The 115,343-nt window shown below is 60.5% G+C and carries 93 protein-coding genes, 8 pseudogenes and 1 riboswitch (2 of these 102 cut by a window edge); of the genes and pseudogenes, 40 read left to right on the top strand and 61 right to left on the bottom strand.

Annotated elements, in window-relative coordinates; genetic code table 11:
* Positions 1-11: the start of a helix-turn-helix domain-containing protein gene (locus EB231_RS33645; RefSeq protein WP_172352544.1), read on the bottom strand. The gene continues 637 nt to the left of window position 1, outside the view; 11 of the gene's 648 nt are visible here — the first part of the coding sequence; its start codon is at positions 9-11; its stop codon lies off the left edge, out of view.
* 481 nt (positions 12-492) lie between these two features.
* Between EB231_RS33645 and EB231_RS35450 the strand changes: the two are divergent.
* A pseudogene (locus tag EB231_RS35450) lies at positions 493-861 on the top strand (alcohol dehydrogenase catalytic domain-containing protein); the annotation flags it as partial.
* 48 nt (positions 862-909) lie between these two features.
* Here EB231_RS35450 and EB231_RS35445 read toward each other — a convergent pair.
* The 5 genes and pseudogenes from EB231_RS35445 to EB231_RS33615 all read right to left on the bottom strand — a co-directional run.
* A pseudogene (locus tag EB231_RS35445) lies at positions 910-1,164 on the bottom strand (NAD(P)H-dependent oxidoreductase); the annotation flags it as partial.
* Between the two features lie 95 nt (positions 1,165-1,259).
* Entirely contained in the window at positions 1,260-1,646 is a 387-nt protein-coding gene (locus tag EB231_RS33630; RefSeq protein WP_172352543.1) for a hypothetical protein, read from the bottom strand.
* An 86-nt stretch (positions 1,647-1,732) separates the two neighbouring features.
* Entirely contained in the window at positions 1,733-2,179 is a 447-nt protein-coding gene (gene trxC, locus EB231_RS33625) for a thioredoxin TrxC (protein WP_172353140.1), read from the bottom strand.
* Positions 2,179-4,056, bottom strand: coding sequence for a heavy metal translocating P-type ATPase (locus EB231_RS33620; protein ID WP_172352542.1), 1,878 nt, complete (start codon positions 4,054-4,056; stop codon positions 2,179-2,181). The genes trxC and EB231_RS33620 overlap by 1 nt, the downstream gene beginning before the upstream one ends.
* Before the next feature lie 11 nt (positions 4,057-4,067).
* Complete coding sequence (locus tag EB231_RS33615) at positions 4,068-4,454, bottom strand: DUF302 domain-containing protein (RefSeq protein WP_172352541.1); 387 nt, start codon at positions 4,452-4,454, stop codon at positions 4,068-4,070.
* A gap of 136 nt (positions 4,455-4,590) precedes the next feature.
* Here EB231_RS33615 and EB231_RS33610 point away from each other — a divergent pair, with 136 nt between their 5' ends.
* On the top strand, positions 4,591-7,272 hold the full coding sequence (locus tag EB231_RS33610; protein ID WP_172352540.1) for a bifunctional acetate--CoA ligase family protein/GNAT family N-acetyltransferase: 2,682 nt from the start codon (positions 4,591-4,593) through the stop codon (positions 7,270-7,272).
* A 13-nt stretch (positions 7,273-7,285) separates the two neighbouring features.
* On the opposite strand, the gene EB231_RS33605 is transcribed toward EB231_RS33610, so the two are convergent.
* On the bottom strand, positions 7,286-8,839 hold the full coding sequence (locus tag EB231_RS33605; RefSeq protein ID WP_172352539.1) for a bifunctional aminoglycoside phosphotransferase/ATP-binding protein: 1,554 nt from the start codon (positions 8,837-8,839) through the stop codon (positions 7,286-7,288).
* A gap of 17 nt (positions 8,840-8,856) precedes the next feature.
* Positions 8,857-9,255 carry a c-type cytochrome gene (locus tag EB231_RS33600; protein WP_172352538.1) on the bottom strand — a complete coding sequence of 133 codons (399 nt, stop codon included), beginning with the start codon at positions 9,253-9,255 and terminating at the stop codon, positions 8,857-8,859.
* A 154-nt stretch (positions 9,256-9,409) separates the two neighbouring features.
* Here EB231_RS33600 and EB231_RS33595 point away from each other — a divergent pair, with 154 nt between their 5' ends.
* Positions 9,410-10,246, top strand: a complete 837-nt coding sequence (locus EB231_RS33595; protein WP_172352537.1) for a universal stress protein — start codon at positions 9,410-9,412, stop codon at positions 10,244-10,246.
* Positions 10,247-10,360: 114 nt separating this feature from the next.
* Positions 10,361-10,498, top strand: coding sequence for a hypothetical protein (locus EB231_RS35025; RefSeq protein WP_206681885.1), 138 nt, complete (start codon positions 10,361-10,363; stop codon positions 10,496-10,498).
* Between the two features lie 130 nt (positions 10,499-10,628).
* Here EB231_RS35025 and EB231_RS33585 read toward each other — a convergent pair whose 3' ends face one another.
* Together EB231_RS33585 and EB231_RS33580 are read right to left on the bottom strand one after the other, a co-directional pair.
* Positions 10,629-10,907 carry a hypothetical protein gene (locus tag EB231_RS33585; protein WP_172352536.1) on the bottom strand — a complete coding sequence of 93 codons (279 nt, stop codon included), beginning with the start codon at positions 10,905-10,907 and terminating at the stop codon, positions 10,629-10,631.
* A 578-nt stretch (positions 10,908-11,485) separates the two neighbouring features.
* Positions 11,486-13,144, bottom strand: coding sequence for a Na+/H+ antiporter (locus tag EB231_RS33580; RefSeq protein ID WP_172352535.1), 1,659 nt, complete (start codon positions 13,142-13,144; stop codon positions 11,486-11,488).
* A gap of 196 nt (positions 13,145-13,340) precedes the next feature.
* Between EB231_RS33580 and EB231_RS33575 the strand changes: the two genes are divergently transcribed.
* The 6 genes from EB231_RS33575 to cydB are packed head-to-tail and all read left to right on the top strand — an operon-like array spanning position 13,341 to position 19,371.
* The gene (locus tag EB231_RS33575) at positions 13,341-14,123 is read left to right on the top strand and encodes an FAD-binding protein (RefSeq protein WP_246740838.1); all 783 of its coding nucleotides are present in this window, start codon (positions 13,341-13,343) and stop codon (positions 14,121-14,123) included.
* The gene (locus tag EB231_RS35440) at positions 14,120-14,317 is read left to right on the top strand and encodes a hypothetical protein (RefSeq protein WP_246740837.1); all 198 of its coding nucleotides are present in this window, start codon (positions 14,120-14,122) and stop codon (positions 14,315-14,317) included. Before EB231_RS33575 ends, EB231_RS35440 begins: the two co-directional genes overlap by 4 nt.
* 40 nt (positions 14,318-14,357) lie before the next feature.
* Positions 14,358-15,173, top strand: coding sequence for an acetoacetate decarboxylase family protein (locus EB231_RS33570; protein WP_172352534.1), 816 nt, complete (start codon positions 14,358-14,360; stop codon positions 15,171-15,173).
* 55 nt (positions 15,174-15,228) lie between these two features.
* Positions 15,229-16,965: a ubiquinone-dependent pyruvate dehydrogenase gene (gene poxB / locus EB231_RS33565; RefSeq protein ID WP_172352533.1), complete on the top strand. Its 1,737-nt coding sequence runs from the start codon at positions 15,229-15,231 to the stop codon at positions 16,963-16,965.
* Positions 16,966-16,978: 13 nt separating this feature from the next.
* The gene (locus EB231_RS33560; protein ID WP_172352532.1) at positions 16,979-18,388 is read left to right on the top strand and encodes a cytochrome ubiquinol oxidase subunit I; all 1,410 of its coding nucleotides are present in this window, start codon (positions 16,979-16,981) and stop codon (positions 18,386-18,388) included.
* On the top strand, positions 18,385-19,371 hold the full coding sequence (cydB, locus tag EB231_RS33555; protein WP_172352531.1) for a cytochrome d ubiquinol oxidase subunit II: 987 nt from the start codon (positions 18,385-18,387) through the stop codon (positions 19,369-19,371). Before EB231_RS33560 ends, cydB begins: the two co-directional genes overlap by 4 nt.
* Here the strand turns inward: cydB and EB231_RS33550 are convergent.
* The 5 genes from EB231_RS33550 to EB231_RS33530 all read right to left on the bottom strand — a co-directional run bounded on the left by EB231_RS33550 (position 19,365) and on the right by EB231_RS33530 (position 27,008).
* Positions 19,365-22,130 carry a winged helix-turn-helix domain-containing protein gene (locus EB231_RS33550; protein ID WP_172352530.1) on the bottom strand — a complete coding sequence of 922 codons (2,766 nt, stop codon included), beginning with the start codon at positions 22,128-22,130 and terminating at the stop codon, positions 19,365-19,367. The two genes, cydB and EB231_RS33550, sit on opposite strands and share 7 nt — an antisense overlap.
* A gap of 224 nt (positions 22,131-22,354) precedes the next feature.
* Complete coding sequence (locus EB231_RS33545) at positions 22,355-23,533, bottom strand: ABC transporter permease (RefSeq protein ID WP_172352529.1); 1,179 nt, start codon at positions 23,531-23,533, stop codon at positions 22,355-22,357.
* Positions 23,530-24,696, bottom strand: a complete 1,167-nt coding sequence (locus tag EB231_RS33540) for an ABC transporter permease (RefSeq protein WP_246740836.1) — start codon at positions 24,694-24,696, stop codon at positions 23,530-23,532. The genes EB231_RS33545 and EB231_RS33540 overlap by 4 nt, the downstream gene beginning before the upstream one ends.
* Positions 24,697-24,741: 45 nt before the next feature.
* On the bottom strand, positions 24,742-25,728 hold the full coding sequence (locus tag EB231_RS33535; RefSeq protein WP_172352527.1) for an HlyD family secretion protein: 987 nt from the start codon (positions 25,726-25,728) through the stop codon (positions 24,742-24,744).
* Positions 25,729-25,970: 242 nt separating this feature from the next.
* On the bottom strand, positions 25,971-27,008 hold the full coding sequence (locus tag EB231_RS33530; protein ID WP_246740835.1) for an aldo/keto reductase: 1,038 nt from the start codon (positions 27,006-27,008) through the stop codon (positions 25,971-25,973).
* A gap of 137 nt (positions 27,009-27,145) precedes the next feature.
* Between EB231_RS33530 and EB231_RS33525 the strand changes: the two genes are divergently transcribed.
* Positions 27,146-28,042, top strand: coding sequence for a LysR family transcriptional regulator (locus EB231_RS33525; protein WP_172352526.1), 897 nt, complete (start codon positions 27,146-27,148; stop codon positions 28,040-28,042).
* Between the two features lie 35 nt (positions 28,043-28,077).
* On the opposite strand, the gene EB231_RS35850 is transcribed toward EB231_RS33525, so the two are convergent.
* The gene (locus EB231_RS35850; protein ID WP_445299337.1) at positions 28,078-28,536 is read right to left on the bottom strand and encodes an SDR family NAD(P)-dependent oxidoreductase; all 459 of its coding nucleotides are present in this window, start codon (positions 28,534-28,536) and stop codon (positions 28,078-28,080) included.
* 11 nt (positions 28,537-28,547) lie between these two features.
* Positions 28,548-28,760 (bottom strand): annotated as a pseudogene (locus EB231_RS35845) (SDR family NAD(P)-dependent oxidoreductase); the annotation flags it as partial.
* 187 nt (positions 28,761-28,947) lie between these two features.
* Between EB231_RS35845 and EB231_RS33515 the strand changes: the two are divergent.
* Complete coding sequence (locus EB231_RS33515; RefSeq protein WP_172352525.1) at positions 28,948-29,853, top strand: LysR family transcriptional regulator; 906 nt, start codon at positions 28,948-28,950, stop codon at positions 29,851-29,853.
* A gap of 197 nt (positions 29,854-30,050) precedes the next feature.
* Positions 30,051-30,308 (top strand): annotated as a pseudogene (locus tag EB231_RS33510) (transposase); the annotation flags it as partial.
* 367 nt (positions 30,309-30,675) lie between these two features.
* Here EB231_RS33510 and EB231_RS33505 read toward each other — a convergent pair.
* Positions 30,676-31,863 (bottom strand): tyrosine-type recombinase/integrase, encoded by a 1,188-nt coding sequence (locus EB231_RS33505; RefSeq protein WP_172352524.1) that lies wholly within the window; start codon positions 31,861-31,863, stop codon positions 30,676-30,678.
* Positions 31,864-32,557: 694 nt separating this feature from the next.
* On the opposite strand from EB231_RS33505, the gene EB231_RS33500 reads away from it, so the two are divergent.
* From EB231_RS33500 to EB231_RS33490, 3 genes are all read left to right on the top strand, one after another.
* Positions 32,558-33,346 carry an NYN domain-containing protein gene (locus tag EB231_RS33500; RefSeq protein WP_206681884.1) on the top strand — a complete coding sequence of 263 codons (789 nt, stop codon included), beginning with the start codon at positions 32,558-32,560 and terminating at the stop codon, positions 33,344-33,346.
* Positions 33,347-33,815: 469 nt separating this feature from the next.
* A complete protein-coding gene (locus EB231_RS33495) occupies positions 33,816-34,661 on the top strand; it encodes a type IV toxin-antitoxin system AbiEi family antitoxin domain-containing protein (RefSeq protein ID WP_246740834.1) in 846 nt (281 codons plus the stop codon).
* The gene (locus EB231_RS33490) at positions 34,658-36,118 is read left to right on the top strand and encodes a nucleotidyl transferase AbiEii/AbiGii toxin family protein (protein WP_172352522.1); all 1,461 of its coding nucleotides are present in this window, start codon (positions 34,658-34,660) and stop codon (positions 36,116-36,118) included. Before EB231_RS33495 ends, EB231_RS33490 begins: the two co-directional genes overlap by 4 nt.
* An 81-nt stretch (positions 36,119-36,199) precedes the next feature.
* On the opposite strand, the gene EB231_RS33485 is transcribed toward EB231_RS33490, so the two are convergent.
* The gene (locus EB231_RS33485; protein ID WP_172352521.1) at positions 36,200-39,943 is read right to left on the bottom strand and encodes an SIR2 family NAD-dependent protein deacylase; all 3,744 of its coding nucleotides are present in this window, start codon (positions 39,941-39,943) and stop codon (positions 36,200-36,202) included.
* Positions 39,944-40,139: 196 nt separating this feature from the next.
* Here EB231_RS33485 and EB231_RS33480 point away from each other — a divergent pair, with 196 nt between their 5' ends.
* Positions 40,140-41,474 carry a hypothetical protein gene (locus EB231_RS33480; protein ID WP_172352520.1) on the top strand — a complete coding sequence of 445 codons (1,335 nt, stop codon included), beginning with the start codon at positions 40,140-40,142 and terminating at the stop codon, positions 41,472-41,474.
* A 51-nt stretch (positions 41,475-41,525) separates the two neighbouring features.
* Here EB231_RS33480 and EB231_RS33475 read toward each other — a convergent pair whose 3' ends face one another.
* Positions 41,526-43,394, bottom strand: coding sequence for a UvrD-helicase domain-containing protein (locus tag EB231_RS33475; protein ID WP_172352519.1), 1,869 nt, complete (start codon positions 43,392-43,394; stop codon positions 41,526-41,528).
* Positions 43,395-43,729: 335 nt separating this feature from the next.
* On the opposite strand from EB231_RS33475, the gene EB231_RS33470 reads away from it, so the two are divergent.
* From EB231_RS33470 to EB231_RS33460, 3 genes and pseudogenes are all read left to right on the top strand, one after another.
* Complete coding sequence (locus EB231_RS33470) at positions 43,730-45,928, top strand: hypothetical protein (protein WP_172352518.1); 2,199 nt, start codon at positions 43,730-43,732, stop codon at positions 45,926-45,928.
* Between the two features lie 96 nt (positions 45,929-46,024).
* Positions 46,025-46,919 (top strand): annotated as a pseudogene (locus tag EB231_RS33465) (IS110 family transposase); the annotation flags it as partial.
* Between the two features lie 1,039 nt (positions 46,920-47,958).
* On the top strand, positions 47,959-48,396 hold the full coding sequence (locus tag EB231_RS33460) for a hypothetical protein (protein ID WP_172352517.1): 438 nt from the start codon (positions 47,959-47,961) through the stop codon (positions 48,394-48,396).
* Positions 48,397-48,624: 228 nt separating this feature from the next.
* On the opposite strand, the gene EB231_RS33455 is transcribed toward EB231_RS33460, so the two are convergent.
* Positions 48,625-49,215 carry a hypothetical protein gene (locus EB231_RS33455; protein ID WP_172352516.1) on the bottom strand — a complete coding sequence of 197 codons (591 nt, stop codon included), beginning with the start codon at positions 49,213-49,215 and terminating at the stop codon, positions 48,625-48,627.
* A 794-nt stretch (positions 49,216-50,009) separates the two neighbouring features.
* On the opposite strand from EB231_RS33455, the pseudogene EB231_RS35840 reads away from it, so the two are divergent.
* From EB231_RS35840 to EB231_RS33445, 3 genes and pseudogenes are all read left to right on the top strand, one after another.
* Positions 50,010-50,130, top strand: a pseudogene (locus EB231_RS35840) (helix-turn-helix domain-containing protein); the annotation flags it as partial.
* Positions 50,131-50,384: 254 nt separating this feature from the next.
* Positions 50,385-51,494: a histidinol-phosphate transaminase gene (gene hisC, locus EB231_RS33450; protein ID WP_172352515.1), complete on the top strand. Its 1,110-nt coding sequence runs from the start codon at positions 50,385-50,387 to the stop codon at positions 51,492-51,494.
* A 125-nt stretch (positions 51,495-51,619) separates the two neighbouring features.
* The gene (locus EB231_RS33445; RefSeq protein ID WP_172352514.1) at positions 51,620-52,648 is read left to right on the top strand and encodes an LLM class flavin-dependent oxidoreductase; all 1,029 of its coding nucleotides are present in this window, start codon (positions 51,620-51,622) and stop codon (positions 52,646-52,648) included.
* 265 nt (positions 52,649-52,913) lie between these two features.
* On the opposite strand, the gene EB231_RS33440 is transcribed toward EB231_RS33445, so the two are convergent.
* From EB231_RS33440 to EB231_RS35680, 10 genes are all read right to left on the bottom strand, one after another.
* Positions 52,914-53,675 carry a hydroxymethylpyrimidine/phosphomethylpyrimidine kinase gene (locus tag EB231_RS33440; protein WP_172353137.1) on the bottom strand — a complete coding sequence of 254 codons (762 nt, stop codon included), beginning with the start codon at positions 53,673-53,675 and terminating at the stop codon, positions 52,914-52,916.
* A complete protein-coding gene (locus tag EB231_RS33435) occupies positions 53,666-54,271 on the bottom strand; it encodes a thiamine phosphate synthase (RefSeq protein WP_172352513.1) in 606 nt (201 codons plus the stop codon). The genes EB231_RS33440 and EB231_RS33435 overlap by 10 nt, the downstream gene beginning before the upstream one ends.
* Complete coding sequence (locus tag EB231_RS33430; protein WP_172352512.1) at positions 54,268-55,041, bottom strand: thiazole synthase; 774 nt, start codon at positions 55,039-55,041, stop codon at positions 54,268-54,270. The genes EB231_RS33435 and EB231_RS33430 overlap by 4 nt, the downstream gene beginning before the upstream one ends.
* Before the next feature lie 3 nt (positions 55,042-55,044).
* Positions 55,045-55,242: a sulfur carrier protein ThiS gene (gene thiS / locus EB231_RS33425; protein WP_172352511.1), complete on the bottom strand. Its 198-nt coding sequence runs from the start codon at positions 55,240-55,242 to the stop codon at positions 55,045-55,047.
* Positions 55,211-56,212, bottom strand: a complete 1,002-nt coding sequence (gene thiO, locus EB231_RS33420) for a glycine oxidase ThiO (RefSeq protein ID WP_172352510.1) — start codon at positions 56,210-56,212, stop codon at positions 55,211-55,213. The genes thiS and thiO overlap by 32 nt, the downstream gene beginning before the upstream one ends.
* Positions 56,209-58,044: a phosphomethylpyrimidine synthase ThiC gene (thiC, locus tag EB231_RS33415; protein ID WP_172352509.1), complete on the bottom strand. Its 1,836-nt coding sequence runs from the start codon at positions 58,042-58,044 to the stop codon at positions 56,209-56,211. The genes thiO and thiC overlap by 4 nt, the downstream gene beginning before the upstream one ends.
* A 104-nt stretch (positions 58,045-58,148) precedes the next feature.
* A riboswitch (TPP riboswitch) is annotated at positions 58,149-58,265 on the bottom strand.
* A 280-nt stretch (positions 58,266-58,545) separates the two neighbouring features.
* Positions 58,546-59,283 (bottom strand): 7-carboxy-7-deazaguanine synthase QueE, encoded by a 738-nt coding sequence (gene queE, locus EB231_RS33410; RefSeq protein ID WP_136617730.1) that lies wholly within the window; start codon positions 59,281-59,283, stop codon positions 58,546-58,548.
* Complete coding sequence (gene queD, locus EB231_RS33405; RefSeq protein ID WP_172352508.1) at positions 59,280-59,636, bottom strand: 6-carboxytetrahydropterin synthase QueD; 357 nt, start codon at positions 59,634-59,636, stop codon at positions 59,280-59,282. The genes queE and queD overlap by 4 nt, the downstream gene beginning before the upstream one ends.
* Positions 59,636-60,334: a 7-cyano-7-deazaguanine synthase QueC gene (queC, locus tag EB231_RS33400; RefSeq protein ID WP_172352507.1), complete on the bottom strand. Its 699-nt coding sequence runs from the start codon at positions 60,332-60,334 to the stop codon at positions 59,636-59,638. The genes queD and queC overlap by 1 nt, the downstream gene beginning before the upstream one ends.
* 665 nt (positions 60,335-60,999) lie before the next feature.
* Complete coding sequence (locus EB231_RS35680) at positions 61,000-61,242, bottom strand: Fic family protein (RefSeq protein WP_340163221.1); 243 nt, start codon at positions 61,240-61,242, stop codon at positions 61,000-61,002.
* Between EB231_RS35680 and EB231_RS35675 the strand changes: the two genes are divergently transcribed.
* The 3 genes from EB231_RS35675 to EB231_RS33385 all read left to right on the top strand — a co-directional run bounded on the left by EB231_RS35675 (position 61,150) and on the right by EB231_RS33385 (position 64,684).
* Positions 61,150-61,365, top strand: a complete 216-nt coding sequence (locus EB231_RS35675) for a hypothetical protein (protein ID WP_244673249.1) — start codon at positions 61,150-61,152, stop codon at positions 61,363-61,365. The genes EB231_RS35680 and EB231_RS35675 overlap by 93 nt on opposite strands.
* A gap of 470 nt (positions 61,366-61,835) precedes the next feature.
* A complete protein-coding gene (locus EB231_RS33390) occupies positions 61,836-63,269 on the top strand; it encodes a phosphomannomutase (protein ID WP_172352506.1) in 1,434 nt (477 codons plus the stop codon).
* Positions 63,269-64,684, top strand: a complete 1,416-nt coding sequence (locus EB231_RS33385) for a mannose-1-phosphate guanylyltransferase/mannose-6-phosphate isomerase (RefSeq protein ID WP_006334012.1) — start codon at positions 63,269-63,271, stop codon at positions 64,682-64,684. Before EB231_RS33390 ends, EB231_RS33385 begins: the two co-directional genes overlap by 1 nt.
* Before the next feature lie 989 nt (positions 64,685-65,673).
* On the opposite strand, the gene EB231_RS33375 is transcribed toward EB231_RS33385, so the two are convergent.
* Positions 65,674-65,934: an XRE family transcriptional regulator gene (locus EB231_RS33375; protein WP_027033144.1), complete on the bottom strand. Its 261-nt coding sequence runs from the start codon at positions 65,932-65,934 to the stop codon at positions 65,674-65,676.
* 786 nt (positions 65,935-66,720) lie between these two features.
* Between EB231_RS33375 and EB231_RS33370 the strand changes: the two genes are divergently transcribed.
* Positions 66,721-67,806, top strand: a complete 1,086-nt coding sequence (locus tag EB231_RS33370) for a cytochrome-c peroxidase (protein WP_032925888.1) — start codon at positions 66,721-66,723, stop codon at positions 67,804-67,806.
* A gap of 625 nt (positions 67,807-68,431) precedes the next feature.
* Positions 68,432-69,115 carry a transposase gene (locus EB231_RS33365; RefSeq protein WP_246740833.1) on the top strand — a complete coding sequence of 228 codons (684 nt, stop codon included), beginning with the start codon at positions 68,432-68,434 and terminating at the stop codon, positions 69,113-69,115.
* Positions 69,116-69,422: 307 nt separating this feature from the next.
* Here the strand turns inward: EB231_RS33365 and EB231_RS33360 are convergent, their stop codons facing one another.
* From EB231_RS33360 to EB231_RS33295, 13 genes are all read right to left on the bottom strand, one after another.
* The gene (locus EB231_RS33360) at positions 69,423-70,916 is read right to left on the bottom strand and encodes an NAD-dependent succinate-semialdehyde dehydrogenase (protein WP_172352505.1); all 1,494 of its coding nucleotides are present in this window, start codon (positions 70,914-70,916) and stop codon (positions 69,423-69,425) included.
* Positions 70,917-71,466: 550 nt separating this feature from the next.
* Positions 71,467-73,125 carry a chaperonin GroEL gene (gene groL / locus EB231_RS33350; RefSeq protein ID WP_006333967.1) on the bottom strand — a complete coding sequence of 553 codons (1,659 nt, stop codon included), beginning with the start codon at positions 73,123-73,125 and terminating at the stop codon, positions 71,467-71,469.
* A gap of 65 nt (positions 73,126-73,190) precedes the next feature.
* Complete coding sequence (gene groES, locus EB231_RS33345; protein ID WP_006333965.1) at positions 73,191-73,487, bottom strand: co-chaperone GroES; 297 nt, start codon at positions 73,485-73,487, stop codon at positions 73,191-73,193.
* Positions 73,488-74,942: 1,455 nt separating this feature from the next.
* Positions 74,943-75,395 carry an aspartate 1-decarboxylase gene (panD, locus tag EB231_RS33340; protein WP_006333949.1) on the bottom strand — a complete coding sequence of 151 codons (453 nt, stop codon included), beginning with the start codon at positions 75,393-75,395 and terminating at the stop codon, positions 74,943-74,945.
* A gap of 58 nt (positions 75,396-75,453) precedes the next feature.
* Positions 75,454-76,437, bottom strand: a complete 984-nt coding sequence (locus EB231_RS33335) for a beta-ketoacyl-ACP synthase III (protein ID WP_172352504.1) — start codon at positions 76,435-76,437, stop codon at positions 75,454-75,456.
* Positions 76,434-77,699, bottom strand: a complete 1,266-nt coding sequence (locus tag EB231_RS33330; protein ID WP_172352503.1) for an adenosylmethionine--8-amino-7-oxononanoate transaminase — start codon at positions 77,697-77,699, stop codon at positions 76,434-76,436. The genes EB231_RS33335 and EB231_RS33330 overlap by 4 nt, the downstream gene beginning before the upstream one ends.
* The gene (gene bioD / locus EB231_RS33325; RefSeq protein ID WP_027033152.1) at positions 77,699-78,334 is read right to left on the bottom strand and encodes a dethiobiotin synthase; all 636 of its coding nucleotides are present in this window, start codon (positions 78,332-78,334) and stop codon (positions 77,699-77,701) included. The genes EB231_RS33330 and bioD overlap by 1 nt, the downstream gene beginning before the upstream one ends.
* Positions 78,331-79,470: an 8-amino-7-oxononanoate synthase gene (locus EB231_RS33320; protein WP_172352502.1), complete on the bottom strand. Its 1,140-nt coding sequence runs from the start codon at positions 79,468-79,470 to the stop codon at positions 78,331-78,333. The genes bioD and EB231_RS33320 overlap by 4 nt, the downstream gene beginning before the upstream one ends.
* A complete protein-coding gene (bioB, locus tag EB231_RS33315; RefSeq protein WP_172352501.1) occupies positions 79,467-80,462 on the bottom strand; it encodes a biotin synthase BioB in 996 nt (331 codons plus the stop codon). The genes EB231_RS33320 and bioB overlap by 4 nt, the downstream gene beginning before the upstream one ends.
* A gap of 503 nt (positions 80,463-80,965) precedes the next feature.
* Positions 80,966-81,847, bottom strand: coding sequence for a carboxylating nicotinate-nucleotide diphosphorylase (nadC, locus tag EB231_RS33310; RefSeq protein ID WP_172352500.1), 882 nt, complete (start codon positions 81,845-81,847; stop codon positions 80,966-80,968).
* A gap of 1 nt (position 81,848) precedes the next feature.
* Positions 81,849-83,390: an L-aspartate oxidase gene (locus EB231_RS33305; protein WP_172352499.1), complete on the bottom strand. Its 1,542-nt coding sequence runs from the start codon at positions 83,388-83,390 to the stop codon at positions 81,849-81,851.
* Entirely contained in the window at positions 83,387-84,361 is a 975-nt protein-coding gene (nadA, locus tag EB231_RS33300) for a quinolinate synthase NadA (protein ID WP_172352498.1), read from the bottom strand. The genes EB231_RS33305 and nadA overlap by 4 nt, the downstream gene beginning before the upstream one ends.
* A 64-nt stretch (positions 84,362-84,425) precedes the next feature.
* Complete coding sequence (locus EB231_RS33295) at positions 84,426-85,382, bottom strand: NUDIX hydrolase (RefSeq protein ID WP_172352497.1); 957 nt, start codon at positions 85,380-85,382, stop codon at positions 84,426-84,428.
* Between the two features lie 178 nt (positions 85,383-85,560).
* On the opposite strand from EB231_RS33295, the gene panB reads away from it, so the two are divergent.
* From panB to EB231_RS33285, 3 genes are all read left to right on the top strand, one after another.
* Positions 85,561-86,406 carry a 3-methyl-2-oxobutanoate hydroxymethyltransferase gene (gene panB, locus EB231_RS33290; RefSeq protein WP_069091030.1) on the top strand — a complete coding sequence of 282 codons (846 nt, stop codon included), beginning with the start codon at positions 85,561-85,563 and terminating at the stop codon, positions 86,404-86,406.
* A complete protein-coding gene (locus EB231_RS35670; RefSeq protein WP_340163197.1) occupies positions 86,403-86,513 on the top strand; it encodes a pantoate--beta-alanine ligase in 111 nt (36 codons plus the stop codon). Before panB ends, EB231_RS35670 begins: the two co-directional genes overlap by 4 nt.
* Before the next feature lie 1,213 nt (positions 86,514-87,726).
* On the top strand, positions 87,727-88,242 hold the full coding sequence (locus EB231_RS33285) for a hypothetical protein (RefSeq protein WP_172352496.1): 516 nt from the start codon (positions 87,727-87,729) through the stop codon (positions 88,240-88,242).
* A gap of 184 nt (positions 88,243-88,426) precedes the next feature.
* Here EB231_RS33285 and nifA (EB231_RS33280) read toward each other — a convergent pair whose 3' ends face one another.
* The 3 genes from nifA (EB231_RS33280) to EB231_RS33270 all read right to left on the bottom strand — a co-directional run bounded on the left by nifA (EB231_RS33280) (position 88,427) and on the right by EB231_RS33270 (position 93,583).
* On the bottom strand, positions 88,427-90,253 hold the full coding sequence (gene nifA, locus EB231_RS33280; RefSeq protein WP_172352495.1) for a nif-specific transcriptional activator NifA: 1,827 nt from the start codon (positions 90,251-90,253) through the stop codon (positions 88,427-88,429).
* A gap of 546 nt (positions 90,254-90,799) precedes the next feature.
* Positions 90,800-91,831 (bottom strand): LacI family DNA-binding transcriptional regulator, encoded by a 1,032-nt coding sequence (locus EB231_RS33275; RefSeq protein WP_010913552.1) that lies wholly within the window; start codon positions 91,829-91,831, stop codon positions 90,800-90,802.
* Positions 91,832-92,149: 318 nt separating this feature from the next.
* Positions 92,150-93,583, bottom strand: coding sequence for a dicarboxylate/amino acid:cation symporter (locus EB231_RS33270; RefSeq protein ID WP_172353135.1), 1,434 nt, complete (start codon positions 93,581-93,583; stop codon positions 92,150-92,152).
* Positions 93,584-93,839: 256 nt separating this feature from the next.
* Here EB231_RS33270 and EB231_RS33265 point away from each other — a divergent pair, with 256 nt between their 5' ends.
* From EB231_RS33265 to EB231_RS33245, 5 genes and pseudogenes are all read left to right on the top strand, one after another.
* Positions 93,840-95,711: a sensor histidine kinase gene (locus tag EB231_RS33265; protein WP_246740832.1), complete on the top strand. Its 1,872-nt coding sequence runs from the start codon at positions 93,840-93,842 to the stop codon at positions 95,709-95,711.
* On the top strand, positions 95,708-97,075 hold the full coding sequence (locus tag EB231_RS33260; protein ID WP_172352494.1) for a sigma-54-dependent transcriptional regulator: 1,368 nt from the start codon (positions 95,708-95,710) through the stop codon (positions 97,073-97,075). The genes EB231_RS33265 and EB231_RS33260 overlap by 4 nt, the downstream gene beginning before the upstream one ends.
* Positions 97,076-97,150: 75 nt before the next feature.
* Positions 97,151-97,664, top strand: a pseudogene (locus EB231_RS33255) (IS3 family transposase); the annotation flags it as partial.
* A gap of 462 nt (positions 97,665-98,126) precedes the next feature.
* A complete protein-coding gene (locus EB231_RS35430) occupies positions 98,127-98,360 on the top strand; it encodes a methionine adenosyltransferase domain-containing protein (protein WP_206681883.1) in 234 nt (77 codons plus the stop codon).
* A gap of 132 nt (positions 98,361-98,492) precedes the next feature.
* Positions 98,493-99,659, top strand: a complete 1,167-nt coding sequence (locus EB231_RS33245; protein WP_172352493.1) for an NAD(P)/FAD-dependent oxidoreductase — start codon at positions 98,493-98,495, stop codon at positions 99,657-99,659.
* 66 nt (positions 99,660-99,725) lie between these two features.
* Here the strand turns inward: EB231_RS33245 and EB231_RS33240 are convergent.
* Positions 99,726-100,127, bottom strand: a pseudogene (locus EB231_RS33240) (IS481 family transposase); the annotation flags it as partial.
* 462 nt (positions 100,128-100,589) lie between these two features.
* On the opposite strand from EB231_RS33240, the gene EB231_RS33235 reads away from it, so the two are divergent.
* From EB231_RS33235 to EB231_RS33220, 4 genes are all read left to right on the top strand, one after another.
* Positions 100,590-101,579: a nodulation protein NodZ gene (locus EB231_RS33235; protein WP_172352492.1), complete on the top strand. Its 990-nt coding sequence runs from the start codon at positions 100,590-100,592 to the stop codon at positions 101,577-101,579.
* A gap of 142 nt (positions 101,580-101,721) precedes the next feature.
* Positions 101,722-102,822 (top strand): GDP-mannose 4,6-dehydratase, encoded by a 1,101-nt coding sequence (gene gmd / locus EB231_RS33230; RefSeq protein WP_172352491.1) that lies wholly within the window; start codon positions 101,722-101,724, stop codon positions 102,820-102,822.
* 73 nt (positions 102,823-102,895) lie between these two features.
* Complete coding sequence (locus EB231_RS33225; RefSeq protein WP_172352490.1) at positions 102,896-103,864, top strand: GDP-L-fucose synthase family protein; 969 nt, start codon at positions 102,896-102,898, stop codon at positions 103,862-103,864.
* A 235-nt stretch (positions 103,865-104,099) separates the two neighbouring features.
* On the top strand, positions 104,100-104,642 hold the full coding sequence (locus EB231_RS33220; RefSeq protein WP_172352489.1) for a hypothetical protein: 543 nt from the start codon (positions 104,100-104,102) through the stop codon (positions 104,640-104,642).
* A 302-nt stretch (positions 104,643-104,944) separates the two neighbouring features.
* Here EB231_RS33220 and EB231_RS33215 read toward each other — a convergent pair whose 3' ends face one another.
* The 12 genes from EB231_RS33215 to nifS form a co-directional block, all read right to left on the bottom strand.
* The gene (locus tag EB231_RS33215; RefSeq protein WP_172353133.1) at positions 104,945-105,856 is read right to left on the bottom strand and encodes an SIR2 family NAD-dependent protein deacylase; all 912 of its coding nucleotides are present in this window, start codon (positions 105,854-105,856) and stop codon (positions 104,945-104,947) included.
* A 41-nt stretch (positions 105,857-105,897) separates the two neighbouring features.
* Positions 105,898-106,110: a putative nitrogen fixation protein NifT gene (gene nifT / locus EB231_RS33210; RefSeq protein ID WP_172352488.1), complete on the bottom strand. Its 213-nt coding sequence runs from the start codon at positions 106,108-106,110 to the stop codon at positions 105,898-105,900.
* A complete protein-coding gene (locus EB231_RS33205) occupies positions 106,107-106,433 on the bottom strand; it encodes a nitrogen fixation protein NifZ (RefSeq protein ID WP_172352487.1) in 327 nt (108 codons plus the stop codon). Before EB231_RS33205 ends, nifT begins: the two co-directional genes overlap by 4 nt.
* Positions 106,434-106,523: 90 nt before the next feature.
* On the bottom strand, positions 106,524-106,718 hold the full coding sequence (locus EB231_RS33200; protein WP_010913566.1) for a 4Fe-4S binding protein: 195 nt from the start codon (positions 106,716-106,718) through the stop codon (positions 106,524-106,526).
* A gap of 32 nt (positions 106,719-106,750) precedes the next feature.
* Complete coding sequence (gene nifB, locus EB231_RS33195; protein ID WP_107652841.1) at positions 106,751-108,232, bottom strand: nitrogenase cofactor biosynthesis protein NifB; 1,482 nt, start codon at positions 108,230-108,232, stop codon at positions 106,751-106,753.
* 250 nt (positions 108,233-108,482) lie between these two features.
* A complete protein-coding gene (gene nifA / locus EB231_RS33190) occupies positions 108,483-110,243 on the bottom strand; it encodes a nif-specific transcriptional activator NifA (protein WP_172352486.1) in 1,761 nt (586 codons plus the stop codon).
* Between the two features lie 158 nt (positions 110,244-110,401).
* Entirely contained in the window at positions 110,402-110,701 is a 300-nt protein-coding gene (locus EB231_RS33185) for a ferredoxin family protein (protein WP_006333856.1), read from the bottom strand.
* Between the two features lie 12 nt (positions 110,702-110,713).
* Positions 110,714-112,021 (bottom strand): FAD-dependent oxidoreductase, encoded by a 1,308-nt coding sequence (locus EB231_RS33180; RefSeq protein ID WP_172352485.1) that lies wholly within the window; start codon positions 112,019-112,021, stop codon positions 110,714-110,716.
* An 11-nt stretch (positions 112,022-112,032) separates the two neighbouring features.
* Positions 112,033-113,139: an electron transfer flavoprotein subunit alpha/FixB family protein gene (locus EB231_RS33175; RefSeq protein ID WP_172352484.1), complete on the bottom strand. Its 1,107-nt coding sequence runs from the start codon at positions 113,137-113,139 to the stop codon at positions 112,033-112,035.
* A 20-nt stretch (positions 113,140-113,159) separates the two neighbouring features.
* Positions 113,160-114,011, bottom strand: a complete 852-nt coding sequence (locus EB231_RS33170) for an electron transfer flavoprotein subunit beta/FixA family protein (protein WP_172352483.1) — start codon at positions 114,009-114,011, stop codon at positions 113,160-113,162.
* A 183-nt stretch (positions 114,012-114,194) separates the two neighbouring features.
* Positions 114,195-114,578 carry a nitrogenase stabilizing/protective protein NifW gene (gene nifW / locus EB231_RS33165; RefSeq protein ID WP_172352482.1) on the bottom strand — a complete coding sequence of 128 codons (384 nt, stop codon included), beginning with the start codon at positions 114,576-114,578 and terminating at the stop codon, positions 114,195-114,197.
* Positions 114,559-115,343 carry the 3' portion of a cysteine desulfurase NifS gene (gene nifS / locus EB231_RS33160; protein WP_172352481.1) on the bottom strand. It continues 472 nt past the right edge of the window, so only the last 785 of its 1,257 coding nucleotides appear in the window; its start codon lies beyond the right edge, outside the window; its stop codon occupies positions 114,559-114,561. Before nifS ends, nifW begins: the two co-directional genes overlap by 20 nt.

The raw sequence follows: 115,343 nt of genomic DNA, 5'->3' as shown, positions 1-115,343 counted from the left end.
TGAGCGTACATGGCTGGGGTCCTGGTGAATTTGTGACAACAGCAATCGCGCAAATCCGGCCACGCTGAAATTCGGTTATCTCCCTAAGGGAAACTACCTAGAGCGAGCCCGAAATCATCCGATGGAGCCAGATATCGCATGCGGGCCACATGGTCGGTGCGATTGACCACGATCAAGGCCGGCATGATTTGGCTCGGCAATTATCTGGTCAGGACCAACCAGGAGAATCTGACATGACGTCCGATATGATTGAAATCTGGGCTGGGATACTCGGCCTCGCCTATCTCGCCGCCGCGGGCCTTTATTTCGAAGTGCTTTCTGCCCGGAAGCATAGCCATGGTCCAGCGAGTCACGGTTTCGGTCGTCACATCCGGCCGTACCCGGTCAAGATCAGGGACCCGCGATAGGAACGAGGTGCCAAACCCGAGCGTTTCCATTCCGAATGGAAGCGGGGCTGTTCTCATCTACCATCTGAGAAGCCGGGGAAGCGTGATGAAGGCAATGGTGCTGGAAAAGCCCGGTACGCGTTTGACGCTCGTCGACCGCCCGGATCCCTTGCAAGGTTGAGGCATGCGCGGTCTGCCGCGCCGATCTGCGTGTCGTGGACGGTGAGTTGCCATGGCCGAAGCTGCCGCTCGTGCCGGGTCACGGAATCGTCGGCATCGTCGATCCTGTCGGTGAGGGCGTGTCGAAATCCCGCTCGGGCAGAGAGCAGGCGCTCCATGGCTGGGGCACACTTGCGGACATTGTCCCTATTGCAGCGCCGGCGCCGAAAACCTGTGTGACCAGCCGCTCTTCACCGGCTATACGCGCGATGGCGGCTTCGCCAGGCATGTCGTTGCCGATGAGCATTTCGCTTTCGCGCAGCAAGGATTTGGCGAAACTTTCGCCTTTGGCCGGGTAGGTGAAAGCCGTGCCTGGTCGCATCACCTGCTCCAGGAAAGCCTTCAGCATGGCCGGCATGGTGCCCAGCCGCAGCGGAAAGACAAGGACGAAATGCTCCGCCCAGACGACTGCCTCCGTCGCCTCTCTCAGGCTGTCGGGAATCTCGCCATGCTCGAACTCCTGCATCGTCCGGAGCATCGGAAAGTCCAGCAAGGCCAGGTCGATCTTGCGTACTGTGTGGCCAGCGCGTTCCGCGCTTTCGGTATACGCGGAAGCCAAGGCACGGCACAGCCGGCCAGGGGAAGGTCGGGGTGGCCGATGAGAAGAAGTATACGGCGCGACATGGCTCCCTCCGGTCAGATGCGAGAGACGTGCTATGGTTGCTCGACCCGGGCCACCTGATAAGTGTGCATGGCCCCGTTGCGCGTTATGGAGACATATTCCCCGGTGACGAAGCGCTCCTCGCCGAGATGAAAGCCAACCTCATCGTCACGATCGCCCTCGGCATAGTCGAAATACCATTGACCGCCTGGCTTGCGGCGCAAGCGACCGACAAGATCCTGTCCGCCGGTGCCAAAGCGGCGGACGCGGCAGAAGGCCTTATGCGATTTCCATTCCTCGGCATCCAGCCGTCCCTCGTCGGTGAGTGGAGCCAGCACATCGTAGCCTTCTTCGCTGTCACCTTCCGGATGGCCTTTCTCGCGCGCCAGAAGCAGGCGGATGTTCTTGAATTTCGGGGTGAGGTCATGCAAGCTGGTCATGGCAAACTCCTTTGACGCCATTCCTACCGTGGCAACCGCGTGTGACCTTGATCAAGGTCAAAACGGATCCCGGTCTGGCGGGAGGCTCAACTGGCGCTGGTCGGTACATGGCCGCGAACCCAGCCGACGATTTGGCTGGCGCTCATAGCCCCCGAGATGCGCGCGATCTCTCGCTGATGGTGAAACAGGATCATGGTTGGGATGCCGCGAATGCTCAACCTCGCCGCGATGGCCTGCTCCTGATCGGAATTCAGCTTGACCAGCCGAATATGAGGCTCAAGCGCCTTGGCTGCGGCTTCATAGGCCGGCGCCATCGTCTTGCAGGGACCGCACCATGGAGCCCAGACATCGACGAGGACGGGTAGACTGCCGCGCCCGATCTGACGATCGAAGTTCATCGCGTCGATATCCTGCGGGACCCCTGAAAACAGCCGGGCGCCACACTTTCCGCATTGCGCGTCGGTGCCGTTTCGGTTCGGCGGCAAGCGATTGACCACGCCGCATTTGGTGCAAACCACGAGATTCTCCTGCATCATGATCGTTCAACTGTCCTGGTTCGATTGTTTTCGAAATGCCCGTCGCCAAGGGCGCGCAGCGCATTGAGGATGACGGCGACATCTATACCCTCTTGAAGCAATGCTCCCGCCACCGGCGTTATGTGCCCCATGGCGGCCGCGATCATCGCTGCGCCCGACAGCGCCAGCCCGACGATGATGCTCTGCAGGGCAATCCCGCGCGTGCGCCTGGCGATCCGCAATGCTTCGGCGACAGGCTGCAGCCTGTCGGTCAGCACGACCACGTCCGCCGCTTCCGACGAAGCTGTCCCGCCACGAGCCCCCATGGCAATGCCCACGGTCGCCGCGGCAAGGGCAGGAGCATCGTTGATGCCGTCGCCCACCATCATCGTCGGCGCCGTCGCCTTCTCGGCCTCCACTGTCGCGACCTTGTCGGCAGGCGTGGCATTGGCAAAGAACGCATCGAGCCGAAGCGAAGCGGAAACCTTTTCAGCGGCTGTGCCATCGTCGCCGGTGAGCATGACTATCCGCGCGACCCCCGCCGAACGCAGAGCCCCGAGAGTGTCAGGAGCATCCTCGCGTATGGTGTCTCCTAATGTGAAAATGCCGGCAAGCCGGCCATCGATAGCCAGAAACACCCTGAGTACCTGCGCGTCGCGGTACCGGCTCTCTCCACTTTCCGCCCACTTCGGCAGTGGGTCGTTCCCAAGAACGAGCGGCCTCGACCCGGCCGCGACCGACATTCCGTCCACCAGCCCCTTCAGGCCTTCCCCACGATGTTCGCGGACATCATGGGGTTGGGAGAGCGCCAGGTTTCCATGACGGGCGATGCGGACAATCGCATCCGCAAGGACATGATGCGATGCCTGTTCGAGCGAGGCCAGCAGCCGCAGCAATTCATCGGCTTCCTGGCCCGGAGCGACGTCGATCTCGATCAGCTCGGCGCCGCCGAGCGTCAAGGTTCCGGTCTTGTCGAAGACTGCGGTGCGTGTTTGGGCGAGGGCCTCGATCGCCGCGCTGCCTTTCATGAGGATCCCGGCCCTGGCGGCACGTGACACGCCCCCGATGAATGCAACAGGCGCAGCGAGGATCAGCGGACACGGCGTTGCGACCACCAGAACGGCGAGGGCGCGGATCGGATCATTGGAAAGATACCAGGCGATGCCGGCGACCAGAAGCGTGGCCGGAAGCAGGAGCAGGGCAAAACGATCGGCAATGCGTATGAAAGGCGCCTTGGCGGTTTGCGCGGCTGCGACCATGCGCACGATCGCGGCGTAGGTGCTCTTGTCGGCGACAGCGGAGGCCCGCATGACAAAGGCCTCGCCGACGTTGACAGTGCCGCTGCGCAATACGTCGCCGGCGCCGCGACGCTCCGGCAGGGGCTCGCCGGTGACGGTCGATTCATCCAACATGGCCGAAGCGTTGACCAAGATCCCGTCGACCGGCAGCAATTCGCCGGCGCGCACCAGAAGCTCGTCGTCGACCGCCACTTGCTCGATCGGAACTGTCTCGGTGCCATCTGCGGATTTACGATGCGCCACGTGCGGCGCCCTATCGGTCAGCGCTCTGAGATTGCGTTCCGCCCTGCCGCGCGCAAAGTCTTCCAGCACTGTGCCGCCGGCATACATGATGGCGACAACCACCGCCGCCAGAGCCTGCCCCAGCAGCAGCGCCGCCGACATTGAAACCAGCGCGATCGCGTCGACGCCGATCCGGCCGATCCAGAAATCCCGCAAGATGGAGATGGCGAGTGTGACAACGACGGGCAGGGTCGCCACTGTCCAGATTGTGTCAGGCGAGATGGGACCAATACCGCTCCGCCACACTCCAAGCCCAAGCGCCAGACCTACTATGGCGATGATCAGCAGCGCGCGCCGCAGTGCGGACTCGTCCATGGAGTCGGCCGTCAAAGTTCGCTGATCAATTCGTGCAGCAACAACCGGACATCCTTTGCTGTTGCGGCAAGTGCCGGGTTCTCGACGACCCCCATCGCCGCGACCGGATCGACAGCGGCAATCTCGACTGTGCCTGGCGAGATCTCGGTCACAATTACGTTGCAAGGCAGCATCGCGCCGATCTTGTCCTCTGCCTGCAGCGCGCGCCACGCGAAATGCGGATTGCAGGCGCCGAGGATCATGTAGGGCTTGAAGTCTACACCCAGCTTGAGCTTCATCGTATGCTGGACATCGATCCGCGTCAGGATACCGAAGCCCTTGTCTGCAAGCTTTTTGGTGACGTGTTCAATCGCCGCGGCGAACGGCATGTCGAGGCTTTTGCTGAAATAATAACTCATCGGTTTCTCCTTCGACGGCAGAGCAGCTTGGGAGCAGCGCTGCTGTAGCTATCCGCAAGGGCCCGGATGACGCCTTGATCTGGCGCAATGAATGCTCGGCGCCTTCGGTGAATGTGGCGGCAAGGAGTTTTCCGGGATGACAATCCGAAATCTTGAATACGCCGTTTCCCCGAAATCCATCGCTGTTGTCGGCGCGACCGGGCGCGTTGGCTCGGTCGGTCGCGTTGTTTTCGACAACATCGTGGTCGGCGGCTTCGAGGGAGAGATTTGGCCGGTCAATCCCAAATATTCGCACGTGGCCGGCCACCGCTGCTACGGCAGGGTTGCCGATCTGCCGGGCGTTCCCGATCTGGCCGTGATCGTAACCCCTCCCGACACCGTTCCCGGCATCGTGCGGGAACTGGCCGAGAGGGGAACACGAGCGGCCGTCGTTATCACGGCGGGGCTCAATCACGGGAATGGTCTGCGCCAGGCGATGCTCGATGCGGCCAAGTCCTCGCTTATGCGGATCATCGGGCCGAACACGGTCGGGTTGATAGTCCCTCCATCGAAGCTCAACGCCAGTTTCGCCCATATGGCACCGAAGCCTGGGAACATCGCTCTGATCTCGCAGTCCGGCGCGATCGCCACGTCGCTGATCGATTGGGCGGCCGCGAACAATGTCGGCTTTTCCCGGATCATCTCCCTCGGCGACATGGCGGACGTCGATGTCGGCGACTGCCTCGACATGCTGGCGGGCGATTTTCACACGCGAGCCATCGTGATGTATCTCGAAACCATACCCAACCCGCGCAAGTTCATGTCGGCCGCTCGGGCGGCTGCGCGCCTCAAGCCGGTAGTCGCCATCAAGCCCGGCCGTCACGAACAGGCGGCCAAGGCGGCCGCGACCCACACTGGAGCACTTTCTGGTTCCGACCGGGTCGTGGAAGCGGCGCTACGACGGGCAGGGGTGCTGCGTGTGAAAGATCTCGCCGAATTGCTTGATGCGGCCGAAACGATCGGGCGTTATTCTCCGCTCGATCGGGCGCGCGTCGGTATCGTCACCAATGGCGGCGGCGCAGGCGTTCTCGCGGTCGACAAGCTTGTCGACCGCGGAGGCGAGTTGGCTGAACTTGCGCCGTCGACGATCAAGCAGCTTGACCATGTGCTGCCGCCGACCTGGTCGCATGCAAACCCGATCGACATCGTCGGTGATGCTGCCCCGGAGCGCTACGGGGCGGCGCTAGAGGCCTTGGCGGCGGATCCGGGAACGGACGTCATACTTGTCATGAACTGCCCAACCGGGCTCGGTTCCTCGCCCGACGCCGCCAGGAAGGTGGCCGAGCTTGGCGACGAAGGCGAGATCGGTGGAAAGCCGCTTCTTGCGTGCTGGCTCGGCGAGCATACCGCGCGCGAAGGCCGGCGCGTCCTGACGGAAGCCGGCATTGCGAGCTTCGAAACGCCGGAGGACGCGGCGATCGCTGCCTCCTATCTCAGCGAATGGTCGCAAGCTCAGCGGGCGCTCCTGCGCACGCCCTCGAGCCAAGGTGATGACCGGGTCGACGGCAAGGCATCGGTGCATGCCATCTTCCGGCAGGTGGCCAGCGAAGGGCGGCGCATGCTGACGGAGCCGGAAGCAAAAGCGGCGATAGCCGCCTATGGCATCCCCGTGCCGAGAACCATTGTAGCCGGATCCATCCCCGAGGTGGCGCAGGCAGCCGGCGAGCTTCTCGAAGGCTCCGAAAAGGTGGTCGTCAAATTGCTGTCGAAAGTGGTTTCACACAAATCGGACCTCGGCGGCGTGGTCCTCGACATTGCGACCGCCGAGAAGGCTGCGGAAGCCGCCCAGTTGATCGAGGCACGCTTGCGTGCGCGGTCGCCGGAGACGAAGGTCGACGGCTACACCGTGCAAGCCATGGTCGTGCGCAAGCATGCGCAGGAGCTCATTTTGGGCATGAATCTGGACCAGATGTTTGGCCCGATCATTCTGTTTGGCGCTGGCGGCACAGCGGTCGAGGTTGTGAACGATACCGCGATCGCCCTGCCGCCGCTTGACGACGTGCTGGCAGCGGACGCGATCGACGCGACCAGAATAGGCCGCCTGCTTGCCGGCTATCGCGATCGCAAGCCAGCCAACCGAGGTGAGATCATCGCTGCGCTGAATGGCCTGTCGCAAATGATCGTCGACTTCCCTTGCCTGGTCTCCCTCGACATCAACCCGTTGCTTGCCGATGCCGAAGGTGTGATTGCGCTCGATGCCCGCATCGAAATCGACACGCGACGGGTGGATGAGCCAGCCCCGAACCCGGCCCTTGCCATAAGACCCTATCCGTCAGGATGGAGTCGCGATCTTCTGTCGGACGGTATGACCTTTCACATCCGGCCAATCGTCCCCGCGGACGTAGCGCTTTATCCCGTGTTCCTGGCGAAAATTTCCCCCGATGACCTGAGGCTCCGGTTCCTGTCGCTGCGCAAGAACTTCCCGGACCAGATGCTGAAGCGGCTCACGCAGCTTGACTACGATCGCGACATCGCCTTTGTCGCGCTTGAAAAGGACACGGGAGCGCTGGCGGGAATCGGTCGGCTTTCCTGCGATCCCGATCACAGGACCGGCGAATATGCGCTGCTCGTGCGATCGGACCTACAGGGCCATGGGCTGGGATGGGATCTGCTGAACCAGATCATCGACTATGCGAGGGCTGAACGTATCAGCCGCATCGAGGGCACAATCCTCAACGAAAATCGCAAGATGCTCACAATGTGCCGGGAGTTCGGCTTCTCGGTTGCCCATCATCCCAGCGAGCCCGGCCTTTCCATGGCGACACTGGAGATTCGCTAGGCGGTGGTCAGCTCTATGATCCGGTCTTCCTGAAGCTGGCTGAAGCGGTGCCCTCAATCACGGCCGCCATCTCGGCGGTAATTTCGGCCACCTTGCGGTCTGCCTCGATCTTGCGCCAAGTCAACGCACCGGCGTCACGCTGCAATTGCCGTGACAGGATGTCGACCGTGGCATCCGACGGGCCGCCCTTTCGCTCGCTGACACGACGCCAAAGCACAGACGGATCGGCCGCCAGCCAAAATCCCGCAAACGGGGCATTCGCGTCACTCGCGGCGCGCTCGATCCTGTCGCGATCCTCCGGTTTGTCGAATACGGCGTCGGCGACCACGGAGCCTCCTTCGGCCAGGATCAGTTCCGAACGCCAGGCGATCTGGCGATAGACGCGTTCCGACACGCCGGGCCGATAGGCCTTGTCCGGCAGCTTCGTTTCGGCGGCCACGCCATGCATGGCCTTGCGGATGCGATCGCTCTCGACGATTCGGGCTCCGGGGGGCGCGCCGATCCGTGGCGCAAGCGCTTCGGCGACCGTCGTCTTGCCCGAGCCGCTCAGACCGCCGATCGCCACGAGCCGAGGCGGCGTTTCGGCAAGCAGGATGTGCGCGAGTCGGAAATAAGATCGCGCTTCGGCGACCAGCTTTGTCGAGTCCTGGCTGCCCTCCTCGACCTGTGTCGCGGTCACGTGAGCACGCACCGCCGCCCGCACCGCCATGAAGAAGGGCAGCAGGATGAAGCCATCCTCGTCATCGGCGTCGTCGAGATAGCGATTCATCACCAGATTGGCGAACTCCGGAAAACCGCGATGCCACAGGTCCATCAGCAGGAATGCGAGATCGTAAAGGACATCGACGGTGGCGATCTGATCATTGAACTCGATGCAATCGAACAGGCGAGGCTCGCCATCAAAGACGCAGATGTTACGCAGATGCAGGTCGCCATGGCAGCGGCGGACCCGGCCTGCCGCCTCGCGTTGGTCAAGCAGGCCGGCATGGCGGGCGAGGGTGGCGCGAAACGCCGCGTTGAGCGTTTCGATCTCCTTTCCATCGAACACGTGGCTCGTAGCAAATCCGGCCGAATTGATTTCAAGCACACCGCCAATGTTCCCTGACCCGCTGCCAGCGTGGATCACCTCGGAATTGCGGTGATATTGGACAATCATGCGCGCCACGGCCGTCACCAGCGAGGGGGTCAACTTCGCCGCGGCGGCCAAGCGATCGAGGAGGTTCGACTGATCGAAGCGAACCATCTCGATAACAGCGTCGACCAGTTCCCCCGACCCATCCATCGCAAGCCGATTTCCCGCACGCGTGATGCGGCGGACATTGAGATAGAGACCGGGCGCCGTTCTGGAGTTCAACTCCACTTCCTTTTCGCAGGCGGCGAGCCGCAACTCCGGCGTCGAAAAATCGACATAGGGCAGCTTGACCGCGCGTTTCATCTTGAATGCGCGTTGCCCTATAAGGAATATCCGGGAAATGTGGGTTTCGATCGTCTCGACGGGACCAGCCTCGCCATAGGTGGCGGGGTCCTTCATCATCTCGACCACGACGTCTTGATTTTGAGTGATCATTGCGCGTGCCAGTCCTGCTAGCGTTGAAGCGTCTGAACGTAACCGGCGAGGTTTTGAATGCGTTCCGTGGTGATCGCTTCGCCACCGTAGGGACCGTAGCGCTTCACATCGTCGGGCAGGAACTGATTGCCCCAGACTGGCATGTCGCGCTCGCCGTGCTCTGGCACGAGGCCGCGACCGTCGATCGTGGCATAGACCCGCCAGTAGGGGAACTCCCCGCCATTGCGCTTCGCGAGCGTGGTCAAATCCGCGGGGCTCTTCCGCAATACGTCAGCCATTGGTCCGTCGCCCCTGCCGTCCACGCCGTGGCAGACGGCGCAGGAGTTCAGATATTCCTGGCGTCCATTGCTCATCTGTTGTGCCGCCGCGGTGCTCAGCGTCAACGCCAGGAAACCTATCGTCGTTCCGAATCTCATTTGATCCGCCTCCAGCCATGGTGTCAGGCTAAGGTTTGCGAGGCGCGCGTACGTTGATCGGGATCAATCCTGCGAAGCGATCGGTTTGATTTAGCGCAAGGCAGGAATCCGACCGGCTGGCTACGTTATGACTCCCGAACAAGGAGACGTCGCCATGCCATTCAAGACATTGCTAACGGTTACAGGGGCCGATCAGGGAGACGCTGATCTGAAGCTTGCCGCCGGCCTGTGTGAAGAAATCAATGCCCATCTCTCGGTGCTTGTTCTGGTCATCGCGGCGCCTCCCTCTGGCGGGGCATATGCCGAGGTGGTTTCGCCGGCTTGGCTCGCGGAGCGAGAAGCCGAAATGGAAATGCTGCAGAAGCGGAATTTAGCCGTTTCCAAAATGCTGTCGGCGAGCCCCGTATCGACGGACCTGAGTGATGACTACCCGGACCATGCCTGGGCGGATGAGGTCATCGGCCGGCGCGCGCGTTACGCCGATATAACCGTCCTTGGGCCGGACTTGCTGGCGAGCCAAACGCTCAAGGAGAAAGTCATCGAAGGCGCGCTGTTTTCGTCGGGAAAGCCAATCCTGTTCGTCCCCAAAGGGGCGTCCGCGACGTTGAAACCGAAGCGCGTCCTCGTCGCATGGGACGCCAGCCTGGAAGCGTCGCGCGCCTTGCGAGAGTCGCTCGACATCCTTTCAGGTGCCGATGAGGTGCGGGTCGTCATGGTCGACCCGATCGAGGACGAGCGGCATCACGGCGCGGAGCCCGGGGCGGACGTGGCGACCTATCTTTCCCGTCATGGCGTAAAGGTAACTGTGGACCGTTTGCCGAGTTCAAACCACTCGATCGCCGACGTTCTGCGCCAGCACGCGGTCGACACTGGGGCCGAGCTCATGGTCATGGGGGCCTATGGTCATTCGCGGCTGCGCGAGAGGATTTTCGGCGGCGTGACAAGGTCCATGATCGAGGCTCCCGGACTGCCGATCATCATGGCTCGTTGAAGGCTGCGTCCAACGAAAGGCGAAATCGAATCCATATGCTTCGCTGCTTGAGCCGCTGTCGGCGTGTATGCCTTCGCCAAGAGCGATGTCGTGTTGTATGTCGGAGTTGCAACTATGGGGCTGGCCAAGCGGCTCTATTTCTACGGTCGCCCCGGGGTTTCGCAACCCACAAGCCTAAAAATCAACGCGACCATGATCAACGAATTGGCAACGCACGCCAAGATTGATGTCTACGCCGCGTTTCCCCCCTGACCCAGAGTGGAACGGCCTGCCGGTTCACGGAAGCGCCAGGCTGGAACTGGGTTTGATCAAGAAGTACGCCCTCCCGTGGAACATGCGGAGCGCGGGTCAGTAGTCTTTGGGGTAGCCATCGCTCGATTTGCTACCCCATTTTTAGTCCAGGAATCTCCACCCCATCTCGGGAAATCTCGAAAGCGTCGAGCGCGCCGCTCTTTATGCGGGAGCCACTGATCTCCCACGAAAAGAGATTGCGTTCTGGGTAGTGGTAGGTGCGAGCGATCTCTTTGAACCTTGTCATGGGCACCAGAAAGAAGCGGAGCTGCTCGCCGAAAGTCGTGATCACAAGGACTTCGACCGCTGTACCGCGACCTCGCCGAATTCCGGCGAATGAAGAAACGGTGCCAACAGTTTTGACCTGCACATGGATGCCGTTGTCGGCGACCAGATCGATGGAGGCTGCGTTATGACTGGCCAGACGATAGTCCGCCGGTGCGATCTTTCATGATTGCCTCTGCGATCATTTCAGACCAAGTCGGTGAACCGATTGCCAGACGACGAAACAGCGTGTCATCCCGATACTTGCGAAGCAACTCGTCGAGATGTGTCAAGGCGTCTCCCTTCTATTCCAACGACTTCATAGACGCGGTGATCAATCAAATCGTAAGTCGTCTGGCCGAACCGACGGCACCATTCTGCCAGGACGGAATATCAGCAGGGTTGGTGAAAAGCCTGCTGCGTTCTAGGTCAGTGCGAACGAAATGACCGGCTGAACAGCGCCCGGTAGGTCGCAGTCACCCATGGTCGGACAAGTCGGCAATGCCCTCTTACTCAATGAACGCGTCGGTCCCCGCAGGCGCATGCCCCTTGCCGGGGTCGCGGCGAGCAGCTCGCGCGTATAGGGACGGCGCCGCCGCTTTCCAGACCTTCGCAGAGCTCGCGGCATAGTCATGTCCCGAACTTGGACGTCCTAAGACCAGCCAAAAGTCTGTGACAGAACCGTTACGAAGCGGAGTTTGCAAAAGAACCGTCACTGCCCGCAAGGCGCAACTCGACCAGATCAAGCTCCCGTACCATCTGCCGGGCAAGGCTATCCGACAAGCTGCCGGCACGGGCGCATTGGTAGAGCGTGCGCCGCTCGGCCCGGATCGCTGCGAGCCAGAACGCATGTTCGGATCTGGTCACTTGATCGCTTGCGCTCGGCATGCCTGCCGTCAGGCCCGCGATACGGCGCTCGTAAAAGCTCAGGACCGGCTCCGCTGCCGCCGCGAGGACATCTGGACCGCCTTCCCCGATGGCAGGGCCGTCCCGGGTTCGAATGACGGCCGCGATCGCATCACGCGCCGCCGCGAGACGCGCCTCCGTTTCGCCCTCATCGGCGGTGGCAGCCGGCAGCGCTAGCCCGCGGAGCAGCAGCGGCAACCCGATGCTCGCCGCGATCAGCGACATCAGAATGAGGCCTGCGGCGATCAGCACCACAAGGTCGCGGCCCGGAAAAGGCGCGCCGGTGGCGTCGCGCAAGGGGAGTGTGAGGATGCCGGCCAGCGTCACCGCTCCGCGCACACCTGCAAGCGCAGTCGCCGCAACCAGCCGCAGCCCCGGGACCTGAGCGGCACCCCGACCGTTGCGGGCGCGCAAAAGTACGAACCGGAGGGAGGCCCAAACCCAAAGAAACCGTAGCGCAGTGAGGACAAGGCCGATCACGATCACATAGACGAGCAGCCAGATTGGAGACATGTGGTTGAGGCTTCGTATGGTCGCGCTGGCATTCGCGACAAGCTTCGGAAGCTGCTCGCCAAGCAGGACAAACATCACCCCGTTGGCAGCAAAGCCGATCGTCGTCCAGACGGCCGCACGCCGGATCCGGGTCAGCGGCAGTGCCGTGCCCGATTGCTCTGCGCGGCTCATCGCGAGGCCGGCACCGACTGCGGCGAGGATGGCCGAGGCACCGATCCGGTCCGCGATCAGATAAGCCCCGAACGGCAGGAGCAGGCTGATCAGAATCTGGGCATCGGCCTCCTCACCAAGCCGGAGGGCAACTTGGTTCTTCAACCCGACCACTGCCCAGGTCAGGCAAAACCCGATGCCAAGGCCCCCGGCCACCAGCCAGAGAAACGTTAGGCCGGCCTGCGATAGCGAGACCGGATCGGTCATTGCCGCGGCAACGGCGAAGCGCATCGCGACCAGACCGGAGGCATCGTTCAGCAGCGCCTCCCCCTCCAAGATGGCAAGCAGGCGCGGCGGCACCGGCACGTGCTGCGCGATCGCGGTAACCGCCACCGGATCGGTCGGCGAGACCGCGGCGGCGAGCGCGAAGGCAACAGAAAGCGGCACTGCGGGGACAGTCGCATGGACGAAGACGCCGAGCCCGAGCACCGTGAAGAAGACCAGGCCGAAAGCCAAAGCGACGATGGTTCCGCGATCACGCCGCAGCCCGCCTTTCGGGATGCGCCAGCCATCGAGGAAAAGTAGCGGGGGCAGGAAGAGCAGAAAGAAGACGTCAGGACTGAGCGTGAAACCGAGAGGCGCCACCGCGGCGATCGCGGCGCCGAGCGCGATCTGCAGCAGCGGTCGCGGCACCGCCAGCCCGAGGGCCCGGCCGAGCTCGGCGCTCAGCACCACCGCAGCCAAAAGGACGAGGGAGTTGGTGACGATGTCCATGCGGCGCTCCTCGGCTGCGACGCGCGTGAGATTGCCTGAAACCGCGATCCGATCCAGCGGCACTCTAGGTGCCCAACAAAGTCCAACAACAGCCAACATGCGCTGCCGTGCGCTTGGGTGGATATAGCAGCTGCACAATCCCGATCGGGCCGCCGGGCCGGGTCGCGCACTGATCTCGGCTTCGACGGAGACTCCGATGCCCCTTTCACGCCCGATCGTCACCGCTTGGCAGCCTGCGGTTGCCGCCACGAATTTCGAGCTGATTGCCGACCTGAAGCGGATCGTTGGCGCATCCCATGTGCTGACCAACCCCTCAAGCACCCGGCGGTTTCGCAAAGGCTTCCGCTTCCGCGAGGGACCGGCGCTTGCCGGCGTGCGGCCGGGCAACCTGATCGAGCAGTGGCATGTGCTGAATGCCTGCGTCGCTGCTGGAAAGATCGTACTGATGCAGGCGGCCAACACCGGGATCACCGGCGGCTCGACACCCGACGGCGACACCTATGACCGAGACATCGTCATCATCAGCACGATGCGGATGGACCGGATTCACGTCATCCGTGACGGCGCCCAGGTTGTCTGCCTCCCCGGCGCGATGCTCTTTAAGCTGGAAAAGACACTGGAGCCGCTCGGGCGCAACCCGCATTCGGTGATCGGCTCCTCCTGCATCGGCTCTTCGGTCTTCGGTGGTGTTTGCAACAACTCCGGCGGCGCGTTGATTCACCGCGGGCCGGCCTTCACGCAGATGACGCTTTACGCGCAGGTGACGGCGGAGGGCCGCATCGAACTCATCAACCATCTGGGGATCCGGCTCGGTGACGATCCGAGGCGATCCTCGCCCGGGTCCAGAAGGGCGACTTTGCCGCGGCCGAGATCGAGGACGATCCGCACCGTTTCTGCTCGGATCACGGCTATCAGGAGCATGTGCGCGATATCTCGGCGACGACGCCGGCGCGCTTTAACGCCGAGGATTATGTCGTGAAAAAGGGCTTCAGGCACGACGACATCGAACATGCGATGTGGAAGCTGCTCGACGCGCGCGGCGCGGAATACCCGGCAGTCGGCCACCTCTACATCGCAAAGCCCGCACTGGTGGACCATTACCACAGCCTCGACCCCACCAATTCCTTCAACCCCGGGTTCGGCCATACCTTCAAGCTGGCCAAATGGAAGTAGGCGCGGCCCCTTGCCGTGCCCGGAACAGGAGAAACGACACATGCCGGACCAAACCCCACCGCGCGGCTATTGCGTGCCACTTTCGCCCGAGGGCAAGTCCTCGCTCAACCCGACGCCGCCCTGGCATTACGCCAGCGATTGCATCGCGGTCGAATACTGGGCCGATCCCGCCGCGGTCGCGGCCCTGCTTCCGCCCGGCATGACGCTGGACGACGGCAGCGCAGGCCGCGCGTTCTGCTGGTTTCTCGACTGGCAATTCACCGGCGAACAGGACGAACTGACCGATCCCGCGCGCTATCAGTACCGCGAGGCGTTCATCCTGCTCGACGCGGTGTTCGAAGGCATGCCGGTCACCTATTGCCCCTATATCTTCGTCGACAATGACGCCGCTCTCGCACGCGGCTGGACGCAAGGCTTCCCGAAGAAGATCGGCAGCGTGTTCCAGACCCGCAGCTTCCCGGTGCCCAGCCTTGCCGCCGCACCGCTGGCCCCCGGCAGCCGCTTCGGCGCCAGCGTCTCGGCGCATGGCGAACGGATCGCCACCGCACGCATCCAGCTTGAGGAAAAGGTCGACGATCCGACCACCGTCTTCAATCGGCCAACCACCATCCGGCGGTATTTCCCCAACCTCGTCGCGAGTCTGCAAGGCACACCTGCGGTCGATGAACTGACCCTGTCGCTGGTCGACGATCCGGCCATGGTCGGCATGTGGGCAGGCTCGGCCGAGCTGCGCATTCCCGAGGCCGAGGGCGAAGAAATCCACCGCATCGCCCCGCTGCGCGTCGGCCGCGGCTATCGCTTCAGCTTCGCCTATTCCGTCTCCGACCTTCGCGTCCTCAGGAACTACCTCGCGTGAAGCCGGCGGGGCCGCCCGCGCGCGGCCCCGCTCCACGCCAATGCAGGAGCAGACCATGTCCCTTACCGTAGCCCAGCAACTCGTCGAAACGCTCCAGGCCGCCGGCATCAGACGCATTTATGGCGTCGTCGGCGACAGCCTGAACGGCATCACAGATGCGATCCGCAAGCAGACCCAGATCGAGTGGATCCATGTCCGCAACGAAGAAGCCGGTGCCTTCGCCGCTGGCGCCGAGGCCCATCTGACCGGCGATCTCGTGGTCTGTGCGGGCAGCTGCGGGCCGGGCAACCTGCACCTGATCAACGGGCTTTTCGACTGCCACCGCTCGCATGTCCCGGTGCTGGCGATCGCCGCCCATATTCCTTCCGCCGAGATCGGCTCGGGCTATTTCCAGGAAACCCATCCGCAGGAGCTGTTTCGCGAATGCAGCCATTTCTGCGAACTGGTCTCCGACCCGGCGCAGATGCCGCGCAGCCTCGAAACCGCGATCCGCACCGCCGTCGGCCAGCGCGGCGTCTCGGTGCTGGTGATCCCCGGCGACGTGGCGCTGAAGCCCGCCGCAACAGAGGCCAAATCGAAATCCTCCGGGCTGCTGCCGAAGGCCCCGGTCGTGGTGCCCCCCACCGAAGAGGTCGAGGCGCTGGCCGAGCTGCTCAATCAGGAGGGCCGCGTGACCATCTTCTGCGGTGCCGGATGTGCCGGTGCGCATGACGAGGTCGTGGCGCTTGCCAGCCGGCTCAAGGCGCCCATCGTGCACACGATGCGCGGCAAGGAACATGTCGAATACGACAATGCGTTCGATGTCGGCATGACCGGGCTGATCGGCTTCTCCTCGGGCTATTACGCCATGCTCGACTGCGACGTGTTGCTCGTGCTTGGTGCCGACTTCCCCTATCGGCAGTTCTTCCCCAAGGGCCCAGGCGTGGTGACCGTGCAGGTCGATATCGCGCCGGGGCGACTCGGGCGGCGCACCTCGGTTGACCGCGCGCTCGTCGGGGACGTCAAGGCGACGGTGACCGCCCTTCTGCCGCAGCTTGCGGTGCGCGAGGGGCGCAGCCATCTCGATCAGGCGGTGCGGCACTATCAAAGCGCCCGCGCGGGGCTTGACGCCCTCGGCGCGCCGGACCGGCGCGGACAACAGATCCACCCCCAGCAGATCGCCCGCGCGGTCAGCGAGCTTGCCTCGGAGGATGCGGTCTTCACCTGCGATGTCGGCACTCCCACGGTCTGGGCCGCGCGCTACCTGAAGATGAACGGCAAGCGCCGCCTGATCGGCTCGTTCAACCATGGCTCGATGGCCAATGGCATGGTCCAGGCGATCGGGGCGCAGGCGGCCTTCCCGAGCCGTCAGGTGATCTCGCTGTCGGGCGACGGCGGCTTCACCATGCTGATGGGCGATCTGCTGACCCTGGTGCAGCACAAGCTTCCGGCCAAGATCGTCATCTTCAACAACGGCGCCCTCGGCTTCGTCGAGGTCGAGCAGCAATCGGCCGGCTTCGTGCCCTTCGGCACCGATCTGACCAACCCGAATTTCGCGGCCCTGGCGGAGGCCGTCGGTATCCGCGGCATCCGGATCGAACATGCGTCGGAGATCGAGGCCGGCATCCGCGCGGCGCTCGACCATGACGGTCCGGTGGTCGTCGATGCCGTCGTGACGCGGACCGAACTCGCGATGCCGCCGGCGATCACGGTCGAGATGGCCAAGGGCTTCTCCCTCTACATGCTCCGCGCGATCATGAACGGCAGGGCGGACGAAATCGTCGATCTGGCCAAAACCAACCTCTGGCACTGACCGGAGCGAGACGATGACGGCGCTGCTCCTCTCCCGCCTCCAGTTCGCCTTCACCGTCTCGTTCCACATCATCTTTCCCGCTCTCACCGTGGGCCTCGCGGCCTGGTTGGCGGTTTTGGAAGGCCTGAGGCTCGCCACAGGCCGGCCGCTCTACCGGGTTCTGTTCGACTTCTGGCTGAAAATCTTCGCGATTTCCTTTGGGCTCGGCGTCGTCTCCGGCATTGTCATGTCCTTCGAGTTCGGCACGAATTGGAGCGTCCTTGCGGCTCGCACCGGGCCGATCCAAGGTCCGCTGCTTGGCTACGAGAGCTTCACCGCCTTTGCGCTTGAGGCGAGCTTCTTCGGGCTTCTGATCTTCGGGCGGGACCGGGTGCCGCCATGGCTCTACTTTCTGTCCTGCGTCATGGTTTGTCTCGGCACCAGCCTCTCGGCCTTCTGGATCATGGTGAACAACAGTTGGATGCAGTGGCCGACCGGCTTCCGCATCGATGCGCAGGGGCTGTTCGTGCCAACGGACTGGGCGGCAATCGTATTCAGCCCCGCGGTGCTGGTGCGCTTCCCCCACATGCTGCTTGCCTCTTACGTCACGGGCGCCTTCTGCGTCGCGGCCACCGGGGCATGGTATATGCTCCAGGGTCGCTACGCAGCCGAGGCGCGCGTCATGCTTCGCATGGGGCTTGGTCTTGCGGCCGTTTTGGTCCCGGCGCAAATGCTCTTCGGTCATCTGACAGGCGATTTCGTTCACGACCGTCAGCCGGCAAAATTTGCGGCGATCGAAGGTCGCTGGCACGATGAGCAGCCCGCCTCCGAAATACTGTTTGCGATCCCTGACGCCAAACATCAGACAGACCATTTCGCGCTCAGCGTGCCGTATCTCGGCAGCCTGATCGCGACGATGACCCTCAACTCAAAGGAAGTCGGGCTGAGCGACTTCCCGCAGGATCAGCGCCCTCCTGTGCTGATCCCCTTTTTCGCCTTCCGTCTGATGGTCGGCTGTGGTCTTCTGATGCTGGTTCTGGCCTGGTATGGTGGCCTGCATGCCGCAACGGGCCGGCTGTTCGGGCGGCGATGGCTGCTATGGCCCATAGCCTGCTCCTTCCCGCTGGGATTTATTGCGACGCTGATGGGCTGGTTTACCGCCGAGGTCGGTCGGCAACCTTGGGTCGTCTATGGTCAGTTGCGTACGGCCGAGGCGGTGACGCCGACGCTTTCCCCGGGCCTCGTCACAATCAGTCTCGCGCTCTTCGCGGCCATCTATCTGCTGATTTTCGCCGCCGGAACTCTCTACATCTATCGTATGTTGCGCGCCGGGCCGGTTCCCGGCGAGGGGCCCGCCGGCCCCGAGACCAACCCCAAGCGCCCTCTCTCCGTGCCCGGTTATAGTCCCGGAGCCGAACGTCCGAGCATGGAGTTGCGCTCATGATCGTTTTCTGGACTGCGGCGCTCGCGCTTGCCGTATTTCTCTATGTCCTGCTCGACGGCTTCGATCTCGGGGTCGGCATCCTCTTTGGCTTCGCTCGGACCGAGGACGAGAAGCGCGAGATGCTTCATGCGATCGCGCCTGTCTGGGATGGTAACGAAACCTGGCTCGTGATTTCCGGTACGGTGTTGTTCGGCGCTTTCCCCTCCGTCTACGCGCTGCTTCTCAGTGCCTTCTACCTCCCGCTCATCCTGATGCTTTGCGGCCTGATCCTGCGCGGGGTCGCCTTCGAGTTCCGCGAGAAGTCGACCGGCTCCCGCGCGGTCTGGGATGCGGGTTTCGGGCTCGGATCTCTGTTAGCGTCTTTTGTCCAAGGCTGTGCGGTGGGCGCACTGGTCGAGGGGCTACCAAACCATGCCGGCCAGTTCACCGGTGGGGCTTTCTTCTGGGCGCGTCCTTTCCCCTTGCTCTGCGGACTCGGTCTCTGCCTCGGCTATGCAATGATCGGTTCCACCTGGCTGATCGCCAAGACCAGAGGCGCGATGCGCGAGCGTGCGTACCGGCAGACCGCCTGGCTCCTGCGCAGCGTGTTGCTGTTTCTCGCCGTGGCGTTTGTTGCGTCGCTGTTGCTCGATCTGCCGGTAATGACACGCTGGCTAGAACGGCCTGTCCTTGGGATTTTCCCCCTGCTCGGGCTAGCGGGCGGCATCACCGTGCTTTACGGCCTTATCAAGCGGCGCGATGCAGTGCCGTTTCGCGGCGCCGCCCTGATCTTCATCGCAGCCTTTGGCACACTTGCCGTATCGTTTCTGCCCTATATCGTTCCGTTTAGCTTGACGATCTGGCAGGCTGCGGCGCCGCCCTCCAGCCTCTCCTTTCTCTTCTGGTTTGCCGGCATCGTGGTGCTGCCGCTGACGTTGCTCTACACAGTCGTCGTCTATTGGGTGTTTCGCGGCAAGCTTCGGGACGACCGCCCCAGCTACTGACCGTCGAGAAACGCCCGCGCGTCGTCGAGGTCGCGCGTCGCGGGCTCCGCGTCGTGTCCGTCGAGGAGCGGCGCCAGCAGCGCCTTCCCTTCGGCCCGCCGGCCCGTGCCGGCGAGATGCGTCGCAAGGTCGAGGGTGGCGCGCAGCTCCCAGAACCACGCCCCCTGACGGCGCGCAAGCATGCGCGCGGCGATGAGGGTGGCCATGCCGGCCTCGGACTCGCCGGCCCGAAGCCGATACAGCGCATCGATCCGCATGATTTCCGCCGTGGCCCAGCCGGCCGTTCCGGTTTGCACGCGCGCCAGGGCGGCCGGTGTAACAAAGGCTGGATGCACGGTGCAGAGATGATCATGGATCTGCTTGTCCAGGCCGTCCGCCGCGCTCATGGAAGCGTCCGCGCCCCGGTGGAGCCGCAGCGCATGTTCATATCCGCGCACCCACTGATGCCGGTAATAGGCCGCCGAATGCCGCTCGATATGCTGGGTCAGCCGCTGGAGCAACACGGCGGCGCGATCGACATCACCGATCCAGAACTGCATCGGGATCGCGACCAGCCCCAGCATCACCAGGAACGGCATCTGGTGGTCGAGCCGTCCGGTGGTCTCGACCCACTCCTCCGCAAGCGCCATGCCGCGACCGATTTCACCCTGGAGAAAAAGCAGCCGCGCCTGGACGATGGCACTGGTGAGCTCCCGGTCCAGAAACAACGGAACATGATAGCTCGGCAGGACGATGCGGCCGTCGGGAATGTCGCGGCCATATTCGAAAAGCGCCCTCGCCTTCCGCAGATCGCCGGTGAACGTATGCGTGATTGCGCCCAGGCGGTCGGCGAACCGTCCGGCCGTCTCGTCGCCGCTCCGCGCGGCGATCAGGCACGTCGTTTCGCAGGCCCGATGCATCGCCTCGACATCGGCGGTGGCAAAGCCGAGCCCCCAGAGCGCGCCCATCGCTTCGGCCATGCGCGCGTCGGAGCCGGTCCGGCCGGCGATCTCGGCCGCGCCATCGACCAGGAGCCGCGCGCGCTCGTTCGGGCCGCCGCTGAACGCGGTCAGCCGGCAGAGCTGCGCCCTGAGCCGCAATTCGATCACCGGATCCGCTGCGCGTTGCTCCAGGACCGCCAGCGCCTTCTCGTGCCGCGCCCGGAACTCGGCAAGGAGCGAGCCGAGGAAGGCGAGCGTGCCGGTCCGGGAAGTCAACGCGATGCCCAGATCGGCGTCCCCCTCGGGTCCGAAGGCCCAGTCGAGAGCGGCGCGAATATCGTCGATCAGCGGCAGGTAGCGGGCACGCCAGGCCTCTACCGGAAGCAGGCGCCAGTCCGTCGCGGCCTCTTCCAGCATGGCCTGCATCGCCTCGGCATGGCGGCGGCGAAACTGCGCCGCTTCGCCCGCCAGGAACAGCTTCTCGCGCGCATAGGCCTTTGTGGTGTCGAGCAGGCGGAACACCGTCCGCTCGCCCGACACGTCGGCCTGAACCAGGGATTTGGCGACCAGACCGCCGAGGCATTCCACCACTTCGGCCCGGGTGAGCTGCGGGCAGGCACAGGCACAGGCGACAGCGTTCAAACCGAAGACCGAGCGGAACAGCGACAGGCGCCGGAGCAGCGTGCGTTCCTGCTCCGAGAGCAGCGCATGGCTCCAGTCGAGTGTCGCCCTCATCGTCTGCTGCCGCGGCGGTGCGGTGCGGCGCCCTTTGGCAAGCAGCGCCAGATTGTCATCGAGCTGCTCGAGATACTCGGTGAGCGAGAAGCCATGCAGACTTGCGGCGGCAAGTTCGAGCGCAAGCGGCAATCCGTCCAGGCGGTGGCAGATCCGGCAGACGGTCAGCAGGTTTTCCGCCGTCAGTTCAAAACTCTGCCGCGACGTGCCGAGCCATTCGCTGAACAGCTGAATGCCCCCATAGTGCAGCGCCTCCTCGGCGCTGATCTCGCCCTCCGCCGGCAATGGCAGCCCCTCCAGACGGAAGACCCATTCGCCCTGGGCGCGCAATGGCTCTCTGCTGGTACAGAGCACGATCACGCCCGGCGCCCGGCGCCGGATCGCCTCGGCCACCTCGGTGACCGCGCGGACGAGATGTTCGCAATTGTCGAGGATCAGCAGCAGGCCGCGCGACGGCAGCGCGCGCGCGAGCGCCTCGCTGCAATCCTCCGCCAGCAGCGACAGCCCGAGAGGGCTGGCGATCGCGCTGGCGACGAAGGCCGCATCGGTCAGGGAACTGAGATCGATGAAGCGTACATCGCTGCGGCCGCTGTCGCGGAAACGCGCGGCGACGGCCAGGGCTACCGTCGTCTTGCCGACGCCGCCGGGGCCGACGATGCTGACCAGACGCTGCCGCAGCAGATCGGCACAGAGCGCCTCGATCTCGGTCTCGCGTCCGATGATCCCGGCCATGGGCCTTGCCGCTGGGGCAGGCAGCGCGGTCGCCGGCGCGGCGGCCACGGGGACAACGAACCGGTATCCGCGCCCCATCTCGTTGATGATATAGCGCGCCTTGACGCTGCCGTCGTCCAGTGCCTTGCGCAGCGCATGCAGATGGCCGCGTATGGTGACCGGCTCGACGAAGACATTGGGCCAGACCTCCGTCAGCAGCTCGTCGATGGTGACCACCTCGCCCTGACGTTCGACCAAGGCGAGCAGGATCGAGAACGCACGGCTGCCGAGGGGCACGGGACAGCCCTCCCGCGTCAGCTGCATGGTTTCGGCGGACATGTGAAACGGGCCGAAGCTCCAACTGCGGGCGGGCTGGTGGTCTTGAAGCGTCACCTTTCGTCTCCGAACAGGAACAGCGCACGGCGCGATGCCGGCCACATTTGACGGAGGCTTCACTATGCCCGCCCGCAGCGCGCCCCGCGACGGCTCGCACATATACACGCTGAAGAACGTCATCGTCTCGGGAAAGGGTACGTTATGAGATCACATCACCGACACTGACTGTTTTAGCGGCTGCGCCGCATCTGCCGACAGGCACAGGGGGGCAGGTGCGAAGCTCAGGCGTTCGGCCGCGGATCCGCCGCGCCCCATGGACGTGCCCCACGCTGGAGCAGCATCGCGACTCCGCCGTAGGCAATCGCGAGGCCCCAGAGGGTCAGGAACTCCGGCCTGACCTCTGCGAGATTGGCACCGGTCTGGGTGATGCGGACGAAGGCCGGCACCGCGGAGGTGCTGGGGATCAGCAGAGAGAGCCTGTGCAGCGCCGGCGGGATCGCCTCGGCGGGCCAGGAGAAGCCGGTGAGAAAGAACAGCGGCAGCCCGATCGCAGCGGTGGCGAGCTGGGCGGTGAGGGGGTGGCGGAAGATCCGTGCGAGGACCATGCCGAGCCCGCCGATGGCGAGCACGAAGGGCATCGCGAAGACCATCAGGACCAGCGGGCTTCCCAGATGCGGCAGGCCGTAGAGATAGGGCAAGGCGATCAGATAGGTCGGCAGCAGGATACATTCGGCCAGGAGATAAGCGAGAAGCCTGCCGAGGACGCTCGCGACCGCCCCGATTGGGGGCGCGGCGGTGTCCCCGGGCTCAACCGGTGTCTGAGATGCGGGGAGGGTCCCGAGCAGGCAAACGGCGATCAGCAGGATCTGCTGGACGATAAGGCCGAAGGCGGCGGGCAGGATATAGGTCGCATAGCCCCCCTCGGGGTTGAAAAGCGGCACGGCGGTCAGCGGCATCGGATCGACGGCGGCACCCGCGATCCGCGGATCGACATCCTGGGCGATCAGCCGCGCTGTCTCGACCTCGGCGCCCATGGTCCCGGCCACGGCCGACACCGCCCCTGCCACCCGCTGATAGATCAGGAGATAGCTCGCATCCCCATAGACCGCGACCGGCGACGGCCTGCCATGCAGCAGGTCACGCTCGAAATGCTGCGGAATCAGCAGGATGCCGTAGATCTGCCGGGCGAAAACCGCGCGCTCGGCGCTCGGCATGTCGAAGAATTGCGCGGTGACGGCGACATCGGCGCTGGCATCGACCGCTTGGGTGAGGCGCCGGCTCGCCGCGCTCCGGTCCTGATCGACGACAGCGATCGGAACGTTGCGCAAGGCCTCGTTGAGATAGGGCTGGGGATAGAACCCGGCATAGATCACCGAGGCGACGATCAGGACCGAAAAGACCGGAGCCAGCGCCAGCATCCGGGACAGCTCGCTCCGGCAGGCGCGTAGAACGGCGATCATGCCGCGGCTCCTGACTGCGGCTGGGGCGCGGCGTTCCGCAACCGGATGCGGCGAACCTCCAGCACAAGCGCGGTCAGCCCCGCGAAAACCAGCACCATCGCCGCCAGCGCCAGGACCGGGCGCAGCGACAGATCTACCGGCGTGCCCCGAACCGTCTGGTCGATCCGCGCCATCAGATACCAGGTGCCGGGCAAGATGCTGCCCCAATAGAACGCGAACCCGTTCATCGCGATCCTGGGAAAGCCGATCCCCATGAAACCGAAGGCCGGAGCGGTCAGAAGCGACCCGATGCTGACCGCCTTCGCCGTGGGCCTGAGCACCAGCGCCAGAAGCGTGCCGAGGAACTGACAAGCCAGGATGAACAGTGTGCCGGCGAGCACCAGCAGCGCGCGGTTCCCGCGCAACGGCGCGCCGTGCACACCGAAAAGCACGATATCGGAGAGGCCGAGCACCAGGAGAAACAGCAAAGTATAGGGCAGGATCTTGCCAGCCATAGCCGGCAGCAGCCCGCCCCCCAGCCGCATCAGACTGCGCAGCCGGTGCGGCGCCTCCACATCCAGCCCGACCGAATAGGCCGAACTCGTCACGATGATAACCTGCAGAACCGCGGGCACCACGGTGTTGAGCAGGAAGGCGATATAGCTCAGCGTCGGATTGAAAAGCGCGTTCACCTGCACCGGAACGGGACTCAGCTCCGCCTCGGCCACATCGACCGGTTGCCCCTCGGAGGTCCTGAGCGCGACCTTGATCCCCGCCTCCACGGTGGCAACCGCCGCGTTGACGCCACGCAGGATGGTATTGCCTGTGGTCAGGGTCTGGGTGTTGTAGAAGAACACGACATCGGGCCGGCGGCCGGCATAAACGTCGCGCTTGAGATGCTGCGGAAGCATCAAGAGCCCGTGAATCGCCCCCGACCGGATCAGCGCCTTGCCCTGGGCGAGATCGCTGACCGGCGTGGTGACGGCGGCCTCGGGCGTGGCATCGACCGCGCGGATGATGCTGCGCGACAGATCGGAGCCGTCGAGATCGAGCACCCCGATCGGCAGTCGCGTGGCGAGGCCTGCGCTGAAGATCGTGCTAAGCAGCACCATCAGCAGGATCGGCACCAGCGTGGTCAGGGCGAGCAGGAAGAGCCGCCGGCGCAGCCCGTCGATCTCGCGCAAAAAGACGCGCCAGAAACCAGGACGAAGCTGCCGGGCCCCCCGCATCTACCTGGTCCGCGCATGCCAATGCGCGATGACGCTCATCCCGGGCCGCAGTCCGGTCAGCGGCTCCACCGGTTTGGTACGGACCTCGAAGGTGCGCAGATCGAAATCACCGGTGGCCCGCGTCGCCCGCCACGTCGCATATTGCCCCTCGACATTGATGACCGTCACCTTGACCGCCACTTCCTTGGCGCCGAGCGCAGGGATATCGACCCGGAACGTATCGCCGACCTTCAGACCGGCGAGCAAATCCTCGCGCAGGTTGAAGGTCATCCAGCTGTTCTGCAGATCGATCAGTGCATAAAGCGGCGCACCGGGCGAGAAGTTTTCGCCCAGCTCGGCGATCCGCGTCGTCACCTCTCCCGAGATCGGCGCGACGATGCGAAGCTCGTCGACATCCACCGTCTGCTGTGCCACGGCGGCGGCGACTTGCTTGACCTGGGCCTCGGCAAGGGCGCGCTGTTCGGCACTCGCACCCTCGATGGTCAGGGCGAGTTCGGCCTCGTCAGCCTCCTTCTTCTTCAGTGCCGCCTGCAGATTGCGCGTCGCCTGATCGAGATCGGCCTGCGGCGTGTTGCCGGTCGAGAGCAGCTTCTGCTGGCGGCTGTAGGACGACTGAGAAAGATCGACATCGGCCTGATCGGCCGCGACCTGTGCCTTCTGCGCTGTCACCGTCTCGGGCCGGACCGTCTCGACATTGCGCTGATTGGCCTCCGCCACGGTCAGCGCGGCCTTCGAGGCGGCCAGCGCCGCGCTCAGCTCGGGATTGGTCAGCTCGACCAGCACACCGCCCTGCTTCACGCTGTCGCCGACATCGGCATTGAGCCGGGTCACCCGCCCCGAGACCCGCGGGCTGATGTCGATCTCATCGGCCGAGACCTGACCTTGCACGATCAACGGCGGCGGCAGAGTTGCTAAATAAAGCACTACGGCGAGCATGATGAAGAAGGCAAAGCCAATACTGGCCCGAAGTAGCGTCGCTGTGCGCATAGATTCGCTCAAATAAGGGACGGAATGTGATCGTTGATTGCCCAAGGTCCTTCCGGGACGCTCCGGTATGCTTGAGCTTCAGCCTGTCCACCTTCCAGTTGAAGCCGTATCTAAACCCCTTCTGCATGTTCTCCTTGTTGATTGTTGTTGTTTCGAGAAAGCCGCGGCCCAGCACTCAACGGGCTTAGCGAGCGGATCGCTTCATGTGGCAGATCGGATTAGGGCCGCTACGCCCCGGTGGCTCAGGCGGTCGTGGCACGGCGGCCGGCGATCTTCTCTGGCGCGAAGGCCGCTGAGAGATAGGCAATTTCATCCGCGCTGAGGGCGATATTGGTCGCGGCGGAGTTCTCTTTCACATATTTGACGCGCTTGGTTCCCGGGATCGGTACGATCGCTTGCGGCTGTCCCAGCAGCCAGGCGAGGGCAAGCTGGCCGGGCGTCGCGCCCTTGGCCGCCGCCAGGGCCACCAGGACCTCGACAGGCGCCAGGTTCGACGCCATGGCGTCCGCGGCAAAGCGCGGATCCATGGCGCGGAAATCGCCCTGGCCGAACGCCGTTCCGGTCTTGACCTCCCCGGTCAGCATGGACCGTCCCAGCGGGCAATAGGGCACGAAGGTGATGTCCAGCGCGCGGCAGGCCGGCAGGATGTTCGCCTCGACATTCCGCTCCCACAGCGAATATTCCGATTGCAGCGCGCTGATCGGATGGGTGGCATGGGCGCGCTGCAGCTCGTCCGACGTAGCCTCGCTCAAACCGATTGCGCGCACCTTGCCTTGTTCGACCAGGCGGGCCATCGCCCCCACTGTTTCCTCAACCGGGACGTTCGGATCGACCCGATGGGCGTAATAGAGGTCGATGGTCTCGACCTTCAGCCGCCGCAGGCTGGCCTCGCAGGCCTCCCGGACATAATCGGGCTGGCCATTGAGCCTGAAGCCGGGGCCGTCCCCGCCGCGATCGAGCTGGACGCCGAACTTGGTGGCGATGACGGCATCTTCGCGGCGGCCCGCGACCGCGCGGCCGATGAGGTCTTCATTATGTCCGAACCCCGGGCTCTCGCCGCCGGTCAGGGCATTGCCGGCGCCATAGAAGTCCGAGGTGTCGAGAAAGCTTACGCCCAGATCCAGCGCGGCACGGATGGTCTCGACCGACTGGCTGTCGTCGGCGACCCCATAAAACTGGGACATGCCCATGCAACCAAGCCCCATCGGCCGGAAGCTGATGTCCGAGTGGCCCAGCATTATCCGGGCCGTGCCTAAAGTCTCTTCCGCTCTGGCGGTCATGTTTCTCTCCGCTCGTTTCTCGACAGGATCGGGACGGTGGACGGGCTTGGCCGTCTCCGGTCGGTCCCTATCTAAGCGGCATTGATTATCTCAACAATTGGAGCAAAGATGTTTTCAGAAACGCGGAAAATAAGATAATGCGAGCGCCAAAGCTGATCGAACTCGAAGCCGTGGTTGCGGTTGCCCGCCGCAAGACCTTCCGCGCCGCGGCCCGGGAATTGAACGCCTCGCCCACCGCCATTGGCAATGCTGTGGCCGGGCTTGAAGACGAACTGGGCGTCCGGCTGTTCGACCGGACAACTCGGCGCGTCGATCTGACCGCGGCCGGGCACGAGTTGGTGCGCGCGATCGCCCCGGCTCTGGCCGAAATTCACGCTGCGACCGCCGTCGCGCGCGGCGTGGACGGTGCACCCGCGGGCACGCTGCGCATCAACTGCTCCATCGCGGGCGGCCATCAGTTGCTGGTGCCGTTTGTCAACGAAGTCCTGCGCCGCCACCGGGACGTGAAAGTGGACATCGTGACAGAGGGTCGGCTGGTGGACATCGTGCAGTCCGGCTTCGACGCAGGCGTCCGGACGCAAGGTGCGATGCCCCCCAACATGGCCGCCGTCTCCCTTGGCCGGCGTCTGCGGAACGTCGTCGTCGCCTCGCCTGGCTACTTCGCGGCGCACGCGCGCCCGCGTCATCCCGACGACTTGCAGGAACACACATGTATCCGCATTCGCTGGCCGAGTGGTCTACCTTATGAATGGGAGTTCGAACGGGGCGGCGAGGTCTTGCAGGCCGATGTGCCGTGGTCGCTTAGTCTGGACAATCATGGCCTGATCGCCCGGGCTGCTCTGGCTGGCGTCGGACTGGCCTATGTCGCGGAAGCCGAGGTCGCGGAACATATCGCTGCAGGACGGCTTTTGGCCGTCCTGCAGGACTGGATGCCGGTGAACCCGGAATTCCAACTATATTACCCAGCGCGGCGTCCAGTGCCCGCCCATCTCGCGGCCCTCGTCGAGGTTGTCGAGGAGTTGCGCGGAGGCTGAGCCCCTCGCACAACACGATGGATCGGCGAAAGGCATCAGACTGCCGTCAGCCCGCCATCGACGCAGAGATCGATGCCCGTGATATAACTCGACTCGTCGGAGGCGAGAAACAAGGCCGCGGCCGCGATCTCGGACGGCTGCCCGAAGCGGCCAAGCGGGACGGCCGCAGTCATCGCGTCCTTCCAGGCTTGGGGCGCCGGTTGGGTGAATGGCGTGTCGATCGGCCCGGGACTGATCACGTTCACACGGATGTTGCGCTCCTTCAGTTCCATCGTCCAGCCGCGCGCGAAGGCGCGGACGGCAGCCTTGCTTGCGCTGTAGACGCTGGCGCCGGGCATCCCCTTCAGATGCGCGATGGAACTATTCAGGATGATTGAGCCGCCGTCCCGGAAGATCGGCAACGCCTTTTGCACCGCAAACAGCACGCCGCGCGTGTTGACGTTGAACGTGTGATCGAAGACATCGGGTGTGACCGTAGCGACGAACTCGCCCATATGCCCGGCGCCGGCACTGATGAAGAGCACGTCGATATCCCTTTTTGCCGGCCGATCGTTTCGAACAACCTATCGAGGTCGTCGAGGCGGGCTAGATCGCCCTTCACGCCTGCGGCGCTCTCTCCGATGGCCTGCACAGCTTCGTCGACCACGTCCTGGCGCCGCCCGGTGACGAAGACATAGGCGCCTTCCTCGGCGAACCGCTTCGCTGTCGCCAGCCCCATGCCTGTTGTCCCGCCGATGACGACGGCCACCTTTCCTTCGAGCCTTCCCAAAACAAAATCCTTTCTGAACGGTGTTGGGCTGCCGGTGGCGCCCGTTTCTGTCATGTCGGATGATTAAATGTATTTCCAATACGGAATAATGGAATACTATGAATTCCTATATGGAATTCATGTCTCGGAGGTGCACGTGGATCAGATCGGCAGGATGCGGCTCTTCGTCCGCGTTGTTGAAACGGGCAGCTTTTCCCGAGCGGCCAAGGCTGAAGGAGTCGTCCAGCCTACCGCCAGCAAGGAGATGTCGGCGCTTGAGAAGCATATTGGAGGTATCCTCGTCAGGCGCAATTCCCGCGGTCTGACGATCACCGAGCAAGGACAAGAATTCTACGACTTCTCCGTCGGCATGCTCGCCGATCTCGACGCGGCGGAGAATCGCATCCGGTCCGGGCAGACCTCACCAAGGGGGCGGCTACGGGTCACCTGTCCGGCGGTCTTTTCCAGTAGGCTCATCGTCCCGAACCTGCCGGATTTCTTCCAGCGCTATCCTGATCTCTCCATCGATCTCCAAGTCTCCGAGCGTTACCTGAACCTTGTCGGGGACGGCATTGATGTGGCCATCCGGATCGGGAACCTCGCAGATTCAAGCCTTCTGTCGCGCCAAATCGGAAGCGTGACGGCCGTGGTCGTCGCAAGCCCGGGCTATCTTGAACGCTATGGCAAACCGCGGGGGCTTGAAGATCTTCAGCACCACGCCTGCCTGCCGTTCATGTTCCAAGGCAACTCCAAGACCTGGAAATTCGAGGTCGACGGGAGTCCTGTCGAGATCGTACCCTCCGCCGCTCTGCGCACGAACGATGCCGACGCCGTCCACACCGCCGTGCGTGCCGGCTTGGGGCTGGGGCAGGGCCCGCGTTGGATATTCTGCGATGACATCGACGCGGGCACGCTGGTGCCTCTCCTGACCGCCTACGCCCCGCAGCCTTTTCCGATCCAGGCCGTTCATTCGGGTACGCGACGCATGAACGGCGCCATCAAGGCATTTGTCGACTTTGTTGCAGAGCTTACTCGCGGCGAGCTAAATCTGAGAATGGCATAGCTTGCGTGCATCAAGCTGCGGTATGGCCAAATTCGCACTCGCTACAAAACAGCAGCCCGACGTTGTGACCCCTCCTGGGTCGTGTTGACAAAAGGGATTCCCGGGTCGGACTGGATGTGATTCAGCTGGTATCTGCGATGGAGGCCAGCTTGGCACGAGACCTGATGACGGACGAAGAATGAGGGTTCCATGAGCGTATCATCGTTGCGGCCCGCGCCCTTAACCGGCGCAAACCTCTGAACCATCGCCTTGTTCTGGATGGGATTTTCTGGATCGCACGCACCGGACCACCGTGGCGCGACCTTCCAGAAAGTTCAGCAAATGGTCGTCTGTCTACCGGCAGTTCCGACGATGGACGTTGGCCGGGCTCTGGGACCAGATCATGGACGCCCTGAACGAGAGCGGGCTGGGCCCCCGACGCCCTGCAGATGATCGACAGCACCGTGGTCCGCGCCCGCTGCGTCGTCACTCGCGACGACCAAACCGCAGAAAGATTCCTAGGCTTCATCGACATCACGTCGATCCGCCTTTGGCGCCGCCATTTGTCAATATGACCCAAGTGGCTCAATGGTTGAGCATGTACCCACGAACTAACTGCTCCACGGCAAACTCTGGCCCTCTTCCTTCGGCACGGCAGCGATGCGGCCCAGCCACTTTCTGCGCATGGCGGCCTGCCGCCCAGCCGCAGCCAACGGTTGTTTCCCGCCCGGACTTGACCGTTCTTGCTCGCCGTGGCGGACGGGTGAACGGCTCAAGTACCTATATCGGCAGCGGTCAACGCCAACACGGAAAACAGCGATCGATCGTGGAATGCGTCTAGGACTAGTGGTTCGCCTTTAACGCGTCTAGCAGATCTCCCCACTCCTGCATCAGCGTCACCCGCTGCTCCCAATAGGTCGCGCGGTTGTAGGTCCGCCGGATGGCGTTCTTGTCCTGGTGCGCCAGGACAGCTTCAATAACGTCTGGATCGTAGTCGCGGGCGTTGAGGATGGTGCTGGCGGTCACCCGGAAACCATGGGCGGTCACTTCGTCCTTTCCGTAGCCCATACGTCGTAGCGCAGCGTTCATGGCGTTCTCGGAAAGCGGCCGTTTTGTGGAGCGGATCGAAGGAAAGACCAAGCCGCCGTCCTCTGAGAACTGCCAGACCTCTTCCAAGACCGAAAGCGCCTGTTTGGACAGTGGCACGTCGTGCGGAGCACGCATCTTCATGCGCTCGGCCGGAATATGCCAGACGGCCTTCTTTCGGTCGAATTCGTCGCGCGTGGCGCCCCGTATTTCGCCGGGACGGACACAGGTGAGGGCAAGAAACTGGAGGGCGGCTTTGATGGTTGGCCAGCCGTCGTATTCGTCGACCGTCATCAGGAGCTTGCCGAACTTCTTTTCATCGGTGATAGCGGCACGACCGTTGACTTTCGGCGGCTGGAGAGCGCCCCGGAGGTGTAGGGTTGGGTCGGCCTCTGCCCGTAAGGTGACAATCGCCAAGCGGAAGACGCTGCCTACTACGCCGCGTAAACGCCGCGCTGTCTCTCTTCGACCACTCCTTTCGATCTTCTGGAGGAGTTGGAAAATTTCGGCTGGAGTGATCTCGTTAATGGGGCGCTTGGCGAGTGGGCCGGCCAGATCTTCCAGGAGCCATTTGGTTTTTGTGATGGTAGCCGCCGCAGCGTCCCGTTCCTCCATCCGCGTGACATACTCCTCGGCGACCAAGGCGAAGGTGGTGCGTGCTTCCGTGATGGCGGCAGTCTTCTCCTCTTTGCGTTTGGTTGAGGGGTTGGTGCCGGCGATCAACAGCCTCTTGGCGTCGTCGCGCTTTCCTCTCGCGTCGAGAAGTGACACCAGCGGGTATTTTCCAAAGGAGAGGATATTTTCCTTCTCCAGGTAGCGGTACCGGAGTTGCCAGAGTTTGGAGCCGTTGTTCCGGGCGAGGAGATAAAGCCCGTCGCCATCAGCAAGACGATATGGCTTGTCTTTGGGCTTAGCGTTCTTGCAGGCGAAGTCGGAGAGAGACATGGGTAACGGACCTCCCGGCTAATGGGTAACGCCTAAATCGTTACCCACAAACCGATGCGTTGCAACGGTACGCGGTGGGTCATCATAAACCGCCAAACTAGGCTAAGTCATTGATTTGTATTGATTGGTGAGACGTCGTGGGACGCGATGGGAAAGTGAAATGGTGCCCAGAGGCGGATTCGAAGTAAATGAAATCTGGTTTTGCTTTCAAATGTTTGTGGTTCGCATAGCCACGGCACCTACCAACAGGACTACCAACAAAATATTTCTGTGGATTAGTTTGGTTCCCAAACCTCGCTCTGCACGCTACGACGCCGGCATACCTGCACCTTATCTCACAAGCCGATAGCGGTTGCTACTTGGGGTGGCCCAGTTCGTCCCCCCTCAATGACATCCCATGATGCGGGGGGGAGACCGCTACATCGCGAGACCCACTATCGTCGAAGCACTCTTCTGCTATCGGCGACGGTCAGCAAGAGCGTAAACGTCGTCGAAGATCGATCGAAATTAGGTGGCAGGGTCCCCACGGGCTCGATAGGCCAACTGCCCCTCGCCGTGCACCCGAGGGCGCTGCTTGAACCACAATCGTGCGCACATCGCACATAGATGCTATCAATGAAGATGCGCAGGGAGGGCGAACAATCGAATGGAGAATGAGGACAGGTCGCGAACCAGATCTGATCGGCGAATCGCCTTGCTCATCGATGCGGACAATGTGTCCCACGGCAAGATCGCAGCGATACTGGCGGAACTTTCAAAATACGGCACGGCCAATATCCGCCGCGCCTATGGCGACTGGGCAAGCGCCAATCTCAGGAACTGGAAAGACAAGCTGCACAATTTTGCAATTCGGCCCATTCAACAGTTCACCTATTCGGCCGGCAAAAACGCCACCGATATTGCGCTTGTGATCGATGCAATGGAGCTTCTCTACACGCAAAAGCTTGACGCTTTCTGTTTGGCTTCCAGCGACGCCGATTTCACACCACTAGTGATGCAGTTGAAGGCCAATGGACACGAGGTCTACGGATTTGGGGAACGCAAAACCCCCACTCCCTTCATCAATGCCTGCACGACTTTCCTCTACCTCGATAGCCTGGACGATGCTGAGCAACCGACAACTCCTGAAGCCCCCGGCGAGAAACCAAAGGCCAAAGCGGAATCGGCGGCCAAATCTAAAACGCCCGCCGAAAAGTCCGCCGACAAGCGAACGGGCAAATCTCTGTCGCAAGATACGACCCTCGTGACGATCCTGCGTGGCGCTGTGGAAGCCACGGCGCAAGACGATGGATGGGCAGCTATGTCATCGGCAGGAAGCGCAGCGAAACGACAGGCGCCCATCGATCCACGAAACTATGGGGTCAAGAATTTTCCGGCACTTTTCGCGGCGACTGGCCTCTTCGACATAATGAAGATGGAGGATGGGCAGAGGTACGTCGCAGACAAGCGGAACAAGGACCGCTCACCACTGCCGAGCCGATAGGGATAAGAAATTCCATCATTGCCGTTGATGGCCAAGGCGCGCCGGCGAGCGCTTTCTTGCCTTCTAACACCACTACTAACGACAGGCCGAAGCTTACATCTCTCCTCTGGGTATCGCAGGCCGGTTACCATCAAGAAGCGCCGCAAAGCTGATGCGAGCATGGGCTAACTACGTCAACCCGGTCAAAGCCGAGAACGTGGTGCCTATTCACGAACGTGTCTCTGTCTTAGATTTTCGTCGCCCGCCCCGAAGCGGCTTAGGGGGTGCGTCTCCCGCGGGCGACTCGATGAGGAGGTCAGTCGCGACCTACCTCAAGCGCGTCCCCGCAACCAATTAACCGTCCCGGTCTAGCCGGGGCGATTTTTTGCGTTTTAAAGGCCCGGCCTCCTGCCTATTGATCTGTTCGCTCTACTTCGCACTTATCGCGAAATTGGAGAGATGCAGAAACGACTGAACTTCATTGCTTTAGTTGCAAAAATTCGCAGTTTTTGCTAAATTAACGCAAATGACGAAAAGTCCGCCCCGTCTTCCCCAAGGTCGTTCCCAACTTGTCCGTGTGCTGTCCGCGGCGGGCGACGTCATTCACGTCGATGATGTAGTGGCTGCGCTCCAACTCGACCGCACCGCCGCCGCCCAGCGATTGTCGCGCTGGGTCGAGCAGGGATGGCTGAGCCGGGTGGGCCGCGGCGCCTATGTTGCAGCGTCAATTGATACGATGGGGTCGGATCGCGTCCTTGATGATCCATGGGTGCTCGTCCCCGCGCTCTTCGCGCCAGCCTATATCGGGGGTCGCACCGCGGCCGAGCATTGGGACCTCACCGAACAAATCTTCAAGGACATTCTCGTGATGACCGCACAGGCTGTGCGGCAGAAGCGCCAAGAGAGACACGGCACGCTTTTTTCGTTGAAGCACATCGATGAGCGGAAGCTCTTTGGCACGAAGAGCGTCTGGCGCCATCAGACGCGTGTGCCCGTATCGGACGTGCACCGTACGATCATCGATATGCTGGATGACCCAGCGATCGGTGGCGGAGTCCAGCACCTGGCCGATTGCCTCGCTGCCTACCTACGCCGTGGCGACCGCGACGACGAGAAGCTCATCGAGTACGCGGTGCGTCTCGCCAATGGTGCCGTTTTCAAGCGCCTGGGCTTTCTTGCGGGACGCTCCCCCGAAGGAGCGGCGCTGGCGCGCCTTTGCGAACACCATCTCAGCGGCGGCCACGCCAAGCTCGACCCCGCTCAGGATGGGCCGCACGTTGTGACAAAATGGCGACTGCGCGTTCCCCCGAGCTGGGCTCGCGAGGGAACGACATGATCGAAAAGCGCGAAATCCTCGCCATCGCCCAGCAGACATCCCTCACGCCACATGTCGTTGAGAAGGACTACGTCCTCGGATGGATGCTCGCCGGTATCTACCAACACGAGGATCTCGTGGAGAATTGGGTGTTCAAGGGCGGCACGTGCCTGAAGAAATGTTTCTTCGAGACCTATCGCTTTTCCGAAGATCTCGATTTTACGCTTATCAAGCCCGACCAACTCGACGCCGACTTTTTGAAGAGCACGTTTTCTGAAATCGGTGAATGGATCTACGAACAAACCGGCATCGAGATTCCAGCCGACAAGCAAGAGTTCGAGGTTTATCAGAATCCCCGTGGACAAATCTCTTGTCAGGGTAAGATCAGCTATAAGGGGCCTGTCTCATCAACCCACGCGCTTCCGCGCATAAAACTCGACCTGACTGCTGACGAACGTGTCGTTCTACCGCCTGTTCGCGCGCAGATATTCCATCCGTACAGCGACGTTCCAGAAGACGGTATTGAGGTCTTGGCGTATGACTACGTCGAGGCCTTCGCCGAAAAATTCCGGGCGCTCGCCGAGCGGACACGCCCACGCGACCTCTATGACGTCGTGCACCTCTACAGAAATGCCGAGGCACGCCCTGACCCGCAGCGCTTTATGGAAGTCCTGCGCGCCAAATGTGAATTCAAGGGCATCGAAATTCCGCGCATAGCTGACCTCGAGCCGCACCGCACGGATCTTGAATCGGGCTGGATTCACATGCTGCAGCACCAGCTCCCAGCGCTCCTGCCGGTCGCGATCTTCTGGGGGGCGCTCCCAGAAATTTTCGCCTGGCTCGAAGGCGCCGTCACGCAACCACTCGCGGCGATGCCTATCGGCGCTGGTGAGACGCTCATCCGTGAACGCATCATCAGTTTGCCTGCGGGCGTTCGAGGCCAAACCTACATTGAGATGGTCCGCTTCGCCGCGGCTAACCGGCTCCTTGTAGAAATCGATTACCGGGACAAGCAAGGCAACCGCTCCACGCGCGCGATCGAAGCTTACTCCCTCCGCCGCTCGCAGGCAGGAGACGTGCTGCTCATGGCGGTGCGCGCAGACAACGGGCAGCCGCGCAGTTATCTGGTCGATAGCATTCTTGGGGTCAAAGCCATCCAGACGCCCTTCGCACCGCGCTACCCAATTGAACTTACGCCATCTGGCCTACAAAGCATTCCACGGACTGCGAGTTCGGGTTCAGGAGCAACTTTCGAGGTGCGCCGCGCGCCAGTTGTTCGGCGTTTGCCCGCTCTTAGATCGACCCGAAGCTCGGGTTTCACGGCGGCAAATGGCCCAACCTACGTCTTCAGGTGCTCCGTCTGCGGAAAGACTTTCAACAAAAAGAGCTACGACGCGACTTTGAACACGCACAAGAACAATCGGACAGGTTACGAATGCTACGGCACATTTGGTACGTATGTAACAACGAAATACTAGTTGCCGGAACGCCCCGGGTTCGGGAATGCCCGCTGGCCGGTGATGTTGATTGATGAAGCCAACGCTGTGCCATTCTCCGCATCAATCCTCGTTCGCATAGCCTCCAACCTTATGTTCACGAAACGCGCTTGCCCGGCCGCGGCGCGTATCCGGCAAGGGATCGCTTTCAATCGCCTTGGACCAGGCGGCGCGCATGGCCGGATCGCCGCGGTTGTTTCGGTCCATCGCGCTGACCAAAGCGGCGCCGAAATGCCTCGCCAGGAAGGGGTCGTAGAGCAGATGCTCTGCCGGGTCTGTCATGTTGGTCTCGCTTAGAATTGATCTGAGGCCAATGCTCAGTGCATCGTCAATTTCGGTAGGTACTCTCGTTGGGTGCGCGCGCATGGAGGCTGCTAAAAAACGGGTCGTGCACATTAATGGTGCGGGCGTTCGCATCGTCATAACCTGCACGATCTCGGGCCAGAGCACCGCTTCAAAGTCAGGATTGGAGATCTTCGACCGATAAATCTGATCCAGCAATTCAGCGAGGACCAACGTATCTGTCTCATCCTTACTGCCAAACAACGCTTGCAGGGCTTTCGTTGCACCATCCACGGTCACAATGCCGAGGTCGAGGAGTGTGGGGAAGGCAGCCTCCAACCGAAGTGGATATCTGTCGAGCGTCGATAGCAACCGCATTTTCTCGGCCGCCGCTGGACTAGGCCCGGCGCGCTCAACCAAGCTCGCAATCACGCGTGCGCATTCCAGTGCCAAATCGCTGTCATTTCTACGAAATGGATTCGGGTGTTTCGGCGCGCCAGCGTGATTGGCAACATACACGTGCAGACGCTCGATCAACGCGACGATCTGAGCCTCTTCAAGCCTGAACTGTTTTTGCTGAAGCAGGTTTGCGAACGTATCGTTCTCGAAGTAGGCGTCCGTGAGTGGAGTGTCAGCTAGAAACTTGGCGCACAAGGCCCCTTGAACATCTGTGCCGGCCGGCTTCGGTAGTGAAAGGAAGGAGGCGGGATAGAAGGCAGTCCCGCCCGGCAGGCCATCTCGAACATAGGCCGGACTCCACAACGCCTTGCCAAGTTGGTTGCAATCTTTTGTGTTCAGAAGATTGGCATTAAGCAACTTTACCACTCTGGACGAAGCCGCGCGGCGTGTATCCGACGAGCGCGAGGCTTGGATTGTGGTTGCGATGATCTTCCGCCATCTCGGATCTGAGTTGTCCATCTTTACATCACTAGGAATATGTTCCGCAGGATCTTGAACGTCATGAGCGAAGTTGCCTGTGCGCTTCGTGATCGGATGTCCAAAGATTGTGAGCTGCATTTCGTTATGCACGAGAACATCCGCCGCCTCGAAACAGCGTCGCACCAGTTGGTGAATCTCGTCGCCTAGGTCAATTTTGCGCGCAAATCGCGGATTGGCGTGTAGTGCCAGCCCGATTTCCAGCAGCTTTGGCGCGCGGTGCGGCGTACGCAGGACTACGCGAGAAGCTATTTCGATTGCCGACTTAAGCTGCTCCATCCAAAAGCGCGTCTCCACACCGCCTGCTTCGACCCGCTTCTGGGCCGCGGCAATCAGTCGGAACATGCGATCGATCAAGCGGTCCGCCTCGCTCGCCTCAATCCTGGCGATCGTCGAACGAGACAGGAGCTTGTCGAACTCCTTGCTTGCAGATCCAGGCGAGGCGCGAAGAAGAGCGTCGATCGCTCTAGTGGGTGCCACATTCATCAACCAGCGCGCAGCTTCCAGGGAAAGCTGCTTCGCAACTACTGCGTGACCGATACGAAGCGGCACGCCGATCTCCTCTTGGAATCGGAGTGCTTGATATGCGAGTAGTCGCTCAATGCGAGGGTCGATTGTGCCGAAATTGAAGGTTCTGTACGTGGAGCCTAGATCGAACCGCTGCGTGATTTCGAGCTCTTGCTTGAGCGCCGGCGCCACATGAGCAAGCCGCCTGACCAAGTCGAAAAAGTCGCGATGGCCCGGGCAGCCGCGTGCCTGAAGTTCCTCTTGCCGCATGTCGAATCGATCGCGCGCCGGCTTGTTCTCGTGCCAATCGCCGATCGTGCCGTACAAGACGGCGCTGCGGAACAGCAGGGCGAAGCTCTCGCGCGACCAAGAGGCAATGTCCTTGGCCCCCCTCCGAGTTTGCTCGCGAATCGCATTGAGCGATTGCGCGGACAATTGCGATGCTTCCTCATCTCGCCCCAAGTCTGCCAGCAAGGCGGCCTTTCGAAGCAACCAGAAGCTGTCGCCTTTAATATTCCACTTATTAAGCGCTGCTTCGAGCCCGTCGACATCACAATCCGCGCGTAAACGCAGACAGGTTTCATAGGTTAGGCGCTCCACCCCCTCCGTATCATCCGCAAGTCTAGGCTCGAGCCAGCCAGCCCAACGTGTGTATACGCTTAGGTCATTCTCTTCGCGAGCGTGTCGCAGGATCGCTAGCGCCAAGGCGCGGAACTGTCGTGCCTGCTCGGACGACAATTGGTCATAGCGGTCGATCAATGCGTCAAGAAGTTCGAGGATCATATCATCGACGGTCAAGACAAGTGGAACAAGCGCTCGCTCCTGCTGCCAGTTCAGCTCGAACAATGCGTCAAGCCGCTCTTCCTCGCCAAGCGCGCGCAGCCCAGCGACGAGGTCTTCGCTGAAACGCCGCCAAAGGCGTTGCCAAAGCGACTCGCTCGTATCAAAGGGCGGCACTATCCAACCGGGGTAAACACCGCGATGCTGCCGCCATTGGAAGACTAGTGCACGAACCTTCTCGACAGGCGTTTCCCTCCCGCTCCACTCTGGATCAGCTATCGGCGCCTTCAAATCGGGGGACGGAGTCACGTACATGAGAGGTGGTACGAAGCCGGCTGCCGCGCCCGGCCAGCGTTGCGAACGGTACGGCTCTTCGGCACGCATACGCTCAAGGAACCATTGGTGGGCGTTCGCTATCCGCTGGCTCTCAGGCCATGTTTCGAACATCGGGAGCTTCGAGAGGTCGACTGGCTGAATACGGCGGCTTTCCAGCATCTTGCGCTTGGATGCACTTAATTTAAGGGCGCCGATTAAGTAGATCAACGGCGCCTTCGACCCGAGCCGATCGCGGACCCAACCGGACCAAAACAAGAAGTTCGGATCGTCTCCTGAAAAGCCGAGTAGCACCAACATGTTTTCCATGGAGAGCTGCTGTGCGAGATTGACAAAAGCCGCAAAACGCGTCGGGTAGGTCCGGAAATCTTCTTCGGAGAGAATGAAAGGGCGGTGCGAAGGGAAACTACCATGTAGCTTGATCACCCTAGGCGCGCGTGCTTCGGGGATCTCCTCTACAGTGCGCAGGACGTTATACACACGCTCCTCCGCTCCTTCAGCTGCCCGTTCCAGCAGGGTATCCCAATTGGTCGTCATGATGTCTGCCCACGGAAGCTCGACGAGCATCTTGTGCAGCTTACCTGGCGCGAACTGGCGGTCGGGGACATTGCGAAGTATTAACTGGTCGAGCGCGTTTCGCCCGAATTGAGCCTCGAATTCTTCTGCAACCCGCAGATAAGCGCTGGTCGCGCCGCTCTGTGTCAGCAACCACTCGCGGTGGCTTAGCCCTCCGCCAACAAATGCCGGGCCGCTTGTCACATGTGCGGGAGGTGCCGGATATAGCTGGTCCACCATTGTTTCATAGATGTCATTCCAACCGGGCATCGTGGCGCCCGAGCCCTGAACCGGCGTAGCGTTTCGGCTGAAACCGGCGCCGACTAGCAAAGCCGCCGACCCCACCGGCTCCCGCGCCCAAAGAGCTTCGGATATTCGCGCGACATGCGGTGCGTCCGAAAAGGTACTCATCATTTCTAAATCCCTTTGCGCCGTGACAATTCGCAGGAATGGAGCGCCCAGTTCACCAGACTGGGATAGCCTCGAAGCGAAACTCTTGCCAGCAATTTGCGGTTATTGACAATGACCGACAAGACTCGCTGACGAGAAACGGTCTAGAACGAAAGAATGCAGATTTGGACCTTCCCTTGTCATCAAAGAAACTGGTCATATGACATTCGGAACTGATGAACGCTTGAAAAGCTACCTGGACACAAATCAGTTGCAGCGGGAACGTATGTGCGTCGCCGTCCTTGCCTTGGACAAGCGGTTTACAAATGTTCGCCCGCGCCACCCTCGTGGCGGACCCGACGGTGGTCGAGATATTGAAGCTATCTTCGGTGGGGAACAGAAGGTCCATGGCGCTATCGGGTTCGTCAATCAAGCCAACGATTCGACGGATCACAAGAAGAAAGCCCAGAAAAAGTTCGTCGGGGATTTGGCGAGCGCGATCGCAGCCGACCCTGAAATCAAGTCATTTGTTTTTTTCACGAACGTGAATCTTACCGCTGGCGAAAAGGATGCGTTGATCCAGAAGGTCACAAAAAGCGGATTGGCCCACTGCGAAATCTTCGACCGAGAAAGAATTCGATTAGTCCTTGATGGCGCAGATGGAATGGCGATCCGGTTTCAGTCGCTCGGCATCCCGATGTCTGAAGCGGAACAGGCAACATTCTTCGCCAGATGGGGCGACGATATTCAGAGTGTGATTGTTGATGGATTCAGTGAAATCAAGAAGTCGCTGAACCGAATGCAATTTTTGCAAGAGATGAATGCTCCCCTTGATCAGTTCCTCGTCTTGTTGGAACTGGACCGCGAGTACGATGGCAATGAGATCGGCCACTTCCGATTTTTCGTGAGCATTAGTCTCGCCGAACCGCGAGATGGGCTCTTTATGTTGACGTTTGGAACATCGGATCGCGCAGATAGAGCGAGAGCAAAATCAGTGGCCGATGTTGAGGCCATGCCGGCAGGCATCTTGCACGGAATGATGGGCGCCAAGTGGGAGCGACGCATTCCGGCCGCGGAACATGCGCCGAACGAGGACGTTGCCGATGAGGGTGCCGATCATGACGAGGGTACGAACGTGGGCACTTTCACATCAGTCGGGATGGAGAAAGTACGCTTTTTGCGTGCTGAATTTGGGTATGGAGGCGGGAGCTTTCGCTTCGGTCCTTACCTCCGCCTTTCTGACATTGATGAGAGCATGATTGCTCTATTCGTGAACAAGGCATTGGCGGAAAAGATCAAGGCCATACATTTTATCGGCAACCAGTATAAGCTTGCCGAGTATGGCCGAGAGGGGTTTCGAATCGACACGCAAGGAAAGTTTGAGCCGAGTCTAATTTTTACCCCCTCTGAGCTTTCTGATGAATGGCGCCGGATCATGCGGAACTTTGGCCCATTCAGCGTCCGATATGCAGAAATGACCCCCATCAGACTTTTCGAGCCGGTCGAAGCGAGCAACTCTCTGCCAGTTCGCCGATCGAGGAAGGCGAACGGTTAGCGGAACGGTCGAACGCGAGACGCAAGCGAACTCGTTCGATGCCCGTCTGCGTTAGCGGCCAAAAAGGCGCGAGAAGAAGCCACGCTTGGACTCCTTTTGATTGGTATGTTGCGATTGCGCCTGATGGCGATTTTGCTTGGCCGGCTCCGTCCAGTCGACGGGTTGGGCGAATACAGTCTTAGCCGACACCGGAGTCGGCTGCCGCGATGAAGCCCGCAGCGGCTCGGTCCTATCGCCCATAGCAGGGATCTCGATCGCCTCCTTTGCGCGCGTGACCGCGACGTAGAAAAGTCTGAGTTCCGCCGCGTCCTCCCGCTCTCGATCGGCCCCCTCTTTATGCTCCTTTGCTGCGCGGGTCTTCAGGAAGTCGTCCATAAGTCGAACGTTCTTCCATTCTCGTCCCTTAGCCTTATGTGCCGTCGAGATGACGATATCGGCCTGATCCTCACCCACGGATTGATTGATAGCCCACAAAAGGCGTTTTTCGCCTTTGCTCAGCACCAGGTTGACGAACATGGTCAGGTGCTCGCCCTCCGCGGTTTTGGCGAAATCGACCACCGACTCCCAACTATTGAACCCGAAAAAGTCGGCGACGTCTGTTGGGCGCCCTTCCTTCAAGTCTCGCACCCCCCATAACAACTCCTTAAGGTCGTTGTTGTCGCCAACGAGATGGGGTTTGCGACCTTCGTCAATGCACTCAATCAGCGCAGTCATGACGTTCGCGTTGGTTCTCGCCAGAATGGCGTTAGGCTTGCAAGTCCCGACCCTACTCGACAAAGCCGGGTTGCCGGTCAGTGGTACGCTTTCGCCGAGTCGCTGCAGGATGCGGGATGCCTCGTGGGCAATCTCATGACCAAACCGAAACGACTGCGTTAAGCTCACGACGGCATCGGTCTCGATCGCCTCCATCGCATTAATCGCGCCACGCCACTCGTAGATCTGCTGATAGCGATCCCCAACGTAGACAAGTTGGGCGTCTTGCCTCTTCAGAACGTCCAGGACCACGGGATTAGTGTCCTGTGCCTCATCAAGAAGAATGTAGTCGGCCGAAATCTGCGGCTTGGACAGTCCCCAAAGCTTTAAAAATCCGTCAAAACCCAACGGGATCGCGTCCTTCGCATCGCACATGCGCCCCCACAGATGCTCGGCGTTGTTGCGCGCAAACTCATTCACTGCGTCTAGCGCTTCATCGCTTGCCGCAAGCAGCGATCCGTGACGCGGTACATGCGCGTCAGAGATTTCCTCGTCGCCGCTTTGGGCAAAACGTCTTACAGTCTGCTGGATCAAATAGGCTTGCGATACCGGCTGCAGGGAATGGTCACGGTCGGCACGCCATGCCTTCTTGAGTCCAAGTATCTCTGCGAGCTGCTTTGCGCTGACTTTTCCGGCAAACTTGTCTTTGGTTTTCTTGTAGTCAGAGTGAAGCGACTTCAGCGCCAGGCTATGAGTTGTCGAGCAATCCACTGGGGGAGGAAATTTCTCGCGGGCATCCCCCACAATAGCCTTGTTGAAAGCAATGTACTGCCCACGACTGCGGGTTCCCTGAGCGAGGAACTGCAGGGTTGAGGTCTTCCCCGTACCGGCATAGGCATTGATGCGGAGCGATCCGCCAGAGAGGAACGCGTCGATTGCCTGCTCCTGCTCCGCGGTGGGTTTGCGATTCCCTCGCTTGGCCGGAGCCTTAGTGTGCATAACGCCGGCATGTTTCTTGGAGGCTTTGGGGGCTTGTTCGAAAAGATCCGCTTGCTTGACGTCGAGTGCAGATTTGGCTCGGACCAATAGCTTTCCCGCCCGAGCGGTACTCCTGACTGCTGCCTCACTCGCGATGGCCTTGATAGCCTTACTGTCTCCGTTCGCCGTGGCCTTTTCCAGCATCGTCTCTAGCTGGTCGATTTTCAACGAAATAAAAGGTCGCTTCATGCCAAATCCCCTCGCTAGAATTCGTCCCTAAATGGGATCGAAGTCAAGATCGAGGCCAGCGCTGTCTTGCGACAGTGAGTCTGGAAAGTTGACGGTTTCAGCAATGTAGGAGGTGATACGGTCTGGTACCGACAGCAGATCAGGATTAACCAGATCGGTGAAACTTGAGCTTCCGGACTGTCAGAAGGACCCGCCAGTCTAGACTTTGCTAATGCTGCTGGTCGGCCACGCATAGGTTGAGCGCCTTCCGCAGCGATCGGATTTGTCCGGAAGTCCATCACCATTGAGGTGGCATCGGCGGGACTGGAAGCCTGTGGGCTAGGATACTCTTCTCGATGGCACAAGAACGAAGCCTTGAAGACCGCCTCGGTTTGGTCTCCCCCAAGTTACTGGCGGCCGAGGTCTGGCTCCCGATACTGGTGTCCCTAGACAAGGTCGAACTGCGTCATGCGCTACGGCGGGAACTCTTCCAGGTCGGCGACCTCGCTTTGAGGGCCATTGCGCTCGGCAAGACGCAGCAAGCGGTGAACTGGCTTGCGCTCGGATTCTATTGTGATCAGTCGATCGCGAGAGAGGCTTTGGGAACCTCGGGGGCCTTTCGCAGCTCGAAATATGGCTACAAGGTCAAGAGCCTCTTGGACGTTTTGGCCGCTCTTGAGCAGACAGACGCGGAGTTGCCTTTGTCTGAGGAGGTTCGCACATATCTTGCGTCGGTGAGGGCGCTAGCCAATCTGGCCACGTCGATTCATCACCTGGACCAGACTCTTAGGCAGTTTTTAAGCCGCAATGCCGACACCGCGTTAAAATCAGTCATAGCCAGGGTTGATGCCATATTCATGACTGGTCACCAGGCCGACCACGGAGCAAACACGGAGGGTATCAGCTTCTATTCGAAGGAAGATTTGGCTGAAGGCGCGTCCTACATCGTTCATTGCATCGACACCGAGATCGGCATCCAAACGAAACAGTTTAACAAGATGGCCGAATCGAAGATCTCGCACGGACTTTTCGACAAAGTGCTCGTAAAGGCTTGTAAGATACGCCGGTATGGCGAGGCAGAAATCCTTGTCGATGCATTCGATTATCGAGTTCTCATGAGTAAAAGGAAATTTATCGTATCAGCACCAACGCCTGAATTGGAAAAGAGTATACGTTTAGGATATATACAGGAGAATCAAGCGCGTGGCCGGATGCAATTTGAAAGAATAAAGACTATTAAAGGAGGCGTTGTTTCCGTATTTGATATCGCAGATAAATTCTACGATCGGACGCGTGAAGATGTTGTAAAGCTCATCGAGAAGCCTTTTAGTCGTTATACATTTCATCTGCCGGATGTTCCGCCCCTGCGGGCGCTGTTTTCTAATGATGCTTTTACAGCTGAGGAAGTAGTTTATCTTCATGATGTCGTAAATACAGAACTGGTAACATGGGAAGAGCTGGAGCGCTTCGAACTCCGCCCTGGCTTGTCGCTTCTCGACGTTGCAAAAGTCTATCGACTTTTCCTGTTTGTCGCCCGCCTTGCGACGAGGCAATTAGAGCCTCTGTTGAGCCATGACCCCGCCATTGCTTATCGCTCGTTGATTCCGGTGTTCAAAGAAGGGGTGTTGAGAGGGCTTTTGGGTTGGTGTCTGAGGCCCGAACAAATCGACGATGTGCTAGGCCTTTTATCCTGGAAGCCAGGTAGCGCAGGCGTGTTTGATCTTCAGTATCGGCCGATCATCCGAGGAGAGGATGGCCATCTCCTTGTGCCTATGCATATCGCAGGGATGGCCAACTGGTACCGAAACCTCGTTCATACCGGAAAAATTCGCCTCACTGACTCGGTTGAACAAGAAGCCGCTTCTCGTGCGTTGACGCATGCCCTGCAGCGCCATTGCGAACACGTGCGAGCGGAATATGAGACCGTACTCAACGGTCAACGCATCGAGATTGATGCAGTCTGTCGGTTTGGGGAATACCTATTTCTGTTCGAGTGCAAACATTCACTGCTGCCCTGCAACGTGCACGAATTGCGAACTTCGTTCAAACACGTTCGTACAGGCGCTGGCCAACTCGATCGCGTAAGCCATTTGCTCTCGGATCCGAAAGTCGAGGCCGAATTCTATCGTCGGTTGGGATGGAGCGTTGGTCCTGCGGAGGAGATTGTAACCTGTATCGTCTCCTGCAATGGCATGTTCTCCGGCCTCCGGGTCGACGGACACCCTGTGAGACGATGGGCTGAGTTGCTGAACATGATTGAAAAGGGGGTTGTCAGAACCGTAGAGGTGTCGGTGTTCGACGACGGCTCCGGACTAGACGCCCGCACTGAGAATGTCGTTGAGCGGAACCTTTGGAATGCTGCCCAGCTTGATCCGAAATTCCTCTATCAATACCTCAAGGAAGATAGCCTCTCTGCGATGCTCTTCGACGCGATGGTCGAACATGAGGAGGCCTATTCAGTGGGGGATACGGTACTCTCGTTTCGCAGCTACGCTCTCGATGCGAACGCGATCACGGATTCGATTGCCGAGCTCTCGGACAACTCCTCAGCGTAGGCTGAATAAGCCGGTGTGGCCGGATAACGCCCAGGCCGGACCGCGATAGAAGGGTGCGCGGACGATCCTGGGCGGCTCCGCCTTGTTGGCTACTAGGCGGGATCGTCGTTGCCCTGGCTACATCCGGAACTGAAGAGCCTCGGTCTGCCGGCGATCTGCCTAGCGACAGCGCATATGCGCGCCCCGATATCGGCGCAGCGCTACAGACAAAGCCGATGCGCTCGGCAACGCCCATTTGATGCGCCCGCCAAGCCGACATCAATCGCAGAGCTGCTACCGGACGGAGTTCTCTTGACTCCCCGGCGCAACCTGAAGCCAGCTTCCTCGACTTGGAGAACGCCTCCGGTATGCGATGAAGTCGTTCGGCATCCGCTTGAGCAAGGTCGGACGCGTCGCTTTCGAGCAGGCGGTGCGGCAGGTTGTGGCTGATGATCCGCTGTCGACCGAGCTGATGCGCGCAAGGTTGTCAGCGAACAGCGCTCTGGCGCGAGTGTCGTCGACTGCACGATCTCGTCGTGAAGGTCGTCGCGCGTAGCGAAACTTGGTGGCGCTTCATGGCCATTCCCATGTCGGTCTGGTGAGGGCGCTGTCCTTCATGACGGCGATCGACGATCCATCGCGCTTTCGCCGCTCGGGCGACGTCACCGCCTACTTCGGGCTGACCTTGCGGCGCTGGCAGTCGGGCTCTTCGATCGACATTCAGGGACGGATCTCCAAGGCCGGCGACGCGGATGTGCAGCGCGCGCTCTACGAGGCCGCGTCAGGCCTGATGACGCGCTTCAAGGGCAGGGTCAAGAGCTGGGGCCAGGAGATCGCCAAGCGCTCCTGCCACCGCAAGGCCTGTGTCGCGGTGGCTCGCAAGCTGGCGGTGATCATGCATGCGATCTGGACCGACGGCACATTCTACGTCGGCGATCCGGCCGCGGGCCAGGCCGACGCCGCTGCGCGCGCGCATGGCAAGGCCCGCAAGCTTCTCGGTGCACATCGATGAGCGGTGTGGCGGCAGTTGAAACGCATGGCGTCAGCAGTGTGATGGACGCCATTCGACACAAGGAGATCCGCCCCGGCGGATGAGGACCGATGCAGACCAGGAACGACGGAACGCACGTTATCCTGCCTGCGGCCGTGCCGACGATGAGATGGCCGGACCGCGCTCGATTGCTTGTGACGATGCTCCGTCAGTCCGATGGAAGAGTGCGCCACGACGGTTCGAGCGCTGCATTCGTGCAGCCAAAACACCCCGTCGCAGAGCGCGGAAGACTGCACGGCGCATCGGAACTCGACGCCAGAACGCGGTATCGTAGCGCAGAGCATAGATTCGTGTATCATCGTAACATTGAAGAGGAACGACGATGTCAGAAAGATCACTGGAAGCACAACCGATTTAAGATGGCAGGATAAAAGGGCAACATTGTGCGTCTGTTGGACGGTTGTTTTTCAATAGCTTAGAAGGTGATTTTGCAATGTGTGGATGTTTACTGCGCATTGCGAGAATCGTGATTTCTCTGCGATTTCCGTGGCTTGATGCAGTGTGTGGCGGCTCGGCCAGCAGTTGAAAGCGCTTGGGCCGGGAAGGGGGCGTGGTCAGAGACGGCGGGACGCTCGACAGAAAACGCAGTTCTCCGAGGTGGACGCCAGCCCTTCGGTTACCTCTGGTCGGCAGGCAGCTGAGCCGATGAACCCTCAACGTCAGTATCTCGTCGACCTGGTTTGCGGCGGGATACGGCTGCCTGGGCGGTTTTGTTGTGGCCGGCGACAGGCGACATCGCCAGCGTCGGCCGTAGGATGGCGGCCGAGCGCCGGCTTGTCGGCCAGCGTTCCCCGACTCACTGCATATCCATAGGGCTCAGGGTCTCAGTGGAAGCGCCCCGGCCACGACAACCCTGCCACCGATCTAGACTCCTCGGGGTAGTAGGGCGCGGCATCCAGTCCGAGATGTGGGCGCTGCGCATCGCCCAGCCAAATGGCTGTCTGCTGAAATGGAACCTTCCATCCTGACATGAATGCGCAAAGGGGCGTGTTACGGTCTGATGGTATTACGTCACCGTTTCGATAGTCTCGAAGCAGATGGAGAGTTCGCCACGTCCAGGATCAACCGCCGCGCCTTGCTCTTCCACTCAGGCAGCGCAGTCGTCGCCTCGACGGTTGCGGCAACTGCGCTCGGCACAGAGCCGCCGGGCCAAGACCCAGAACCGTCCAACAAATTGCGAACGCTGATTGACATGCACAAGACGGCATACTCGTCCTTCGGCGAAGCCTTGCACGACATAGGCGGTGGCAGAAACGACTCGGCAAGAGCCAGCCGGGAGGAGGAGAGGGCGCTGCTCGCCATCTGCAGCTATGCTGCGGTTGGGCAAGAGGATCGCCTGACCAAAGCCCGATATCTTTTGGAGATCGAGGCGCGCGGCGAACTCGACCTCGCAGAGCATATGCAGGCTGTTCTCCGATCGACGATGTGGAAGGGATGAGACGACCGGCCGCGGACGGTCTACTGCTGAATGTCGGGTGTGCGCCGCATGTCGGCCGTAGAGGGAAACTTAGCCTGTGTCCGAGAGCAGACATCAGGATTAAACATGCTGGAGATTTTGGTCGCACCTTATCTCACGTCGTGAAGCGAAGGTAGCTTCCGGTAGCAGCCGACACTCGCGCTCTCCGCATGCTACGAGCTGCAGGGCTGAGTTGATCGCCGAGACGCTTCAGGTCAGCTCCGTTAGTCGCTTATTCTCCAGATAAGCGCGCCATCTTCGGGTGAGTTTGCCGCGACGGAGTTGATATATACCCGGCAAAGCGACAGGTGCGCCTTCGACGACCGCATTGTAGTCCGATAGGAGTAGCAGCAGATCCGGCTCTGTGTAGCCACGTGCGGCCGCACTTTCGACGCGTTGGAGGACATCATCGATAGCGTCGGCGGCGTTCTTGTGTGCGATCATCGTGCCGACAGTATCGGACGAAAGCAGAAAAACTAGGGCCGCCACCAGCACGCGCGCAAGTGAGACCTGCGCGTCGGTGGACATCGAAGACATAGCATGCCAGAGCGTGAAGCCCATCAGAAGCGCAACCGCAACCAGCACGAGGCGCATCGCTTGGGCACTCGCGCGCTGCAAGTCGCGCGTCCAGTATGCTGATTCTTCGATCAACTCGGCCAGGCGGAGATAACTCGGCTCTGCTCGGCTCGCAAAGTAGCTTTCCTCGCGCACCATTGCCTTGTTTTCGATGGGTGCGGTGAAGCCGTCAAAGATTCTGAGCCGCTGCTCTGCCGAGAATCGTGCATTGAGACCGCTCGCCAAAAGCACCGCCCGGCGCGCTTGGTCGCCAGCCGAGCGATGCTTCCGCTGCCTGCTGCCCAGCAAGATGCAAGAAGCGTTCGATCCGGCACGGACCCTTAAGCGGGGGGCTGGTTTGAGTCGATGCCGGACCGAACCGTCTCAGGGCAACGCCGGCTTTCTGGTGGGAGATTGCGACCATGTCGCGGCTAAAACGTGGCGATAATGTGATACGGAATCACCGATTCCAACACGCACTTCGAAAATGTGACCTAGACGTTTGGGAAACGGCGCAGCGCAGCTGGTCGGCGGGACAGGGGGCCATCAGCCGCTCCGCGAGGTGCGCAAAGGTCAAGACCTTGTCGCGATTGTGATGAAATCACGCCAGAGTCGCGGTCGGCCCTCGTAGATGACATCGTCGCAATGGCGGTCGCCACGCCACTGCGCCAGCTTTGCCAGGAGCTGATTAGACTGATGGCCCGGGCCATCAGCACCGGCACCGCGGGGACGCCGGGGCAGACATTCTGCCGTTCGATATCATCTACCGGAGGTATATGAAACTGATGGAATTTTATCATGAGCGCAGAGTTTCCTTTCGCGGATGAAAGAAAGCTCGATTGACTCGCCCGCCCCATTCCGGTCTCGTGAATCAACGTGCGGTTGCGGCCTGCAGAAGTCAGTCGACGGTCGCGATTCATGAAAGGAAACCCATGGCCAGGCATCACACCGCTGTGCACTCGACACGTCGCGGCGCCCCGACTTACGGCCAGGGCATTTTTCGCGCTTGCCCGTGACCGGTCAAAATCCGCGGTGCGAGTATGTCAAATCGCGAGCGTGTCATCGCGGCCGTGGAGAGATGTGGCTCGGTGCAGGCAAAGGCGGCGCCTGCTTGGACTGACGCCGCGCCAGATTGGATACCCGCTGAGGAAATACGGCATCAGATCAAGCGTCCTTGAAAGGCCACCGAGGCAAATATCAGAGACAAATCAAGCGTTGGTGGTTGGCGGAGCCTTGGCCCGATGACGAGTGGATGCGGACCTGAGCGTCGGGCCAATCCGACCCGGGAGGACAGCCCGCCCGACCTCACAGGGTCAATGTGCTGACAACGGCGGTGTGGACGAACCGTCGGTCGGCCATGTGCTCTAGACCATCGTTCATCCCGGATTCCCTCTGCAACTGAAACGGAGAAAAACATGTCCGATGCAAAACTTCAGAGTGTGCTTTCGTCTTTTTCGCAAGTGGCGAGACAGTTAGATGCTCTGCCATCCGATAGACCAGCGCCGGGTTCAAGTTGGGTAAAACTAAACACGAATGAGAACCCGTTCCCGCTTCCAGCAATCATAATGCAAAGCGCGATTGCAGCTCTCGAACGGCAGTATCTATATCCAGAAGACGATAACATCAGCTTGAGGGAAGCAGCCGCGAATGCCTACAGCGTCTCCATGGATCAGGTGATCGCCGGCAACGGATCGTCTGAACTGCTTGGACTTGTCTACAGAGCTTTCCTTGCCCCGGGGGATAGCGTGGCGATGATGTCGCCAGGTTTTTCGTTCAACCGCAAACTTGCAACGTTGCAGGGTGCTCAATTTGTCGAAATCAAATTTAGCGAAGATCATTCCTTGCCGATGGAGCAATTGCTCTTTGGTCCTGCAAAGGACGCCAAGTTCATTCTGTTAGCCAATCCGAACAATCCGACCGGAACGTTCGTTCCGGTGGCCGATATCGAACGCCTGGTAGCGAAATCGGACCGCTTGATCGTGCTGGATGAGGCCTACGTCGACTTTGCACCCGAGAATGGTCTACGCCTGATCAATCGCTATTCGAATCTTCTGGTCTTAAGGACATTTTCGAAAAGCTATGCTGCTGCCGGCGTTCGCGTCGGTTTCGGTTTCGGTCACCCTGAAATTATCGGCAGGCTACGCAACATCCAGAACGTCTTCAACATGAATGTGATCGGGCAGGCGGTTGGTATCAGCGTCCTTGCGCACCGCGCCGCCTATGCAGACAACCACAGACACATCAGGCATGAACGACGGCGAGTGACGCTCGCGCTGTCGCAGCTTGGATTTTCCGTAATCCCTTCCCACGCAAACTTCTTGCTTGCCCGCGTGCCAACGGGACAGGACGGCTCATGGTGGCAATCAGCCTTTGCAAGGCAAAAAATACTTGTTGCCGTCTTTCCCGATAAAGGTTTGGAAAATTACATCCGCGTCAGCATCGGTACAAAAGAGCAAATGGATGCGTTTCTTCGTGCCGCTAGTCGTATTAGTAGAATATTGAATATGTCAAGGCCCCCGCATTAGGTTGCTAAGGCTCTGCTTTAGCATTTCGCAGGCAATAATCCGAGCGATTACACAGCGAGAAATCTTTAAATTGCTTGGAATACGCAAGCAACCGGACTTGTTGCGTCAAAAATGGAGACAATATCATGGATAAGGCCTTTCCTTCAGGCCTAGCTGTCGGCATCTTCGATCATCTGGACGAGGACGGCCCCGATATCGCCCGACAGTACGAAGATCGCCTGATGTTAGCGGAGGCGTGCGATCACCTTGGGTTCTATGCATATCATCTCGCAGAGCACCATTGTACCCCACATGGGAGAGGTCCCTCACCGAATCTGTTCTTGTCGAGCGTAGCCCAGAGAACCCGGCGCCTTCGTGTCGGCCCGTTGGTAATGCTGCTTGCCCTCTATCATCCGCTACGTGCGTTCGAAGAGATCTGTATGCTGGACCAATTGAGCGGTGGCAGGCTCGAACTTGGGATAGGGCGCGGCTCGCTCCCGATCGAATTGGGTTACTTCGGGATTGGCTCGGACGCGGCGCCAAACCACTATGCGGAAGCCAGCGAAATTCTTATCAATGCGCTGAAGGGCGGCACGCTATCGTATCAAGGTCGCCATTTTGAGTTGAACAGCGTTCCGCTGACGCTAAGAACTCATCAGCGTCCACATCCGCCGACTTGGATCGCCACCAATCGACCGGAATCGGCAGGCTGGGCCGCTGCGAATGGCATGAACATCGCGTGCGTGGGACCTTCCTCTTCCGTTCGAAGAATCACTGATGCCTTCCGCGCCGGTCGAGAGCACACCATTGAGGCGGACGACCAAGCGCCATTTCTTGGATTGCTCCGCATGGTCGTGATTGGGCGTTCTGAAACAGATGCACGTTCACTCGCCGCACCTGCTTACGAACGGTGGCTCAAGAGCTTTAAATTCCTTTATGATCTCAATGGCATGCCGACTCCACCAAATCTGCCGCTGACCTTCGATGCAGCAATCGAGAAGGAATTGTGCGTAGTAGGAACGGCAGCATCTGCGGGACAAGCTCTTCTTGATCAGCTGGAAGCGGCAGGTGCAAACTACCTCCTTTGTCAACCGGCGTTTGGGAATCTGTCGTTAGATGCTTCCCTATATACCGCAACGGCGATTCAATCCGCAATTATGGCTCGAGTTGGCTAACCCCGGCTCGAACGTTCGCTCACCCAACAACGTGCCAAGCGGCATGCTGTCGCTAGCGACGACTAGGTGCGGGTTTCGGATGACCCATCAACCGGTTGGCACAGAGGCATGCGGCTTCCTCCTCAAAGCGGCGTGTTGTTCATAGGCGAAAGCGACCGTGTATGCCGCATTCTCACCCCTCGGATAGGGCCTTCATGTCCTAGCAGTAGACCCACGATTGCCTGCCAGACTTGATCGGAGCGTTGGATACGTTCGGCCGATCAGCTTATCGGCCCTCCTTCGATCCGGCAAGCGCATCGAAAACATGTTGCTTGGCTTGGCGCACGCTCGCTTCCAGCGACGCTCCAAGAGCAAGCGAGGCGGCGACTGCGCTGGCCATCATGCAACCCGTTCCGCGCATCCCTCGCGGCAAGCGGGGCGCCTCGAACCGAACTGCAGGTTGGTTCGGCTGCAAAAGCACGTCGACGCAACGGGTTCCTTGTGCATGGCCGCCCTTGACGAGTACGGCGGTCCTCACCGTCCTCGATAGCTCTTCAGCCTGACGACAAGCCCCTTCTTCGTCCGCGGCCGGTGACGAGCCGGTAAACGCAGCCAGCTCGACCAGGTTAGGCGTTACAAGCCGGCAGATCGGCATCAGATCGTGGCGCAGCATATTAATGGCATCGTCCGCCAGCAGATTGCGTCCCGAGGTAGAGGCCAGGACCGGGTCGAGTACCACAGGCACTTGGCGGTTGACCAAAACAGCGCCGACTGCCTCAACAGCCGCCGATGTCCCAATCATGCCTATCTTGACGGCCGCGACAGCGTTGGCAGCGAACGCGGCGCGCATCTGAGCGGCGACAAGCTCCGACGGCACAAGCTTGACGAGCTCGACAGCCGAGTGCGTCTGGACTGTCACGGCGGTGATGGCAAGACAACTGCGCAGCCCGAAGGCGGAAACCGTTTCTATATCGCGGGCAATTCCAGCTCCACCGCTGGAGTCCGACCCGCCAACGACAAGCACATGCGGTTCTCGCCTCAGCGCCATCGCTCCGTCTTTTCGATCCATTCTCGTGTGCGCCCTTCGGGATCGGCATTCAGCGTGATGTCGGTGACCACTGCCGCGCTGTCGGCGTCAGCCGCGAAAACTCCGTCGAGCCTGTCAGGGTTGAGACCGCCAATGGCGACCAATGGGATTGGCGTTACCCGATGCTTCCATTCTCTGATCCGTTCGAGTCCCTGCGGCGCCCATTTCATCTTCTTCAGGATGGTCGGGTAGATGGGCCCAAGCGCGATATAGTCAGGCTCGGCGGCCATCGCCGTTTCCAGTTCGATACCATCATGCGTGCTCAGTCCGAGCCTCACGCCAGCCGCCCGTATCCGCGAACGGTCCGCAGTTTGCATATCCTCCTGACCGAGATGAACGAAGTCGCAGCCTTCCTCGATGGCCAGTCGCCAGTAATCATTGATGATGAGCTGGCACCGGTATCGAGCGCACAAGGCCTTCGCTGTGCGGATCTCAGCGCGCAATCCGGCCTCGTCCATGGTCTTGATGCGAAGCTGCACCAGCTTGACGCCGAGCGGCACCAGCCGATCGATCCAGACTGCACTATCGACGATCAGATAGAAGGGATCGAGCTTCATGAAAAAACTGCCCTGCCGATCGTCGGTGTCGATGGCACGGCGACGTCGCGCGGTTCGAGCATTCCCGAACCGAAAGCCTCACGACCGGCCTCGACCGCCTTGCCGAACGTACGCGCCATGCCGACCGGATCGGCCGCCTTGGCGACCGCCGTGTTCAGGAGCACGGCGTCAAAGCCGAGTTCCATGACGGTCGCCGCGTGCGACGGCCGTCCGAGCCCTGCATCCACAATCAGCGGGACGCTTGGGAAATGTCTGCGCATCGAGCGCAGCGCCGGGATGTTGACCGGCCCAAGCGCCGAGCCGATCGGCGCGCACCATGGCATCAAGACCTTGCAGCCTGCCTCCAGCAGCCGCTCGGCGACGACAAGGTCGTCGGTGGTATAGGGGAATACCGCAAAGCCGTCCTCGCACAGGATGCGCGCAGCTTCGACCAGGCCGAACACATCAGGCTGCAGCGTGTCATGGTTGCCGATCACTTCGAGCTTGATCCAGTTCGTGCCGAAGACGTCGCGAGCCATTTTTGCGGTCGTGACCGCTTCCTTGACGGAGTGGCAGCCGGCGGTGTTGGGCAGGATTCTGACGCCCAGCGAGCGGATCAACGACCAGAATTTCTCGCCGGCCCTGCCACCTGCCATCTCACGGCGCAGCGAGACGGTCACCACCGACGTGCCCGATGCCTTGACCGCATCGGCAAGGATGGCCGGCGAAGGATGTTGAGCGGTGCCGAGAAGCAGACGCGACGGAAGCTCGGTTCCATAAAGCTCGAACATGGTCTAACCTCCCTGCATGGGTGAGAGGATTTCGATCCGGTCGCCGTCGCTCAACAGGAATTCCGCCCGGTTGGCTTTGTGCACGAGGTCGCTGTTGACGGCAGTGGCGAGCCAATCGCCCTCATAGTCGAGCGCGGTAAGCAGCTCCGCCAGCGTGGTGGCGGCAACCTCATGCGCTTCGCCGTTGACCATCAGTTTCATGAGCAAGTTCCTTGGTTCCGTCTTGATTGAAAACCAGGTCGGCAGCCTGGCGCGCCATGGCGGGGGCGAGGAGAAAACCGTGGCGATAGAGCCCATTGATCGCGACGGTGTCCCCGCTCGTTTCGACGCGGGGCAGGTTGTCGGGAAAGGCCGGACGAACGCCGACACCGGTTTCAACGATCTCGGCCTCGCCAAAGGCCGGATGGAGGGCATAGGCGGCACCCAGCAGCTCCATCATGGAACGCACCGTGACCGACCCGGCTGACTGGCTCTCAATCATCGTCGCGCCGATCATGAAATGGTGATCGGTGCGCGGCACCGCATAAAGCGGAAAGCGCGGATGCAGCAGCCTGACCGGGCGCGACAGCGAGACATCAGGCGTGCGCAGGATCAGCATCTCGCCGCGAACGCCGCGCAGCCTGTCATCGGCTGCTGCCAATCCCGTGCAGTCGATCTGACGATCGAAACCGGAAACATGCCCGGCGTCGGCACCAAAGTGAAATTCGACACCCATGGCCGCGAGCTTGCCTTGAAGTGCCGCCATCGCCTGGCGCGGGTCGAGATGAGCCTCATCGGGAAACAGCAATCCGCGCCGGAAGCGGCCGGCGAGGGCGGGCTCCAGGATCGCAATTTCGTCTTCATCGACAAGCCGATGCCCCGACGTGCGACTGGCAAACCGGTCGAGCTCGCCGGCATCACGCGGCGCGGCCACGACCAGCGTTCCGGCCCGTGTCACCTGACCCGGCAGTACCGCATCCCACCAGTCGGCGGCGTCGCGCCCGAGATCCAGAACCGGCTGCTCGGCGCTTTCACGCTCGCACCATGGCGCCAGCATGCCGCCGGCGAACCACGACGCATTGCCACCGAGGCCATGCCGGGTCTCGACGACGGTCACCGCCGCGCCGCGAGCGGCGAGTTCGAAGGCTGCGGTGAGACCGGCGACGCCGGCCCCTTGGACCAGCACCCTCATGATGGCTCATGCGCCTCCGACATCAGCGGTGCGCCGGCCTCGTCCGCCGGCACATAGAGATCGCCGCCCTCGCGATATTTCGCCGCCATCGCAGCCATCCCTTCCTTCTGCGCCTCGGCGCGGATGTCGTGGGAAATCCGCATGGAGCAGAATTTCGGCCCGCACATCGAGCAGAAATGCGCCAGCTTGTGCGCCTCCTTGGGCAATGTCTGATCGTGGAAGGACCGTGCGGTTTCCGGATCGAGCGACAGGTTGAACTGGTCCTCCCAGCGGAACTCGAATCTGGCCCGCGACAGCGCGTCGTCGCGGATCTTCGCCGCCGGATGGCCTTTCGCCAGGTCGGCGGCATGGGCGGCGATCTTGTAGGTGATCACACCAATCTTGACGTCGTTGCGATCGGGAAGGCCGAGATGCTCCTTGGGCGTGACGTAGCAGAGCATGGCCGTGCCGAACCAGCCGATCATCGCCGCTCCGATGCCGGAGGTGATGTGGTCGTAGCCGGGCGCGATGTCGGTCGTCAGCGGCCCCAGCGTATAGAACGGCGCCTCGCCACAGACGGCGAGCTGCTTGTCCATGTTTTCTTTGATCTTGTGCATCGGCACGTGGCCGGGGCCCTCGATCATCACCTGGCAATCCTTCGCCCAGGCGATCTTCGTCAGCTCGCCGAGCGTTTCCAGCTCGGCGAATTGTGCTGCGTCATTGGCGTCGGCGATCGAGCCGGGACGAAGACCGTCGCCGAGCGAGAAGGACACGTCATAGGCGCGGCAGATGTCGCAGATCTCTGCGAAATGCTCGTATAGAAAGCTTTCGCGGTGATGGTGCAGGCACCATTTGGCCATGATAGAGCCGCCGCGCGAGACGATGCCAGTGACCCGGTCGACGGTCAGCGGGATGTAGTGCAGCCGCACGCCCGCATGGATGGTGAAATAGTCGACGCCCTGTTCGGCCTGTTCGATCAGCGTGTCACGATAGACCTCCCAGGTCAGGTCCTCGGCGATGCCGCCGACCTTCTCGAGCGCCTGGTAAAGCGGCACCGTGCCGATCGGCACCGGCGAGTTGCGCACGATCCAGTCGCGGATGTTGTGGATGTTGCGGCCGGTCGACAGGTCCATCACCGTATCGGCGCCCCAGCGAATCGCCCACACCATCTTTTCCACTTCTTCGGCCATCGAAGAGGTGACGGCGGAGTTGCCGATATTGGCGTTGATCTTCACCAGGAAATTGCGGCCGATGATCATCGGCTCGCTCTCGGGATGATTGATGTTGGCGGGAATGATGGCGCGCCCGCGCGCCACCTCGTCGCGCACGAATTCGGGCGTGACGAAGTCGGGGATCGCCGCACCGAAGGCTTCGCCGTCGCGCTCAAGCTTGCCGCGTAGAATCGCGCGGCCGAGATTCTCGCGGATGGCGACGAACTCCATTTCGGGCGTGATGATGCCGGCGCGCGCATAGGCAAGCTGGGTCACCGCCTTGCCCTGCTTGGCCTTGAGCGGCCGGTTGCGAATGGGAAATTCCGGCGTCAGGCGCTCGCCTGCGGCGAATCCATTGTCCTCGGGCCGGACATGGCGGCCGTCATAGGCTTCGACATCGCCACGCGTCGTAATCCATTCGTGGCGAAGCCGGGCGAGGCCTTTGTCGATGCTGGTTTCGACAGTCGAGTCCGTATAGGGGCCGGACGGATCATAGACGATGACGGGCGGCTCGCCGGCCGTTGGATGGACGGAGATTTCGCGCATCGGCACCCTGATCTGCGGGTGGAGGACGCCGGATTTGTGGATTTTCCGCGAGGCGGGCAGTGGTCCCGTCGACACGGCGGGGGTGAGGGCATTCATCGTGAGGCTCCTTTGCTCATGCATTGGAGACCCAGTTCTGTGCCGGAAGGATGAAAAGACGCTTTGGTCGGCCTGCTCGAAACAGGACGCCGGGCGTGGACTCCCGCAAAGCGCTTGCACCGTCCCTACGCCAGTATGAACTGGATCAGGTTCAACGGGTCACTGCGCCGCGAAAGCCAGCAGTATCTCAGCCCCTTGCCGGGACTCCCCTGGTGAATGCGTCGAATTGAATGGGCCGGCGCTATTTTGTCAAGCGCATTCGTCCCGCAGCGGTGATCGACGACCAAACAAACCCAGCGGAAAAGCATGGTAGTATCGAGAGCGAGTCACGCTCCAGAGGAGCGGTGAAGCGCCCCCAATAAGGCGAGCCCTCATGCGGATTCGGTGCCTTTTCCAGCACGGTATTTTCGGGGCTTTCCGGAACGACGCTGCTGCCACCCAGTTGGGTGAGATTGCTATAGATGTCTGTCTTGCTCGTCGTCGGCAATCCTTCCGCTTCGGCTAGACGCCCCGTTTGTTCCCCCAGAGCAGAACATGAAGCTGCGGCAGTACACGCGCCTCGAACCACCTGTCACGGGTCACCTTTTCAACCAGCCATTCCATGCGCCTCATCACACCGGCCATGTCGATGAACGCGTCTTCGTCGCCGGGACGCGGCGGCGTGTGATTGCCGGGCTGCAGATAGACGGGTAATTGGGGGTAGCGCGCCGCGGCGTCTTTGGCATAGGCATAGTCATCATCGTCGAAGACAACGAGCTTGAGCGCCATCTGCGGCTTATCCTGCGCCGCCTCTAAGCAGGCGTCGAACGCGGCCCAATCTGTCGTCATTTCGCTTGAGGGCGGCTTGGGGCTTAGTACCAGCACGTCGAGATCCGCGAACCATTGCTTAGACACCGAGCCTTGGGTTTCCAATGCAAAACGGTAGCCCTCACCATGCCCGCGGTCGATCAACTGGCCAAGCGGCTGGATGGCCGGATTGCCGCCCGACAGCGATACCATCACGGGCTGACCGCCGGAAAGCGCAATGACCTTTTGCCAAACCGCGTCGGGAGACATCATCTCCCAATCATGGCGGAAGCGACGGTCCACCGCATGCAGGCTGTCGCACCAGGAACAGCGATAATCGCACCCGCCGGTTCTTACGAACACCGTCGGCAAGCCGATCAGCACGCCTTCGCCCTGAATGGTCGGCCCAAAAATCTCGCTCACCCGGATTCCGGGATGCAACGCGCAAGTCATGGTCGGTATTCCGCCCAGGTTTTCGGCGTCTCGCTCACCCGCACGGCGGAGGTTTCGGGTAGCCGCATCTTGCACCAGTGGTAGAAGTGCCTGGCCAGACATTCCGCTGTGGCATGGTCATGCCCCAGCACGTCGTTAAGATGCCGATGGTCGAACGTCCCATCGATGTAGTGCTTGAACGCCGCCAGATCTTGGTAGTCGCGCACAAAGCCGTGTTCGTCCAGTTCGCCACCTGAAAGCTCCACGACGACGATGTAGTTGTGGCCGTGCAGGCGTGCGCACTGATGATCGGATGGCAAGGAGGTGAGCTGATGCGAGGCCGAGAAGTGGAACTCTTTGGTAATGCGGAACATCACGCGCTCGTTGTCTGGATAGCGTGGAGCCAGAAGTCTGCATCCTCATAATCTGTCGGGTCGGTGATGCCGGCCAGATCGAATGCTTCGCGCCGTTCGACGCATGTCCCGCAGCGACCGCAATGACGTGCACCGCCCTTGTAGCAGGACCACGTCGCCTCGAACGGTGTGGCGTACTTTGCCCCCTCGCTGACGATGTCGGCCTTCGACATATTCACATACGGAGCGTACAGGCGGATATCGGCGTAGCCTGCGAGGGCATGGTTCTGCATCGTCTGAAAGGCGTCGATAAAAGCGGGCCGGCAATCTGGATAGATGAAATGATCTCCGCCGTGGACGGCAGTGGCCACCGCATCGGCCTGCTGCGCGGCGGCAACCCCGAAGGCGATGGCCAGCATGATGGCGTTCCTATTCGGCACCACCGTGATCCTCATGGAGTCTTCGGCATAGTGCCCGTCGGGCACGTCCACGTTATCAGTCAGCGCCGAGCCGCTCAGGTTCCGGCCGACATCGCGGATATCGACGATCTGGTGCGGAACACCCAGCCGCTTGGCGCACATAGCGGCAAAGCCGAGTTCCTTTTTGTGCCTCTGGCCGTAATCGAACGAAAGCAGGCCAATGAGTTTCTGCTCGGTCGCCACCTTGTGAGCGAGCGAAACAGAGTCCAATCCGCCGGAGCAGATGACGAGGGCATTCATGGTTTGAATCCTTGTTTTGACCGGGTAAGGCTGCGACCGGAGATTTCTCTGCGTTCCCACTACTTCACGGAGTCGGTTTTGTGAATGGGGTGCACGCGATTGAGCCCACGTACCTTGTTGTCAGCGTCCCAGGATGACTTTGCACGCGACTTGTCGCGTATCTTCGACCGCTGGGGTGCTGACGCCGGCACTGCGTATATAGGCGTATAGACGATGCAGAAATCACTGCCGTGGCCCAGCAGCATTCCCGACACACCTTCGGCTTGTCCGGTTTGCCCCAGAACATGACGTCCCGAGTTTCGGCGACAACGCAAGGGTCGACCGGCAGTCCAGTGAAAGGCTTCTGCCTCGTGCTTTGCCGTTTTCTGGTCTGCGCATAGATCGCCTCGAGCCGCCGCGCCTCGTCATTGGTCAGAGCTGGGAATTCCTTTCCGAGGGCGCGGCTCGATAGGGGCCACCATTCTGGTTAAGGAAACGGAAGAGCAGATCGATCAGCCGCTCGGGCATGTCGATAAAGGCATTCACCTATTGCCGGAATTGATCGTAGCGCTGCAGAAAAGCTGTTTCGCCAGGAAGGTACCGTTCGATCGTCCGCCGAGCGCAGGCATAAAGAAATTCGGCGTGCGGGGTTGAATCGAAGTATCGGTAGAAATCCCCGGTGTCATTCAGCACCCGGACGTTGAATTGCGGCGTCGGTTCCCATTCGACCAATGGCAGAAGGCGCTTCGAATTGCTCTCCAGCACGCGCCTGTACTCGTCGATCTGGTCCAGGATCGCGGCCGAGACGGGAAACACCACTCCCGGCGATTGAAGCGGTGCATGGCAAGGACGTGGTGGATCAGGTAGCGGTGAATGCGGCCGTTTCCGTCCTCGAACGGATGGATGTAGACAAAGCCGAAGGCGAAGATTGCGGCGGCGACGACTGCATCAAGGTTTTGCGCTGGGCCTTGATCGAACGCAATTCCAGAAACAACTTTCTGAAGGGCGTCGCAAGGCAAGACATTGTCGGCGCTGATCGTCGCCCCAACTGATCCAAGCATCGGTTCCTGCTTGGGTCCAGCGCCCTAGGCGACGCCATGGTCGGCGAGCGCTCTGGCTGACCTTAATCCATTACCCAAGAATCACAGGGTTCCATTGCGCTGATCGAGACGGCTTTCTAGCCCTATCCATGCCATGGATGCGTTCCATCCAAACAACCAACTTTACGGACCTGCCATGATGCTGCATAGCGAAATACCGGCAGGCACCGATCGATCACTCCACTTCCTTGATCATTAGATGAGCGCGCCAAAAGATTCCATTAGAAGGAGAACTGTGGATGCCCCTGTGCCAGTGGATGCCCTGCTGTTCGGCGGAACTCTGAGGGGTCCTTACGCCACACCGTGTTGTAGAGACCGCATACCTGAACAGCAGGTGCCTGAGAACGATGGCGCTTGCAGTAGAAAGTACTAGCCCATTGCAACATTACCCCACCCTGCCTGTCCACTAGCAAAGCGAAATCATGAAATTCGGGTCAAGCGGCGTTCGAGGTTTGGCTTCGGAATTGGTCGGCAAGGCCAGCGGACTTTATACCGAAGCTTTCGCTTGGCGTTTGATTTCCAGCCGGGTTCAGCCGAATAGTTCAGTCTTCATAGGCCGCGACCTACGTGACAGCAGTCAGGCGATAGCCAACAATTGCATGGCGGCGTTGGCCGCAAATGGTTTCCAGCCGATCGATTGCGGCACCATACCCACGCCTGCCCTGGCACTATATGCATGCAAACATGGCGCGGCGGCTCTTATGGTCACCGGGTCGCACATTCCAGCCGATCGCAATGGCATCAAATTCTATGGCCCGAATGGTGAAATCAGCAAGGCGGATGAGGCCGCGATTACGCGCTTTGTAGCCGAAAGATCAATTGCGTATTGCTTACCAACGGCTTGTCTGGGAACGACGTGGCCTATGCACCGTGAAGAAGCGATCGCCTCTTATCGAGAGCGCGCCCATGACATGCTGGAGCCGGGCTCACTTTCCGGCATGAGACTTGGTGTCTATCAGCACAGTTCGGTCGCGGCGGAACTGTTGGTACAGGTTCTTCGATCGCTCGGTGCCAGCGTGGTCGCCGTCGGGAAAACCGGGACCTTCGTACCTGTCGATACCGAAGCCGTGGACGCAGCAACAATCGCAAAATTGAAGAAGTGGGTCCGCGAATTCGGTCTCGATGCCATCGTGTCGACCGATGCGGACGCTGATCGGCCACTCATCGCTGATGAAAATGGCGATCTTCTTCGCGGCGACCTGGTTGGGCTTGCAACGGCTCTTTTCCTGAAGGCAGACACGATCGTGACGCCAGTGACCTCCAATTCGGGAATTTCGAAGGCCTTTGGTTTCGCGGTCCAGAGGACAAAAGTCGGGTCTCCATTTGTCATTGAAGCAATGGAAGCATTACACGGCGCCGGCGGCGTCATCGTCGGCTTTGAGGCCAATGGTGGTGTTCTGCTGGGCTCGGATTGTGTGGTGAATGGGAAGACATTGACTGCACTGCCGACGCGGGACTCATTCCTCCCGATTTTGGCCGTCCTCAGTACCATGGCGTCGACAAAAAAGAAGCTGTCGCGACTGCGCGGGCTTTGGAATCTTCCTGTGTGCGCCAGTGACCGGCTTCAGAACTTCCCCGCGGAAAGTTCGCGCAGATTGATGGATCATCTCGCAAGCCGGAACGCACTGCAGCACTTTCTTGCCTCGTTCGGGACCGTCGCCGAAATTGACGAAACCGATGGCCTCAGGGCGCGGATGCTTTCAGGTGAGATCATACATCTGCGGCCTTCCGGCAATGCCCCGGAACTGCGCTGCTACTCGGAAGCTTCGACCGAGAGCAGGGCCATGGCGATCGTCGCCTCGACGCTGCAAGGGGCACATGCGTTCGCGCTTACAGACGAGATAGAGGACCTTTGATGAAAGTGGTTCCGGTCATCATCAGCGGTGGAGCTGGTTCGCGGCTCTGGCCCGCCTCAAGGCAATCGCACCCCAAACCTTTCCTCAAGGTGGCGGATGGACTTTCGCTCATCCAACACACCGTGTTGCGCGCCGCTTCGATGCAGCATGTCGTGGAGCTTGTTACCGTGACGTCTACGGGGCACCTCTTCCTTACGAAAGACGTTTTCGACGAGCTGGATTCCGTTGTTTTGCCACGCACCTTTCTGCTTGAGCCTGAGGGTCGGGATACCGCCGCCGCCGTCGCTGCGGCAACCGTCCATGCCAAGGCAACACAGGGTCCCGATGCTGTTCTGTGTGTCTTTCCCGCCGACCATATGATTGGTGATCTGCCCGCATTTCAAACCGCCATGAACCGGGCAATCGAACAGGCGCAGCAGGGGCGTATCGCAACCTTGGGCATAACCCCGGATAGGCCAGACACCGCATTCGGCTACATCGAGGCCGACGGTGAGAAAGTTGTCCGGTTCGTCGAGAAACCGAACGCCGAGACTGCCAAATCTTATGTCGCGTCCAAACGTTTCTTCTGGAACGCCGGCATCTTCTGCTTCAAGGCGCAGGTCATGCTCGACGAAATGGCTGCGCATTGCCCGCAGGTGATCGATGCCGTTCTCGATAGCTATGATAACGCTCGCGTCAGCCACGGCGAACATGTTGCCAGCGTCGAACTCTCATCTGAGCACTTCGCCATGGCGCCGCGTATTTCACTCGACCATGCGGTGATGGAAAAAACCCACAATCTCGCTGTCGTTCCCTGCGAAATGGGGTGGAACGACATTGGATCTTGGAACGCAATGGCCGAACTGGTCGCCGCTGACGGGAGCGGCAACAGGATTCGCGGCGATGTCCATGTGGTCGACACCGTGGGCAGTTACATAAGCTCGGACAAACGCGTCATCGGCACCGTCGGCATCAGCGACCTGGTGATCGTGGATTCCCCCGATGCATTGCTTGTTGCATCCCGCGATCGCGTCCAGGACGTCAAGAAACTCTTCGAGGGCCTCAAGGCTGCGGGACATGAAGCGCACTTGCTTCACAGTACCGTGCACCGGCCCTGGGGCACCTACACGGTTCTGGAGGAAAGCGAGCGCTTCAAGATCAAGCGCATCGAGGTGAAGCCGGGCGGACGCTTGAGCCTGCAGATGCACCATCACCGCTCCGAGCACTGGGTCGTGGTCAGCGGCACTGCGAAAATAGTCAACGGCGACCAGGAGCTACTCCTGACCACTAATCAATCCACCTATATCCCTTGCGGCCACAAACACCGGCTCGAAAACCCCGGCAATATCGGACTGGTGATGATCGAGGTCCAAAGCGGCGAGTATCTCGGCGAAGATGACATCGTGCGGCTTGAGGACGTATACGGTCGAACGTGACAGTCCAACGTGACATGCCCTACGGTGGCTGGCAGACCGAACCTGCGTCGGCATGTGGGCTGTCAGGCGACCGGCGGCTAGGCAAGGCGAGGCAAACCAGAACAGGTTTTATGAGTATGGCTAGTGAGCGATGTCGCAACGACAGGCTGGCCGAATTGTTGAGACGGCAGTTTTCCGGCGAGATTGTCAGACGACATTTGCGCATCCGATGTAACGGCATGCGCTGCTACAGCCGCTCGAGTTGCGGAAGCTGATCGGCAATATCAGTCGATCAGGTGCGCGATAAGGTTCGTTGCCATGTACGGCAGGCGCGAGATGAGCGGCCTGGCACTCTGACGGGGTAGGCCAGCATGCGCCGGGCCTGACTGGCGGGGGCTCGGAAGAGAAACGCGGCACCGGCTGACGAAGATAATACGCTCCTGCGCGCCGGTGACGGACCGGGGCCATTAGGCGTAGGCGCAGCGCTATCGCCATGCCACGTGGACAATCCTATTCGGGCTGGGCAGATGGACGGTAATTCCAGCTTTCGACGGCGTTGACTTCGTCGATGCAGACCGGCCCCGATGCACCGCAGTCCTCGCATTTCATCACAACGCGCGCCTCGTCCGTCTCATATGGCCTAACCTCGCAGCTTGTGCAGAACGGGCAAGGGATCGCTTTCATCGTGACGAACCTTCCTGATGGCCTCGGGTGGTTTCGCCGAAATCTTTCGTCTAAGCGCTCGACTTCGCAAGCGCTGATCGTTGTGCCGTAGTTCGGCGCCACCATCGGGTAGGGATATTTTGTCCACATGCCCTCGTACCATCAACCGGCTAGCCGGTTCTCTCTGCCTCTCGTGCGGGCCAAGGTTACATCCGTGTCGCCCAGCATGAGGCCGATCTTCCGCAGAGCGAATCGATTCCGTAGAAATAAGAATTCTGCCACCGCCCCGCCGCCGTAAAGGTTTTGATCCGACCTGGCAGGCGGCGGGTAATCTTCAGAGGCCGACGTCAGGCAGCGTTCGGGATACCCCAGATTTCATCGAAGATACTCTCAGCCAAGCCAAGCGCCCGAGCGATCCGATCGCGATAGCCCTTGTCGAAACAATGGCCAGATTCGATCAGCCCGACCTCCTCGACCGTCAGACCGCTGGTCACGGCAACGTCCTCGGTCGAATAGCCAAGATGTTCCCGACATGCCTGGATTACGGGTTTTCCGTTTGAGATTGCGGTAAGCACTGCCTCGGGCAGCGCGAAAGGCGTTGCGGTCATTTTGCCTCCAAATGCAGAGAACGGCCATTCGATAACTCGAAACAAGCGGCGGCCGATGTTGAAATAGGATGCCGAAACAGCCCGAGCCGGCGGCATCCAAAAATGCGATCACTCTCGAACGTGTGAGAGGCGCTACGCTAATATGGCGGCCGCCGCCGTTTAGATCAAGAACCTTGGCTCGCTTTACGAGGATTGCTCCAGTGGCCACAATTCGACGACACAGTGCAGCGCCGTCATCACGCTCACATCGATGATTGCGCGGCCGCTTTAACGCGCCGTCGGCTTGCGGCGCGATTGAGGAGCCGCGATCTGGCGGTCGGGCACTAGGCGCACCAGCTCGCGGACCAGCGTCAAAGTATCTGCGGGACTGTCTAGCGATGCTTGCCGGCGGCGTTCATCTTGAGCTTTAATACCGTGTGGTCCCCTCCCGGCCATGCAGGAGGCCGGGTGCCCATCGGACAAGACGCTGAGGGACCAACATCTCTCTGTTTCAGCCCGACTGTTGGCTGTCAGATCCGCGACACCGGAGCAGGGCTGCGCTTTGCTGCGAATTCCTTCAACCTATTGAATGATGACCAGAAAATCCCCCGGAGGTTCCTTCTGCTCAGTTGGCACGACTTTTGATGCTTCTCGAGAGGCGACAGGAGATACCGACTGGCGTTCATCGTGGGTGATATCGCGCAATGCAACGAAGGAAGACAATATGTCAGGTCCGCGTCAGAATCGATTTTATGCAAAGAGGATTGCCGCCTTTAGCGCAAGGCGTTCACGAACCGCATATCAACAATGGCTTCCGTGCAAAACGCAGGGAGATCACTTGTGAAAATCCTATTCACTACGGTGGCTGTCGCGTTGCCGGCCATCGCTTTTGCTGCGCAAACAATCCCCGTATACCTCAGAGAAACAGCACGGGCCACCTTCAAGCCTCTACCATCCATCACGCCGACAGTCGCCAACAACCCGATCACACCGGAGAAGATAGCCCTGGGCAAGGCAATGTTCTTCGATCCACGCGTCTCGGCGTCAGGCGTCTTGTCGTGCAATTCGTGCCACAACTTGGCCACGGGGGGCGACGACAATCATGAAAGCTCGATCGGCCATGGTTGGCAGAAGGGACCGCGCAACGCGCCGACGGTACTGAACGCTGTCTTCAACATAGCGCAGTTCTGGGATGGTCGTGCTGAAGACCTGAAGGTTCAGGCCAAGGCACCGATCCAAGCCGCTGTCGAAATGGCCAACACACCAGGTCAACTCATCGCCACGCTCAAGTCGATGCCGCAATATGTCGAGTGGTTCAATTCAGCTTTCCCCGGCGAAGCCGATCGCGTCACCTTCGAAAACGTCGCCAAGGCAATCGAAGCCTTTGAGGCGACACTGGTCACACCGGCGCCCTTCGATGCCTTCCTCAACGGCGATGACGCCGCTATGACTTCCGAACAGAAACAGGGCCTGACGCTTTTCATGGACAAAGGCTGCTCGTCCTGCCACGGCGGTATCAACGTGGGTGGGGAGGGCTATTCCCCATTCGGCCTCGTTGAAAAGCCCAACACCGATGTCCTGCCGGAAAACGACAAAGGCCGATTTGCCGTGACCCATGAAGCCGACGATTCCTATGTTTTCCGCGTGGCGCCGTTGCGCAACGTAGCACTCACCGCGCCATACTTTCATTCGGGCAAGGTTTGGGATCTAAAACAGGCCGTCGCCATTATGGGGACCACCCAGCTCGGCCAAGAATTGACGGAAAAAGAAGTCGACCTGCTCGTTGCCTTCCTTAATTCGCTGACCGGAAAAGTACCGGAGGTCGCCTATCCCGTCTTACCCGCCGAAACGCCGACAACGCCTCGACCTGTATTGCATATCCTCCCGCAATGATTGGCCGGAGCTGGCTAGTGAAGGTCGCAATCACGAATGATTGCGACCTTCACTGGGACGAGACGATCATGACTTCCGGCGAGGCCTATCCAACTGGAAAGCTAGGGGACTTTCATTTCCGAATTCAATTGAAACGCTAAATGAAAACCTGACCCGTCGACGCCCACTTGCGTCACGACAGCATGACCCGCCTTGCCGGCCCCGTCGATCAGACGCACCGACTAGCCGACTGTGTCGTGATGTGTCGTTCCATGTACCCCCTACCCCCGCTTTAGATTCGCTGACAAGCTCGCAACCACCTGATCGAGCCATCGCGGATAATATTCCGCGAGCCGCTGGCGTGCGCCCAGCAGAAACCGGATGCCTTCAGATCCACCCCTTCAAAACGTGCTCGATGGCGTTGCGACGCGCGAGCCGCTGTTCCAGCTCTGCAAACGCATCGATATGAAAACAAAGCTGCGGTCAGCCAGCGACGTGGCCCGAGCATTTGTCAATGCACACCGCAAGTGCCGCTTGCTCTCGGACTATCTCATCCATATAGCTCGGCGCAACAGAGGAAGCGCCAGTTGTTCAGTCATCGTCAGCCGCGACCTCCTGTGCAATTCGTTCTAACAAGGAAGAAACTATGAGGCGGCAGACCCGACCGTTCACTGTGGAGGTCAAACAAAAGCGCAATTATCAAAAACGGGGCCATTCCATCTGGAGCGATGTCGATCTCTCCGCGGCTATAGCCGACACAACAAGGGAGCTCAAAGATATGGATCTGCCAAATCGTCGGCTGATTGACTCTAATGTCATAGCCCTTGATGCTGAACACGCGCACAAACCGCAAGCGGAGTATCTCATGGCAAATCCCCTAGACGCTGAATCAGTAGAAGCTGCAACCGAACACGCTCCCAAAGGAAGGACGCCTGAAACGAAGAAGAAAACCCAACCTTCGCGGAAGGCCAAGACTGAGCCTGGTCGCAAGAATGGCGCCAATACGGCGTCCCCGGCGGAAGCAACAGCAACAGCAGCGGCCGTGCGGAGCGCCCGGAAGGTCTACTCCGGAAAAGAGCGCGCCCAAATGCTCGCTCAGGTCGAGACGTCGATCAGCGGCGGCACCACTCTCAAGAGCGCCGTAAAGCAGGCGGGTATATCGGAACAGACCTATTATCACTGGAAGAAGGCCGCGGCGCCTAGATCTGATGGCGACGATCTGAAGGACCTGGTCGCCCTCGAGAAAGAAAACAAGCGATTGAAGAGCCTGCTCGCGGAACGCCTACGCACAGAGAACGCGGAACTGAAGAGGAAGCTAGGGCTGCAATAAGGCTTCAGAAGATGCCGCCATTCGACCAGACGGTAGAACTGTGATCGAAGGCTCGCCGGCTGTCGGATGGACGGAGATTTTGCGCACCAGCACCCTGATCTGTCGCGGCCGAGACAGGAAAAACCACTCCCGGCGGATTGAAGCGGTACATGGCAAGCACGTGTCAATCAGGGATCGGTGAACGCGGCCGAAGGCAAAGGATGACAGCATCAAGGTTTTACGCTGGGCCTTGATCGAAGGCCACCATTCCATCGATGGCCGCGGCGGATTATCAGGGCGAAGTCAATGGGACGCGGATGCTGTGGGATTATAGCCCACCCATGCACAGGTACTTCATTTCGAGATAATCCTCGAGGCCGTGGCGCGACCCCTCACGACCGATCCCTGATTGCTTCATTCCGCCAAAGGGTGCGGCCTCGGATGACATGCGTCCCGTATTGATGCCGACCATTCCGTATTCGAGGGCTTCAGCCACGCGCCATACGCGCTTTAGATTGGAAGCGTAGAAGTAGGCTGCAAGACCGTAAATCGTGTCATTCGCCTCGCGCACCACCTGGTCGGGATCGTTGAAGCGGATTATGGGAGCCAGCGGTCCGAAGGTTTCTTCCTGAGCGACCCGCATTGTCCTTTCGACGTCGGTGATCACCGTGGGCTCGAAGAAGGTTCCCGATTCGCCGATACGGTTGCCACCGCAACGGATCTTCCCACCCTGCCGCACAGCATCGCGAATATGATCTTCAATCTTTGCAAGCGCGCACTTATCGATCAGGGGACCGATCGCAACTTCTGGCTCGAAACCGTCACCGACGCGCAATGCACTGACGCGGTTGGTGAATTTGTCGCAGAATTCATTATACACGCTGGACTGTACGTAAAGCCGATTGGCTGAAACGCAGGTCTGGCCTGCATTCCGAAACTTTGCCTGTAGCGCACCATCGACGGCAGCGTCGACGTCTGCATCATCAAAAACAATGAAAGGAGCGTTACCACCAAGTTCGAAGCTGGTTCTTTTGATCTGATCCGAACACTCCCTCATGAGCAGCCGCCCGACCTCGGTCGACCCAGTGAAGCTGATCTTGCGGACCTTCGGGTTCGAGCAAAGTTCACGCCCAACCGCATCGCCTTCCGATGCGTAGATCAAGTTTAGAACGCCATCGGGAAAACCTGCCATCCGGGCAAGCGTGAACATAGCACCCGCGACAAGCGGTGTTTGCTCCGCGGGTTTCAGAACAATCGCGCAGCCGGCGGCAAGCGCAGGCGAAATCTTGCGAGCCACCATCGAGGCGGGAAAATTCCAAGGAGTAATGGCGCCGACAACACCGATCGGCTGTTTGATTACCAGCATACGCCTGTCGTTAGAAGGCGGCGAAATCGTCTCGCCATAGATGCGATTGGCCTCCTCGGCATACCATTGGAGGTAGGCTGCGGCATGGGCGATTTCAGACTTCGCCTCTGCAAGCGGCTTACCCATTTCAGCCGTCAAAATGGCTGCAAGATCCTCGCTGTGGTCGAGGATCAGTTGGTGCCATTCCCATAAGATGTCGGAGCGCTCGCGCGCGGTGAGCGCCGCCCAATGTTCCTGCGCAGCTTCAGCCTTATCGATTGCCTTGGAAACGTCCCGGACATCCATATCTGGAAGCTCAGCCAACAGCTCGCCCGTTGAGGGATTGAACACCGAAAAACGCCTCGTGGATTGCTCCGCCTTCCGACCAGGCACACCGGCCAGATCGTCAAATAGCTCGGGATTTTTGAGACGTCTCGTCAGCGACTGTGTCACGGTCAAACCGTCGTCCCCCTTCATGGTTAAGTTACTAGCTTCGCAACGTACTAATAAGCACACCTTGTGCCAGATGATCGGACGAGATCGTTCCGGCCCTCCGTCATTGCAAGCGCAGCTTCCCGACTGATTAGCCCATAGCAATGACAGCCTCAATCACGAGTCGCGCTAAGGCTTTCGCTCCATAACAGGCAAGCGCGGATAGAGCTCGTGAAGAGCTGGCATAGGCGGAGTCGATCATCGAAATCGCCGACGTTGGCAACAGCACTGCGGTATCATTCTTTGAGCGGCTTCCACGGCCGCTCATATCAGGCATATCGAAAACCGACCGCCATGGTCGAACGTGCCATCGATGTAGTGGCTTGAGCGCTGCTAAGTCTTGATAGTCGCGCACAAAGCCATGTTTGTTCAGTTCGCCACCCGAAAGCTCCACTGCGACGATGTAGTGTGGCCGTGTAGGCGCGCGCACTACAATATCACGCGAGCCCAAACCTTTTCCGACCGGCTCCGTCCCAAAAAAAGGGGGCGGCGTCGCTGCCGCCCTCTCGGTATTTGAAAGCTGATAGAGGCTAGATTAGAAGTCCATGCCGCCCATGCCGCCCATGCCGCCGCCGCCCATGCCGCCAGGCATGCCGCCGCCGCCAGCCGACTCCTTCTTCGGAGCCTCCGCGATCATGGCTTCGGTGGTGACCAGCAGGCCGGCGACCGAGGCCGCGTCCTGGAGAGCCGTGCGCACGACCTTGACCGGATCGACGATGCCCATGGCGATCATGTCGCCATATTCGCCGGTCTGGGCGTTGAAACCGAAGGTCGCGCCCTTGTTCTCAAGGATCTTGCCGGCAACGATCGAGGCTTCCGCACCGGCGTTGGCCGCGATCTGGCGGGCCGGAGCCTGCAGCGCACGACGCACGATGCTGATGCCAGCGGTCTGGTCGGAGTTTGCGCCGACAGCGTTGATGCTCAGCGAAGCGCGCAGCAGGGCAACGCCGCCGCCGGGAACGATGCCTTCTTCCACGGCCGCGCGTGTCGCGTTCAGCGCATCGTCAACGCGGTCCTTCTTTTCCTTGACTTCGACTTCCGTCGCACCGCCGACGCGGATCACCGCAACGCCGCCCGCGAGCTTCGCGAGACGTTCCTGCAGCTTCTCCTTGTCGTAGTCCGACGTGGTCTCTTCGATCTGCTGCTTGATCTGGGCAACGCGGCCCTGGATCTCTTCCTTCTTGCCGGCGCCGTCGACGATGGTGGTGTTCTCCTTGGAGATCGACACCTTCTTGGCGCGGCCGAGCATGTTGAGGCCGACGTTCTCGAGCTTGATACCGAGGTCTTCGGAGATGACCTGGCCACCGGTGAGGATGGCGATGTCTTCCAGCATGGCCTTGCGGCGATCACCGAAGCCCGGCGCCTTGACGGCGGCGATCTTCAGGCCGCCACGCAGCTTGTTGACGACCAGCGTGGCCAGAGCCTCGCCTTCGACGTCTTCCGAGATGATGAGCAGCGGCTTCGAGGTCTGCACGACGGCTTCGAGAACCGGCAGCATGGCCTGCAGGTTGGAGAGCTTCTTCTCGTGCAGCAGGATGTAGACGTCCTCGAGATCGGCAACCATCTTGTCGGCGTTGGTGACGAAGTAGGGCGAGAGATAGCCGCGGTCGAACTGCATGCCTTCGACGACTTCGAGTTCCGTCTCGGCAGTCTTGGCTTCCTCGACCGTGATGACGCCTTCATTGCCGACCTTCTGCATCGCTTCCGCGATCATCTTGCCGACCGACTCGTCGCCATTGCCGGCGATCGTGCCGACCTGGGCAACCTCTTCCGAGGTCTTGATCTTCTTGGCGTTCTTGATCAGCGTCGCGACGACGTCGGTCACGGCAAGATCGATGCCGCGCTTCAGGTCCATCGGGTTCATGCCGGCGGCAACCGCCTTGTGGCCTTCCTGGACGATCGACTGCGCCAGAACGGTCGCGGTCGTGGTGCCGTCGCCGGCGATGTCGTTGGTCTTTGAAGCGACTTCGCGGACCATCTGTGCGCCCATGTTTTCGAACTTGTCTTCAAGCTCGATTTCCTTGGCGACGGTGACGCCGTCCTTGGTGATGCGCGGGGCGCCGAACGACTTGTCGATAACGACGTTGCGGCCCTTGGGGCCGAGCGTGACCTTCACCGCGTCGGCAAGGATGTTGACGCCGCGCAGCATGCGCTCGCGGGCGTCACGGGAGAATTTTACGTCTTTGGCAGCCATTTTGTACTCCTGGGCATTTCGCCCGAAATTCAGATTGGATGGTACGGATGAAAGGCAGCGGCGTGTTAGCCGATGATGCCCATGATGTCGGCTTCCTTCATGATCAGAAGGTCTTCGCCATTGAGCTTGACTTCGGTGCCCGACCACTTGCCGAACAGGATACGGTCGCCAGCCTTGACGTCCAGCGGGACCAGCTTGCCGGCTTCGTCACGAGCGCCGGAGCCGACAGCAATGATCTCGCCTTCCTGCGGCTTTTCCTTTGCCGTATCCGGGATGATGATCCCGCCGGCGGTCTTGGATTCGGATTCGACCCGGCGAACGACCACGCGGTCATGAAGCGGGCGGAACTTCGACTTTGCCATTTTTTCTTCCTCGATGAGAACGGTGAGAAAAGCGTCCGGCGACGCCGGATAACTTACAAAGCTCGGCTATGCCGGCCTGCGGTTAGCACTCACCAAGGGCGAGCGCTAACAATGCGACGAGATAAGCCCTAGGCTGGGGCTAGTCAAGACAAGAGGGTGGGCGATCACGATTTTCCGGACGATGCAGCCCTGAAAGAGTCGAGCCAATCGATGGTGTTCGGAGGCTCGACCCACAGGATGAATCCACCCTGCGGATCGGTAACCATTGTGCCTTCCGCGATCTGCCAGCGCGCTTCGTCGCACCGTAGAGAGCGAGGTGAGGGGCTGAGCATTTGGTAGCGCCGAGACGTGCCGAGCTTTTGCGTGGAGTGGCCATGCGGGATGTCTCCTTTAGCATCATCTCCCGCACCAGAGGCTTGCCCGTTCATGGGACTGTATTTCTATCCACAGGGTGGATGCATCTCATCGAAACAAACGATTTTATCAATCTTCCGGAATCTCGCGTTTGACGTCAGCACCTCACACGCCCTGATCGCCCGCTCCCCTCACCAGAGCGGCAGATTTTTTTTAGAGGTACTCGGACTGAATACGCGTTCCCATTCACGTTAGTTGTGGATAACAAGGCTGAATTAACATGCAAAATCTGCGCATCTAAATCGATTTGAGCAATCACGGACGTTGCGGACCAGAATCGCCGTCACCCTGAAATCGACAAGGCATCGGCTATCCCAAAATCGGGGCTTGACGTTACGTAAGGTCCTATGTTTTCCGATGTGCGGGAACGACTTCCAGTCTCAGCCCAAGGGCAACGAAAATGAGGGGCAGCAATGGTGGCTGGCGAACCTAATGACGTGCGGGTCAAGCGTTGTAGTGGGGGATGGGTTGTTCATATTGTCGAGGACGGCAAACTGACAGTTCTTCGGTTCAAGACACAGTTTCCCGCCGAAAATTACGCCGATGGCCAACGAGCCAGGCTCGGTCTTGCTGCCAAGCCACCGATCGACGAACCTGATATGTAACGCGATCAGGCGTCGGATGGCTGGCGAGCCTTGGCGCCGGCGGGAAACACTTTGCCGAAGGCCCACCTCAATGCTGCTTGCGGCCGTTCGGCTAGCCATATTCGCGATGATGGTTGGCACCGCTGCCGATGCGGAAGACGGTGGCCTGCTTGATCGACACGGCGGCAAAGATCATGAAAAGCCAGGTCGTCAAGGACCCAGCCGCGGCGCTTGAGAAAGCAGAAAGAATTTGCAAGCCGCCACCGCAAGTAACCTGAGACAAGGGTCAGACATGCAAACCGCTGTTCGCGGATCAGCAGCTGCGAGACATTGCGCCATCCCACGAAGGCCCACGGTGCCCAAGGCGCAGTGGGCATCGGCCCTTTTTCAGCAACTTCGTCGAGTCTTAGACCAGACGCTCTTCAGTGCCGAGGCTCGCACATCTGCGGAGCGCGGCTCACGCCCCGGAAACCAAGGCTGGAATTGCCAAAGCTTCATTCGCCTCATCAAGGATCGAGAAACTGTAACGGCCGTCTGTGTCAAGATCGACGGAGTAGCTCAGGCGGTCGAGTATGTAGTTATCCTGGTCGAACGTGACGATGCGCGGCTTCAGCGAGGTGATATGCGCTTCGTCCAGGTAGATGGAGTTGCAGACGATAATTGGGTCGTCGGGCTGACAGGTGCGAGCCGCCGCTCCGTTGAGGATGCAGCACCGTGAACCGCGCTCGCCGAGGATGACATAGGTCGAAATCCGCGCACCGGAATTCTTGTTCCATATCTCCACGAATTCCATCGGCAGGATCCCGGCTGCCTCGCAGTGGTCGGGGTCGAGCGTTATCGAACCATGGTAGTTGAGGTTCGCTTCGGTGACGTGGATGCCGTGCAGCTTGCCGGCGACTAGTTTTCGCATTGGTCGTTGTCCCTGTATTCATCGTTCAAGGTCAGTCTTGGCAGTTCGGTTCGCGCGGCTAAATTCCAACGACGATCGCACCGCCGCTAAGACCCGCACCCGCGGCCGCCAGAAGAACCTTCTCCCCCGGCCGGAACGGCGCCGCCCGATGGGCGAGCGACAGCGAGAGCGGGATCGTCGCGGCGGAAGAGTTGCCATACTCGGCGATCGTCTTGACGATCGCTTCATCGGCGATGCCGAGGTTTCGCCCCACCGCATCGAAAATGCGGGCATTGGCCTGGTGCGGCACAAACCGATCGATGTCCTGTGGTCGCACTCCGGCAACGGCAAGCGCGCTTGTAGAGCAATCGGTCATCATCTCAACAGCTTTGGCGAACACTTCGCGTCCGTCGGTCATCGTCATCCGAGTTTGCCCGAGATCCAGATCGTCATGGAATGGGATGCTGCTTCCGCCGGCCGGGATCTGGATCAGCCCGTAGCGCGAGCCGTCCGAATCCACCGAAGCGCCGAGAATACCTAGATCAGGGTCCTCGCACGCACCAATCACCAGGGCGCCGGCGGCATCGGCGAAAAGGACTGAGCTCGCGCGCTCGGCTGGATTGATGCGGCGGCTGAGGATGTTGGCGGCGATGACCAGCGCTGGTTTGCCGTGCAGGCGGGTGAACCCGTCCGCGAACATCAGCGCATAGATGAAGCCGGCGCAGGCGCCGGTTAGATCGACCGCGCCTGGGCGGCCAAGGCCGAGCTTGTGCGCGACCAAGGGTGCACTGGGCGGCAGAAGGTGGTCGGGCGTCGAGGTGGCAAGCAACAGCAGACCGATGTCACTGCGGTCCATGCCGGCGTTCGCCAGCGCCATGTCGCCGGCACGGGCGGCCAGGCCAGACAGCGTGTCTTCGTCGGTTGCCCAGAAGCGCGAACGAATTCCGGTACGCCGCTCGATCCAGCCCGGCTCGAGGCCGAGATTGCTCTCGATCTCGGCGTTCGCCACTTTGCGGCCGGGCGCATGATGGCCAAACCCGAGAATACGCGATGACCTGCTCATGGCTGCGAGCCGAAGCGTTCGCCGGCCTCCTCGATGGCGTCATAGAGCCCGTTCAGTTCCTCGCTGGTGATGCAATAGGGTGGCAGAAGATAGAGGACATTGCCGAGCGGGCGCACGAGTAGGCCGCGCTCGAGGAAAAAAGCGCGCAGTTTTGGCCCGATTTCGGCCAGATAGCCCGCTGAGCCGGTGCGCAGATCGAGGGCGGCGATCGTGCCGGTCGTCCGGCTGTCCGTGAAATATGGATTGTCCCGGAAGCGTCGCAGCCCGGCGGCCTGCTTCGCGCTCAAGGCCGTGACCCGCTCGGCCACCGGCTCGTCACGCCAGATCTCGACATTGGCGAGTGCGGCCGCGCAGGCAATCGGATTGGCGGTGTAGGAGCTCGAATGAAAGAATGTCTTCTTCCGGTCTTCGGAATAATGGGCCTGGAAGATGTCATCGGTGGCGAGCGTGGCGGCCAGCGGGATGGCGCCGCCGGTCAGCCCCTTCGAGGTGCACAGGATGTCCGGAGAGATCGACGCCTGCTCGCAAGCGAACATGGTTCCGGTCCGCCCCCAGCCGGTCATCACTTCGTCGGCGATCAGCAGCGTGCCGGAGGCTTCGGCAATCTTCTTCAATTCGGCCAGAACCCAGGCCGGATACATCAGCATGCCGCCGGCGCCAAGCACCAGCGGTTCGACGATCAGCGCGGCGGCGCGCCGGTCGCGGCTGACGGCCTCGAACCGATCCAGCGTGTCCTGCTCGCGCCCGGCGGCCGGGAAGGGGATGGTGTCGACCTCGAACAGCAAGGGTTCGTAGGCGGCGTTGAACACGCCTCGGGCGCCGACGCTCATCGTGCCGATGGTGTCGCCATGATAGCTGTGCTCCATGACGACGATGCGCGAGCGCGGCGCGCCGATGTTGCGGAAATAGCCGAGCGCCATCTTCAGCGCGACTTCGACTGAGGTCGAGCCGCTGTCGGAATAAAACACCCAGTCGAGACCGGTGGGAGCGAGCCCGACAAGCGCCCTGGCCAAGCGTTCGGCTGGCTCGTGGGTGAAGCCCGCGAAGATGATCTGGTCGAGGCTCGACGCGGTCTTCTCGATGGCCCTGATGATGCGGGGATGGCGGTGGCCATGCGTGACGACCCACCAGGACGAAATGGCGTCCAGGATACGTGTGCCGTCAGCCTTGTAGAGGTAGGCGCCTTCCGTCCTGACGATTTCAGGGATAGCCGGCTCGAGCGCGTGCTGGGTGAACGGATGCCAGACTTGAGACTGCGACATCACTCGCCTCCTGCGATCGCTGCGAGGTCGAAGCCGGCAACCATCGCTTCCCTCAGCGTCTCACTCGTCAGCGGATCGAGCAGCGGCAGCCTGCCAAGCTGGCGTATGCCGCTGAATTCCACGATTGTCCTTTGCGTATCTGCCACTTCATCGCCGATGAAGGCGATGCCGACGAGCGGGATCGAGCGAGCCCGCAGGGCCTCGATCGACAACAAGGTGTGATTGATGGTGCCGAGCTTGGTACGGGCGCACAGGATGACCGGCACCCGCCACTGAGCAAATATGTCGATGAACTTGGTCCGCCGGTTGAGCGGCACCATCAGTCCCCCGGCACCTTCGATGACGATCGGACCCGGCAAGTCCGGAAGCGAGAGCCTTGCCACGTCTATCGCGACGCCATCGAGTTCGGCCGAACGATGCGGCGACAGCGGCTCCTTCAGGCGATACACTTCCGGCAGCACGCGCCCCGGCGGAAGGCCGGCAAGCCGCGCAACAACCTCGCTGTCGGTCTCGCCGTCGAGGCCCGACTGCACCGGCTTCCAGTAGAAGCCGTTGAGGAAGCCGGCCAATCCCGCCGAAAACACCGTCTTGCCGATTCCGGTATCTGTTCCGGTGATGACGATGCGCTTGGTCATGTCGAGGCCAGCACCTCGACGAGCGCCTCGAGCATGGCCGAAATGTCGGCTTCGTCGACGTTGAGCGTCAGCGAAATGCGCAGTCGCGATGTGCCCTCGGGTACGGTCGGCGGACGAATGCCGCGTATGTCGAAGCCGCGCGCCTGCAGCGCCGCCGCCACCGCCATGGTGCGCCTGTTGTCGCCGATGACAAAGGACTGGATCTGCGAGCCGCTGGGCTTCACGCCGCAGCGCTCGGCCAATTGGCGGCCCGCGAAGGCTACGCGCTCCTGCAGCTGGACACGGCGTTGGGGCTCGTCGGACAGCATGGCCAGCGCTTCGCGCACTGCCACCGCCATCAGAGGCGACGGCGCGGTGGCGTAGATGAATGGCCGGCAGCGGTTGACGAGATAGTCGCATAGCGTTCCCGGCCCGGTGACGAGTGCGCCGGACGCGCCGAGCGCCTTGCCGCATGTGTGAAGTGCGACAATGTTGTCGCGGCCCTCGAAAGCGGCGGCCAGCCCGCGGCCGTCCGGTCCCCAGATGCCGGTGGCATGCGCCTCGTCGACGACGAGGAATGCCTCGTGCCGATCGGCAAGCGCGATAAGGCGCGCCATCGGGGCGCGGTCGCCATCCATGCTGTAGAGGCTTTCGACCGCGATCCAGATGCGGCCCATGCCGCCTTCGGCGCGCCAGCGGGTGATCGCATCCTCGACAGCATCGATGTCGTTATGCGCGGCGAGCTTGAACTCGGCGCGGCCAGCGCGGGCCCCCTCATGCATGCTGGCATGAGCAAGGTCGTCGAGGATCAAGAGGTCGCCCTTTTGCGGCAGCGTCGTCAGCAGAGCGAAGTTGGCGATGTAGCCGCTGCCGAAGAACAGCGCGCGTTCGGCGCCGAAGAACGCCGCGGCGTCTGCCTCCAGGGCCTCGTGCTCCGGTGAGTTGCCCCTTAACAACCGCGATCCGGTCGCGCCGACCGGCGTCCCCCGCGCAATCGCCGCCGCCACCGCTTCGCCAAGTCTTTTGGAGGCGGCAAGCCCGAGATAGTCGTTCGACGAGAAGTCGAGCCCGGCGCGCGGTGCAAGTGTGCGCAGCCGGTCCTTGCGCGCCAGTCCGCGCAAGGACGCGTCATAGCGGGCAAGAAGTGCCTCGTTCATTGCGTGCCGATTTCCATCGGCTCGATGCCGAGACGCTGGAACAGCAGAGTATCCTTGTCTTCGCCGGGATTGTCCGCCGTCAGCAGTGTGTCGCCGACGAAGATCGAGTTGGCGCCGGCAAAAAAGCACAGCGCCTGCATTTCATCGGTCATGGCGGTGCGGCCGGCGGAGAGTCGGACATGCGATTTCGGCATCATGATGCGCGCCAGCGCGATGACGCGCACGAATTCGATCGGCTCGATGGGTTCAGCCTCGGCAAGCGGGGTGCCCTCGATCGGGATGAGCATGTTGATCGGCACGCTTTCCGGGTGCTCCGGCAGATTGGCCAGCGTCACCAGCATGTCGATCCGGTCCACCGGTTCTTCGCCCATGCCGACGATGCCGCCGCAGCAGACCTTGATGCCGCTGTCGCGGACATTGGCCAGCGTGTCCAGCCGGTCGGCAAATGTCCGGGTCGAGATGATCTCTGAGTAATAGCGCTCGGAGGTGTCGATGTTGTGGTTGTAGTAGTCGAGACCGGCCTGTTTCAGACGAGCGGCCTGCTCAAGATCGAGCATGCCGAGCGTCATGCAGGTCTCCATGCCGAGTGCCTTGACACCCTCGACCATCGCCACCACCGCGTCCATGTCGCGCGCCTTCGGGTTTCGCCAGGCCGCGCCCATGCAATAGCGGGTGGCGCCGGCATCGCGTGCCTTGGTCGCCTCGGCGATGACGCGCCGGACCTCCATCAGCTTTGACGCCTTCAACCCGCTTTCGTGATGTGCCGATTGGCTGCAATAGCCGCAATCCTCCGGGCATCCGCCGGTCTTGATGCTGAGAAGCCGGCTCAGCTGGACCTTGTTGGGATCGAAATTCTGCCGGTGAACGGTCTGCGCCTGAAACAAAAGGTCGTTGAATGGCGCGTCGTGGAGCGCTTGGGCTTCCGCTCGCGTCCAACGGGGAAGCGCCCAACCGATTGGATCCGAGGTCAGGTCTGGGCTGAGTTCGTTCATAAGGTCTTGTTCTCCATAATCTTCCGTCCGTGACCTGGAGCGTTGCAGTGGATGCTGAAGACAAGGCGCATGCCAGCGGGAAGTCTTCTATCGAAACGCGAGTGGTGGCGCTCTTGAGCGGACTCTCCAACTGCTGCCCGCAGGCTCAACTCACGTCATCCGTGGGGATTACGGTTTCCGTTATTTTACTCTGAGCACAGGAATGCTCCTTTCTGATCGCGTCGCAGGATTCGGTGAAGGCGACGTCCAGCAGATAACTCAGAAGTTCCAGCCCGTGAGAGGCCGCCAACTGGCGCATCTCGTCGAGTCGGCAGATGATGACGCCAAGGACTGCGACGCGGCTTTCTGTGCCTTGCTGGTCCGTCCCTCCCGCCTCCGTTGTTGAAGCGTGTCGCCTGGCGCCGAGAAGGCTTGCGTCGGCTGTTGGTGGAACCGGGGACGTGCTGACGCAGGTTAGCCTGCGACCAAAGGAGTTCCTGCGATCCCGGTTCATGTCCTCTCCATCAGTTCAGATGCCTGTTGCAATTTCGGTCGGCCGGCATGTCGAGACCAATGTCGAGAATGGGCGCGCTGTGGGTAAGCCAGCCGACCGATATGAGGTCGACGCCGGTCGCCGCAATTGCCGGGGCACTCGCCCGCGTTACCCGGCCCGAAGCCTCGGTGATCGCGCGGCCACCGACCATAGCCACAGCCTGCGCAAGGTCCTCGACCGACATGTTGTCGAGGAGCACGGCGTCGACGCCCGCTGTAAGCGCGATCTCCAACTGGTCCAGCCTGTCGACCTCGACCTCGATCTTGACCATGTGACCGATGGCGCTGCGCGCCCGCTCGATTGCGGTGCGGATATCGCCGGCAATGGCGATGTGGTTGTCCTTGATCAGCACGGCGTCGTCGAGCGCGAAGCGGTGATTGGCACCGCCGCCCGCTCGTACCGCATACTTTTCCAGGACACGCAGGCCGGGCGTCGTTTTGCGTGTGCACACGATTTTTGCGTTATGGCCCCTCACCGCGTTTACGAGCGTAGCCGTTGCCGTCGCGATGCCGCTGAGTTTGCATAAGAAATTGAGCGCCGTCCGCTCCGCCGTCAGCAGGCTGCGCGCCGGCCCGTTTACGATCGCGATGGTCTGGCCGGCCGAAACCTTGCCGCCCTCAGGACACCGCAGCTGGATGCTGATCCCGGGATCGACCAGCAGGAAGGCAAACATGACCAAGTCGAGCCCGGCAACAACGCCTGCCTGCCGGGCATTCAACGCCAGCGTCGCTTTGCAATCGGCGGGGATGATCGCATCGCTCGTGATGTCGCCGGCTCTGCCCAGGTCTTCAAGCAGGGCAGAACGCACGATGGGCTCCATGATGATCTGGGGAAGTGGTGCAAGTGAAGTCATGTCAACGGCTCCGTTCGGATGCTTGCCATCTGAGCGTGACGGCATTCTCAAAAGCTGTGCAGAGCGTCAATCGTGAGGGGAGGGCGGCGGCATCGCGCCCGGGGAAATCGGATCGAAAGTGGGAGCCGCGGCTCTCCTCGCGCCGAAGGGCGGCGATCGCCATCAACAATGCCACCAGGGCCGGATCGGCCGCGGCCGTCTCGCAAACAGAGATCGGCAGCAGTGTCGCGACCGTGTCGCACAATGATTTCCCATTCCGAACAATGCCAAGCGCATTGGACACAATCGGGCGAATAGGTGAAGGGTCGGGCCGGATGGGAACAGTTGCCGGAAGCCTAGGCCACTGCCAACCCGCAGAGGTACCCGCGACGCTTTCAGCCACCCAGGCGGCGGTTGCAACCGCTTCGGTCAGCGAGTTGCTGGCAAGCCGGTTGGCGCCATGCAGTCCTGTGCATGCGACTTCGCCACAGGCCCACAGGCCGCTAACGGAAGTTCGCCCCTCGGCGTCAACGGCCACGCCGCCCATGTGATAGTGAGCAGCGGGCCGTACGGGAATGGGTTCCACCGCCGGATCGATGCCGGCATGCTTGCAAATAGCGTCGATTGCCGGAAAGCGTCTTGCGAATTTCTTCCCGAGACAATGTCGGGCATCGAGATAGACGCCATGCCCGGCTGCGAGCTGATCGGAGATCGCCCGCGCGACCACATCGCGCGATGCGAGTTCTGCCCCGGGCGTGTCTGCCAGGAAGCGATGGCCGTGCTCATCGATCAGCACCGCGCCTTCGCCACGCACTGCTTCGCTGACAAGCGGCATTGGCCGGCGCGCAATGTCGAGGGCCGTCGGGTGGAATTGCACGAATTCGAGATCGGCTAGTTCCGCTCCAGCACAGGCTGCAAGCGCCAGGCCGTGCCCGAATGAGGAGAGCGGATTGGTTGTATCGCAAAACAGGCCGCCTATACCACCGGTCGCCAGCACCACGCGGCGTGTGGGCAATGCGAACACGGCGCCATGCAGGACAGTCAGCAAGCCAACAATGCTGCCCTCTGCGACAACCAAGCGAAGCGCTGTCATGCCTTCCATGATCGTGATCGAACGGGTTCGCCGCGCCACGCCGAGTAGCGCCCGAAACAACTCGCGGCCGGTTGCGTCGCCGGCGGCGTGCACGATGCGGCGACGCGAATGCGCCGCTTCCAGGCCCAGCTGCAGCCTCCCGTCTAGCGAGCGGTCGAAAGGAGTACCAAGACGAATGAGATTCTCGACGGCTTGAGGTGCGGCCTCTACCACCCGCCTGGCCATTTGTTCGTCGCAAAGCCCATCGCCGGCAGCAAGCGTATCGGCGAGGTGCAGGTCGGGGCTGTCGTCCTCCCCCAGACTCGCTGCGAGCCCGCCCTGGGCTAGAATGCTCGAGCCTTCGGTTCCGAGCGAGGTCCTTGACAGAAGGACGACTGGTTGCGGCGCCAAGTGTAGCGCCGTCATGAGCCCGGCGATACCAGCGCCGATGATGACCGGCGCTCCGCCAATGTGATGGATGTCCGCCGTCATACAAAGAGCATGCGTTCCACAGCCCAGCGGGCCCGTTCAGCGACATGAGGATCGATCGTGACGACGTAGCGGTTCTCCTCGAGCGCGGTCCGGATGTTGGCGAGCGTGATGCGCTTCATATGCGGGCACAGATTGCATGGGCGCACGAAATCTACTTCCGGATGCTCGACCGCGACGTTGTCGCTCATGGAACATTCCGTCATCAGCACCACACGCGCCGGCCTATGCCGCGCGACATAGTCGGACATCGCCGCCGTCGAGCCGGCGAAGTCGGCTTCCGCGACCACTTCAGGCGGACATTCGGGATGGGCAAGTACACTGATGCCGGGATGGGCCTCACGCAGCTCGCGGATGTCGGCCGCGGTGAAGCGTTCGTGCACCTCGCAGCGCCCCTTCCAGGCAATGATCTCGACCTTGGTCTGCGCGGCGATGTTCTTCGCCAGATATTCATCGGGCAGCATGATCACACGCGGCGCGCCGAGCGATTTCACCACCGCGAGCGCATTGCCCGAGGTGCAGCAGATGTCGGATTCAGCCTTCACCGCGGCGGAGGTGTTGACGTAGGTCACCACTGGAACGCTCGGATAACGCTGCCGCATCAGGCGCACGTCTTCGGCGGTGATCGACTCGGCCAGCGAACAGCCGGCGCCGAGATCCGGGATGAGCACGGTCTTGTCCGGATTGAGGAGCTTGGCGGTCTCGGCCATAAAATGCACGCCCGCGAGCACGATGATTTCGGCATCGACCGTCATCGCCTTGCGGGCCAGCGCCAGGCTGTCCCCGACGATGTCAGCCACGCAGTGAAAAATCTCCGGCGTCTGGTAGTTATGCGCCAGAATGACCGCGTTGCGCTGTCGCTTCAGTTCCAGGATCGCGTCGATGTCCTCGACGAAGAGCGGCCACTCGATCGGTGGGATAACGCGCCGAACGCGGTCGTATAGTGAGGCGCTCGAAGGCAGGACGGCGCTCATCGAGCCTCCAGTTATAGTCAACGCGATTATAAGGCCTATATAATCGTTGTGACTATAAGTGGTGTCAAGCCCGTGCGAGCGGCAATTTTGTGCCGGCCACAGGCCTCTCGTCTAGAATGGCATGGTGGAAGCGGTAGAGCTGCGCCGGCCGGCCGCCGGTCTCGGCGGTCGTCGCGCCGGTCTTCTCAACCAGCTCCTGCTGCTCTATGAGCCGGCGAAAGTTCGGCTTGTTGATGAGCCTGCCGGAGAGCGCCTCCACGGTTCGTTGTAGCTGTAAAAGCGTGAAGAGCGGCGGCATCAGTTCGAACACAACAGGCCGGTATTTGATCTTGGAGCGCAGCCGCGCAATAGCCGTTGCCAGAATGCGGCGATGATCGGCGCTCATCGATCTGCCCGGCACCGGAGCGAGGATGGCCGAATCTCCGCCGCGTTTTGCTTCCTCCACCAGGGCGGCTTCATACAGCAGCTCGTAGCGCTGCAGTGTTAGCTCTTCGTTCCATGCCCGGTCGTCCAAGGCAAAGGCGACCGCCGCTCGCCGCCGGCGATCGAAGCGCGTCGCGCCGTCGTCCGCGCCGTCCGCCCATTCGATAAGGCGCGGCCACAATTCTTCCAGCATCGGGGGCCTGCCGGAGCGATGATCCTCCCAGGGGAAATAGTCGTACCAGCTGGCCCAGCTGCGCCTGCCCGAGGCGCCCGCATCTTCTTCGCGGGTGAGTGCGAGATAGCTGATCGAGATCACGCGCTCGTTGGCGCCGATCCGATCGCGATCGGCGAAGGTGTAGAGCTGCTCGATATAGCCGAGAGGCTGACCGGTCTGCAGTTCCACCCATGCCCTGAGGCCCGACTGGAGCGAACGATGAGCGAGCTCAAACGGGCCCGAGGGAAGGGCGCCCCCCTGTTCGATGGTCAGAACACAAGGTCCAGCGTCGTTCACGGCAACGACGACTGCGATGAGGTCCGCATTGACGTCGTTGGTCTTGCCTGTGACTCTGCCTTTCCTTGGTCCCTTTGCCTGATCCATAGTTCCTGACCTACTTGGCAGAGCTCCGCCTGTCTAAACCGATTTAGTTCTGTTCTTTATCATTCCACCCGTCGCGTCAACACCACGCGCTCTGGCGATTTTACCTCTTCGCACCTCGACAAAAATATGCCAAACGCGACACTGGCCGTGGGTGACGCTGGGTGAGGAGAGACGTGGATTGAGCGCCGCTGGTGTCGTCAAGGCGATCACGCCGCCGAACATCCGTGCGCGAAAGGGCAGCACGCCGCTGGTCTGCCTGACGGCCTACACCACGCCGGTCGCAAGGTTGGTTGACGGCCACTGCGACATCGTTCTTGTCGGCGACAGCGTCGGCATGGTTCTCCACGGCCTTCCCTCCACGCTCAGTGTGACGCTCGATATGATGATCATGCACGCCAAGGCGGTTCGGCGGGGAATGGAGCGGGCGCTGCTGGTTGTCGACATGCCGTTCGGCTCGTACGAGGAAAGCCTAGAGCAGGCCTTCCGCAATTCCGCGCGCCTTATGGCGGAGACCGGATGCGCTGCGGTCAAGCTCGAGGGCGGCGCGACGATCGCCGAGACGATCCGCTTCCTCACAGCGCGCGGAATCCCGGTCATGGCGCATGTCGGCCTGACGCCGCAGGCGGTCAACCTGTTTGGCGGATATCGCGTGCAGGGCAGGGGCGAGGATGCCGAGCGCATTTGGCGCGATGCTCTTGCGGTCAGCGAGGCTGGCGCCTTTTCCGTCGTACTGGAAAAAGTGCCCGAACCGCTCGCCCGCCGCATCACCGAGGAAATCCCAATCCCGACGATCGGCATCGGCGCCTCGGCGGCCTGCGACGGGCAGATCCTGGTCGTCGACGACATGCTGGGCCTGTTCGGCGACTTCCGCCCGAAATTCGTCAAGCGCTATGTCGAACTGGGAGAGGCCGCTTCGGCAGCGATCGAGGCCTACGCGTGCGACGTGAAGGAGCGCCGGTTTCCGGCTGCCGAACATGTCTTCGGCGATGAACCGAAAGCCATCAAAGGAGGAGAAGCGACATGAGCACACCGATCGTCCGGACCGCCACCGAGTCGCGCAAATCCGTGGCGGCATGGCGAAGGCAGGGCATGAAAGTCGCGGTCGTGTCAACCATGGGCGCCCTTGCATGAAGGGCCATCTCAGCTTGGTGCGCGCCGCACTTCAGGCGCCGACCGGGTGATCCTTACCCTCTTCGCGAACCAGAAGCAGTTGAACGACCGCCGCCGACGTTGCCGCCTACCCACCCACGGAGCATGAGGACGCTGCCAAGCTGCTAGGCGCTGGATGCTTTACGCGCCGCACGAGAGATGTATCTCGAGTGGTTGCCACCGCGGTCTCGGTGAGCGGGGCGAGCGAAGGCTGTGCGTCGCGTTCGGCCCCGGCCATTTCGACGGCGTGGCGCGATTGGTGACGAAGCTCTTTTCCAGGCCGCTGCTGGTCCGGCCTTCTTGGCGAGAAGGATTTCCAGCAGTTGAAACTCGTGCGCCGTCCTGCCCGTTTCTCGAGATCATCGCCTTTCCGAAAAGGCGCGAAGCACATGGATGGGCGATCGCAATTCTCAGCTGCCGGCCGAGCAGCGCGTGGCGGTCCCCCAAAGCGAAATACTGTTAAAGCGGCCGAGAGGCTGGCCAAGGCACTGCGACAGGCGACGCCATCCTAGCCGCCGGCTGCAGAGAAGTTGAATATCTCGGACTACGGGCCGACGATGATCCCGATCTGCTTTTACGGACCAGCCGACCGAGCTGCAACTACAGCATGTCCTGTGATGATGACTCGATGGTCATGTGACAGTTGCTTTTGTGCTGATTCAAAATCCTTCAACGGAGGTGAGCAGTCGGTGCGGATCAGCCAAAGCGCCTTGAGCGTCTGCCTTCGCGGGTCCGGCGAAGCTTGTGTTGATGGACGAGACCGACCTCTCATGCGACGCAGAATGACGGCGAGCGCGCGGGCAACAGCAACAAGGGCCGGAGGCATACTGCGCAGTTGGCGACGTTCATGCCCCACGCTCTGAGGCCCGACCCTATCTTGCTGAGCACGAGCAGCGAATAAGCCACCTCGGAGAGCCGTGCTGGCCAGTTGGTCACTGCATCGGCCCAATGGCCCTTTGGCTACAAGCTGGCGGTCCTGCGCGGGCATCGCCAACATCCTCGTCCAGCGGTTTCGCGCGTCGAATGTCGCCAAGTGCAGGCCGCCGCGGTCCCGCCCGTCACTGAAGGCAGCAGGGCGAAGAGCACGTGAAAAAACATCCATCCGGCAAATGCATTCATAACGGCAAACGATTACCGCAATGGCTCGGTGAGCGGTATACGAAGTGCTTCGTCGCGGGGGCATCGGGAGACTGCAATGAGAAAGCTTGTCCTGCAGCTAAAACAGTTTCTTAGGGGTCAACCAACTCCCGAAGCAATCGAAAATGAGCGGGACGATGTGAGCGTGGGACCTGACCGCAGCGACAGAACCGACGCTTGTCGAGGCGACTCTCAATCTTTAGCCCGCGAGGCCGATCACCGACCCTACGGCGACAAGGCATGGCACGAACTCTCCGGTGACAGAAGCCGCGACAAACCGCACGTTTTTGGGGAGGACAATAACATGCTCTGCGGATCCGGCGAACAAGGCAGCAAGGATTACCTGACCGCGGGCGTTGACTCACGTTTCCAGGATCCGACGAACGATTTCGATCCGAGATTAGGGTGGAGGCCGCACGTCATCGCTCTCGTTGATATCGAACGCAATAGCTTCATCTTTCAGACGGTGGGGTACTACAGGGACGGTTCTGGCGCGAACTCCGGCGACAACGCCGGCGCACTGCCCGGCTACCCGGCGAACTGGTTTTACACAGGCAAATCCTCATTGCACTAGTTCGCAGAGCCGATCGACAGGACCGACAGAGCGACCATAACGGCGGGCCGTTCTTGGCGCCGATAGGGGGCTGGACCGCCTCGCGGAGGTCCGCGCCGAATGAACCAACCCTTGATTTCACCCAGCTATTCGCCTCGCTCGCTCTGTCGCGCGGCCCCCACATATCGAAAGTTCGACAGCCCGTTCAGAGACACTTGATCTCGATACCGTATTTCCTCAGCGCGTAGCCAATCTGGCGCGGCGTCAATCCAAGCAGGCGCGCTGCCTTTGCCTGTACCCAGCCGGATCTTTCCATCGTCGCGATGAGACGCTCGCGATCGGTCAGCTTCCCGTCGCTCACGAGGCCTATCCGATCAGGCGCTGGCAGTGCCTGCTCGCTGTCAACAGGCGGGGTCGCAACGGCGGGCGATGCAAAGGCACCAGATGATTTCATGGCCGGGTTTAGTGGCGATGGTGCGATCGCCTCGAATTTCGGCGAAGTCTCCTTAGACGCGTGCTTCCATAACATCGCGGAAAGGCATCGGCCGTGTGAGCAGTCAAAGTCGCTTCTGACGATTGACTTTCCCGCTGCGAGGGTCGCTGTCCGCTGCACGCAATTTTCAAGCTCGCGGACATTTCCGGGAAAAGCACAGTTCATCAGCACTTCAGTCGCACTCGCATCGAAGACCATCATACGGCCGTTCTCGTTGTTGAAATTCTTGAGAAACTCAGCGGCAAGGAGCGGAATATCACCGCGCCTTTCGCGCAATGGCGGCACCAGCAGGGGAACAACGCTGATGCGATAATAAAGGTCGGCGCGAAACTCGTTCCTTGCAACCGCGTCTTCCAGGTTCCTGTTCGTGGCGGCAATCACGCGAACGTCGACCTTAATCGTCTGGTTGCTGCCGACGCGCTCGAACTCCTGCTCCTGCAGCACGCGCAGCAGCTTTGCCTGGAACGAGGCCGAAATCTCACCGATCTCGTCCAGAAACAACGTTCCCTTGTCGGCGAGCTCAAAGCGCCCCTTGCGCGAGTTGAATGCACTGGTAAAGGCACCCTTTTCGTGACCGAACAGTTCGGATTCCAGGACTGTCTCAGGGAGCGCTGCGCAATTGAGCTTGATGAACGGCCGCTTGGCGCGCCCCGACAGCTCGTGAACGGCCTTGGCGACCAGCTCCTTGCCGGTCCCGGATTCCCCGCGCAGCAAAACGGTGCTGTTGGACCTGGCTGCTAACGCGACCTTCTCAAGCAGCCCGCGAAGCGCCGGGCTGTCGCCAATGATCCCCTTGACATGAGCCCTTTTGCCCTCATGCCCAGGCTGCCTGAGCTCGCCGAATTGCTTTTGCATCCGGATTTTCTCGGCCATCAGTCGCTCGCGGTCGGAGGCGAACAGGCGATGCAGCTTCACTGTCTGCCCAACCAGATTGGCGATTATGGTGAGGAGGCGCAGGTCGTATTCGAGGAGGGAACCTGATTTGTTGTCGAGGATGCGGTCGATGGTCAACGTGCCCACGACGTTCGCATCGACGCGAATGGGTACGCCGATGAACGACACTTCCATGGTTTCGGACGCCCCGAGCACGTCCTTGTCGGTGGCGTTGAAGGCCGGTTCCAACGCTATGTTCTCGGCCACCAGTGCCATGCCCGTCGTCATGATCTGGTCGATCGCCCCCCGTGGCAGATGCTTCCGGCAGCGCTCATCACTGCCTTCGCTCCAGCCGGCCCCGACGGTCATGTCTGGTATGCCGGACCTGTCGCTGAGCGAGATGATGCCGTGCCGCACCTGCACCAACGATGGCAGGAGGTCGAGGACGTTGGCCAACGTGGCTTCGAGCCCAGAGGCGGCGGCGGGTGCTTTCGATGCTTCGAAGATGTCTGACGCCCTCTCGTGCAACTGCACACTAGGGGCCACGTGATTCGTCTCGGACTTTGAATTAGGACTTTTCATTTTTGGAAGCGATATGCAGCGTGACGAGATCTGCCTGGCACTTTGCTCGGAGTTGCGAGCATCGTGTTGCATGTGATCATCCATCTCGCGCCATGAAATCGATGCCCGAGGCAAGTGCGCCTATTGTCCAGCGCGTGGATGTCCTTGGCGAATCGCATTCGTCGGCGTTTTCGCTCCGCAGGCCGCTGCACAATCGACGAGTTTGCTCGCCTCGCCCTTGCACGCGGGGATTCATTGAAACACGAAAAGGCGTTGATGAAGATAGTCGTGACGATTGATCCGTTAGCAAGACGGACGTCTGCAGCCGGCTTTTCGCGCGCAATGAAATTGCCATCGAGATGATAGCTAATGTCGATGCCAGTCAGGCCCGGGCCGCGAGCAAGTGCGGCCCTGGCAAGATGGGGCGGCGTCATGCGGTCGATCGCAAAGCGGAGCGATGCTTGACGCATGGCTTTCCTCTCTCTTCATGAAGTGCGGGTCGTCGTTCTCGGCTGACTGGCTTCCGCCGCGCAGCAATCATTCGTTGTTAAACGAGACCGGAATCAGGCAGGTGAGTCAATCAAACTCCCGCTGCTTTTCTTTCATGAATGAAAGGAAATTAGGCTCTCATGATAGTATTTTATCAGTTTTTCAGATGTTTTCCGGCAGATAAATCTCAAACGGCAGAAAAGTCTGCCCAAGCGTCTCCGAAGTGCCGACCTTGATGGCCTGGGCCATCAGCGTCATCAGTTCCTGGCAAAGCAGGCGCTGGGGCGTGGCGACCGACATCGTGATCATGCCATCTGCGAGTGCAGCCCGTGACTCCGGCGTGATCTCGTTAACGATCGCGACGAGACCCCGGCTTTCGCCTTCTTCACGGAGCGCGGAGATCGCTCCCTCCATACCTCCGCCGGCCACATAGAAGCCGGTGAGTTCGGGTTCCCGTTGCATGAGATCCAGCGTGGCCTCGTAGGTGATCTGCCGTGCCTCAAGGTTCACGAGCGGATCGAGCAGCTCGAATGCCGGTGCATTCTCACGGAAATAGGAGCGAAAGCCGACCTCCCGCAGCTCCTGCCCCTGAAAACGGTGGCTGCCGACAAAAACCGCCACCTTGCCCGGCCGTCTTGCGACCTTTGAAAGCATCCACGCTGTCGTCCGCCCGACCTTGCGGTTGTCGAGGCCGATATAACCCTCACGAACACCTTCGGCGAAATCGGAAAGCAGCGAGAAAACGGGGATGCCTTTTGCCTTGAGTTCTTGGACGGCTGCCGTGATCGCCGGATGGTCCGGCGCCACCATGGCGATCGCGTGGCAGCGCGCTCCGAATTCCTTGAGCAATGGAATAAGGTCGCACGGCATGTGCGACGGCGCGAATTCGATGAGCGAAGTGCCATGGAAGCACTTCGCCGCGTTGACCGCCGCTTCGACCTCACGCGCGAAGCCCTGGTAGAAGTGGTGAGTCGGTTTTCTCAAGATGAAGCCAAGCCGATATTGCGGCAGGTCCGGCTGCAGGCGCTGCTTGATAAGACCTGCGGCGTGATATCCGATGGCCTGTGCCGCCGCTAAGACCCGCTGCGCAGTCTCCTTCCGCACCGGATGACGGGCATTCAGAACTCGGTCAACGGTGGCAACACTAACCCCGGCTTCCCGGGCGATATCAGCAATTATGGGTCGCTTCGCCATTGTTCGAGTCTGATTAAACGACATCAAGAAGAAATCCGGCAAAGGTCGATTCAGTAAAATCTGTCATTCCTGCATTGATCCTGTTCGCTACCGAATTCTTGTCGTGGCATGGTGCGAGGTAGAAGCCGAAACGTAGAGCCTGGGCGAATTGTTCAGCCGTGCCGACGGCTCCGACCCAGCTCCGCACCCGGTTCCACGAACCGTCGCAAACTTCGGAGGCATTAAGCGCATCATCGAGGGCTTGTGTGTCGTGACCGGTGCAAGACCTTCGCAAGGCGCAGATGATTTTGCACCCACTGCATTTCGGGATTGTTGATTTCATCGGCCCGCGAGAGTTTGTTTGGAACCCGCGGCCCGATCGTCCGGCGTTTGGGACCAGCCAGGCGGTTCAACCGGCAGCGATGCTGCCGAGTTGCTGGGCGCGGGCGTTATCAGTGGCTGGCCGGTTGATGTCTCGGCAGGCTGGTGGCCGCAGAATGCAGCTTTCAATTGCGCCTGATCCAGTTCGCCTTCCCAGCGGGCGACGACGAGCGATGCCACCGCGTTACCGACCAAATTCGTCAGTGCCCTGCATTCCGACATGAAGCGATCGACGCCAAGGATCAGCGCCATTCCAGCAACGGGAACTGCCGGCACTACGGAGAGCGTAGCGGCCAACGTGACGAAGCCGGCACCTGTGACACCTGCTGCACCCTTGGAGGAAAGCATCGCGACGAGCAGCAGCAGGACCTGATCGCCAACTGACAAATCCGTATTCGTCGCCTGCGCGATGAAAAGGGCCGCGAGGGTCATGTAGATATTGGTGCCATCCAGATTGAAGGAATATCCGGTCGGGATAACCAGGCCCACGACCGAGCGCTTGGCGCCGGCCTTTTCCATTTTCTCCATGAGAGAGGGCAGCGCAGCCTCGGAGGAGGACGTTCCGAGGACCAGCAGCAGCTCTTCCTTTATGTAGCGGATAAGAGAAAAGATCGAGAAGCCGTTGTAGCGACAGACTGCACCGAGAACCCCGAATACGAAGAGGAAGGCCGTGAGATAGAAGGTCCCGACCAGCATCGCAAGGTTGGCTACCGAACCGATGCCATATTTGCCAATCGTGAAGGCCATTGCTCCGAAAGCACCGATCGGCGCGGCTTTCATCAGGATGCCGACCAATTTGAAAACGGGTGCAGTGAGGTCCTGAAGGAAGGAAAGAACCGATTTGCCCGATTCTCCGACCATCGCCAGCGCGATGCCGAAGAGGACGGAGAAGAACAACACCTGTAGAATGTCGCCTTCCACAAAGGCGCCGACAATCGTGGTCGGGATCATGTTCATGAGGAAGCCGGTCACGGACTGCTCATGGGCCTTTGAGGCATAGCCATTGACGGCTTGGACGTCGAGCGAGGTCAGATCGATGTTGAGGCCGGCGCCAGGCTGAATGACATTGCCGACGATGAGGCCGACGATAAGCGCGAGCGTCGAGAAGGTGAAGAAATAGACCATCGCCTTGCCGGCAACACGGCCGACCTTCTGAAGATCGCTCATGCCGGCAATTCCAGTCGACACGGTCAGAAAGATAACGGGCGCGATGATCATCTTGACGAGCTTGATGAAGGCATCGCCGAGCGGCTTCAGGTTTTCTCCGATTTGCGGATAAAAATGGCCAACCGCAACTCCGAGGAGGATTGCGACAAGCACCTGCACGTAAGGCTTGGCAAAAAGGGTCTTGCGGGGTGCGCGCTTTACGCTTGGAGCCAGTGGGGTCAACATGTAAGTTTTCTCTCCCTGACCGGTTTGGGGCGGGCTGTTCCTCCCCGCGGCTTCTCCCATCGCGGCGCCCCGGTCGAACGCTGCTGCGTTGTTGACCGCAATAGCCGTGCCAAGCCAAGAGAGCGCGGAAATCGCCGGAGCCTCAGGTATCTTCAACAAATCGCGCAGCAAGATTGTGCGGTTTTCCGCACGGATCGCCTTCCCTTCTGGCGGAACCCCGCACTATGGTTCGTCAATGATCTGTTTTAAGAATACGATGGCAGAAGAAGAAGACATGGGTAATGGCGCCTTCCAGCGCGCCCCATTGGTCTTCCCTGGTAGATCCGGCGGTCGATCTCTCTGGCTTGTGGTTTTGCTTGCAATTCTTGGTGCGGCGCTCTGTTTCGTCGTCTTTGCAACGGGACGCATCGCCGGCACCAGAGCAGAGTATGCCCTACGCGACCGTGCTCTTGCCGCGTTCCCGCTTGCAGCCGACAGTTTGAAAGGAGAGATCGAGAAGCAGCGAATGATTCCGCTGGTTCTGGCACGCGACGGTGCCGTTCAGGAGATGCTTCGCAGTCCGAGCACTGCCAACGAAGCCGCGCTTGATGAGAAGCTTCGCGCCATCGCGCGCGACGCCGGCTCTTCTATACTCTACATCATTAATCCTGAGGGCGTAGCGGTTGCTGCGAGCAACGCCGGCGAGCCGACCAGTTTCGTCGGCAGCGATTACCGCTTTCGCCACTACTTCACCGAGGCGATGGCGGATGGCGCGGCTATGCAATATGCGCTCGGCACGGTTAGCGCGCGCCCTGGTCTCTATCTGTCGAGCCGGGTCGATGGGCCGGAGGGGCCGCTCGGTGTGGTTGTGGTGAAGGTGGAGCTCGACCGCGTCGAGTCGCGTTGGCTGGAGAGCGGCTTCGTGGTCTTCACGACCGATGAGCGAGGCGTGGTTCTTGCCACGAGCGTGCCCCAATGGCGTTTTGGCGCTCTCTCACCGCTTTCCGCAAAGGAGAAGCAAACCGCTCGCGATCGTCTGCAGCTACCGGGCGTGACTTTCGAGCCGGTGCCGCTTTCCCGCCGCGGCGACAACCTGGTCACCGCAACTCCTGAGAGTCGATCAGCCGATTTCGTTGCGGTTTCGCAGGATCTCGGCAAAGCAGTTCCGGGCTGGCGCATGTCGTTGCTCATCCCCGCCGACACCGAGATCTCCTCGGCGGTCATGACAGCCCGCGTGACAACGCTGCTTGCCCTCGTTCTCGTTGGATTCGTCATTTTCATCATTGTTCGACGGCGGCGGGCGGCCCGGCAGCGGCAAGAAGTGCTTGTGTTGCTGAATGCGGAACTGGAGCATCGCGTCGAACTGCGCACGGCGGAGCTCCAGAGCTCGAACGCAGCGCTCGCCGGTGAGATCGCCGAGCGAGAGAACGCTGAAGCAAGAGTGCGTCGCCTGCGCGACGAACTCGCCCAGGCGAACCGCTTGTCAATCCTGGGACAGATAACGGCCGGGGTCGCCCACGAGATCAACCAGCCGGTCGCCGCAATCCGCACCTATGCTGAAAATGCCGCGCGTCTTCTAGGGATCGGCCGGTCGCAAGAAACCGCCGAGAATCTGGCCTCGATCGTCGCCATGACCGGCAGGATCGGCACGATCACTGAAACGCTAAGGTCCTTTTCCCGCCGCGCCAGCGGATCGATGGGACCGATACTGGCGGACGACGCGATCGACGGCGCTCTGTCGCTTCTTTCAGGCCGAATTCGCGATTCCGGGGTGACGATTGAACGGAAGCGGATCGATCCGTCTCCAATTGTCATGGCAAGCCGCATGCGACTGGAGCAGATACTCGTCAACCTTCTCCAGAACGCGCTTGACGCTCTGAAGGATCAACCGGAGCCCCGCGTCGAGATAGCGCTCGCCGAAAACGGGGAAATGGTCGCTATTTCCCTTCGGGACAACGGCCCCGGCCTTGCCCCCGACATTCGCAGGAGCCTCTTCATGCCGTTCGTTACCAACAAGGAAAAGGGTCTCGGTCTTGGCCTGGTCATTTCGCAAGAGATCGCACGTGAGCTCGGCGGCTCGTTGCGGCATGATGATGCCGGCCACGGGAGAGGGACTTCCTTCACGGTCGATCTGAGGCGAGCGGCATGAGTGCTGAATCAGGACCGGTCATTTTTATCGACGATGACGAGGATGTGCTTCGCGCAGCCACGCAGATGCTGAAGCTTGCCTCGTTCTCACCGAGCGTGTTCGGTTCGGCCGAGGCCGCACTCGCCAGAATCGACGGGAACTTCGATGGCCCTGTCGTGAGTGACATCCGTATGCCCGGGCTGAACGGACTTCAGCTCTTCGAGCGAGTGAAGGCGATCGACCCGGAGATTCCGGTTGTCCTGATCACCGGGCATGCCGACGTCGAGCTGGCCGTTGCCGCCATCAAGGATGGCGCCTACGATTTCATCTCGAAGCCATATGCGAACGACCGGCTTCTCGTGACGCTGCATCGCGCTTCGGAAAAACGGCGCCTGGTCCTGGAAAACAGACGTCTTAGGGATGCGGTTGTCCGATCTGCGGGCGATATCCCGCTGATCGGGGAGGCACCGACCATGATTCGATTGCGCGAAACTCTCCGCCAGATCGCCGATACCGATGTGGATGTCCTTGTGGAAGGCGAGACGGGCACGGGCAAGGAGGTGGTCGCGGATCTGCTTCACCGCTGGAGCAGACGACGCACGAAGCCCTTCGTTGCCCTGAATTGTGGAGCGCTGCCCGAAAGCGTCATCGATAGCGAACTTTTCGGGCACGAGGCAGGCGCCTTTACTGGCGCGCAGAGGCGCAGGACCGGTCGCATCGAGCATTCGAACGGAGGGACGCTCTTCCTCGACGAAATCGAGTCGATGCCGCCAGCACTCCAGGTGAAGCTTCTGAGGGTGCTTGAGACCCGGCAGATCACGCCGCTTGGCACGAACGAAACCCGCAGCATCGACCTTCGTGTCGTGTCGGCTACCAAGGCCGATCTCGGCGATCCGGCCGCCCGCGGAGATTTCCGGGAAGACCTTTATTTCCGGCTGAATGTGGTGACGCTCCGCATCCCGCCGCTTCGCGAAAGGCGCGAAGACATCCCGATGCTCTTTGGGCATTTCCTGGAACGCGCCTCCAAACGCTTCAGCAGGCCAGTTCCGGACATAAGCGCTGGCGTGCGCGATCGCCTCGTGAGCCACAATTGGCCCGGCAATGTCCGTGAACTCGTGCATTTCGCCGATCGCGTTGCATTGGGACTTGAAAGGCTAGGCACGCCCATTGCATCAGGTCGAAAGGAACAAGCGGTATCAAGCCTCCACTTGTCCGAGAAGGTCAGCCTTTATGAGGCGACTGTCATCCGCGATGCCTTGCAGGAATGCGGCGGCGACGTGAGGCGCACGATCGAAGTCCTGGGAGTTCCCCGCAAGACCTTCTACGACAAGCTGAAACGACATGGGATAGACACGGCCGATTATCGAAAAACCGCCATTGGCTGAAGCCTTCTTGCTTGCATGTCGCGGAAAAGAAATTTCGCCATTCTCGTCCGACTCAAAGGATGCACTATGGGCTAGGTGAGGTCGCTTTCGGAGCGCTATGGCATCAACCCCAAGACGGTCGCGAAGTGGAGAAGCGGAATTCGACCGCCGATCTGTCCACCGGCTCCAGGGAGTCGACAGTTCTGTCTGTCGAGGAAAACCGTTGTTGTGGCCTTCCGCCGCAACAAGGCTGCTGCCGCTCGACGATTGCCTCTACGCGTTGCAGCCGATGTCCCGCATCTGACGCGCTCCCACCGCTGTCTGCAGGCAAGCATCGGCCGATTGCCAGATGTCGAAGGCGACAGGCCGGCGAGAAGAGTCGAGAGAATGAACCAGACCATCAAGACGCAACCGTCAAGCGCTTCCACTACGACGATCGCGACCAACTGCGTCGGCATCTTGCCGACTTCGTCGCGGCCTACAATTTCGGCCGCAAGCTGAAGACCCTCAAGGGCCTCACGCCCTGCGAGTTCATCTGGAAGGCATGGGCTTCCCAGCCCGAGCGTTCACTTTCAATCCGCTCCAGCAAATGCCGGGACAAAACATTTAGCAAATGGCGGATGAGGTGCACGATGCAAGTTAGCACGTCGCCTGGGGAAAGGTGCGCCGATCGCCTCCCTCTTGGCCAACCAGTTCCAGCTTGCCGTCTTACCAGGCCCCCGCCAATCTCGTTGCGTTGTTGTTTAGCGTTGCAACAGATCCTTCAAAGAAATTCATGGAATCGTTGCGAGCGCAAATCGCTGTCAATGGTACGCTCATCACAACTTTCGAGATCAGTGGCGGCAGAAATCTGGTGTCGTTTTATGTTCCGCCGCCAAACAGCATTTGCGAAGAGCGCGAAATGACAAAGCCAGCAGGACGAGGGTACCAGCCATGCGCACATCGATTACACCCAAGTCGCCCGCGATACGATACTCTATATTGGCTACGACGATGCCATCGGCTTTGAGTCGAAATTGCGCCGTCGTTCTGGCTCTCACCGGGCAGTCGCCCGACATCAGCCAGGGCGTTGATGAAGGACGATGGCAGGATCTCGAGCAAGGGCGGGATCAGGGCCTCATGTTTGGATTCGCATGTTTTCGATCTCCGACCGAAAGGCATCATCAAGATGCTTGATCTCGTGCGCCCGATATACCGCAACACGGCGACATACGGACACTTCGGCCGTGAAGAGCCTGAGTTCACCTGGGAGAAGACGGACAGAGCCGACGACTTGCTGCGTGAGGCAGGACCGGCAGCTGCGTGAGCGCCGCTGGATCAAGCGCATGCGGCAACCCTTTTCAACTCGCTAGGCCCGCGCCCGCCGCGGCACGCGCTTCGACATCATGCTGACGGCTGTGTGATCGACACGGGCGGTTACCGGAAAGGCGACAAAAAAGTGCGTTACGACATCGTTATCATCGGAGGAGCCATCGTCGGCTCCTCGATCGCCTACTATCTGCGCGAGGAAGAGTTTTCCGGCTCGATCGCGCTGATCGAGCGCGATCCGCAGTTCGCGCACGCGGCAACGACGTTGTCCTGCGCCTCCATTCGCCAGCAATTCTCGATCCCGCAGAACATCCGCCTGTCGCAGTTCACCATGAAACTGTTCCGGCGGCTGAAGGAAGAATTCGGCGCGGACGCCGACATCGGTTTTCGCGAGGGCGGCTTTCTCATTCTCGCTAGCGAGAACGGGCTGCCGATCCTGAATGCCAATCACGAAGCGCAGGTCGCCGAGGGGGCCGACATCGTGCTCGAGGACGCGGATCAGCTGACGCGCCGCTTCCCTTGGCTGTCGACCGAAGGTATATCCGCCGGCTCCTATGGCCGCAGCGGCGAAGGCTGGTTCGACGCGCATGCAATGCTGACGCTGTTCCGCAAGGCGCTGCGCGGCAAGAACGTGGACATTATGACCGCCTCGGTCATCGGCATCGAGCGGCAGGGCCACCGTGTCACCAGCGTCAGGCTCGACAATGGCGAGACGATCGAAGCCGGCACCGTCCTCAATGCCGCCGGGCCGAATGCCGGCAAGGTCGCCGCTCTCGCCGGGCTGGCGCTGCCGGTCGAGCCGCGCAAGCGCAATGTCTTCGTCTTCGAGGCGCGCGAAAAATATGCCGACATGCCGCTGCTGGTCGATCCCTCCGGCATCTATGTCCGGCCGGAAGGCTCGGTCTATCTCACCGGCGGCGCCGAGCCGGAAGAGGGCGACGGCCCGGCCGATCCCCAGGATTTCGAGGTCGACTGGCCGCTGTTCGAAGAGGTGATTTGGCCGGTGCTGGCGACCCGCATTCCGGCCTTCGAGGCCATCAAGCCTACCCGCGCCTGGGCCGGGCACTACGATTACAACACGCTCGACCAGAACGCGGTGATCGGGCCGCACCCCAAGGTGAAAAATTTCCTCTTCGCCAACGGATTTTCAGGCCACGGTCTGCAGCAGGCCCCGGCGGTCGGCAAGGCGCTGGCCGAGCTTCTCGTGCATGGCGGCTACCGCACGGTCGATTGCTCCGCGTTTGGGTACATCCGTGTCGCCGAAGGGCGGGCGTTTAGGGAATTGAATGTGATCTAGCAACAACGGCGCCGCGACGGTCTCCTTTGGTGCCGGCGGGCCAGAGGGGCGCGAAGGTTCGCGACAGGCGGTGCGCGGTACAAAGGCCTTGATGTTTAGCTTGCCCTGTTCGGTTGGGATCTCCGCAATATCAATGTGGAAGAAGCCGATGCTTGCGCTGCAGACATCGGTGCAATGAAGAGCGCGTCAGATGCGGGATCGTCGGCTGCAAGGCCGTAGAGGCAACCGTCCAGCGGCAGCAGTGTGTTGCGGCGGAAGGCCACAACAACGGTCCTCTTCTACGGCAGACAGAACCTTCGATCTCGGCTCCCTGGGGCCGGTGGGCAGATCGGCGGTCGAACTCCGCTCCTCCACTTCGCGACCGTCTTGGGGTTGATGGCATAGCGCTTCGAAAGCGAGCTCAGGCTCGCTTACAGCTCGACGCATCGCCTCTTTCTTTGTGGCGCTCCCATGCAGAACCTGGCCCAGTCGAAGCTTCGTGGCCGCGGCCCGCGCTCATGGCCGGCTCACTTAGGTCGATGCTGCGTGCTGTCACCGTGAGGTTCCGCTGGGGTTAGCGGTGCGTCGAGCACAGCGAGAGGGTTCACAGCCAACGCTCTGGAACCCATGTCACTAGCCATCCATGGCGTGGATGCGTTTCATCGAAACAGACGATTTTACCGATGTTACGGCACGATGCATAGAAAGAATTCAAGAATGTAGCAGCCTTAAGGAAAGTGGTTGATGTTTACGTTGGCTCCGAAGAGCATTTTCTGGTCTGCGCGGAAGACCAGCCCAGGCGCGCGTCCATCGCGGCCAGGCACTTCCGCGACAGACGCGAGCTACATCGAATTGGCACAGCACGACAATCTTCCCCGAATTGCGCAGGCGCTTGCCTCAAACGCAGCAGCAAAGCTGAGGCTTGTGGTGTTCTGGAGAGAGGCAATTTAGATGCTTGTTGATCGCTCAAGGAACGATCGGTTCGTTGTTTCTCGACGGCGCACGGGTCTCGGTGATTGCCTGTGGTCTCTCGCGTCGGCTTGGGACTACGCACATCGGACGGGACGAGCTTTAGCAATAGATTGGCGCGGCTCTTGTTACCTTGACAACCCGTTTGCGAATGCCTTTCCAGCTTTCTTCAAGCCAATTGAGGATATCGGTGGTGTACGGGTCATATGCGATGACCAGATCAACCACGTCTCATTCCCTGGTCCCTTCTTCCCGTCGTGGTGGAACAAGCCATCCATCGACTGCGTGTACCGTCCGGATGAACAGATTTTCCAAGAACGTGACGAGCTTAACGATCTTTTCCAGGCCCAAGATGATTGTGAAGCCAACACGGTAGTGTGTGATGCTTGCTTGATGTGGCGCTGCGATGAAAAGGCCGAGCGAACCATATTTAGGAGCATCACACCGAGGGTCGAAATTGAGGATCGCATTGAAGCGCTCTACCAGGAACATTTTGAGGGGCACAGCATAATTGGAGTCCATGTCCGCCACGGCAACGGCGAAGATATTATGGATCACGCACCTTACTGGGCTGATCCGAAGGTTGCCTTAGAGCAGGTATGCACTGCCATTCGTATGGCCAAGGCGCAACCGCATTCAAGACCTGTAAAGGTGTTCTTGTGTACAGACAGCGCCAAGGTTGTTGATCACCTGTCGGGCGTATTTCCCGAACTTTTCACCGTCCCAAAACGCTTCCAGGCGGATCAGGCCGGCCCCTTACACAGTGCAGCACTGGGCACCGACGGGGGGGGTTCCGCGCTCGTTGAGATGTATCTCCTCGGTCGATGCGACACTGTTATTCGCTTTCCTCCGACTAGCGCCTTCACCCGCTATGCCCGCCTCTTCGTGCCACGAATTGTCGAATTCGATTTGAATGACCCGCGTCGTTTGATCTTGATCGACAACTCTTTCGAACGTTCCCCGGCTCCATGAAAGGCTGGCATCCCGCTCGAACTCTCCCTTGCCTTCGCGCAGAGGCCCCCGTTCGCCCTGCCCAATACGCCCCTTTCTCGCCACGCAATCCCGCCACAGGCGAGCGTTTTCATGGGCGCGTCAAAATCAAAAGGATTCAAGCTTGTCAAAGAGAAAAGTAGCTTTAATCACCGGGGTTACGGGACAAGACGGTTCCTACCTCGCAGAATTGCTTTTAGAAAAGGGCTATTCTGTGCATGGGATAAAGAGACGATCGTCTCTTTTTAATACGGGCCGTATAGACCATCTCTATCATGACCCTCATGAAAGTGGCGTTGATCTTACACTTCACCACGGGGACTTGACAGACTCGTCGAGCCTTACGCGCGTCATCCAACTGGTTCAGCCGGACGAAATTTACAATTTGGCAGCTCAGAGCCACGTTGCAGTCTCCTTTGAAGAACCAGAATACACCGCGAACTCCGATGCCTTGGGTGCGCTGCGTATCCTCGAGGCAATTCGGATCCTGGGGCTCGTCAAGCATACGCGCTACTACCAAGCCTCGACGTCTGAGCTCTACGGGCTGGTGCGGGAAACGCCACAGACCGAGACGACACCGTTCTACCCCCGGTCCCCCTACGCTGTTGCCAAATTGTATGCTCACTGGATCACCGTAAATTATCGAGAATCTTACAATCTGTATGCATGTAACGGCATTTTATTTAATCATGAGTCACCTGCGCGCGGAGAAACATTTGTAACTCGCAAAATCACGCGCGCCTTGACTCGGATTAAGCTTGGAATGCAGCGCACTCTATTCCTGGGCAACCTTAATGCGCGTCGCGATTGGGGGCACGCTCGAGACTACGTCCAGATGCAGTGGTTGATGCTGCAGCAGCAGCAACCTGAAGACTTTGTGATCGCTAGCGGTGAGCAACATTCGGTGCGCGAATTCGTCACCGTCGCGGCCGCTGAACTCGGCATCGATGTTCGTTGGGTGGGGGAAGGGGTCGACGAAGAGGGGTACGATGCAAAGACGGGAGCTCTGATCGTAAAAGTAGATCCCCGTTATTTTCGTCCTGCAGAAGTCGAGATACTTCTCGGCGATGCCCGCAAGGCGAAAGAAAAACTTGGGTGGGAGCCCAAAATCTCCTTCATCGAATTGGTTAGGGAGATGGTTCGGGAAGATTTGCGCATGGCAGAGCGTGAGGCAGTGCTGATGAAGCAGGGTTATTATTCACACAGTCCACGAGAGTTATGCTGACAACGGCGGGGCCATGCTGGGTTGTTGTCAGTGCTAATGGTGGCCTTCTTAAGGAGCGCCCAGAGCGTTAACAATGGAAAACAAAAAGATGAAGAAAGTCTATGTGGCAGGCCATCGCGGCCTTGTTGGATCCGCCACAATGAGAGCCCTCGAGGCGTTAGGATCCTATGAGATAATAACACGTACTCACGACGAACTGGATCTATTTGACCGGAGCGAGACGCGCAGGTTCTTCATGTCGCAGCGGCCAGATTACGTCGTTATGTGCGCCGCAAAGGTTGGTGGTATACTGGCGAACGCTAGCTCCCCTGTCGATTTCCTTCATAACAACCTCGCGATTCAACTCAGTGCTTTTGATGCCGCTTACGCTTCCGGCGTCGAACGGATGATTTTTCTTGGCTCCTCGTGTATCTATCCACGCGACTGTCCGCAGCCGATACGGGAGGAATACCTTCTCACCGGTCCGCTTGAAGCGACGAATCGTCCCTACGCTTTGGCAAAAATCGCAGGTGTCGAATCGTGCTGGTCTTTCAACCGGCAGTACAAGGCGCGCTATCTCGCGTTGATGCCGACCAATTTATATGGTCCCGGCGATAATTATCACCCCGAAAATTGTCACGTTCTGCCTGCTCTGATACGCCGCTTTCATCAAGCTAAAATGAACGGCGACTCCTCTGTGGGGGTCTGGGGATCCGGAAATCCTCGGCGAGAGTTTATGTATTCGTCGGATGTAGGCGATGCCATTGCGTTCCTGCTTGGCCTGCCAGATTCGGATTTTGACGCCTTGACAGCCCCCGACACTGCGCCCCTGATTAATGTTGGCGTTGGTGAGGACGTCACAATTCGCGAGGTGGCGGAACTCGTCAAGGCGGCGGTCTGCTGGGAGGGCAATTTGGTGTTCGACACGACGAAGCCAGACGGTACTCCGCGCAAGCTACTGGACGTAACGCGCTTGCGTAACCTTGGCTGGAAAGCCAAAACGTCTCTTGGTGCCGGGTTGCAAGCGACGTATGAGGATTTTCTTCGCCTTCATGCGGCTTGATGTGGAAGCGCGCATCCAGGTTGGACTGCATGTCCGACCGGGTGCAAGCTCGCCCAGTCCGGCCAAACAGATGAGAGGGACGCATACATCCCGAGGCGGCCGCAATAGTGGCCTGTGCTGACGTTGCAGACCGGACCTCTCTGCGACCGGCGATGCAGAGGATCGCCCAGAAGCTTGCCCAAGCCAAATGGGAAGGGGAAGGCCGCATAACCGGCCGCACCTGGAACGGCTGTGCGTGAGCGCCGTCAACTCAAGCCGCCAGTTAGAACTGCTCGACCTCGCGGGAGCCGCTGCTTACGAAGCCGGCATCGACAGGAAAGCCAACCAGGCCCGCATCATGCCTCGAGGCAGGCCTGATCCAAGGCGGTGCATGCGAAATGGCGGGCGTCGACGTATGCTTTTCAACTCGCGCTTAGCCGCAGGCGGGATCGTGTCCCCCTGCGTGGTGGAGCTGGCGGCATTGGTCGCCGTGCTCTCCGGCATGGGCCGGGCTGATCGGATTGGTTCAGTCTGCGTTGTTAGCGCCGAACTCACTCGCCTCAAGGTCATGGCGCCACAAGCGCGGATTCGCGGCGCCGTGGTGCGGGCGTTACAACTCATGCAGCAGCGGGTCTCGTTGATGGCGAAGCGGGCTGCCCTGAACCAATCGCTCGCGTCTGCGGCGCGCCAAGCTGTCGCGCAACGCGATCATCCTGACGCTCTGGGATGGAAGTGGCAGGTGACCGCCTATATGGCAGTGGCAGGTGACCGCCTATGCGGTGAGCACGCTTGGCCTTAGCTCGATTGGCATCGACCCCAACCGGCCCTGATCATCGCGCCGTGCCACAGCTTTTACCGCCAAGTGAAGCCGATCAGCTGCGACCGCTCACCGCGACAACCCTGGCGCCAGACTATGCTCTGCTCGGCTGGCTCGAGCCCGTCGCCGCTGTGTTCATCCGCAGCATCGAATGCCATATCCGCTGCAGCCTCGAATGAAATAACCGTCGTAGCTTTTCAGAGTGCCTCTCGGAGTTGTTGAAAAACCCGGAAGTCAATTGCCCGTTTTACCTTTTCGGCAATGTTGAGGCGTCTGAGAATGGCTCAAACGATACCCCGTTTGGCTTCATGCAATGTCTCGCCCAGTCCGACGAGACGGGCTGCGGCCTGACCCGTCGGCATGTCAATGACCGTGATTGCGCTTGCCGCAAGGAAACGACGCTCGTTCTTGGTCAGCGTCGCTGTATCGATTGCCGCAAAATGTGGGCCATTGGAGCGCTTCATGATCTGCCGGGCATAGGTGCGCAGCATCTGATCGTTGAAGCGGCAGCCGATGAAGAAAAGACCACGGCTAGCTCGCCGTTCCTTCACCAGGTCAGGGATCGGCGTCTGGATGTCGATTTCGCTCAGCACTTCAACGTAGTCGGAATCTGCGACGAGGAAGTTTGCGGCCGGCCTGGCACCGCCGTGAGGGGCGTAGAGAACCGTCTTCGCCGCCGGTGCGGATTCGAGTAATATCCCGGACAAATCGTAGGCTTTCGTCCAAATGTCACCGATCTCGTGCGCCCGTGTTACGCCCTGTATTTCGACGACGTCCGTTCGGCGGGTCTGTACTAGAGCCGCGCGCATGGCACCGTCGTACCAGCTGTCGACGATCACGGAGAGCGGCAGCGTTGCGAGCCAGGCATGCAAGATGGTCGGCACCACCGGGGCCGCGAATATTTCGGCCATCCAAACTTGAAGCGTCCGGCGGTGCCGGCGCTGTTCGATATACTGCGCTACCGACCACATGTTGGTGCGAATCTTCGAAGGGGCTGGCGTGCGCTTGTTGAGCGCTGCGGCAACGGCTTCGGGGGTATGCGGTACGGGCGGTCCCGCGGAGCGGATCTCAAGCAGACCCGGGCCGAGATAGGGAATGACCTGATCGGCCGCGAGCGCTTTCTTCAAAAGGTCAAGCTGCCTTTCGGCAAAACTGTCCCGAATGACGACGAGATGGCCCGAGGTCATTGTGTTCATGCTCGTATCCCTTTGCCGCTCTCTTTGTGTAAACCCGAAGGTCAGTCCTCGTCGGAAATCTTCCTTGCTTCGACGGTAATCGGCAAAGGCGTGTCCCACGGAAGGTCGGGCAGAACTAACCGCCAGCCGTTCTTCAGCGTCACAGCCCCGCCCCATAAGTGTTCGTTGTCGACCTTGATGATCGGCTCTTCGAGATCCTTTTTGGGAAGATATGCCGATAAGCCAGCACCGGTCCTGCGGATCATTACCCTCATCGGGCCGTTCCTTTGTTAAAGCCGGCACCGATTTCGGCACTGGAAGGAGTCCGGGCCGTCTCAAGGCTCATGAGTTCACGCGCACGCATGCCGACGACGGTGCCGCGATCGACCCATTCGACCGCATAGATGTAGAACTGCTGGAGAAAGGTGCCGATGTCGCGCACATAGCCCTCGTCGCCTTTGCGCACCAGATTTTCACCGATCTCCTTGCCCGGATAGGTGCCGTCATTTTTTATGTGGTGTGTGGCGCGGACCCGCTCACCCGGCATGAATCGCGGGGGTGTACGGATTTCGATGTCCTGTTCGCGTCCGAGGCTCATGGCCGTTCCTTTCTCTCGGCTGCAGCTTTCCAACAGGAGGTCAATGGTCCTGCGGAGGCGCCTCGACCGTGTCGGTAGCCGAAATGGAGGTCAGGCAGGGACGCAAGTCTTCGACACCGGACATACCGAGGCGCATTGCTGCGTTTCGAAGGTCCCCTCGCATTCGGTGCACTTTTTCGGATCGATCACGTAGGTCTCGCCCTTGAACTTAATCGCGCCCGAAGGGCATTCAAACTCACAGGCACCGCACTGGGTGCATTGGGAAGCGATGATCTTAAAGGCCATTTTCAACTCCGGTTCGGTTAGAATGAGGCGGCTCAGGCCGTCGCAGCCAGTGGCTCACTCCCAAACTCGGCGGCGTAGAGCGCGCCGATCGCGGTCTCGATGTAGTCATACCCGTAAGCCTCCGTTGCTCGGATCCCACCTTCCTTGAGACGATCCTCGGGGCAATTTCCAATTCTCGCGCACAGCACGATGTCTACGCCTTCGAGCGTAGAGATGACGCCGTCGAGGCTCTTGTCCTCGGCCCGGCCGCCGAGGCAATACTGTTCGACCTTGCGATGACCGACGAAACTGATCCCTTTCGGCGAGGCCTCATAAACCTGGAATTCCTTCGCATGGCCGAAATGCTCGTTGATGCGGCCGCCACCCTTGGTCGCCACCGCTACCAGAAGCGATTTGCCGGAGCCTGCGGTCTTGACCATCCCGAGCGCCTCGCTCTTGGCCGCCAGGCGATCGCCCCGCTCGCGCGCGACCACTGCCCGATATGTCTCGCGCTTGCTGGCGTCGTACGTGACCTTGTCGGGAAGCCGGTCGAGCGTGAATTCCTGGCCACGATCCTCGCCGAGCAGGCCGACAGCATCGGCCCGGCACTGCCGGCAGTGGCGCATCAACTTGGCGCCGCCTTCGAGACGATCCTGAAGGGCCTTCAGCTCCATTGCCTTGGGGCCGCGCTGCCCACTCAGGCCGTAATGCGTACCGTGCGCCGGGTCGGAAATCAGCGGCATGACATTGTGCAGGAACGCGCCGCGCTCCTTGACCCATTTATTCACCTCGATCAGGTGCTCATCGTTTACGCCGGGGATCATTACCGAATTGATCTTGGTGAGGATGCCGCGCGCCGTCAGCATCTCCAGCCCCGACATCTGTCGTTCGTGCAGGATCGTGGCTGCCTCAACGCCGGTATAACGGCGGTTGTCATAGAAGATCCACGGATAGATCTTGGCACCGATCCGCGGGTCGACCATGTTGATGGTGATCGTCACGTGATCGACATTCATTTCGGCAAGCTCGGCGACGCGGTCTGGCAGCGCGAGCCCGTTGGTTGAGATGCACAGCTTGATGTCGGCGATTTCCTTGGCGACCCGTTGGAATGTCGCCTTTGTGTTCTTCCAGTCGTAACAGGCATCGCCCGGTCCGGCGATGCCAAGCACGGAAAGCTGCGGCACTTCGTTGGCAACCCCGATCACCTTGCGCAGCGCCTGGTCGGGCGTCAGCCTTTCCGAAACGACCCCAGGCCGGCTTTCGTTGGCGCAGTCATATTTGCGATTGCAGTAGTTGCATTGAATATTGCAGGCTGGGGCGACCGCCACATGCATGCGCGCGAAATAGTGGTGCGCTTCCTCTGAAAAGCAGGGATGATCCTTGATCTTCTCCCAGACGGCCGAGTCCATCTCGTGCGGCTTCGCGGAGGAGCCGCAGGATGAAGATGCGCAGCCACCGGATTTCGCTCTCGCCGGCGACTGATCGAAGACTGTCGTGCCGGAAAGGCCCTGTAGCGAAATCATCGGTGCGGACATGGAGCGGCTCCGTGCGTGGTGTGAACATCGCACTTCAGAGCGCAAGAGATATGCCAACTCCAAAAGCGGTCTTATCCGTCATGTTGGCTTTTGCGTCGGCCTTTTGTGTCCAATTGTGTCCGTTTCCTGCGACACGGTTTTGTCAGGTCGCCGACAACGGTCAAAAGCAACGCGAAAAGTGACGTCTTGTCTCAGTTACGCCCGGTGCGGGCAGCAACCGCGCCCCCACGTTTGATGTCATCAGGGACGTTTAGAACTTCTTCACTCCGATACGATGCCGGCGCAAAGCATAGCCGACCTGCCGCGGCGTGAGACCAAGAACACGAGCCGCCTTGGCCTGAACCCAGCCGGCTTTCTCCATCGCATCAATCAGCCGGTCGCGTTCCGTCAGACGCGGGTTCATTGCAGGGCAAACGGGATGGTGGGGGTCGCAGGTCTCGCCGGGCGATGCCTCATTCTGTGAGGGGCCGACTCGCATGGCAGGCAGCGGCGATCCACCCGGCATCATATTGCCACGTGCGAACTCGTCGACGGCATAGGCGCCGTGCGAACGGCCGACTCCTTTCCACAGAAGCGAAGACAGGCACTGGCTGTTCTTGCAGGCGAAATCCGACGCAGTTATTGTCGTTGAACGCGCAAGTGTGGCCGTCCGTCTCACACAATTCTCCAACTCACGCACGTTGCCAGGGAAATAGCATTGCGACATCAGGTCAAGCGCCGACGGCGTGAAGCCAAGATCGCGATGGTTCTCCTTGTTGAATCGGTCGAGGAGAGCGTTCGCAAGGCGTGGAATATCGCCCGGTCGTTCTCTGAGGGGAGGCAGGACTATTGGCACCACATTGATGCGGTAATAAAGGTCGGCCCTGAACTCTCCATTCCGGACAGCCGTCTCGAGGTCCTTGTTGGTGGCGCATATGAGCCGCACGTCAACTTTTAGGGTCCTGGTGCCGCCCACTCGCTCCAGTTCTCCTTCCTGCAAGACGCGCAACAGCTTGGCTTGAAAGGCAGGCGAAATCTCGCCGATTTCATCAAGCAGCAGGGTTCCGCCATTTGCCAATTCGAACCGGCCAGCGCGCTGCAGGATAGCCCCGGTGAAGGCGCCCTTCTCGTGGCCAAAGAGCTCCGATTCCAAAACGCTTTCGGGCAGTGCGGCGCAGTTCAATTTGACGAAGGATTTCTCCCTCCGATGTGAAAGCTTATGGATGGCCTGTGCAAAGAACTCCTTGCCGGTACCGCTTTCGCCTCGAAGAAGCACGGTGGAATTGGTCCTGGCCACGACCGAGACGATCTCCAGCACTTGCTTGAGCGCGGGACTTTCTCCGATGATTCCGTCGATCTTGACATGCGGATGTCGGGCCGAATGGGTCCTGTCCTCGTCGAGCGACTGCTCTGGTCTCGGTTGCTTCTCGATAAGTCGCTGACCAGCCGTGCTCAAAGTGCGATGCAGGCGGATGGTCCGGCCGACCAGATTGGCGACCATGGCCAGGAAACGTAAGTCCTCCTCGTAGCGGAACCTGGTGGTACCGTTCCTGACGCGGTCGATCGACAGCGTCCCGAAGATCTTTTCCTCAGCCTTTAGCGGGACACCGATAAACGCAGTTGCGACCGTGCCGCTGCTCGATTGAGGATCAGCCTGAAATAGCTCGGACGTGCTTGTGTCTTGTATGACGATCGGCACTCCAGTAGCGACGATTTTGTCTGTTACAGCCTGGGGTATGACGCGGCCGGCGGCTGATTGAGGCACAGTGCCGCCGGTAGTTGCGCTAATCTGCGGCTCTCCTTCAGCGTCCAGGACGACGATTGCGCCATGACGCATTTGCACAAACGAGGAGAGGATATTCGCGACATTGGCAAGCGTAATCTCCAGCCGGGTCGGGGCAGTCAGAATCTTCGATATCTCGTAGATTCCCCTGAGCAAGCTGTCCGCATTGCGCGCCGCTTCGACCGCAGGTTCAGGCGGGGTGTTCCGAGATACAATTTCACCGACCTGATCTGGAAGCATGTGAGCCATGCAAACACCTCAAGGGTTGTCCAAGGTGCTCCTCCCAACCCCTTTTTTGTACTTCGAGTTCCAGAAACATAGTATTTTCAGTTTTTCGGGCAATTGTGAACAATATTGGCGGTCTTGACCGCAATTGCGAGCCTCTCGTTTATCGCTCTTTGCGGCAGTTATCCAAACTTGAAGAGAACGCCAAAGCCGCCGCGCGGGTAATTCCATACGATCTCACCGCTGGCCTCGCACAGCACGCGACAGGTGCCGCATTCCATGCAGCCGTCGGAAGTCGTCTCCACCTGTCCCTTGTCGTTCAACTCATAGCACTTGGCCGGGCAGATGTGTGTCAGCGCGAGCAGGTTCGCGCTCGGCCTCTCGTGCGGTCGCACTTTGATATGCGGGCGGCCCGGATCGACCAGATAGCGGTTCTGATAAAGCTTCTCCTCGACACGTAACTTCGTCACGGCCATCGTCATCCTATTTCTCCTTCAGCGCCACGCGAGTGCCAGGCGGACCACATCGCTGATCAGCCCCCAGCGCGAACGCGCCTTGATGAAGGCAGCAGTGGTCGCCTTTTCCTTCTCGATTTTTGGGGTGCCGTCGACCCGCATGAAGTTCTGCGCGGCCTGCGACATCAACTGCGGGTAAGTCATGAAGAAATTGCGGGAATTGGTGTGTATCAGGGCCGGCATGTCCTTATATTTCATCAGGTCTTTGACTACGAAGGACTTGTCCAGCATGGTCTTGTAGAGGGCGAGGTTCCTCCTGATCATCGGCTGGTTGCGGCCCTTGATCTCAATGATTGCCTCGCCCGCGATGCGGCCGGAAGTCATGGCGAGGTTCGAACCCTCGCGGTGGATAGCGTTGTTCAGTTGGGCGGCATCACCGACCGCCACCCAACCGTCGCCGAAGAGCTGCGGAATTGCCTTGTAGCCACCTTCGGGAATGAGATGCGCGGAATACTCCTTGACTTCCGAGCCCGCGATCAGCGGCCGGATCGAAGGATGGTTTTTGAAGTTGTCGAGGAGGACGTAAGGGCTCTCCATTGTCTGGGCGAAATCGGAGACGAGGCAGCCGATGCCGAGAGAGATCGACTCCTTGTTGGTGTAGAGGAAGGCCAGTCCGGCCATGCTGCGGGAAATCGTGCCCGCCGCTTCGATCACGCAGCCTTCGTCGCCCTGGAGGCCGAACCGCTGCTCAATGACCTCATCGGGTAGGAAATGCATTTCCTTGACAGCGAGCGCCACGCTTTCTGGCTTCGGCATCTTGCGCAGGCCGGCCCGTGTACCGAGCAGTCCGTTGACACCTTCTGCGAGCACGACGACGTCCGCGTAGATCGGCCCGCCAGCCCGGTCGGTGCGCACGCCGATCACCTTGCCGCTGGCACTGCGGACAAGTTCGGTCACCGTCGTCTCGCACAGCACTGTCGCGCCGGTCTGGCGCACCATGCGCGAAAACCACTTGTCGAATTGGGCGCGGATGATCGTGTAGCGATTGGGCTTCGCCTCGTTGAAATCGTCCGATCGATACTGCATCCCGGTGTGGGAGGTGTCGTCCATCACCCAGAATCGCTGCTCGACCAGATGCCGCTCGAGAGGCGCATCATTCCGAAAATCTGGAATGATTTGCTCCAACATGTCGGCGTACATGATGGCGCCCTGGACATTCTTGGAGCCCGGATACTCGCCGCGCTCCAACTGCAGCACCGTCAGGCCCTGGCTTGCCATGGTGTAGGCGGCCGCGTTTCCGGACATACCGGCCCCGACGACGATGGCGTCGAATTCTTGCTCGATCATGGCCGTCTCCCTTAGCTCGCAAGCTTGTCGTGGCTGTGCGGCGACAGCCGCCGGGTGAAAGCTTCCGTCAATGCCGGCAGGAAACGGATTGCATCGGTGACGATGCCGAGGTGGGCAAAGTCGAAGATCGGGGCGTTCGGGTCGGTGTTGATGGCTACGATCAAATCAGCCCCCTCCACGCCAACCCGATGCTGAATGGCGCCGGAAATCCCGGCCGCTATGTAAAGCTTTGGCCGGATGGTCTTGCCCGTTTGGCCAACCTGCCGATCGGCCGGCATCCAGCCCTTCTGGACCAGCGGGCGCGAACAGCCATATTCGGCGCCGATTGCCCGCGCTAGATTCTTCACAAGCTGCAAATTCTCCGCTGAGCCGAGACCGAGGCCTCCGGCAACCACGATGTCGGCGTAGGCGAGATTTGCCTTTGCCGATTGGCGATCGAGGTTGAAGCCAAGGACTTTGGTGATGACCTCTTCCTCGGTCATTGACAGCTTGTGCCGGATGACACGCCCGACCGGCTTGTCCGTCCGCGGTGGCATGGCCATAACCCTCGGTCGTATCGTGGCCATCTGCGGCCGGTAGTTGAGCGTATAGATCGTGCATAGCAAGGAACCGCCGAAAGTCGGACGGGTCGCGGCGAGCGAACCGTCGACATCTACATCGAGTTCGGTACAGTCGGCAGTGAGCCCTGTCAGCAAGGTCGTCGCTACTGAGCCAGCGAGATCCCTGCCGAGCGTGGTCGCACCGAGAAGCAGGATCTCCGGTTTGTGGGTATTGACCAGATCCGTCACCGCCTTGGTGAAAGGCTCGTTGCGATAGTCGGCAAGCAGCGGTGCCTCGACCAGGTAGACAAGGTCGGCGCCGTAAGCGAAGGCCTCGGCAACGGCATGCTGCGTGGCCTCGCCCGGCGGTCCGAGCACGATCCCCGCAAGCTGGATGCCTAGCTTGTCGGCGAGCTTGCGGCCTTCGCCAAGCAGTTCGAAGGACACGGGATGGACCTCGCCGCGTTCCAGTTCGATGAAAACCCAGACGTGCCGATAGTCCCTAAAGTGCTCAGGCAATTCCCTCTTGATGCCGGCACGGCCGGCGGAAGGAGGGGCTTCGCGGTTCGCGTTCGACATCATCTCTCCTTGCCGTCCCGTCACTGGCCGCCGTCGAAGGCGAGTTCGTGTTCCAGCGCTGGCTGGCGGGTAAAGATTGCGCCGATCAGTTCGTCAGCGAGGTCGTGCTGCGTCTTGTCGGTCATGTCGATCTGCGTCGCCTTTTCCGCCCGCGTGGTAGGGGCGAAAACGCGCTTGACGACCGTCGGCGAGCCGCGCAGGCCGCATTTGTTGAGGTCCTCAATGCCAGCTTCGGCCGCGCTCCATTTCACGATCTGGCTGCGCGCGGCGCGCATGGCGTCGTCGAGCGAGCCTCTGCGGATTTCGTTGGTGCCTTCCAGCATTGTGATGAGGCAAGGCAGCCTACTTTTCAGCACCTGCGTACCGCCTTCCGAACGGCGCTTGACGGTGATCTCGCGCGCATCGAGATCGATAGAGTCGATCTTCGCCACATAGGTGAACTGCAGGAGGCCGAGGCGCTTGGCGATGCCGGGCCCGACCTGGGCGGTATCGCCGTCAATCGTCTGCTTGCCGGCGAATACGATGTCCGGCGCGCCGAAGGTCTCGCCAATTCTCACGATTGCCCGAGAAAGCGCGAAGGAGGTCGCCAGCGTGTCGGAGCCGGCAAAACAGCGGTCGGTCAAGAGTACCGCGCGGTCGGCGCCATAGGTGAGCGCCTTGCGCAGCGCATCTTCTGCCATCGGCGGACCCATCGTAAGCACGGTGACCTCGCCGCCATGGGCGCCGCGCAATCTCAGTGCCTCTTCGAGGGCGAACAGGTCGTAAGGGTTGATGATGGTCGGCACGCCCTGGCGCATGATCGTGTTCGTCACCGGGTGGACACGTATCTGCGCGGAGTCCGGCACCTGCTTGATACAGATTACAATGTGCATTGCGTCTTTCTCGGCTCCAATCCGCAAGCGGCCCTGGCGTTCATCTCCTTCGCAGCATCATTCGTGCCAACCATTTTGCGTTGCTCTGTTCCTTTTGACAGGGTTGTTTTCTTCCGAACGGTGCCGTCGTGATGACCGAGTTTGTCGGCTTTTCGACATTGTCGCGTCGCACTCGTGTCGCGTTCATTCTGTCCCGAACCGCCTCAGGATCGACTCGAACGGGACAAAGGTGTGGTCCCGAGTGGCCGGTTTGTCGGGATCGTGCTCTTTGAGCACCTTGAAGACCCGGTGGGTGAGTGGCGAGGATGTCGCGAAATCCTCATAGGCGCGTTCCAACGTCGCACGCGCCCGCGCGGCGATCACCCCGTCGGGAAGGCCGGCGAAATCCTCTTCAGCGAGATATTGGCCCATGCGCTTCAGGATATGCAGCCGTGAGACATTGAGCACCTTCGGATCATAAGAGATGCCAAGGGCTGCGAAGAACTCCTCCGCAGCCGACAGGCTCTTCAGCCGGGCGAGGATGTCGGTGACATCGATGGCGCGGCTTTCAGCGAAACAACTGCGCATTGCATTCTCCTGGGCCGGAAACGGTGGTCGGGTTTGCCTTGTCGCCCAGGCCTGGAGCTGATTGAAGTCCTCTCGCCTGGCTGGCAGATGGGGAAAGCTCACGCAGCTTCTTAACGATCCCGGGCATGACCTCGAGCACGCGGTCGACGTCCTCCTCGCCGTTGTTGCGCGAAAAGGAGAAACGGATTGCCCCGTGTGCCGCGCTATTGGGGATGTTCATCGCCACCAAGACGTGGCTCGGCTCCAGCGAGCCGCAGGCGCAAGCAGAGCCGGAGGAGCAGGCGATGCCCTCGCGATTAAGGAAATGCAGTATGCCCTCACCTTCGATATCTCCAAAGGCGATGTTTGCGGTGTTCGGCAACCGCTTTAGCAAATCGCCGGCGACGAAGGCGTGTGGGATGCGCTGGAGAAGTTCCTTCTCCAGGCGGTCGCGCAACGCCTTTACCCGTGTGTTCGCGTCGTCCATGAATTTCAAGGCAAGATCGGCTGCCACGCCGAGACCGACGATGCCTGGCGTATTCTCCGTGCCGGCGCGGCGGTTGCCCTCCTGGCCTCCCCCCTTGATCAGCGGACAGAAGCGCACGCCGCGCTTTACATAAAGTGCGCCGACCCCTTTCGGTCCGTGTAATTTGTGACCGGAGAGAGACAGCATATCGATTGCCGTCGATTTCAAGTCGATCGCAAGCTTGCCGACCGCTTGCACCGCGTCGGTATGAAAAAGGGCGCCGACTTCCTTGGCCAACTCAGCAAGCTCGACCACCGGGA

Source organism: Mesorhizobium sp. NZP2298 (genome assembly GCF_013170825.1).
Classification (GTDB): domain Bacteria; phylum Pseudomonadota; class Alphaproteobacteria; order Rhizobiales; family Rhizobiaceae; genus Mesorhizobium.
Note: the sequence above shows the minus strand (reverse complement) of the source record. Positions and strands in the feature narration are given on the sequence as shown.

Bases quoted from the DNA above. Each gene is read 5' to 3' on its own strand.
- EB231_RS33630 (WP_172352543.1), bottom strand. From the start codon at position 1,646: ATGACCAGCTTGCATGACCTCACCCCGAAATTCAAGAACATCCGCCTG.
- trxC (WP_172353140.1), bottom strand. From the start codon at position 2,179: ATGCAGGAGAATCTCGTGGTTTGCACCAAATGCGGCGTGGTCAATCGC.
- EB231_RS33620 (WP_172352542.1), bottom strand. From the start codon at position 4,056: ATGGACGAGTCCGCACTGCGGCGCGCGCTGCTGATCATCGCCATAGTA.
- EB231_RS33615 (WP_172352541.1), bottom strand. From the start codon at position 4,454: ATGAGTTATTATTTCAGCAAAAGCCTCGACATGCCGTTCGCCGCGGCG.
- EB231_RS33610 (WP_172352540.1), top strand. From the start codon at position 4,591: ATGACAATCCGAAATCTTGAATACGCCGTTTCCCCGAAATCCATCGCT.
- EB231_RS33605 (WP_172352539.1), bottom strand. From the start codon at position 8,839: ATGATCACTCAAAATCAAGACGTCGTGGTCGAGATGATGAAGGACCCC.
- EB231_RS33600 (WP_172352538.1), bottom strand. From the start codon at position 9,255: ATGAGATTCGGAACGACGATAGGTTTCCTGGCGTTGACGCTGAGCACC.
- EB231_RS33595 (WP_172352537.1), top strand. From the start codon at position 9,410: ATGCCATTCAAGACATTGCTAACGGTTACAGGGGCCGATCAGGGAGAC.
- EB231_RS35025 (WP_206681885.1), top strand. From the start codon at position 10,361: ATGGGGCTGGCCAAGCGGCTCTATTTCTACGGTCGCCCCGGGGTTTCG.
- EB231_RS33580 (WP_172352535.1), bottom strand. From the start codon at position 13,144: ATGGACATCGTCACCAACTCCCTCGTCCTTTTGGCTGCGGTGGTGCTG.
- EB231_RS33575 (WP_246740838.1), top strand. From the start codon at position 13,341: ATGCCCCTTTCACGCCCGATCGTCACCGCTTGGCAGCCTGCGGTTGCC.
- EB231_RS33570 (WP_172352534.1), top strand. From the start codon at position 14,358: ATGCCGGACCAAACCCCACCGCGCGGCTATTGCGTGCCACTTTCGCCC.
- poxB (WP_172352533.1), top strand. From the start codon at position 15,229: ATGTCCCTTACCGTAGCCCAGCAACTCGTCGAAACGCTCCAGGCCGCC.
- EB231_RS33560 (WP_172352532.1), top strand. From the start codon at position 16,979: ATGACGGCGCTGCTCCTCTCCCGCCTCCAGTTCGCCTTCACCGTCTCG.
- cydB (WP_172352531.1), top strand. From the start codon at position 18,385: ATGATCGTTTTCTGGACTGCGGCGCTCGCGCTTGCCGTATTTCTCTAT.
- EB231_RS33545 (WP_172352529.1), bottom strand. From the start codon at position 23,533: ATGATCGCCGTTCTACGCGCCTGCCGGAGCGAGCTGTCCCGGATGCTG.
- EB231_RS33535 (WP_172352527.1), bottom strand. From the start codon at position 25,728: ATGCGCACAGCGACGCTACTTCGGGCCAGTATTGGCTTTGCCTTCTTC.
- EB231_RS33530 (WP_246740835.1), bottom strand. From the start codon at position 27,008: ATGACCGCCAGAGCGGAAGAGACTTTAGGCACGGCCCGGATAATGCTG.
- EB231_RS33525 (WP_172352526.1), top strand. From the start codon at position 27,146: ATGCGAGCGCCAAAGCTGATCGAACTCGAAGCCGTGGTTGCGGTTGCC.
- EB231_RS35850 (WP_445299337.1), bottom strand. From the start codon at position 28,536: ATGGGCGAGTTCGTCGCTACGGTCACACCCGATGTCTTCGATCACACG.
- EB231_RS33505 (WP_172352524.1), bottom strand. From the start codon at position 31,863: ATGTCTCTCTCCGACTTCGCCTGCAAGAACGCTAAGCCCAAAGACAAG.
- EB231_RS33490 (WP_172352522.1), top strand. From the start codon at position 34,658: ATGATCGAAAAGCGCGAAATCCTCGCCATCGCCCAGCAGACATCCCTC.
- EB231_RS33485 (WP_172352521.1), bottom strand. From the start codon at position 39,943: ATGATGAGTACCTTTTCGGACGCACCGCATGTCGCGCGAATATCCGAA.
- EB231_RS33480 (WP_172352520.1), top strand. From the start codon at position 40,140: ATGACATTCGGAACTGATGAACGCTTGAAAAGCTACCTGGACACAAAT.
- EB231_RS33475 (WP_172352519.1), bottom strand. From the start codon at position 43,394: ATGAAGCGACCTTTTATTTCGTTGAAAATCGACCAGCTAGAGACGATG.
- EB231_RS33470 (WP_172352518.1), top strand. From the start codon at position 43,730: ATGGCACAAGAACGAAGCCTTGAAGACCGCCTCGGTTTGGTCTCCCCC.
- EB231_RS33460 (WP_172352517.1), top strand. From the start codon at position 47,959: ATGGTATTACGTCACCGTTTCGATAGTCTCGAAGCAGATGGAGAGTTC.
- hisC (WP_172352515.1), top strand. From the start codon at position 50,385: ATGTCCGATGCAAAACTTCAGAGTGTGCTTTCGTCTTTTTCGCAAGTG.
- EB231_RS33445 (WP_172352514.1), top strand. From the start codon at position 51,620: ATGGATAAGGCCTTTCCTTCAGGCCTAGCTGTCGGCATCTTCGATCAT.
- EB231_RS33440 (WP_172353137.1), bottom strand. From the start codon at position 53,675: ATGGCGCTGAGGCGAGAACCGCATGTGCTTGTCGTTGGCGGGTCGGAC.
- EB231_RS33435 (WP_172352513.1), bottom strand. From the start codon at position 54,271: ATGAAGCTCGATCCCTTCTATCTGATCGTCGATAGTGCAGTCTGGATC.
- EB231_RS33430 (WP_172352512.1), bottom strand. From the start codon at position 55,041: ATGTTCGAGCTTTATGGAACCGAGCTTCCGTCGCGTCTGCTTCTCGGC.
- thiS (WP_172352511.1), bottom strand. From the start codon at position 55,242: ATGAAACTGATGGTCAACGGCGAAGCGCATGAGGTTGCCGCCACCACG.
- thiO (WP_172352510.1), bottom strand. From the start codon at position 56,212: ATGAGGGTGCTGGTCCAAGGGGCCGGCGTCGCCGGTCTCACCGCAGCC.
- thiC (WP_172352509.1), bottom strand. From the start codon at position 58,044: ATGAATGCCCTCACCCCCGCCGTGTCGACGGGACCACTGCCCGCCTCG.
- queE (WP_136617730.1), bottom strand. From the start codon at position 59,283: ATGACTTGCGCGTTGCATCCCGGAATCCGGGTGAGCGAGATTTTTGGG.
- queD (WP_172352508.1), bottom strand. From the start codon at position 59,636: ATGTTCCGCATTACCAAAGAGTTCCACTTCTCGGCCTCGCATCAGCTC.
- queC (WP_172352507.1), bottom strand. From the start codon at position 60,334: ATGAATGCCCTCGTCATCTGCTCCGGCGGATTGGACTCTGTTTCGCTC.
- EB231_RS33390 (WP_172352506.1), top strand. From the start codon at position 61,836: ATGAAATTCGGGTCAAGCGGCGTTCGAGGTTTGGCTTCGGAATTGGTC.
- EB231_RS33385 (WP_006334012.1), top strand. From the start codon at position 63,269: ATGAAAGTGGTTCCGGTCATCATCAGCGGTGGAGCTGGTTCGCGGCTC.
- EB231_RS33375 (WP_027033144.1), bottom strand. From the start codon at position 65,934: ATGACCGCAACGCCTTTCGCGCTGCCCGAGGCAGTGCTTACCGCAATC.
- EB231_RS33370 (WP_032925888.1), top strand. From the start codon at position 66,721: ATGGCTTCCGTGCAAAACGCAGGGAGATCACTTGTGAAAATCCTATTC.
- EB231_RS33365 (WP_246740833.1), top strand. From the start codon at position 68,432: ATGAGGCGGCAGACCCGACCGTTCACTGTGGAGGTCAAACAAAAGCGC.
- EB231_RS33360 (WP_172352505.1), bottom strand. From the start codon at position 70,916: ATGAAGGGGGACGACGGTTTGACCGTGACACAGTCGCTGACGAGACGT.
- groL (WP_006333967.1), bottom strand. From the start codon at position 73,125: ATGGCTGCCAAAGACGTAAAATTCTCCCGTGACGCCCGCGAGCGCATG.
- groES (WP_006333965.1), bottom strand. From the start codon at position 73,487: ATGGCAAAGTCGAAGTTCCGCCCGCTTCATGACCGCGTGGTCGTTCGC.
- panD (WP_006333949.1), bottom strand. From the start codon at position 75,395: ATGCGAAAACTAGTCGCCGGCAAGCTGCACGGCATCCACGTCACCGAA.
- EB231_RS33335 (WP_172352504.1), bottom strand. From the start codon at position 76,437: ATGAGCAGGTCATCGCGTATTCTCGGGTTTGGCCATCATGCGCCCGGC.
- EB231_RS33330 (WP_172352503.1), bottom strand. From the start codon at position 77,699: ATGTCGCAGTCTCAAGTCTGGCATCCGTTCACCCAGCACGCGCTCGAG.
- bioD (WP_027033152.1), bottom strand. From the start codon at position 78,334: ATGACCAAGCGCATCGTCATCACCGGAACAGATACCGGAATCGGCAAG.
- EB231_RS33320 (WP_172352502.1), bottom strand. From the start codon at position 79,470: ATGAACGAGGCACTTCTTGCCCGCTATGACGCGTCCTTGCGCGGACTG.
- bioB (WP_172352501.1), bottom strand. From the start codon at position 80,462: ATGAACGAACTCAGCCCAGACCTGACCTCGGATCCAATCGGTTGGGCG.
- nadC (WP_172352500.1), bottom strand. From the start codon at position 81,847: ATGACTTCACTTGCACCACTTCCCCAGATCATCATGGAGCCCATCGTG.
- EB231_RS33305 (WP_172352499.1), bottom strand. From the start codon at position 83,390: ATGACGGCGGACATCCATCACATTGGCGGAGCGCCGGTCATCATCGGC.
- nadA (WP_172352498.1), bottom strand. From the start codon at position 84,361: ATGAGCGCCGTCCTGCCTTCGAGCGCCTCACTATACGACCGCGTTCGG.
- EB231_RS33295 (WP_172352497.1), bottom strand. From the start codon at position 85,382: ATGGATCAGGCAAAGGGACCAAGGAAAGGCAGAGTCACAGGCAAGACC.
- EB231_RS35670 (WP_340163197.1), top strand. From the start codon at position 86,403: ATGAGCACACCGATCGTCCGGACCGCCACCGAGTCGCGCAAATCCGTG.
- EB231_RS33285 (WP_172352496.1), top strand. From the start codon at position 87,727: ATGAGAAAGCTTGTCCTGCAGCTAAAACAGTTTCTTAGGGGTCAACCA.
- nifA (WP_172352495.1), bottom strand. From the start codon at position 90,253: ATGGATGATCACATGCAACACGATGCTCGCAACTCCGAGCAAAGTGCC.
- EB231_RS33275 (WP_010913552.1), bottom strand. From the start codon at position 91,831: ATGGCGAAGCGACCCATAATTGCTGATATCGCCCGGGAAGCCGGGGTT.
- EB231_RS33270 (WP_172353135.1), bottom strand. From the start codon at position 93,583: ATGTTGACCCCACTGGCTCCAAGCGTAAAGCGCGCACCCCGCAAGACC.
- EB231_RS33265 (WP_246740832.1), top strand. From the start codon at position 93,840: ATGGCAGAAGAAGAAGACATGGGTAATGGCGCCTTCCAGCGCGCCCCA.
- EB231_RS33260 (WP_172352494.1), top strand. From the start codon at position 95,708: ATGAGTGCTGAATCAGGACCGGTCATTTTTATCGACGATGACGAGGAT.
- EB231_RS35430 (WP_206681883.1), top strand. From the start codon at position 98,127: ATGAAGGACGATGGCAGGATCTCGAGCAAGGGCGGGATCAGGGCCTCA.
- EB231_RS33235 (WP_172352492.1), top strand. From the start codon at position 100,590: ATGCTTGTTGATCGCTCAAGGAACGATCGGTTCGTTGTTTCTCGACGG.
- EB231_RS33225 (WP_172352490.1), top strand. From the start codon at position 102,896: ATGGAAAACAAAAAGATGAAGAAAGTCTATGTGGCAGGCCATCGCGGC.
- EB231_RS33215 (WP_172353133.1), bottom strand. From the start codon at position 105,856: ATGAACACAATGACCTCGGGCCATCTCGTCGTCATTCGGGACAGTTTT.
- nifT (WP_172352488.1), bottom strand. From the start codon at position 106,110: ATGAGGGTAATGATCCGCAGGACCGGTGCTGGCTTATCGGCATATCTT.
- EB231_RS33205 (WP_172352487.1), bottom strand. From the start codon at position 106,433: ATGAGCCTCGGACGCGAACAGGACATCGAAATCCGTACACCCCCGCGA.
- EB231_RS33200 (WP_010913566.1), bottom strand. From the start codon at position 106,718: ATGGCCTTTAAGATCATCGCTTCCCAATGCACCCAGTGCGGTGCCTGT.
- nifB (WP_107652841.1), bottom strand. From the start codon at position 108,232: ATGTCCGCACCGATGATTTCGCTACAGGGCCTTTCCGGCACGACAGTC.
- nifA (WP_172352486.1), bottom strand. From the start codon at position 110,243: ATGGCTCACATGCTTCCAGATCAGGTCGGTGAAATTGTATCTCGGAAC.
- EB231_RS33185 (WP_006333856.1), bottom strand. From the start codon at position 110,701: ATGACGATGGCCGTGACGAAGTTACGTGTCGAGGAGAAGCTTTATCAG.
- EB231_RS33180 (WP_172352485.1), bottom strand. From the start codon at position 112,021: ATGATCGAGCAAGAATTCGACGCCATCGTCGTCGGGGCCGGTATGTCC.
- EB231_RS33175 (WP_172352484.1), bottom strand. From the start codon at position 113,139: ATGTCGAACGCGAACCGCGAAGCCCCTCCTTCCGCCGGCCGTGCCGGC.
- EB231_RS33170 (WP_172352483.1), bottom strand. From the start codon at position 114,011: ATGCACATTGTAATCTGTATCAAGCAGGTGCCGGACTCCGCGCAGATA.
- nifW (WP_172352482.1), bottom strand. From the start codon at position 114,578: ATGCGCAGTTGTTTCGCTGAAAGCCGCGCCATCGATGTCACCGACATC.